This is a genomic window from Streptomyces sp. NPDC040718 (assembly GCF_055593565.1).
The window spans coordinates 225,320-329,443 of the sequence record NZ_JBVIXO010000008.1; the positions used below are offsets into that span (position 1 = coordinate 225,320).

A 104,124-nucleotide genomic window follows, 5' to 3' on the forward strand; every position below is an offset into this window, starting at 1 on the left:
TGCGCGGTGATCAGCCGCTTGAACCGCGGATACGCGGTCCGTTCAATCGATGTCACAACCCACCCCAGGCCCCAGACGACGCTCAACATCACCACCAACGACACTGAGCCGAATGGGTGACGGGCGCTCAAGGCTTCAAGATCATCCCGTTGCCCCTTTGACGCGTATCTCGGTCACACCCCAGAACGGCTGTGCAGACCCCCACAGCCATGCAACCGAGCAGCGCTGCCACCGAATACCTTGGCGTCACGCGAGCGCACCGGCGGCTGTACTGGACGGTTGCACCGAATGTCCTCCACCCTGCGGTGGGCGCCCATGCCATGCTCGGTGAGGCGCTCCTGCCTGCCACAGCGGGCGTCACTCGGCAGATCCTCGCGGCGGCGCTGGCCGAGTCGTTCCTCTTGGCCGGCCGAATCGAGTTCTTCGACCTGCGGGATCCCCAGCAGGCCAGTGACACATGGCTCCGCGCTCTGCAAGCCGAAGGAGAGGCGGATGATTCACTGCTCGGCGCCGCAGTTCTGGCCCACACGGCTTTTGTTCCGGGATGGAACGGCGACCGCGATGGGGCCGTCGAACGGATGGTGATGGCCCGGACCTACGCCCGCCGAGGACCAGCCTCCGCCGAATTCATGGCATGGCTGGACGCCGTCGAGGCCGAGTGCGAGACACGCTGCGGACGGACCAGGACGGCGCTGAACCTGATCACCCATGGCGAAGGTGTCCTGGCCGACGGGTCAGAGCACGTCTCACCGGAATGGATGGACTGGTTCAGCGCGGTCCGGCTCGCCGCGCTCAAGGGGAACACCCAGCTCATCGCCGGTCATCTCCCGCAAGCCAGAGAGACTCTCCTCAACGTCCTGGAGGCCCTCCCCTCCGATGCGGACAAGCAACGCACGGTGGTCCTCCCTGACCTGGCAGCTGTGGAGGCTGCGGCCGGTGCCCCCGAGGCTGCCTGCGCCTTCGCCGTCCGAGCGCTGGAACAACTGGAAACGCACTGGTACGCCACCGGCATGGAGAGGGTCCGCGCGGCGCGACAGGCACTCGCGGAATGGCAACACGAGGAGTGCGTACGCGACCTCGACGACCGGCTGTACGGCTGGGCTGCGACTCTCAGCGCGCTCAGCCGTTGAACTCAGCGATGCGGCCCGGTAGTTCGATGAGACTGTCAACCCTGAAGGTCGGCAGCTCCACCGCCTCGGGCGTCTCCCACTGAATGGTGGCCCACGGCCCCCGCCGAATGAGGGCGCTCTGCATACCTGCCGCAGCGGCAGGCCTGAGGTCGTTGTCGACCCGGTCGCCCACATAGAGGATCTCCTCCGGGGCGAAGGGCACGACCTTCGCGACACGGACGAAGAACTCCGGGTCGGGCTTGCTCGCGCCCCAGTCGTCCGAGGTACCGATCAGGTCCACGTCCGAGGCGAAAAGGTCCCTCAGGATCCCACCAGCCCGAACGCTCTGATTGCCGGCGATGCCCAACCACAGCCCGTCGGCCCGCAACTGCGCCAGGGCGGGCCGAACATCCGCCTACAGATCGCCCTCGCCGAACTGCTCGGGCTGCCCCGCAGCCGCGCGGGCCTCGCGTTGCTCATAGAGGTCGAACCCCGGCCGGAAGGCCTGGAACGTCTCCCGATAATCACGCCCCTGGGCAATAACGGCACCGAACATCGCGGCGAACGTATGACGCGGCACCCCGAGCCAGTCGGCCCAGGTCCCGTACTCCCGCGTCTCGTCCACCAAGCACTCGCCCACGTCGAAAACCACAGCGCGAATAGTCTTACGGGCACCCTAGCCCTCAGCCGAGACCATGATCCCTGGAATCCGCCGACGCCCCGAGAGCAGCCCCGCAGGCGAGGAAATTGCCGAGCGCGCAACCAGCCCCGGGCGGACCGCAGACGCCAAGACGCGAAGAGCGCGTAGCGATCTCTCGCGCCTGGTGGAGCCATTCGCTGTCCTGGGCGCTGTCTCATGACAGCAGCGGCCCCAGACGGCCGACGGACGCTGAGAAATGAGGAGCGCGTAGCGATCTGGCGCGCCTGGGTACTCCGCAGGGGGCTCTGATCGTCCTTTGGTGCAGGTAGCCGGGCCCCCGACCCTGAGCCAGGGCTGAACGAGCCCGGATGCCTGACACGCCAGCGCCCGGCCCCCCGCCTCATCGCTGACAGGCCCGTCCCTCCAACCATGGACCGTGCCGCTCTTTCGGGGGCTTCCCGGCAGTCCTTGTCTTTCCGGGGCGGGACGGTCGGTCAAGGGGCGCCGAAGGCGATCGCGTAGCGACGCGACGAAGGAGCGCCCTTGAGGGACCGGCCCGCCCCGGAAGGACGATGGGACTGACGGGAAACCCCCGAACCAGCCCTGATCCCGTCCAGGGAGACCCCGCCCCCACCCACCGGCCCGCAGACAAGGGGGCGGGCGGGCAACCACCGCCCACCCGCGGGGTCGAGGGGGAGATAGCGGGCCCGCACCGTGGCCCCGTACGGCAAAGCCCCCGCCCCCCCCGTTGAGCGGGGCGGGGGCTCAGGCCGGTGCCGGGGTTACTTCTCCGTCACGCCCGCCGCGTCGAACGTGGCCACCTCGTGCATCGCGCGGGCCGCGCTCTGGACCAGGGGGAGGGCCAGGAGGGCGCCGGTGCCTTCGCCGAGGCGGAGGTCCAGGTCGACCAGGGGGCGCAGGCCGAGCTTGTTCAGGGCGGCCACGTGGCCCGGTTCCGCGCTGCGGTGGCCCGCGATGCAGGCCGACAGGGCTTCGGGGGCGATGGCGCGGGCCACCAGGGCGGCCGCTCCGGCGCTCACGCCGTCCAGGATGACCGGCGTGCGCAGGGAGGCGCTGCCGAGGAGCAGGCCGACGATCGCGGCGTGTTCCAGGCCGCCGATGGCCGCGAGGACGCCGATGGGGTCGTTCGGGTCGGGCTGGTGGAGTTCCAGGGCACGCCGGACGACGTCGACCTTGCGGGCGTGCGTCTCGTCGTTGATGCCGGTGCCGCGCCCGGTGACCTCGGCCGGGTCCACGCCGGTGAAGACGGAGATGAGAGCGGCGGACACCGTGGTGTTCGCGATGCCCATCTCGCCCGTCAGCAGCGCCTTGTTGCCCGCCGCGACGAGGTCGCGCGCGGTCTCGATGCCGACCTCGATGGCCGCGATGGCCTCCTCGCGGGACATCGCGGGGCCGACGGACAGGTCGTCCGTGCCGGGGCGGACCTTGCGCGGGAGCAGGCCCGGGGTGGCGGGGAGGTCCCCGGCCACGCCGACGTCGATGACGCAGACCTCGGCGCCGACCTGGTTGGCGAAGGCGTTGCAGACGGCCCCGCCGCCCAGGAAGTTGGCCACCATCTGCGTGGTGACCTCCTGGGGCCACGGGGTGACGCCCTGGGCGTGGACACCGTGGTCACCGGCGAAGATCGCGACGGCGGCGGGCTCCGGGATCGGCGGCGGGCAGACCCGCGACAGGCCGGACAGCTGCGCGGAGATGATCTCCAGCATGCCGAGCGCGCCCGCCGGCTTCGTCATGCGCTTCTGCCGCTCCCAGGCCTCGCCGAGCGCCTTCGCGTCGAGCGGGCGGATGCTGGCGACGGTCTCGGAGAGCAGGTCGTGCGGGGCCTCGCCGGGCAGCGCGCGACGGCCGTACGTCTCCTCGTGGACGACCCAGGCCAGCGGGCGGCGCTGGGACCAGCCCGCCTGCATCAGCTCCGGCTCCTCGGGGAACTCGTCGACGTAGCCGACGCACAGGTACGCGACGACCTCCAGGTGCTCGGGGAGCCCCAGCGCGCGGACCATCTCGCGCTCGTCGAAGAAGCTGACCCAGCCCACGCCCAGGCCTTCGGCGCGCGCGGCGAGCCAGAGGTTCTCGACGGCGAGGGCGGAGGAGTACGGGGCCATCTGCGGCTGGGTGTGCCGGCCGAGGGTGTGCCGGCCGCCGCGGGTGGGGTCGGCGGTGACGACGATGTTCACCGGGGTGTCGAGGATGGCCTCGATCTTCAGTTCCTTGAACTGCTTGGCCCGGCCCTTGGGCAGCGACTTGGCGTAGGCCTCGCGCTGCTTCTGGGCGAGCTCGTGCATCGTCCGGCGGGTCTCGGCGGAGCGGATGACGACGAAGTCCCAGGGCTGCGAGTGGCCGACGCTGGGCGCGGTGTGGGCCGCCTCAAGGACGCGCAGCAGTACCTCGTGCGGGATGGGGTCGGTGCGGAAGCCCTTGCGGATGTCGCGGCGTTCGCGCATCACGCGCAGGACGGCCTCGCGTTCGGCGTCGGCGTACCCGGGGGCCGGCTCGCCGACGGGCTCCGCCGGTACGGCCTCGGCCTCGGCGGCGGCCTCGGCTTCGCCGGGGGCGGGCTCGGCGGCTTCGGCTTCCGCCGGCTCCGGGGCCTCGGCGGGCTGCTGTCCGGCCTCGGCCGGCTCCGCCGGAACGGCCTCGACCGGCTCGGCGGCTTCGGCGGCGGGCTGCGGGGCGGCTTCGGCGGCGGCCTCGACCGGGGCCGCGGCCTGCACCACCGATTCTGCGGGGGCCGGCTCGGTGCCCTCGGCCGGGCCCTGCGGCTCGGCGGGGACGGCCGGTCCGGCGACGGGCGGCTCGCCCGGCCCGGCGGCCTGCACCGGCCCGGCCGGCTCCGCGACCACGGGCGCGGCTTCGGCGGCGGGCGCGGCCTCCGGGGCGGGGGCCACGGCCTCGGCCGGGGTGTCGGCGGCGGGAACGGCGGCCTCGGCGGCCTCGGGAGCCGCAGGGGCCTCGTCGACGGCCGGAGCGGCCCCGGCAAGGTCCGGCGCGGCGGGCTCCGCCGCAGGGGCCTCCGGCGCCGGCTCGGCGGCGGGAGCCTCGGCGACCGGGGCGGCGGCCTGAACGGCGGGGGCCAGGACCACTACGGGCTCGGCGGCGGCAGCGGGCTCGGCCGGCACGACCGTCCACGGGGTGCCGGGCTGCGGCGGGACCTCGCCGGGCTGCGGCGGGGCGGCCGGCAGGTCCAGGTACTCGGGACCGGGGACGGCGGCGGCAGCCGGGTCCGCGGGCGCGCCCTCGGGCGCCGGAACGGCCTCGGGACCCTGCGCGGCGGCCTCGGCGGCGGACGCGACAGCGGCGGCAGCGGCTGCGGCCGCCACCTCGGGGGCCAGCACCACGACGGGCTCGGCGGCGACGGGCTCCGGCGCGACGGCCACGGCTTCGACGGCCACGACCGGCTCCGCCACGACGGGCTCCGCCTGCACGGCGGCCTGCTCGACGGCAACGGCCTGCTCCGCCACAACGGCCTCGGCGGCAACGGCCTGCTCGGCAGCGGCGGCCTGCTCACCGGCCGCGGCCTGCGCCACGCCGGCGGCGACCTGCACACCACCAGCGACCTGCGCACCAGGGGCCACCTGCACACCCGGCGCCACACCGGCGGCGGGCGGAACCTGCGCGGCGGGCGCGGCGGCCGGGCCCCGGTCCGCGAGGGAGCGTACGACTCCCCCGGTGGCGTCGGGCACGGGCGGGCCCATGTGCAGCGGGCGGCGCGGCGGCATCACGGCGGCGGCGGGCGGAACCTGCGCGGCGGCGGGGGCCCCGGGCGGGGCGACGAGGCCGCCGAGGTCCAGGGAGCCGGAGTCGCGGCCGCCGGTCTCGTGCGCGCCTGCGCTGTACGCGGCGGGGTCGGGGAAGGCGTCGGGGCCGGCGCCGGGGCTGGGGAAGCCCGCCTCGGGGAAGCCGGGCGCGGGCTGTCCGGGGAAGGGCTGTCCGGGCGCGGGGAAGGCCTCGGGGTGGCCGGGGTCCGGGAAGCCGAGGTGTCCGGGCTCGGGGTAACCGGCGGCGGGGGCCTGCGGGTACTCGGTGTAGACGGGCTCCGCCGGGAAGTCGCCGGGGTAGGCCGGGACCGGCGGGACGACCTGGGGGTCGCTCCAGGAGCCCTGCCCGTGGCCGCTCGGCATGAGGAGCAGTTCCTCGTCCTCGGCTTCGGACGGGTCGTCCACGAGGTCCTGGAAGGCGTAGCCGGCCGGGGCCTGCGGCGGCATCGGGGGCAGCGGCGGCATCGGCGGGACCGGAGCGGGAATGCCCTGCTGATCCACCATGCCCGTGTTGTCCGGGTGACCCTCGCCCGGGACCTGGCCGGTGTCAGTCATGCGTACCCCTCGCCCATCGGTGTTGCCTCTTCGATCGCCCGGCCGCCCAACGGGCCCGCCGTGCGGACTTTGCCGTGCGGGGTCGTCGCGCGGTGCGCCCTCTCGCGTGCGCACGCACAACAACTCCTGAGCATTGTCGCGCTCGTCGGCCTCCGTGTCGGCCAGAAACCGGCACGGTCCGCTGTGGACTGCGCCACGTCGCGCGTCCACCAGGGCGGTACGACGATCGGCCAGCCTACCCCGGGCTCCGCGTCAGCGGTTCACGGGGCGTTCGGCTGCCAGCAGGAACACCACGGAACGCTCCTGTTCCGCCCAGGTCCGGGGGTCGAGGCCGACGGACTGGAGCAGGGCGCACTCGACGGCGTACCCGTGTTCGGTGAGGGTGCGGCCGATGGCCTCTGCTTCGTCGCGCGTGGAGGCGTGGCTGACGATCCGTTCGGGGCGCCGTTCGGCGACGGCTGCGATGACGGCGGGTCCGCCGCCGCCGACGCGGACCACGTCGGGTTCGGGGAGGTTCTCCAGTACGTGTGGAGCGCGGCCCGAGACCACCTGGATCTGGACTCCGCGCTTGCGGGCGGCGGCGGTTACGCGTTCGCAGGCGCGCGGGTCGGCGTCGACGGCGATGACGGCGGCGCCGTGGCCGGCGGCGTCCACGGCGAGGGCTCCGGAGCCGGCGCCGATGTCCCAGAGGAGGTCGCCGGTGCGGGGGCCGAGGCGGGCGAGCTGGGCGGCGCGCAGTTGGACGGACTCGCCTTCGCCGGGCGGGGGTCCGTCGGCGGCGGGCTGCGGGCGGGCCCAGCCGCGTACGGGGGCGGTTCCGGGGCCGCGGCCGAGCAGCCAGCCGGCGTCCGCGGCGGCGGGGGCGGGGCCGGCGCCGCCGATGACGATGACGACGTTGGGGTCGCGCCAGCTGTGGTCGGCGGCGGCGTCGGAGGTGAGGACGGTGACGCGTTCGCGGTCGGTGCCGAGTTCCTCGCAGATGACGAAGGTGCGGTGGACGCCTTCGAGGAGCAGGGCGAGTTCGGCGGGGCCGGCGCCGGGTGAGGTGAGGACGGCGACCTTGGTGTGGGCGCGGCAGACGTTGACGGCGCGGCGCAGGGTACGGGGGTGGGCGACGACGACCTGGGCGTCGTCCCAGGGCATTCCGGCGCGGGCGAAGGCGGCTGCGACGGCGGAGACGGCGGGGACGACTTCGACTTCGAGGCCGTGTTCGGGGGCGCGCAGGGTGCGGACGACGCCGAAGAAGCCGGGGTCGCCGTCGGCGAGGACGACGGCGGTGCCGCGGTGGCCGGCGATGCGGCGGGCGGCGAGGCCGAGGCTGCCGAGGCGGATGCGTTCCGCGCCGGGCGGGATCTCGGGGAGCGCGAGGTGGTGGGCGGCTCCGGCCACGAGGGTGGCGGCGGAGAGCGCGGAGCGGGCGGCCGCGGTCAGGGGGGAGCCGTCCCAGCCGATCACCGTGACCCGGTCGGCCATCGTGTCGGTCTCCTGGGGTGGGGGGTGGGGAAGCCGCCTTGGGCGCCTTCGGCCTCGCCAGGCGGTTTCAGGGGGTTTCAGGGGTCATGGTGAGACTACCCGGTCATCGGGTCAGTGCCGGTCCGCGCCGACGGCGTAGCCGTGTGCGTCGGCGCGGCGGCGCAGGGGGTAGCCGTCGTCGTGGCCGGGGCGGCCGGCGGGGCCGGGGTTGGCGTGGCGGCTCTCGTAGACGTCGTACTCGTCGGTGTCGTCGAGGTCCTCGGGGACCAGGCTCCAGACGATGAGGTCGGTGCGGGTGTCGGTCCAGCTGCCGTCGGCCGCCTGGGTCCGCACTATCGCCACGTTGCGCAGGACGCCTTCGCTGATGCAGCCGATCTTCTGGGCGACCTGCTGGGAGGCGGTGTTGTCGGCGGCGGTGCGCAGTTCGAGTCTTTCGAAGCGCCGGTCGCGCAGGAGCCACTGGGCGACCGCGAGGACGGATTCGCTGGCGTAGCCCTCGCCGCGGGCCCAGGGGGCGGTGACGTAGCCGACTTCGGTGGTGCGGGTGCGCCAGTCGGTGTTCCGGAGGTGGACGATGCCCACGAGGCGTTGGGTGAGGAACTCGGTGACGGCGAAGACGATGCCGCGGCCCTCGGTGCGCTCGGCGTGGGAGAGGACGGTGGCCCAGGCTCGGGCGTCGGCGGGGGTGTAGGGGTGCGGGACGGAGGTCCAGGCGGTGATCTGCTCGTCGTTCATCATCTCGGCGAGCGCGGTGACGTCCTCTTCCTCGAAGGGGCGCAGCACCAGCCGGTCCGTGCTGATGGTGACGTCCGGGAAGGTGGTAGTCATGCGCAGCTCCATGCCTGGGACCTTGGGGCGGGACCGTCCGTACGGGACCGTTCGTACGGAACCGTTGGTGCGGGACCGTTTGTGCGGGTCGTAGGCCACAGCATGCAGCATCGGCCCGGGGATGTGCAGGGCCGGGCTGCCCGGAAGCGGGCAGGCCGCGGGAAGCCCGCGGCCCCGCGCGCCCGGGAGGGTGCGCGGGGCCGGGAATCCGGCGTCTACCAGGCGGTCTTGGGTCAGGCGGCCGGGGTGCCGAAGGCCGGGACGACCGAGCCCTGGTACTTCTCCTCGATGAACTTCTTGACCTCGTCGGAGTTCAGGAGCTTGGCGAGCTTCTGGATGCGCGGGTCGTTCTGGCTGCCGTCCTTGACCGCCAGGAAGTTGGCGTAGGGGTTGCCCTCTGCCTTCTCCAGGACCAGGGCGTCCTTGGCGGGCGAGAGCTTGGCCTCCAGGGCGTAGTTGCCGTTGATGACGGCGGCGTCGACGTCGTTCAGGGCGCGCGGGACCGTGGCGGCCTCCAGCTCCTTGAACTCCAGGCCCTTCTTGTCGGTGATGTCGGACAGCTTGGCGCTGGTGCCGACCCCGTCCTTGAGGGTGATCAGCTTGTTGGCGGCGAGCAGCTGGAGGGCGCGGCCCTCGTTGGTGGTGTCGTTGGGGACGGCGATGGTCTGGCCGGGCTTGATGTCCGTGAGGGCCTTGACCTTCTTGGAGTAGAGGCCGAGGGGCTCCAGGTGCACGTTCACGACGGGCACGATGTCCGTGCCGTTCTTCTTGTTGAAGTCGTCGAGGTACGGCTTGTGCTGGAAGTAGTTGCCGTCGACCTGGCCCTGCTCGGTGGCGGTGTTGGGCAGGACGTAGTCCGTGAACTCCTTCACCTCCAGCTTGAGGCCGTCCTTGGCCGCGAGCTTGTCCTTGACGAAGTTCAGGATGTCGGCGTGCGGGCTCGGGGAGGCCGCGATGACCAGCGGCTTGCTCTCGTCGACCTTGCCGCCGTCGGTCTTGGCCGCCGTGGAGGGGTCCGAGGAGCTGCCGCAGGCGGTGAGGCCGAGGGCGAGCGCGGCGGAGACGGCGGCGATGGCGGTGGCCTTGGTGTTCTTGCGCACGAAGAGTGCCTTTCTTGCTTTTCGCGGGTGTTCGCGGGGTGGTGGCCCAAGCACGACAAGTGCGGGCTTTCCTTTTGGGGAAGTCTGGGAGGTCTCTCAGGCTGTCCGGCCGCGGCGCGCGAGGACGCGTACCACGCCGTCGCCGATCAGCTGGATCACCGTGACGAGGGCGATGAGGACGGCGACGGTGGCGAACATGAATCCGGTCTCGAAGCGCTGGAAGCCGTAGGTGATGGCCTTGGAGCCGAGTCCTTCGCCGCCGACCGCGCCGGCCATGGCGGAGTAGCCGACGAGGGTGATCACGGTGGTGGTGACGCCGGCGACCAGGGAGGGCAGGGCCTGCGGGAGCAGGACCTTGCCGATGAGGGTGGGGATGCCGCCGCCCATGGACTCGACGGCCTCGATGAGGCCGTGGTCGACCTCGCGGACGGCCGTCTCGACGAGCCGGGCGAAGAAGGGGACGGCGCCGATGGCGAGCGGGACGATCATGGCGGTGGGGCCGATGAAGGTGCCGACGACGGCGGTGGTGACCGGGATCAGGAAGATCAGCAGGATGATGAACGGCAGCGAGCGGCCTATGTTCACGATCACGCCGAGGACCTTGTTGAGCGGCTGGTTCTGCAGGAGGCCGCCCTTGTCGGTGAGGACGAGGAGGATGCCGATGGGCAGTCCGCCGAGGACGGTCACCAGGGTGGACCACAGCACCATGTAGAGGGTGTCGTAGGTGCCCTGGGTGAGCAGGGGCTGCATCTCGGACCAGGTCACTTGGCACCATCCTTGACCAGTGCGGCGATCTCGGAGTCGAGGTCGGAGTCGTCGTCGACGATGTCGACCTGGAGGCCCTGCTCGCGCAGGAAGCCGACGGGCACCACGTTGTCCTCGTAGCGGCCGGGGAGTTCGATGCGCATGCGGCCGATCTGGCGGCCGGCGACGGTGTCCATGGCGGCGCCGAGGATCGAGATGTCGATGTTGTACGTGCGCGAGAGCTGGGAGATGACCGGCTGGGTGGCGGCCTCGCCGTGGAAGGTGACGTCGACGACGGTGCGGTCGGGGCCGGTGGCGGTGCCGCTGACGGGGAAGAGTTCGCCGGCGAGCTCGGAGCCGGGGGTGGCGAGCAGTTCGGCGACGGTGCCGGATTCGATGACCCGGCCCCGCTTCATGAGGGCGGCGGAGTCGCAGACGGCCTTGACCACGTCCATCTCGTGCGTGATGAGCAGGACGGTGAGGCCGAGCTGGCGGTTGAGGTCGCGCAGCAGCTGGAGGATGGAGCGGGTGGTCTCGGGGTCGAGGGCGCTGGTGGCCTCGTCGGAGAGGAGCACCTTGGGGTCGCCGGCGAGGGCGCGGGCGATGCCGACGCGCTGCTTCTGGCCGCCGGAGAGCTGGGTGGGGTAGGCCTTGGCCTTGTCGGCGAGGCCGACGAGGTCGAGGAGTTCCAGGGCCTTGCGGGAGCGTTCGCGGCCGGAGACGCCGAGGATCTCCAGGGGGAGCTCGATGTTGGCCTGCACGGTGCGGGAGGACAGCAGGTTGAAGTGCTGGAAGACCATGCCGATGCGGCTGCGGGCCTCGCGGAGTTCCTTGCCGGCGCGGCGGCCGCGGCCGGCGAGGGCGGTGAGTTCGACCCCGTCCACGGTGACGGTGCCGCTGGTGGGGCGCTCCAGCAGGTTCACGCAGCGGATGAGGGAGGACTTGCCGGCGCCGCTCTGGCCGATGACTCCGTAGACCTCGCCCTCGCGGACGTGCAGGTCGACGCCGTCCAGGGCGGTGACCTCGCGGCCACGGGACTGGTAGACCTTCGTGAGGCCCGATGTGGTGATCACAGGATTTCCGTCGCTGTCGAGTGCACGGGGTGCGGATGCCGTGCACGGGGCAAACATCTGGGGACGCGATACGGGTCTAACCGTCACAAAACGATGGTGTCGACACGTGCGCGGGGCAGGAGCGGTCCGTACCGGGGATCAGTCGGCGGTGTGGTGCGACTGGGGTGGCGGAGCGGCTCGGCCGGTCTCGCTTCGGGGCGCGAGACTGCGTGAAGGGGCCCTCAGAAGGCGCACATTCGACACATACAACGAGCACCGGGCGTCATCGTCGCCTCGGTCGCAAGGGTGCGGCTGCTCGTCGTGGTCATGTGCCCCAGTAAAGCAGACATGGCGACTCACCGATCAACACTGTCCGGATAGCGGACGGAATTCGGCCGCATTCCGGACACCATTGGACTGAACCAGTCAGCTTCGGCTCTCCGTCTCCAGCGTGATTCCACTGCCGCTGACCAGGGCGGACACGGCCGAGAGGTCCCGGACCACCACGTCCGCCTCGAGCTCGGCGGCCGGGTGCGTTGTGGTCAAGGCCACGGTCCGCATGCCGGCCGCTCGTCCGGCCGCCAGCCCGGCGGGGGCGTCCTCGAAGACCACGCAGCGGGCCGGGTCCACGCCCAGGCGCCGCGCGGCCAGCAGGAACGGCTCCGGGTCGGGCTTGCCGCGGGTGATGTCCTCGGCGGTCACCAGTTCCGGGAAGTCGATCCCCGCCTCGCGCAGCCGTGCCTCGGCCAGCGGGCGGGTTGCGGAGGTGACCACCGCCCAGCGGCCGGCGGGCAGGGCGTTCAGCAGCTCCTTGACCCCGGGCATCAGGACGACGCCGCCGGGTACGTCCGACACCTCCAGGGCCTCGATCCGGGCCAGCGCCTCCGCCCGTACGCCTTCGGGCAGCAGCTCGGCGATGATCTCGGCGGCGGGGCGGCCGTGCAGCTCCACCCGGGCGAAGTCCTCGTCCGGTACGCCGTACTCCCGGGCCCAGAGGGTCCAGCAGCGGTGCACCGATTCCATGGACGAGACGAGGGTGCCGTCGTTGTCGAACAGCAGGGCATCGGCATGCAGCTTCATGCCTTCCAGGAAAACCCGCCGCGAGGGGCGGGCGCATCGGGTCTTTGGGCCCGTAATACCCTCGCTGCATGCTCGTCGCCCTGACGGTCGCCATCGGCGCGGCCGCACTCGCCCTCGCCGCCTGGTGCGGCCACGCCGCATGGCGGGACCAGCCGACCAAGGACTGGCACTTCATCGGCATGGCCGTGGTGACCGTGCTGGTCCTGGCGCAGCTGGTGGTCGGCCTGGTCCAGCTGGGCCGGGGCGAGAAGCCCGAACAGGGCACGGTGATCTTCGTGGCCTACCTGCTGGGCGCCTTCGCGGCGGTACCGGCGGCCGGGATGCTCTCGCTGACCGAGCGCACCAAGTGGGGCTCGGTGACGGTGGCCGCGGGCGCGGTCGTCCTCGCCGTGCTGGAAGTACGGCTCTACGACATCTGGGGATCCGGTGCCTGACACGACGACCGCCCCGCCCGCCGGGCGCAAGCGACTGGTCTCCGGTCCGGGGCTGCTGCTGGTGTGGCTCTACGGGGTCATGGTGGTCGGCGCGATCTCGCGCTCCGCCTACCAGATCTCCACCGAGTTCGACCGGGCGCCGCTGGCGTACTCGCTCTCGGCGGCGGCGGCCGTGGCCTACGCCTTCATCACGTACTCGCTGGTGCGCGGCGGGGAGAGGGCCCGGCGGGCGGCGCTCGTGTGCTGCGGCGTCGAACTCGCCGGCGTGCTGGCCGTCGGGGCCTGGACGCTGGTGCGGCCCGAGGCCTTCCCGGACGCGACCGTGTGGTCGGAGTTCGGGAGGGGCTACCTCTTCATCCCGGTGATCCTGCCGGTCACCGGAATGCTCTGGCTCCGCTCCAAGCGCTGAGCCGTACGGCCTCGGCCTTCGGGCCTCGGGGCCGTGGAACCGGTCCGGGGGTGTCCCGCCGTCGCTGCGGAACACCCCCGGACCGGAGACCGCTCAGGCGCTGACGGCGTAGTCGGTGTCCTTGGCGTCCTTCTCCAGGATGACCAGGCGCATGCCGTCGGAGGCGGTGCGGTTGCCGACCTGCGCGTAGCCGGCCTTGCGGTAGAGCCGCAGGTTGGACTCGCTCTTGTGGCCCGTGTGCAGGCGGAAGCGGGTCGTGCCGGCGTGCCCGGCGAGGGCTTCCTCGACGCCGCGCAGCAGCCGGGCGCCCAGGCCGTGGCCCTGCAGGCGCGGGTGCACGCACAGCTTGGCGATGCTCGCCGTGCCGTCCTCGCCGATGCTGCCGCGCACCGTGCCCACCACCTCGTCGCCGAGCCGGGCCACCAGGACGGTGTCCGAGGCCAGCTCCGCCTTGAGGGAGTCCAGGGACTGGGTGAGGGGCTGGATGAGGTAGTTGCCGTACAGCTCGGCCTCCCGCTGGAACGCCAGATACTGCAGCTTGAAAATCTGCTCGGCGTCTTCGGCGGCCGCCGCCGAAATGGTCACGCTCATGCCCATGTGCGCATGCCTCCCGCTCACCTGGTAGCTCTCCGGTCTACCGCTCCTTTCCCCAAGGGCCAGGAGCCGCAACCTCGACAGCGAGCATTCTGCGCAGACATCCCAGGCAGCGGGAACGTACCGGCCCCAAACTTCCTTGTGAGATACCCAACTCTCCTGCGATTTCACGGTATGTCAGGTCTCGGGGCGACAGAAGTGCGGCCATCAGCTCCGGACAGCGTCCCGGCAATCGGGCGACCGCCGATCGGAGGGCCCGGTTCTCCTCGCCGTGCAGCAGGGCGTCTTCGGGCTCGCCCGCCACGTCCGCCGGGGTCGCGCCGTACGGGACCTCGCGCCGCGCCCGCCGGCGGGCGCGGCGGGCCTCGGCGCGCACCGCCCGCCGCAGCCAGCGGGCGCGGCCGGCGGGGAAGGGGGCGCGCGGGCCGCGTTCCAGCAACCGCACCCACACGGCTTGTTCCAGGTCGGCGGCCTCCACTCCGGCGGCCGGGGCCTCCGCGGCCGCCTCGGCGGAGAGCAGCGGGCCCAGTTCCGTGAGCAGGTCGGGTTCCTGTATCAGGTCCATGCCGGGCGGGACGCGGGTGCCGGGCCGGGCGGTTTCCCCGCCGGGCCCGGCCCACCCGTTCGGGGGCGGGGGCCTAGCGGTTGACGCCCCGGCCGGGGCGGAAGGCCTCCGCGGCGAGGAGTCCGGTGTCGGGGTTGTCGGTGAAGATGCCGTCGATGCCCAGTTCGAAGTACTTCTTGAAGGCGCCGAAGGCGTCCCCGTAGGCGGCCGGGTCGGTGCCCTTGCGGTACTCGGCCGGCAGGAAGCTGTTCTCGTTGCGCGCGGTGTAGGGGTGCAGCACCAGGCCCCGGGCGTGGGCGTCGCGTACGAGGGTGGTGGGGGTGCCGAGCCTGCCGGCCGCGTCGCGCGGCACGATCAGGTCGAGGGTGGGGCCGATGCCCTGGGCGAAGCCGGCGATCCACTTGAGGCCCTCGGGCTTGACCAGGTCGGCGACCGTACGGGGGTCCTTGGCCGCCTCGAAGTCCCAGGGGCGGGTGTTCGCCGCCGAGAGCAGCACCACGCGCGGGGCGGACACCAGGCGGGAGAGCCGCTGGATGCTGGAGGGCTCGAAGGACTGGAGGAACACGGCGGCGTCGCGGCCGTCGCGGCCGTAGCGGCGCAGCAGCCTGGCGAGGGGCTCCTCCAGGCCGAGGCCCAGTCCCCGGAAGTAGGTGGGGTGCTTGGTCTCGACGTGCAGCCAGATGCGCTTGTCGCGCAGCCGGCCCTCGCGGTTGGCCCAGCGCAGCACCTCCTCGAAGGTGGGGACCGCCCACAGCCCGTCGTAGAGGGTGTTGCGCTGGCGGACGGCGGGGATGCGTTCCTTCGCGCGCAGGGTCTTCAGCTCGGCGAGGGTGAAGTCCTCGGTGAACCAGCCGGTGACGGAGACCCCGTCGACGGTCTTGGTGGCGCGCCGGCCGGCGAACTCGGGATGGTCGGCGACGTCGGTGGTGCCGCCGATCTCGTTCTCGTGCCGGCAGACGAGGTGGCCGTCCTTGGTGGGGACGAGGTCCTGCTCGATGACGTCGGCGCCGAGGTCGAGGGCCAGCTGGTAGGAGCCGAGGGTGTGCTCGGGGCGGTAGCCGCTGGCGCCGCGGTGGCCGATGACCAAGGGGACGGGCAGGTCGCGGTAGCCGCCGCCGTCGCCGTGTCCGTTCTCGCCCTGCTCCCCCTGGCGCTCTCCCTGCCGCTCTCCCTGGTCGCCGGGGGCGGCGGAGGCGGTTCCCGCCGTCAGTCCGGTGATTCCGGTTCCGGCCGCCAGTACGGCCGCTCCGAGGACCGTGCGCCGCGCTGCCCCACCCTGTGTCATCCGTGCCACTCCTCGTTCTGGACCGGGCCCGCGGCCCCGGGATCTCCGGGGGGCGTGGAAGCCCGGATCGGCGTGGCGATGGTAGGCAAAGGAGGGTGGCGCGGGGGTGGGCTCCGCCGGAACATGGCGGAAACGTGTGTCAACACTGCGTATCCACCTCGTGAACCCGATGTGCCAACAGGGGCGACCCGCGAGTATCGTCCTCACCTGCACTACCGCCGTGTGGTGCGAAAGCCGCTTTTCGATGCCGGAGGGCTCACGTTGTTCCGTACCGCGCTCATCAAAGCCACTGTCGGACCGGTCATCCGCCTGATGTTCCGCACCAAGGTGGAGGGGCTCGACAACATCCCGGGCACGGGTCCGGTGATCCTGGCGGGCAACCACCTGACCTTCATCGACTCGATGATCATGCCGCTGGTGTGCGACCGCACGGTCCACTTCATCGGCAAGGACGAGTACGTGACGGGCAAGGGCCTCAAGGGCCGTCTGATGGCGTGGTTCTTCACTGGCTCCGGCATGATCCCAGTGGACCGGGACGGAGCGAACGGCGGCGTCGCCGCGCTGATGACGGGCCGCCGGATCCTGGAGGAGGGCAAGGTCTTCGGGATCTACCCCGAGGGAACCCGCTCCCCCGACGGCCGGCTCTACCGCGGCCGCACCGGCATCGCCCGCCTGACCCTGATGACGGGCGCCCCGGTGGTCCCGTTCGCGGTGATCGGCACGGACAAGCTCCAGCCCGGCGGCGCGGGCATGCCGCGCCCGGGCCGGGTCACGATCCGCTTCGGCGAGCCGATGGAGTTCTCCCGCTACGAGGGCATGGACCGCGACCGCTACGTGCTGCGCGCCGTGACCGACTCGGTGATGGCCGAGGTCATGCGGCTGTCGGGCCAGGAGTACGTGGACATGTACGCGACGAAGGCGAAGGCGGCCTGAGGGCTGCTGCTACCGCTGGAGTGACCGGCTGACGCCCGCCGCCGTGGTGGTGGCGAGGACCCAGCCGGTCACGATCAGCAGGTACGACAGCCACTGGTACCAGCCGGCCGGCGCGAAGGCCCCCTCCTGGCCGAAGCCGATGATCGGCAGCATCAGGTCGAGGGTGTAGAAGAGCGGGTTGAACTCCGGCGCCTCCCCCGCCTTGAGCGCCCGGGGCGGGGTGATCCCGTATGCGACGGTCCCGGTGAGCGTCAGCGCCAGCAGCCAGGCCGCCGCGCGCATCGGCCGGAAGCCGTAGCCGACGGTGGCGTCCTGGAGCAGGCCCCAGAGCCGGGTGTGCCGGGGCTGGGTGCGCCGGTGGCGGCGCAGTTTGGCCAGCTGGGCGGTGCGGGCGGCGGCCTCGTCGCCGACGGTGCGGTAGGCGGCGGCCAGCTGCTCGTAGGCGTACGGCAGGTAGCCGTCCTCCTCGCGCTCCAGCAGCGGCAGCCGCTCCTCGGCGGGCAGGTGGGGGTGGAGCAGCCGGTAGGTGAGCCCGTCGGTGCGGACCAGGGGCGGCCAGACGGACGGCTCGACCCACAGGATGTCGAACTGGCTGCGGCGCAGGTTGACGATGCCGTCGATGGCGGGGGCCTTGCGCAGCCAGAACTCCCCTATGACGGCGGAGCTGGCGCGCAGGGCCACGTTGCCGGGGTTCGAGAGGCTCGCACGGGTCAGTATGACCTGGCCGGGGATCCGGGCTCCGGTGAGGTTGACCATGCCCTCGGCGTGCAGCCGGTGGCCGCGCAGGTCGCTGCCCACGGTCAGGGTCTCGGCGTGCAGGGCGATGCCGCCGGGGTTGAGGAGCCGGGCGTCGTCGAGGCTGATCTGGCCGGCGACGCCGGCTCCGTTGATGCGGAACTGGCCGTGGACGGTGAGGCCGTCGGCCATGATGTCCGTCCCTATCTCGGCGTGGTTCAGCTGGAGCGGGGGCTCATCGGCCTCGTCGGGCAGGCTGCCCTGCCGGATGACGGCCCCCTGGAGGAAGAGGCCGCCGGCGATCTTGGCGCCGGCGAGCCGGACGGGGCCGTCGATGCGGCAGCCGGAGAGCCTGAGCACGATCTCGACGCGTACGGTGGCGGCGGTCAGGCCCGGGAGGGTGGAGTCGCCGAGGACGAGGGCGCGCAGCTGGGCGCCGTACATCATGGGTTTGCGTTCGAACCAGCAGGACCGCATCCGGATGGGGTGGTCCACGACCGCGTACTTCAGGTCGAGTTTGCCGGTGATCCTCGCGCCGTAGAGCTTGATCCCGGCGACGCGGCCCTCCTCGGCGGCGCCCCCGACGAGGAGGTTGCGCAGCACCTCGGCGCGGACGGTGCGACCGGGTCCCCAGCCGGCTCCGTCGTGGGAGGTCTCGTCGGGGCTCTCGCGGAAGTCGACCGCCTCGCCGCGCGGGAAGGCGTCGACGACGCGTCGTTCGGCCGGGGTCAGGTCGTTGATCTCCATCGCCGGGATGGTGTCCCGGGCTCCGACGGGCTGTCAATTCCGCCGAAGCCGTCCGGGAGTTCGGGACACCGTCGTCCGGCGGTGCGTCAGTGTTCGACGCCTTCCTGGAGCTCCTGGCCCTTGAGGAGGAACCAGGCGGCCGCCGCGGTGGCCAGGAGGACGGCGGCGCCGACGCCCGAGGCGAGCCGCAGGCCGTCCACGAAGGCGTCCTGGGCCGCGCCGACCATGGTGTGGGCGGTCTGCGGGTCCAGGGCGCGGGCGGCCTCCACGGCGCCGCCGAGCGATTCGTGCGCGGCGTCGGCCACCGGGGCGGGGACCGAGGCCGGGGCGGTGAAGCCCTGGTAGACGCCGGTGACGACGGAGCCGAGCAGGGCGATGCCGAGTGCGGCGCCGAGTTCGTACGCGGTCTCGGAGACGGCGGAGGCCGAACCGGCCTGCTCCTTGGGGACGCTGGAGAGGATCACGTCGGCGGTGACGGTGAAGGAGAAGCCGGCGCCGAGGCCGACGACGAGCAGGGCGGCGCCGAGCAGCGGGTAGCCGGTCTCGCGGTGGATCACGGTGAGCGCCGCGAGGGCCAGGCCTATGGCGGCGAGGCCGCCGGTGACGATGACGCGTACGGAGTACTTGCGGGCGTACTTGCCGGCGACCAGGCCGGTGGCCACCGCGCCGATGGCGGCGGGCAGTTCGGCGAGTCCGGCTTCGAGGGGGTCGCGGCCCTGTACCAGCTGGAAGAACTGGGAGAGGAAGAAGACGAGCCCGGAGAGGCCGAAGACGGTCAGCAGGTCGGCGAGGACCGCGCCGGAGAAGCCGCGGTGCTTGAAGAGCCGCATGTCGAGCAGCGGGGAGGCCAGGGTGAACTGGCGGCGCACGAAGGCGTAGAGGCAGGCGGCGCCGAGGGTGGCGGCGATCCAGACGCCGGGGGTGGCGCCGTGGGTGGCGACTTCCTTGACGGCGTAGACGACGCCGATGACGCCGACGAGGGACAGGGCGACGCTGAGGAGGTCCCAGGGGCCCGCGACGGGGTTCTTGGACTCGGGCAGCAGCCGGATGCCCACGAGGACCAGGGCGATCATCACCGGGAGGTTGATGAGGAAGACCGAGCCCCACCAGAAGTGCTGGAGCAGGGCTCCGCCGACGACGGGGCCGACGGCCGCGCCGGCGGAGGCGGTGGCGCCCCAGATGCCGATGGCGAGGCTGCGCTCGCGCGGGTCGTGGAAGATGTTGCGGATCAGCGCGAGGGTGGAGGGCATCAGGGTGGCGCCGGCCACGCCGAGCAGGGCGCGGGCCAGGATCATCATCTCGGGGCTGGTCGCGTAGGCGTTCAGGACCGAGACGGCGCCGAAGGCGGTGGCTCCGGTGAGGAGGAGCTTCTTGCGCCCGATGCGGTCGCCGAGGGAGCCCATGGAGACGAGCAGGCCGGCGATGACGAAGGAGTAGATGTCGCCGATCCACAGCAGCTGGGTGCCGGACGGCTTGAGGTCCTCGCTGAGGGAGGGGGTCGCGAGGCCGAGTACGGTGGCGTCGACCGCGACCAGCAGGACGGCCAGGACGAGCACGGAGAGGGCGAGCCAGCGCCCCCTGCCCTTCTCCTCCGCCCCCGCCCCCCGGTGCAGCTGTTCGGTTCGGGTCATCACTCCACACTCCGTCGTGCGCCACCGAGCAGCAACTCGGTGATCATGTACTGGAAGTCCTTGGCCGCGACCCGGCCGTCCATGACGGCCCAGGCGCAACTGCCGACGAGGCCGTAGAGGGCTTCGGTGAGCCATGCGGGGCTCAGGTCGATGCGGATGTCGCCCTCCTGCTGTCCGCGCTTGAAGAGCGCGTTGACGCGGGAGTCGAGGCGGGCCCAGCCCTCGTTGACCTCGTCGCCCTCGAAGAGCTGGTTCTCGGTGACGAGGAAGGCCAGCAGCTGGGCGTTGGGCTCCGTCTCGGCGATCAGCCGCCGGAGGGCGTCCACGGCGGTCCCCTCGTCGAGGCGGGCCCGGTCGAAGGCGCCTTCGAACTCCCGGATGCCGAGGTCTTCGAGGGCCCGCACGAGGGCGTCGCGTCCGGCGAAGTGCCGGTGGAGGGTGGCGCGGCCGATGCCGGCGGCGCGGGCGACCTCGTCCATCGTCGCGGTCGACTTGCGGGAAAGCAGGGCCGCCGCGTCGCGGAGCACCTGGTCACGATCCATGGCCATGAGACAAGCATACCCCGAATGAGACGCGCATGTCTCATTCATTGATCCCGATCAAGGAAAACGGATCGCCCTGGGGGCGGACCGTGAAGAAGTCTGGAGCCATGAAGCCACTGCTGCTGATCGACGTCGACGGCCCCCTGAACCCCTACGCCGCCAAGGCCCAGCGTCGCCCCGAGGGCTACACCACCCACCGGATGCGGCCCACCGGCTTCACCGACGGCAAGCCGCTGCGGGTCTGGCTGAACCACGGCCACGGCGCGGAGCTGCTCGCGCTGGCGGACTCGTACGACCTGGTCTGGGCCACCACCTGGAAGGACGAGGCGAACGACTGGATAGGCCCGCACCTGGGGCTGCCGCGGCTCCCCTTCATCGACTGGCCGGTGATGCACGGCCGGGCGCCGCGCGGCACCTTCTGGAAGACGCAGTACGTCCTGGAGTACGCGGGCGCCCGGCCCTTCGCCTGGATCGACGACGACATCACGGCCATGGACCGCGAGTACGCCGACCAGCGCCACCCGGCGCACACCCTGCTGATGCACGTGGACGAGCGCATCGGCCTGACCCGGCCGGACTTCGACGCGCTGGCCGGCTGGGCCGGGGCGCGGACCGGCTGAACCGCCGTCCGCCGCCCCCGGACACGCCGGAGGGGCGGTGCGGGCCCGTGGCCCGCACCGCCCCTCCGGGCCGTACCCGCTACTGCTTGTGGACCGCCCAGGCGTGCTGGATGACCAGGTCCGCCTTCAGCTCGGTGAGCTGGACCGCGACCGCCGAGGGGGCGGTGCCGCCCCGGCCGTTGCGGGAGGCCAGCGCGCCGGGGACGTTGAGGACGGTGCGGACCTCGGGGGTCAGGTGCTCCGAGATCTTCGCGAACTGCTCGTCCGTGAGCTCGTCCAGCTCGATGCCGAGCCCCTCGCACTCCTTGACGCACTCGCCCGCGACCTCGTGCGCGACCCGGAAGGGCACGCCCTGCTTGACCAGCCACTCGGCGATGTCGGTGGCGAGCGAGAAGCCCGCCGGAGCCAGCTCCTCCATCCGCTCCCGGTTCACCGTGAGGGTGGCCATCATCCCGGTGAAGGCCGGCAGCAGCACCTCCAGCGTGTCGCAGGAGTCGAAGACCGGCTCCTTGTCCTCCTGGAGGTCCCGGTTGTAGGCCAGGGGCAGCGCCTTGAGGGTGGCCAGCAGACCGGTCAGGTTGCCGATGAGGCGGCCCGACTTGCCGCGCGCCAGCTCCGCGATGTCCGGGTTCTTCTTCTGCGGCATGATCGACGAGCCGGTGGAGAAGGCGTCGTGGAGGGTGACGAAGGAGAACTCCTTCGTGTTCCACAGGATGATCTCCTCCGCGATCCGGGACAGGTTGATCCCGATCATCGCGGTGACGAACGCGAACTCGGCGACGAAGTCGCGCGAGGCCGTGCCGTCGATCGAGTTGCCGACCGAGCCGCGCTCGAAGCCCAGGTCGGCCGCGACCGCCTCCGGGTCCAGGCCGAGCGAGGAGCCGGCCAGGGCGCCCGAGCCGTACGGGGAGACCGCCGTCCGCGTGTCCCACTGCCGCAGCCGCTCGGCGTCCCGGGACAGGGACTGCACGTGGGCCAGTACGTGGTGGGCGAACAGGACGGGCTGCGCGTGCTGGAGGTGGGTCCGGCCCGGCATCGCCACGTCCGGGTGCGCCTCGGCGAGCCCGACCAGCGCGTCCTGGAGGTCGGCGACCAGCCCGCCGATGATCCGCGCGTGGTCGCGCAGGTACATCCGGAAGAGCGTGGCCACCTGGTCGTTGCGGGAGCGGCCGGCGCGGAGCTTGCCGCCGAGGTCGGGGCCGAGCCGCTCCAGCAGGCCGCGCTCCAGGGCGGTGTGCACGTCCTCGTCGGCGATGGTGCCGGTGAAGGAGCCGTCGGCCACGGCCGCTTCCAGCTGGTCGAGGCCCGCGATCATGCGGTCGAGCTCCTCGGCCGTGAGCAGGCCCGCCTTGGCGAGCACGCGGGCGTGGGCGCGGGAGCCGGCGATGTCGTACGGCGCGAGGCGCCAGTCGAAGTGGACCGACGCGGACAGCTTCGCGAGGGCCTCGGACGGGCCGTCGGCGAACCGGCCGCCCCAGAGCCGGACGTCACCGTTGTTGCTGCTCACAGCTACTGCTCCTCATGAGGGTCGTGGTGCGACGGTCTCCCCGCCGCGCAGGAAGCGGGGAGGCCGTCTCGGTACAGCGTCAAACGATTCACGGCGCGATGCGACGCGCGACCGGCCGAGGTGTAGGCATAACTATGCATTGCTCCGTATGTTTCGTCAATCGAGGTTCGGTGGCCCCGGCTGACCAGCCCGTATATCGGGAGCACCGCCCGCCTGCGGCCGCCTACGATCGCGCGAGCGGAACGGTCCCGGGGAGGGCGCATGTGGAGCGCGGCGGAGAACGCGTCATGGGGACGCAACGTGGCCATGAGCCTGCTGCAGGGGCACGAATCGCCGGTCACCGCCCAGCTCGTCGGAAACGGCCCGGACGCCTGGATCGGCTTCGACGAGGAGGTGCGCCGCCTCCAGCGCTCCCACGGCACGTGGGAGGGCGGCGGCCGGCTGGAGGCCCGGCTGTGCCACCCCGACGGGCGGGTGCGCATGGCCGCGCTCGCCGCGTGGCGCAGCCCGCCGCCGGCGCTCCTGGTGATCCGGTGCGCCGACTGGGTCCCCCAGGTCCGCGACCGCGCCCGCAGGGTGCTCGGCCGGGTGGTGGCCCAGCACCCCGTCCGCAATCGGGACCGGGCCCGCCGGGCGCTGAACCGGCCGGTGGCCGACGACCCCGCCCACGTGCTGACGGCACTCGTCCCGCTCGCCCTGCGGCTGGGCGGGCGCGAGCACGGAGGCTGGGCGGTGGAGCAGCTGGAGGCCGCTCTGAGCGGCCGGTACTCCCTCCTCGCCGCATGGTGGCGCCCCGGGCTGCCGTCGACGACCTGGAGCTGGAACTCGCTCACCGCCCCGCAGCGCGAGGGCATGCTCGAACGCCTGGCGGGCAGCGCCGACCGGCCGACGCGCCGCTTCGCGGCCCGGGTCGCCTCCGCCTGCGGGCAGTACGGCGCGCACGAGCTCGCCCGGCGGGCCGCCGCCGAGCGCGATCCGGTGACCGGCCGGGTGTGGACCGACGCCGCCCTGGCGGCGATGGCCGCCGGCGGACCGGACGACGGGGCCGTCGACGCCCTGCTCGGCTCCCGCTTCGTCGCGGTGCGGGCCGCCGGGGTGACGGCGCTGCGCCGGGCCGGACGGGCGGCCGAGGCCGTGGACCACCTGGCGGACCCGGCCGGCCAGGTCCGGTCCTGCGCCCGCCGGCTGCTCCGCCAGGACGGCGGCGACCCGTACGCGCACTACCGCGAGCTCGTCACGGACCGGCAGCGGGTGACCCGGTACGCGGTGACCGGCTTCCGGGAGGTGGCCGGACAGGCCGACGGGCCGCTGCTGCACGCCCTGCTGGACCACCCCGAGGGCGCGGTGCGGGCCGCCGCCGTGGCCGGGCTGCGCGCGCTGGGCCTCGACGTCGAGGACGCGGTGCTGCTCGCGCTGCTGGAGGACCCGTCCGCCTCGGCGTCCCGCGAGGCCGCGTTCAGCCTGCTCCGCGCGGCCGAGCGGCTGGACCCCGCCGCGCTGGCCGCGCGTACCGGGCCCGAGTGGCCCGCGCACGTCCGCCGGGCCGCGTTCCGGCTGCTGCGCGGCCGGGGCGGGAGCGCCGAACTGCGGGCCTCGGTGGCCATGATGACGGACCCGGACCCGGGGCTGGGCCTTCAGGCGCGGAGCGCCGTGATCAACTGGAACTGGCTCAGCACCCTCGACGAAGGGGAGGCGCACCACGCGGAGCTCGGCCTGCTGCTGGCACGGGCGGCCCGGGTGCTGGACGTCCACCGGATGCGGCTGCTGTGACGCCCGTCCACGGCCTGCCTGCGCCGCCGCCGCGCCCGTCGGCCGTACCGTCTGACGTGTGCTGCGTACCGCCCTGCTCACGGGCTCGCTGATCCTCGCCGGGCTCTTCCCGTACGGCCCCGACCCGCTGCCCGCCCGCCTCGCCGACACCGGGGGCGGCAGCCAGCTGATCACCGCCGTCGCCCCGGCGCCCGGGTCCACGACGGGGACGCTGACCTGGTGGGACCGGCGCGCGGGGCGCTGGTTCGAGGCGGGCAGGGCGCCCGCCCGGTTCGGGGCGAACGGCCTGACCGAGGGCACGGCCCGGGTCCAGGGCACGGACACCACCCCGGCGGGCCTGTACGGGCTGCCGTACGCCTTCGGCATCGCGCGCGCCCCGGCCGGAACGGAGTACGCCTACCGGCGGGTGACGGACCGTTCGTGGTGGTGCCAGGACAACGCCTCGGCCGCCTACAACCGCTGGACGGAGCCCCTGCCCGCCGACTGCGCGCCGGGCGAGTCCGAGCACCTGGTGACGTACGAGCAGCAGTACGCGCACGCCCTGGTCATCGGCTTCAACTACGAGCAGCCGGTGCGCGGCCGCGGCGCGGGCATCTTCCTGCACGTGGACGGCAAGGGCGCCACGGCCGGCTGCGTCTCCGTCCCCCGTGGCGCCATGCGCGAGCTGCTCCGCTGGGCGGACCCCCGCCGCCGCCCGCACATCGCGATCGGCACGGAGAGCGGCGCCCTGGCCGTGACCCGGTACTGAAGGGCTTCAGCCCTCCTTCTGCGCCAGGCGCAGCAGGTGGTCGGCCAGGGCCTGGCCGCCGGCCGGGTCGCGGCTGATGAGCATCAGGGTGTCGTCGCCCGCGATGGTGCCGAGGATCGCGTGGAGTTCGGCCTGGTCGATCGCCGAGGCGAGGAACTGGGCCGCGCCGGGCGGGGTGCGCAGGACCACGAGGTTCGCGGAGGCCTCCGCCGAGATCAGCAGTTCGCCGGAGAGGCGCCGCATGCGCTCCTCCTTCGCCGACTCGCCGAGCGGTGCCTGGGGCGTGCGGAAGCCGCCCTCGCTGGGGACCGCGTAGATCAGCTCGCCGCCGGTGTTGCGGATCTTGACCGCGCCCAGCTCGTCGAGGTCGCGGGAGAGCGTCGCCTGGGTGACGCTCAGCCCGTCGTCGGCGAGCAGTTTGGCCAGCTGGCTCTGGGAGCGGACCGGCTGCCGGTTGAGGATGTCCACGATCCGGCGGTGGCGGGCGGTGCGGGTCTGCGGAACGGAGGGGCCGCCGTTCTGCTCGGGTTCCTGCGCCTGGCTCATCGTCGTCTCATTCTCCGGATCGTCCCGCTTAGTCGAGGATGCCGGGAAGTGCCCGGACGAACGCGTCCACCTCGGCCTCGGTGATGACGAACGGCGGCATCAGCCGTACCACGTCGGGGGCGGGCGCGTTGACCAGGAATCCGGCCTGCTGGGCCGCGAGCTGCACCTTCGGTGCGAGCGGCTCCGTCAGCACGATACCCAGCAACAGGCCCGACCCGCGGACGTGGGAGACCAGCCCGTGACCGGAGGCTTCGATTCCGGAGCGGAGCCGCTCCCCCCGGGCCTTGACCCGGTCGAGCAGCCCCTCGGCGGCGATGGTGTCGATCACGGCGAGGCCGGCGGCGCAGGCGACCGGGTTGCCGCCGAAGGTGGTGCCGTGCTGGCCGGGCTGGAGCAGGTCCGCGGCCGGTCCGAAGGCGGCCACGGCGCCGATGGGCAGGCCGCCGCCGAGGCCCTTCGCGAGCGTGACGAGGTCGGGCTCGACGCCTTCGTGCTGCTGGTACTCGAACCAGCTGCCGCAGCGGCCGATGCCGGTCTGCACCTCGTCGAGGGCGAGCAGCGTCCCGGTGGCCCGGGTGATCTCGCGGGCGGCCGTCAGGTAGCCGGCGGGCGGGACGACCACGCCGTTCTCGCCCTGGACCGGCTCGATGAGGACGAAGGCGGTCTCCTCGGTGACGGCGGCCCGCAGGGCCTCCACGTCGCCGTAGGGGACGTGCGTCACGTCACCGGGCAGCGGCAGGAAGGGCGCCTGCTTCCCGGGCTGGCCGGTGAGGGCGAGGGCGCCCATGGTCCGGCCGTGGAAGCCGCCGCCGGTGGCGACCATGTGCGTCCGCCCGGTCAGTCGGCCGATCTTGTAGACCGCCTCGACCGCTTCCGCACCGGAGTTGCAGAAGAACACGCGCCCTTCGCGGCCGAAGAGCTGGAGCAGGCGCTCGCCGAGCGCGAGGACGGGCTCGGAGGCGTAGAGGTTGGAGACGTGGCCGAGGGTGGTGATCTGCTCGGTCACGGCGGAGACGACCGCCGGGTGGGCGTGGCCGAGGGCGTTGACCGCGATGCCGCCGACGAAATCGGTGTACTGCCTGCCGTCCGCGTCCCAGACCTGCGCGCCCTCACCGCGCACGAGGGCCAGGGCGGGGGTGCCGTAGTTGTTGGTCAGCGCCCCCTTCCAGCGGGAGGCGTAGCGCTGGTTGCCGGTCTCCTGGTTGCCGCTCACTTGCTGTCCCCTCCCTGTGCGTCGGGCACGACCATCGTGCCGATTCCCTCGTCGGTGAAGATCTCCAGCAGGATCGAGTGCTGGACCCGCCCGTCGATCACGCGGGCGGTGCTGACTCCGCCGCGCACCGCGTGCAGGCAGCCCTCCATCTTCGGCACCATGCCGCTGGACAGCTCGGGCAGGAGCTTCTCCAGCTCGCTGACGGTGAGCCGGCTGATGACCTCGTCGCTGTTGGGCCAGTCCGCGTAGAGGCCCTCGACGTCGGTGAGGACCATCAGCGTCTCGGCGCCGAGTGCGGCGGCGAGCGCGGCGGCGGCCGTGTCGGCGTTCACGTTGTACACGTGGCCGTCGTCGGCGCTGCGCGCGATGGAGGAGATGACCGGGATCCGGCCGTCCGCGAGCAGGGCCTCGATCGCGCCGGTGTCGATGGCGGTGATCTCGCCGACCCGGCCGATGTCGACGGCCTCGCCCTCGATCTGCGGGGTGTGCTTGGTCGCGGTGATGGTGTGGGCGTCCTCGCCGGTCATGCCGACGGCCAGCGGGCCGTGCTGGTTGAGCAGGCCGACCAGCTCCCGCTGGACCTGGCCCGCCAGGACCATGCGTACGACGTCCATGGCCTCCGGGGTGGTGACCCGCAGGCCGGCCTTGAACTCGCTGACCAGTCCCTGCTTGTCGAGCTGGGCGTTGATCTGCGGGCCGCCTCCGTGGACGACCACGGGCCGCAGGCCGGCCTGGCGCAGGAAGACCACGTCCTGCGCGAAGGCCGCCTTCAGGTCCTCGTCGATCATGGCGTTGCCGCCGAACTTGATGACGACGATCTTGCCGTTGTGCCGGGTGAGCCAGGGCAGGGCCTCGATGAGGATCTCGGCCTTGGGGAGCGCGGTGTGGCGCCTCGCGGTGCTCATGAGCTGTACGCGCTGTTCTCGTGGACGTACTCGGCCGTGAGGTCGTTGGCCCAGATGACCGCGGACTCGGAGCCGGCGGACAGGTCCGCGGTGATGCGCACCTCGCGGTCCTTCATGCTCACCAGGTCGCGGTCCTCGCCGACGGAGCCGTTCTTGCAGACCCAGACGCCGTTGATGGCCACGTTCAGCCGGTCCGGGTCGAAGGCCGCCCGGGTGGTGCCGATGGCGGACAGGACGCGGCCCCAGTTGGGGTCCTCGCCGTGGATGGCGCACTTGAGCAGGTTGTTGCGGGCGATGGACCGGCCGACCTCGACCGCGTCCTGCTCGTCGGCCGCGCCGATCACCTCGATGCGGATGTCCTTGCTGGCGCCCTCGGCGTCGCCGATCAGCTGGCGGGCGAGGTCGTCGCAGACCGTCCGTACGGCGTCGGCGAAGGCCTCGTACGCGGGGACGTGGCCGGAGGCGCCGGAGGCGAGCAGCAGCACGGTGTCGTTGGTGGACATGCAGCCGTCGGAGTCGACCCGGTCGAAGGTGGTGCGGGTGGCGTCCCGCAGGGCCTTGTCGAGGGTGGCGCTGTCGAGGTCGGCGTCGGTGGTGAGGACGACGAGCATGGTGGCCAGGCCCGGGGCGAGCATGCCCGCGCCCTTGGCCATGCCGCCCACGGTCCAGCCGCCCTGGGAGACGGTGGCCGTCTTGTGGACGGTGTCGGTGGTCTTGATGGCGATGGCCGCGTCCTCGCCGCCGTCGGCGGAGAGGGCGGCGGCAGCCGTCTCGATGCCGGGGAGCAGCTTGTCCATGGGGAGCAGGACGCCGATCAGGCCGGTGGAGGCGACGGCGATCTCGCCGGCGTTGTGCTCGCCGCCCAGGACGGCGGCGACCTTCTCGGCGGTGGCGTGGGTGTCCTGGAAGCCCTTGGGGCCGGTGCAGGCGTTGGCGCCGCCGGAGTTGAGGACCACGGCGCTGACGGTCGCGCCGCGCAGGACCTGCTCGGACCAGCGGACGGGGGCGGCCTTGACGCGGTTGGAGGTGAAGACGCCCGCCGCGGCCAGTCGCGGCCCGTTGTTGACCACGAGGGCCAGGTCGGGGTTGCCGTTCGCCTTGATCCCGGCGGCGATGCCCGCCGCCGTGAATCCCTGTGCAGCCGTCACGCTCACGGCGCCACTCCAATCGTGGAAAGACCCAGTGCCTCGGGGAGCCCGAGGGCGATGTTCATGCTCTGCACCGCACCGCCGGCGGTGCCCTTGGTGAGGTTGTCGATCGCGCTGATGGCGATGATCCGCTGCGCGGACCCGTCGTACGCGACCTGGACGTGGACGGCGTTGGAGCCGTACACCGCCTTGGTGGTGGGCCACTGGCCCTCGGGGAGGAGCCTGACGAAGGGCTCGTCGGCGTAGGCCTTCTCGTACGCGGCGCGCAGCGACTCCGCGGTGGTGCCGGGCAGGGCCTTGGCGGAGCAGGTGGCGAGGATGCCGCGCGGCATCGGCACGAGGTTCGGGGTGAAGGAGACGGAGACCCGCTCCCCGGCGAGCGGGGAGAGGTTCTGCACCATCTCGGGGGTGTGCCGGTGGGCGCCGCCGACGCCGTACGGGGTCACGGTGCCCATGACCTCGGAGCCGAGCAGGTTCGCCTTGAGGGCCTTGCCGGCGCCGGATGTGCCGGTGGCGGCGACGATCACGGCCTCGGGCCCGGCCAGCCGCGCCTGGTAGGCGGGGTAGAGGGCGAGGGTGACGGCGGTCGGGAAGCAGCCGGGGACGGCGATGCGCCTGGTCCCGGCCAGGGCGGCCCGGCCGCCGGGGAGCTCGGGGAGACCGTAGGGCCAGGTGCCGGCGTGCGGGGCGCCGTAGAACCTGTCCCAGTCGGCGGAGTCCTTCAGCCGGTGGTCGGCGCCCATGTCGACGACGAGGACGTCGTCGCCGAGCTGCGCGGCGACGGCGGCGGACTGCCCGTGGGGCAGGGCCAGGAAGACGACGTCATGGCCGGCGAGGACCTCGGGCGTGGTCGCCTCCAGGGTCCGTCCGGCGAGCGGGACGAGGTGCGGCTGGAGGGGGCCGAAGGGCTGTCCGGCGTTGGAGTGGCCGGTCAGCGCGCCGATCTCCACCTCGGGGTGCGAGAGCAGCAGGCGCAGGACTTCACCGCCCGCGTATCCGCTCGCTCCGGCCACCGCTACACGTACCACCATCGGACCCTCCTCCTCGATGGCATGACTATACGTACCTATGCAGTTTTATGCAAAGAACTCGTCCGGCGGCCGGACCGGCCTGCGGCGCGGGGCGGCCTCCCCACTACCGGCCGGCGTCCTGGCCCCCGCAGAAGGTCTTGGCCGCGAGCGCGGCACCGGCGTCATAGCCGTCCGTCCAGTTGGGGTCGGGCGGGCTCGCCGTGCGGGGCGGCCCGGCCCGGCAGTCGCTCTTGACCGCCTGGAAGCCCGCCCGGAAGCCCTTGTCGTACTCGGCCTTGGCGCTGTCCTCCCCCGTCGGCTGCGGCGCCTGCGGCTCCTGCGGCTTCACGGGGGCCCGGCCGCCGCACGCGACGCCGTCGACGGTGCGGGCGGCCGGGAGGAGACCCGTGCCGGTGCTCTCGATCCGGCACGTCCCGGCGGGCGCGCGGGAGGTCGCGTCCGGTGGATGGGCGGACGCGACGGGCCCGATCAGGAGCGTGGAGACCAGCAGGGGGGCGATGGCGGACAGCCGGGCGCTTGCCCTCATGTCCATCACTTCCTTCACCGCAGTCCGGGGTCTCGTCCTTCTCTCCCGGGGAGGCCGACGGTGCCTGTCTCCATCCATGCTCACGCGCCGGATCGGGGGTGTCGACCGGGCGGGGGCCCGGCTCAGCACTCCCGTTCGTACTCGACCTGTCCGAGCGGGCGGCCGTCGCCGAAGTCGGTGTCCCGCACCGCCCCGGTCCCGGCGAAGCCGCACTTGACGTAGAAGCGGCGGGACCGCGGGGTGTCCCGCAGGGTCCACAGGTGGGCCCGGGTGAAGCCGTCCGCGCGCAGCCGGGCCAGCGTCGCCTCCATCAGCACGGCGGCGGCGCCGGTGCCCCAGCCGTCGGGGTGGGCGTAGAAGCTGAGGATCTCCGCGAGGCCCGGCCGGGTCCCGGAGGGCCCGGACCAGGACATGGCCAGGGGGCGGCCGCCGGCCTCGGCCAGCAGCAGCGTCCTCGGGTCCTCGGCGAGCCGCGCGTGCCAGCGGGTGCGCCGGCCGCGGACGCCCTCGGCGGCGAAGTCCGGCGCGAAGAAGGGGGCGTACGCGGCCTCCCAGGCCGCGGCGTGGATCTCTCCGAGGGCGTCGCCGTCGCCCGGTCCGGCGGAGCGGACCTCGATCATCCGGAGACGGCCGCGTCGGCGCCGAGCGGGTGGCGGACCCAGACGTTGGGCTCCAGGTACACCGCGCGGTCGTGCTCCGGGTCGCAGTGGACTGTGCTGAGCGCCCCGGGTACGCGGACCGGGCCCGGGGTGTCGAAGGGCAGTCCGGTCCACCCGCGCCACTGGTCGAGGGTGCCGCTGATGGTCATCGACACCGGGGCCACCGAGTCGATGACCGCCCCCGCGCGGACGTGGACCCGCAGCCACGGGTCGTACGGCAGACCGTCCTCGCGGGTGCGGTACGCGTACTCCGCCATCGGGGTCTCCGGCTCGGCGGGCTTCCCGCTCGGCCGGACCGGGGCCACGACCTCCGTGAACCCGGCCGCGCGGGCGCCCTCGCGCATGGCGGTGAGCATCCGGCCGGAGAGGCCCTCGCCCTGCCGGCCGCGGGCGATCGAGATCTCCAGGGCGGTGACCGTGTCCGGCCGGACACCCCGCCGCTGGTCGGAGAAGGCCCACATCAGGACGCGGTCCCAGCCCTGCCCGGGCAGGACCCCGCCGCGCTCGGGGGTGTGCAGGGCGAAGGGGACGCTGAAGGCCCGGGCCACGACCTCGTCGCCGTCGGTGGCGATGAAGACGTACGCGGGGAACTCGGCCACCATGCGCGGGTAGAGCAGCCAGGCGATCGGGTCGTTCTGGGCGAACTCGGGCCAGGAGTCCTCCATGTCCCAGAGCCGGGGCGCCAGTTCGGGTCGGACGGCCAGGGAGGTGATCTCGATCTCGGTCATAGGCGCAGGCTAGAGCGGTTCCACCGCCCCCTCAACGGGGTTTACGCACCCCCGGACGCGCCCCCGCCCGCACCCCCGGACGCCCTGCCGAGCAGCCCCTCGGGCAGTCCGCCCCGCAGCCGCTGCACGGCCTCCACCAGCTCCCCCGGCCCCGACACCCCGGCGAAGCTCAACCGGACGTGCGCGGCGGGCGGTTCGGCGCAGAAGTACGGGCGGCCCGGCGTGACCGCGACCCCGGCGCGCAGGGCGGCCGCCGCGAACCCGGCGTCGTCGCCGTCCCCGCCGGGGCGCACCCAGAGCTGGAAGCCGCCCGAGGGCAGGTGGGTGAGCTCGGCGCCGGGCAGCTCCCGCCGCAGGGCGCCGGCGAGGACCTCGCGCCGGTGCCGCAGCTCGGCGGCGACGGCGCGCAGGTGGCGCGGCCAGGCGGGGGCTCCGACGAGTTCGAGCGCGGCCTCCTGGAGGGGCCGGGGCACGAAGAAGCTGTCGACGACCTGGATGGCCCGCAGCCGGTCCAGTACCGGGCCCCGGGCGGCGAGCGCGCCGACCCGCAGGCTGGGCGAGGTGGCCTTGGTCAGCGACCGGACGTGGACCACGACCCCGTCAGAGTCCTGGGCGGCGAGCGTCGCGGGCAGCGGGCCGGCGTCCTCGTGGGCGAGGTTGCGCGCGTAGTCGTCCTCGACCACGAAGGCCCCGGCGGCCCGCGCGATGCGCAGCACCTCGGTGCGGCGCGTGGCGGACAGCACGGCGCCGGTCGGGTTCTGGAACAGCGGCTGGCATACGAAGACCCGTGCGCCGGTGGCTTCGAAGGCGGCGGCCAGCAGCTCCGGCCGGACCCCTTCGGCGTCCACCGGGACGGGTACCGGCCGGCAGCCGGAGGCGCGGGCGATGGCCAGCAGCCCGGGGTAGGTGGGCGATTCGACCAGGATCGGGGCGCCGGGCGGGGCCAGCGCCCGCACGGCGGTGGTCAGCGCGCTCTGCCCGCCGGCGGTGATCAGCACGTCGGCGGCTCCGACCGACCCGACGGCGCCGCCGATCTCGCGGGCGAACCAGTCGCGCAGCTCGAGCAGCCCCTCCATGGGCGGCCGCCCCCACGCCCCGGGCCGGCGTCCGGCGCGGGCCAGGGCGGCCGCCATGGCCCGCTCGGGCTGGAGCGAGGGGTGCAGGTAGCCGCCGTTGAGCTCGATGACCCCGGCGGGCGGTACCGCGAGGGAGTTCGCGACCCCGCTGGCGTCCACGGAGCGCGGGGCGACCTCCCCGGCGCCTTCGGCGCTGAGGGCGACCTCCTGCCAGGAGGTGTCACCGGGCGCGGGGTCGCTCGTACGCGGGTGGGCCCGGAAGGCCCCGGCGCCGGGCCGGGTGACGACGAGCCCCTCCGCGGCGAGCTGCGCGAGGGCCCGGGAGACGGTGACGGGGCTGACCCGGTAGCGCTCGACCATGGCCCGGCTCGACGGGAGCTTTCCACCCACCGGGTAGCGGTCGAGCTCCGACCGCAGGGATTCTGCCAGCTCGGCCACACTGCTACGCTCGTACATGACAGCACAGAATAGCGCTACTCGCCCGACCTCGATAGCGGTGCAGGTGGAGGACGGCGGCCGGACCACCGCACGCAGCGGTACCGCCCTCGCCCTGCTCGGGGTGGTCACGTTCTCGCTGACCTTCCCCGCCACCGCCTGGGGCCTGGAGAGCTTCGGCCCCTGGTCCCTCGTCGCCCTGCGCAGCGTGCTGGCCGCCGCCGTCGCGGGCGCCTTCCTGCTGGCCGGGCGGGTGCCGCTGCCGGCCCGTGAGCACTGGGCCGGGCTCGCCGTCGTGGCGGGCGGGGTGGTGGTGGGATTCCCGCTGCTGACCACGCTGGCCCTGCGCACCTCCACCACCTCGCACGCCGCCGTCGTGGTGGGGCTGCTGCCGCTGACCACCGCCGCCTTCTCGGCGCTGCGTACGGGCAACCGCCCGTCGGGCCGCTTCTGGGGCGCGGCCGTCGCCGGGGCCGTGGTGATCCTCGCCTTCACCCTGGCCCAGAGCGGCGGCGCCCCCTCCGCCGGCGACGCCTACCTGTTCGGGGCGCTGTTGGTGTGCGCGGCCGGCTACACCGAGGGCGGGCGGCTGGCGCGCTCGATGCCCGGCTGGCAGGTGATCGGCTGGGCGCTGGTGCTGTGCCTGCCGCTGAGCCTGACGGGCGCGGCGTTCGCGCTGGCGTCCGAGCCGGTGCACCTGACCTGGCACGGGGTGAGCGGTCTGCTGTGGGTGGCGGCCGGCTCGAACTTCTTCGGGCTCTACGTCTGGTACCGGGGCATGGCCGAGATCGGCACCGCCCGCGCCAGCCAGCTCCAGCTCGCCCAGCCGCTGCTGACCCTGGTGTGGTCGGTGGCCCTGCTCGGCGAGCACCTGTCCCCGGCCACACCGCTGGCGGCCTGCGCGGTCCTCGTCTGCATCACCGTGACTCAACGGGTCAAATAGCCTCGGATCGGCCTAAACTACTGGCACCGGATCGGACCGGCTCCGAGGGAGGTCAGCAGATGCGCGCGACCGAGGGCGACCAGCTGGTGCAGCACGGCAGGGTCGTTGGCCAGCACGACAGGGTGGGCGAGATCGTCGAGGTCCTGGGCGAGAACGGCGCCCCCCCGTACCGGGTCCACTTCCCGGACGGGCACGACGCCGTCATGTCCCCCGGCCCCGACTGCGTCGTACGCCATCCGGACAAGCCCGAGGGCAAGTCCGCCACTTGGCGCTGAGTCAGCGCGGCGGCACGGCCGTCGGGTAGTGGTCGGCGACGACCCTGGCCAGCGCTCCATTGGGGTCCGCGACCACGTGCTTCCCCGAGAAGTAGGAGTGGCCGCGGACCTCCGCGTACCGGCGGGCGAGGGTCAGGTGCCGGGACAGCTCGGCGGGATCGCGCCAGGCGGTGGTGGAACTGCGGGCGTCGCAGCGGTACAGCGCCTCGCCCACGTACAGGTCCACCCCGGTGCCGGCGACCGTCTCCGCCCACCAGCGCACGACCTCGGCGTAGTCGGCCGCCGCGTACCCGATGTGCCAGTAGGCCTGCGGGGCGACGTAGTCGACCCAGCCCTCCAGGACCCACTTGCGGGTGTCCGCGTAGAGGTCGTCGTACGTCTGCAGCGCCCGGGTGGCCGAGCCCAGCCGGTCGGTGCCCTGGTTGCGCCACACCGCGAACGGGCTGACGCCGAACCGGACCGCCGGGTGGAGGGTGCGCAGCCGCTGCGACATCTCGTGGACGAGGGTGTCGGTGTTGTGGCGGCGCCAGGCCGCGCGGGAGGTGAAGGAGCCGCCGTGCTCCGCGAAGGCGTCGTCGTCGTCGAAGTACTCCCCCGCGACCGGGTACGGGTAGAAGTAGTCGTCCCAGTGCACCGCGTCGACCGGGTAGCGGGAGACGGCGTCGAGCATCGCCTCCTGGACGAAGGACCGCACCTCGGGCAGCCCCGGGTTGTAGTACAGCCTGCCGCCGTAGGCGACGGTCCAGCCGGGGTTGCGGCGGGCCGGGTGGGAGGCGGCGAGCCGGGAGGGGTCGGTGTGGTTGGCCACCCGGTACGGGTTGAACCAGGCGTGCAGCTCCAGCCCGCGCGCGTGCGCCTCGGCGACGGCCGTGCCCAGCGGGTCCCAGCCCGGGTCGCGGCCCTGCACCCCGGTCAGCCACTGCGACCAGGGCTCGCGCGTCGAGGGCCAGAACGCGTCGGCGGCCGGGCGGACCTGGAGGATGACCGTGTTGAGCCGGCGCGCCACCGCCGCGTCGAGCAGCTTGATCAGCCCCGCGCGCTGCTCCCGGGCGGAGAGCCCGCTCTCGGAGGGCCAGTCGACGTTCTGTACGGTCGCGATCCACATCCCCCGGAACTCCGCGGTCCCCGCCCGGCCGCCGGCCGTGGCGGCCCGCGCCGGCACCGCCCCCGGTGGCCCGGCGGGTTCCCGTACCCCCGCTGCGGCCCCCGCCGCCGCATCCGCCGCCGCGGGGGCCGCCGCCGTCGCGGCCAGCGCTCCCGCCGCCCCTGCCAGCAGTCCCCGCCGCCCGATGTGCGCCATGTGACGACTCCGTTCCTCTCCGTGACAATGCTCTGCGTGGGCACAGCATGCCCCGCCCCGGCCCGCCGCCGGGGGCAACGCGGGAGTAACGTCGGGGGGCGTGGCGGGCGCCGGGATGCAGTTACCACTGCCGAACACGGGGGACCCGCGATGGATGAGCAGCGAAAGGCACGATGTGACGGACCTCTCTACCCTCCCGACCGACATCACCAGGGTCGGCGTGGTGGGCTGTGGCCAGATGGGCGCGGGCATCGCGGAGGTGTGCGCCCGCAGCGGTCTTGAGGTGAAGGTCGCCGAGACCACCGGGGAGGCCCTGGAGATCGGGCGCACCCGGCTGCACAACTCGCTGACCAAGGCCGCCGAACGCGGCAAGATCAGCGAGGAGGAGCGGGACGCCACCCTGGCCCGGCTCTCCTTCACCACCGACCTCGGCGAGTTCGCCGACCGCGACCTCGTCATCGAGGCCGTCGTCGAGAACGAGCAGGTCAAGACGGAGATCTTCCAGGTCCTGGACCAGGTGATCACCCGCCCGGACGCGATCCTCGCCTCCAACACCTCCTCGATCCCGCTGGTCAAGCTGGCCGTCGCGACCTCGCGGCCCGACCAGGTCATCGGCATCCACTTCTTCAACCCGGCGCCCGTGCAGCGGCTCGTCGAGCTGATCCCGGCGCTGACGACGAGCGAGGAGACCGTCAAGCGGTCCGAGGCCCTGGTGCGGGACGTGCTGAACAAGCACGCCGTCCGCGCCCAGGACCGGTCCGGCTTCGTCGTCAACGCGCTGCTGGTTCCGTACCTGCTGTCCGCGATCCGGATGTTCGAGTCGGGCATCGCGAGCCGCGAGGACATCGACAACGGCATGGAGCTGGGCTGCGCCCACCCGATGGGCCCGCTCAAGCTGTCCGACCTGATCGGCCTGGACACCATCGCCTCGATCGCCGATTCGATGTACGCCGAGTACAAGGAGCCGCTGTACGCCGCTCCCCCGCTGCTCCAGCGCATGGTGGACGCGGGCCGCCTGGGCCGCAAGACGGGCTCGGGCTTCTACCCGTACGGCTGAACCACCCGGGCGGCCTAGGGTCGGCCCAGCCTCAGGTGGTGCAGCAGGAGGAGCCCGGCCGCCATGTTGGCGGCCGGGATCTCCCCCCGCGCGATCATGTCCGGGACCAGCTTGAGCGGGACCCACTCCCGGCGCGAGGACTCGAAGGCGTCCTCCGGTTCGCCGACGTACTCGGCCCCGTCCGCCCAGTAGAGGTGGTGGCGGGCGTCGGTCAGACCGTTGGAGGGCTCCACCGTCATCAGGTGGTGGAGCGGGCCGGGCCGCCAGCCCGACTCCTCCTCCATCTCCCGCGCGGCCGCCGCCTCGACCGGCTCCCCGTCCTCGACCACCCCGGCGGGCAGCTCCCAGCCCCAGCTGTCGGTGATGAACCGGTGCCGCCACAGCAGCAGCACCTCGTCGGCCTCGTTGACCGCCGTGGCGACGGCGACCGGCCGCAGCCTGATGACGAAGTGGTCCAGGTGCCGGCCGTCGGGGAGTTCCACGTCCGCGAGGTTCACATCGAACCAGCGGTTCTTGTACACGGTCTGCTCACTCAGGTTCGTCCACTGCACGGTAATGCCACCTTCCGCATCCGTTGGTGGCAACATGGCAGCAGCTGACGGCCTCAGAGGGGAACGCGCAGCGCCCCGTCGATGAGGTACGCGGTCTCCTCCGCGCCGGAGCACCCGCTGCTCAGCAGCTGCTCCCGGACGGCCCGCAGCCGGTCCCGCAGGCGCAGCGACTCCATCCCCTTGGCCCGCTCCGCCATTTCGGCCGCCGAGGCCACCGCCCGGTCCGCCTCCCCCTGCCGCAGCTGGATCTCGCACAGCATCGCCAGGCGGTGCACCCGCCCCCGGTCGTGCGCCGGGGTCCCCACCGCCTCGGCCGCCTGCTCGTGCGCGCCGGCGAGGTCCCCCAGGCTCAACAGGGCCTCCGCCACCTGTACGTTGACCAGCCCGGGCTGTACGTAGCCGGTCTCGGCGGGCTCGGTACCGGGTCTGATCCGCTCGGCGGCCGCCTCGGCGCGCCGGATGCATGCCAACGCGGCCGTGGTGTCACCGAGTTGCGCGTAGGCCTTGGCCTGCATCGCGTACAGGTCGGCCCCCAGCGCAGGGGTGGTGTCCGGGCCGGCGGCGCGCAGCGCGGCCTCGGCGAAGGCCACGGCCTGGCGGTACTCCTTCAGGTGCAGCGACTGGTTGACGAGCAGGGCGATCACGTACGCCCCGAGCCCCCGGTCCCCGCTGGCCTTGGCGAGCCGCAGCGCCTGGTGGAAGTAGCGCTGGGCGAGGCCGTGGGCGTCGGAGTCGTACGCGCAGATCCCCGCGACCGCCACCAGGGACCCGGTGGCCCGGTGCAGCGGACGGCCGACCTCGTCGGAGTAGGTCCCGCGCAGCATCGGGGCGGTCTCGCTGCCGAGGAAGCGCACGATCCGGGCCCGCGTGGCCATCCCGCCGGCCCGCCGGTACATCAGCTCGTAGTGCACCCGGGCGGCCCGCAGGATCTCGATGTGCTCGGGCCCGATCGGCCGCCGCCCCACCCGGGACACGTCGGCGTCCTCGGGCGGGTTCTCCCACTCCCACACCGGGATCACGGCCGGGGTGCCGGTGAGGGCCTGCGCCGTGAGCTGTGCGGGCCGGCCCAGCTCGTCGGAGCGCCACAGGGCGGTGGCGCGGTCGACGAAGCCGCTGAGCCGGGTGCCGTGCGGGCTCAGCCGGCCGGGGATCCCGAGCCCGATGTCGTCGAGCCCGACGGGCCGCCGCAGCCGCCCGCCCAGCACCTCGCAGATCAGGTCGGGCACCTGGCCGCGGGGGCGCTGCCCCTTCAGCCAGCGGGAGACCGCGGTGTGTTCGTAGCGCAGCGCGAGTCCGCGGGACCGGCCCGCCTGGTTGACATGCGCGGCGAGTCCGGCGTGGGACATGCCCGCCTCGGCGAGGAGGGCGTCGAGCAGTGCATTGGGCTGCATGGGCCCCTCCAAGGGCTCGTCCGATTCAGGCTAGTGGCTGAGCGGTGCGCGCGGGGCCGTTCCGCGTTTCCTTCACACGGGGTGTGAACCGAGTGCGCGCATAAATGCGTTGCGCACCCTGCCGCTCGGGGCCCCGGGGCGGTTCACTTAAGAGCCTCGCCAAGGAGGCCGCCCGGTCGTCGGCTCCCCCTCGTACAGTGCGACGACCCGGCACCGCGCCGCCCGCCCCGCTGTCTGCCCGACACTCCATGGCGGGCGCGGGCGGCGCACCACGGCTCCGCCGCGGTCCGGTTGGTCGCCGGACCCGCCGGAGCCGGGCCGGTTCCGTACCGGGTCCGTCCACCGGCCCGGTGCGGAGCGGCTCCGCCGGTGACACGGGTCCGCCCGGGCCGTTCCACTCCCCCCGGGCCGGGCGGGTCCGCACCGGTCGTACGCGGCCGGCCCGCGCGGCGTGCGCGCCCGCAGCCAGCCGCGCGGGCGTGACCGCCGGCCGCTGCGCGGGGCCGCCGATGTGTCGCGGCGTGCGCGTGCATGCCGCTGCGCGGAGCGGTCCCCTACCCGCCCTTCCACCGTTCCCCGGGCTCCGCCCAGACCCGCGCCTCGAACGCCGGCGATTGAGGCCTGGGGTCCCCCCGGACGGAGTCTGGGGGAGGTTGAAGGGCGGGTAGGGGAACGGCCCCGCAGGGCACCCGGATCCCACCCGAACGGGTGAGGGGCGCGCCCGGTGATCCGGACGCGCCCCTCAGAGCAGCTCGAGCGGCAGCGCTACGCGCCCCGCAGCACCGCCCCGGTCCGCTCGCCGGCCAGCGAAACGGCCGCGTCGCGCGCCGCCGTGGACTCCTCGGCCGTCAGCGTCCGGTCGGCCGCGCGGAAGCGCAGCGCGTACGCGAGGGACTTCTTGCCCTCGCCGACCTGCTCACCGGTGAACACGTCGAACAGCCGCAGGGACTCCAGCAGTTCGCCGGCGCCCTTGCGCAGCGCGTCCTCCACCGCCGAGGCGGGCACGGAGGCGTCCACGATCAGCGCGACGTCCTGGGTCGCCACCGGGAAGGTGGAGATCCGGGGCGCCTGCACGGCCTCGCCGCCGGCCGCCGCGAGGCGGTCCAGGTCGAGTTCCATGGCGCTGGTGCGGGCGGGCAGGCCCATGGCCTTGACCACGCGCGGGTGCAGCTCGCCCGCGTGGCCGATGACCTGCTCGACACCGTCGACGGTGACGACCAGCTCGGCGCAGCGGCCCGGGTGCCAGGGGCCGTACTGGCCCTGGCGGACGACCAGTTCGGCGCCGGCCTCGACGGCCAGCGCGCGGGCGGCCTGGACGGCGTCCGCCCAGTCGGCCGGACGGCCCTTGCCCCACCAGCCGGCCTGCTCGCGGGCACCGGCCAGCACGACCGCGGCGTACCGCGGCTGCGCGGGCAGGGCCGCGTCCAGGGTGGCGACCTCCTCGTCCGTGGGACGCCGGTCGACGGGCAGGCGTACGGCGACGCCCGCCTCGGCGGCGGCACGGAAGACCGAGCCGGTCTCGAAGAGCGCGAGGTCGTGGCTGCCCCGGCTGTCGTTGCGGCGCAGCGCGCCCAGCAGGCCCGGCAGCAGCGTGGTGCGCAGCGCCGGCTCCTCGTCGGACAGCGGGTTGACCAGCTTGACGACCTGGCGGCTCGCGTCGTGCGCGGGCAGCTGGAGCTGGTCGAAGACGCCCTCGCCGATGAACGGGTAGCTCAGCGCCTCGACGTAGCCGGCGCCGGCCAGGGCGCGGCCGACCCGGCGGTGCAGCTGCTGGCGCGCGGTCAGGCCGCGGCCGGAGGGCACCTGCGGCAGGGTGGACGGGAGGTTCCCGTAGCCCTCCAGCCGGATGACCTCCTCGGCGAGGTCGTTGGGCTCGGCGAGGTCGGGCCGCCACGAGGGGACGGTGACGACGAGCTCGTCCTGGCCGTAGACGTCGCAGCCGATCTCCTGGAGGCGGCGCACGACGGTCTCGCGGCCGTACTCCATGCCCGCGACCCGGTCCGGGTGGTCGGCGCTCATCGCGATGGTGCGCGGGGCGCCCGGGGCGGTGAGCTCGGTGACGCCGGCCTCGGCGGTGCCGCCCGCGAGCAGCACGAGGAGGTCGACGGTCCGCTGCGCGGCCGCGGCGGCGGCCTGCGGGTCGACGCCCCGCTCGAAGCGCTTGGAGGCCTCGGAGGAGAGCTTCAGGCGGCGGGCGGTGCGCGAGATCGACACGGAGTCGAAGTGCGCGGCCTCGATCACCACGTCCGTGGTGCCGGTGACGGTGCCCGTTTCCGGGTCGGTGACGGAGTCGGCGATCTCGGTGTTCGCGCCGCCCATGACACCGGCGAGCCCGATCGGGCCGCTGCTGTCGGTGATCACCAGGTCCTCGGCGTCGAGCGTGCGCTTGACCCCGTCGAGGGTGGTGAACTTCTCTCCCTGCTCGGCACGGCGGACGCCGATCGCGCCGTCGAGCCGCGCGCGGTCGTAGGCGTGCAGCGGCTGGCCGAGCTCCAGCATCACGTAGTTGGTGACGTCCACGGCCAGCGAGATCGGGCGCATGCCCGCCTTCTGGAGGCGGCGCGTGAGCCAGATCGGGGACCGCGCCTCGGGGTCGAGGCCGGTCACCGTGCGGGCGGTGAAGCGGTCGCAGCCGACCGGGTCGGAGATCTGCACGGCGTAGCCGTACGAGTTCGGCGCGGGCACGTCGAGCAGCGCCGGGTCGCGCAGCGGCAGGCCGTACGCGGTGGCGGCCTCGCGGGCCACACCGCGCATGGACATGCAGTAGCCGCGGTCCGGGGTGATGTCGATGTCGAGGACCTCGTCGACGAGCTGGAGCAGCTCGATCGCGTCGGTGCCGGGCTCGTACTCCGGCGGCAGCACGATGATGCCGTGCGTGCCGTCGTCGCCCATGCCGAGCTCCTCGCCGGAGCAGATCATGCCGTGCGAGGTCTTGCCGTACGTCTTGCGCGAGGCGATCGCGAAGTCGCCGGGCAGGACGGCGCCGGGCAGGACCACGACGACCTTGTCGCCGACGGAGAAGTTCCGGGCGCCGCAGACGATCTCCTGCGGCTCGCCGGTGCCGTTGGCGGTACCGACGTCGACGGTGCAGAAGCGGATCGGTTTGCGGAAGCCTTCGAGCTCCTCGATGGTCAGCACCTGGCCGACGACGAGGGGGCCCTTGAGGCCGGCGCCGAGCGTCTCGACGGTCTCGACCTCGAGGCCGGCGTCGACCAGCTTGGCGGCCACGTCACGGCCGGTCTCGCCCGCGGGGAGGTCGACGTACTCCCGCAGCCAGGAAAGCGGGACGCGCATCAGATCTCACTCCCGAACGGCCGGGTGAAGCGCACGTCACCCTCGACCATGTCTCGCATGTCTTCAACGTTGTGACGGAACATCAGCATCCGCTCGATGCCGAAGCCGAAGGCGAACCCGCTGTACTTCTCCGGGTCCACACCGCAGGCGGTGAGCACCTTGGGGTTGACCATGCCGCAGCCGCCGAGCTCGATCCAGCCCTCGCTGGAGCAGGTACGGCAGGGGCGGTCGGGGTTGCCCACCGACTCGCCGCGGCAGACGTAGCACTGCATGTCCATCTCGGCGGACGGCTCGGTGAAGGGGAAGAAGTGCGGGCGCAGCCGGGTGGTGGTCTGCTCCCCGAAGAGCTCCTTGACCATGTGGTCGATGGTGCCCTTGAGGTCGGCCATCGTCAGGCCCTCGTCGACGGCGAGCAGCTCGACCTGGTGGAAGACCGGGGTGTGCGTCGCGTCGAGCTCGTCGGTGCGGTACACGCGGCCCGGGCAGACGATGTAGACGGGGGGCTTGCGCTCCAGCAGCGAGCGCGCCTGCACCGGGGAGGTGTGGGTGCGCAGCACGACGCCGGACTCGTCGCCCTCGGTGCCCTTGGGGCCCCGGACGAAGAAGGTGTCCTGCATCTGGCGCGCCGGGTGGTCGGGCGTGAAGTTGAGGGCGTCGAAGTTGAACCACTCCGCCTCGACCTCGGGGCCTTCCGCGACCTCGTAGCCCATGCCGACGAAGATGTCCGCGATGCGGTCCATCAGCGTGGTCAGGGGGTGGCGGGCGCCGGCGGGCACACGGTCGTAGGGCAGCGTGACGTCCACCGCCTCCTCGACCAGCACCCGCTCGTCGCGCTCGGCCTCCAGCTGGACCGTGCGGGCCCCGAAGGCCTTGTTCACGGCGCCGCGGGCCTGTCCGACGCGCTTGCCCGCCTCGGCCTTGGCCTGGGGCGGCAGGGCGCCGATCTCGCGGTTGGCGAGCGCGAGGGGCGAGCGGTCGCCCATGTGCGCGGTCTTCGCCTCGCGGAGCTCGTCGAGGTCGCCGGCGGACGCGAAGGCGGCGAGCGCCTCGTCCCGCATGCGCTCGATCTCTTCCGGTTTCAGTGCCTCGACCTCGACAGGGTCGTACGACTTGTTCGGTGCCGACATCTCTTCCCGTACTTCCGATGGCTGGCTGGTGGGTCCCCGCGCGACGTGATCGAAACGCCTCGGGCTCGATCGGCACAAGGACACAAGGGTGCCAAAGGACGAGTCTAAGGGCCGCCGGGGGTGGAGGAGCCCGTGGGCCGCCCGGTGGGACTCTCCGCAGGGTTACTGGGTGAGGTAGGCCGGGGCGCTCACGGGCAGGATAAATCGGAACTCTGCGCCGCCTCCGGGGCCGCGGCCGACCGTGATGGTGCCGCCGTGGGCCTCCACGATGCCCTTGACGATGTACAGGCCCAGGCCGGTGCCGCCGCGCTTGCTCCCCCGCCAGAAGCGGGTGAAGACGCGGGCCATCGATTCCTCGGGGATCCCGGGGCCTTCGTCGGTCACGGTGACGGCTGTTCCCTTCTCGTGCGGTGCCACGTCGATGGTGACGGTTCCGTCACCGTGGCGCACCGCATTTTCGAGGAGGTTGCCGAGGATCTGGTCGATCTTGTCCGGGTCGGCCCAGCAGTCGGGCAGCGGGCTGCTGACCCGTACGAGGAACCGCTCGGGGGCCTGGCCGTTCGCGGTGAGCGCCTGGACGTGGCGGCCCACGGCGGCGGCCAGGTCGACCGGCTGGCGGCGGACCTCCAGGCGGCCGGAGTCGATGCGGGAGATGTCGAGGAGTTCGGCGATCAGCCGGGTGACGCGGTTGGCGTCGGCGTCGACGGTCTCCAGCATCAGCCGCTTCTGGTCGTCGGTGAACCGCTCCCACTTGGCGAGCAGGGTGGCGGTGAAGCCCTTCACCGAGGTCAGCGGGGAGCGCAGCTCGTGCGCGACGGTGGCGATGAGCTCGGCGTGGCTGCGTTCGGTGCGGCGCCGGGCCTCGGTGCCTCGCAGGGTGACCACGAGGCGGCTGAGGGGGCCGGTGGGGTGGGTGCGCACGTAGCGGGCGGAGACGAGCACCTCGCGGCCGCCCGGCAGCAGCAGGTTGCGCTCGGGCTGGCCGCGCCGGGTGGCGAGTCCCCCGTACGGGTCGGTCAGCGCCCACCAGCGGCGGCCTTCGAGGTCCTCCAGCGGCAGCGCGCGTTCGATGCGGGCGCCGATGGCCTGGCCGGCGGGGATGGCGGTGATCCGGGAGGCGGCCCGGTTGAAGCAGACGACGTGTCCGGTGTGGTCGGCGACGACGAGCCCGTCGGGCAGCTCGTCGGGGTCCATGCCGAAGCCGGCCTCCCGGCCGGGGGTGCGGCCCTCCGGCCCGTCGCCGGGGCCCCCGGTCCCGGAGCTCCCCGCCGCGCCGTCCGCGGGAAGGGCGCTGCCGCGCCCGCCGGTGCCGGGGACGGCCGGCCGGTGCGCGTCCCCGCCGGGCGTGCGCGTACCGGCCGCGGCGCCCGGCGGGGGGGTGCCCGCGTCGCGGTCCTGGGCGCGGCCGCCGGGTCCGGCCTGCTGCGGTACGAAGCCCAGGCCGTCGGGGCTGCCGGCGAGGACCGGGCCCGCGGAGCCGGGTGCACCCGGGGCGGCGGGCGCGGCCGGCGCGTCGGGGCCCGGGGGGCCCGACGCGGACGGGCCGGCCCCCGGGGCGGCGTCCCCGAACCGCTCCTCGGCCGCGTCGGCGGTCCCTGGCGAGCTGTTCGTACCGACGGTCATGTCCCCGTACCCCACATCTCCGGGTAGCTCAGTGGGCCCCCGGGCGGCCACATTACTAGCTGGGGGTCACGGAGCGGCACCCTCCGGGCGCCCGCTGTGCACGCGCGGACGCGTAGAGGCACACGGCGGCGGCCGTCGCGAGGTTCAGGCTCTCCGCCTTGCCGTGGATCGGGACCCGGACCACGGCGTCCGCGAGCGCCCGGGTCTCCTCGGGCAGGCCCCAGGCCTCGTTCCCGAAGACCCAGGCGGAGGGCCCGCCCATGGTGCCCGCGTCCAGCTCGGCGTCCAGGTCGTCCTCCCCGGCCCCGTCGGCGGCCAGGATCCGCACTCCGGCGGCCCGCAGCCCCTCCACGGCCTGCTCCACCGGTACGCCGACGGCCACCGGGAGGTGGAAGAGGGAGCCCACGGAGGCCCGTACGGACTTCGGGTTGTACAGGTCGACGGAGGCGTCGGTCAGCACCACGGCGTCGGCGCCGGCGGCGTCCGCGCAGCGCAGCACCGTGCCGGCGTTCCCGGGGTCGCGGACGTGGGCGAGGACGGCGACCAGCCGGGGCCCGGCCTTCAGGATCTCCTCGAACGGGGAGTCCAGGAAGTGGCAGACGCCCACCAGGCCCTGCGGGGTCACGGTCTGCGAGACCTCGGCGAGGACCTCGTCGGAGGCGTGGTGCACGCGGGCCCCGGCCAGCAGGGCGGCCTCCACGATGTCGGCGTAGCGCTCGGCGGCCTCGACGGTGGCGAACAGCTCGATCAGGGTCGCGCCCTGGGCCCCGCGGTGCTCGACCGCCTCGCGGACGGCCTGCGGGCCCTCGGCGATGAACCGGCGCTCCTTGGTGCGGAAGTTGCGCCGCGCCAGCCGTCGGGCGGCGGCCACCCTCGGGGATCGGGGGGAGATCAGCTCGTGGTGACCCAGGTCGGCCATGGTCTGTGCGGTCCCTCTCGGGGTGCGGGGCGCGCGGGGGCGCGAGCGGTGCGGGCACGGGCGGTGCGAGGGCGCGGACGCCGTGCGGGAAAACACTCGGACCCGCAGGCGAATCGCCTGCGGGTCCGAGGATGCCGACTGCTTACGCGGCCGGCCAGGCCTTAGGCAGCGGCCTTGGGCGCGTTGACGTCGGCCGGGAGGGCCTTCTGCGCGACCTCGACCAGCGCGGCGAACGCGTTGGCGTCGTTGACGGCCAGCTCGGCGAGGATCTTGCGGTCCACCTCGATGTTGGCGGCCTTCAGACCCTGGATGAGGCGGTTGTACGTCATGCCGTTCTGGCGGGCAGCGGCGTTGATGCGCTGGATCCACAGCTGACGGAAGTCGCCCTTGCGCTTCTTGCGGTCGTTGAAGTTGTAGACCAGCGAGTGGGTGACCTGCTCCTTGGCCTTGCGGTACAGGCGCGAACGCTGACCGCGGTAGCCGGAGGCCGCCTCGAGGATCGCCCGGCGCTTCTTGTGGGCGTTTACTGCCCGCTTGACGCGTGCCACTTTTTACTCCTTGTAGCGGGGCCGTGGATGTCGTCACACGGCCCGGAATTCGATGGGGTCCCGGTCTTGACGTCCCGCTCCCTCAGGGGAGCGGAGGACATCAGATGCCGAGAAGCTTCTTGATCTTCGCGGCGTCGCCGGGAGCCATCTCCGCGTTGCCGGTCAGGCGGCGGGTGATGCGGGACGACTTGTGCTCGAGCAGGTGGCGCTTGCCGGCGCGCTCGCGGAGCACCTTGCCGGAGCCGGTGACCTTGAAGCGCTTCTTGGTACCGCTGTGCGTCTTGTTCTTCGGCATGGCGCCGTTATCTCCTCGTCGGTGGCGCTCCCGCCGGTCCGGGGACCGGCTCGCGGGAGCGTCATGTTGTTGGGTGATCCGGGACGGGTCTGCCCCGGGATCAGGCCTCGGTGTTGGCCTCGGCGGAGCCGTCGGCCTCGACCTGGACCTCGGCCTCGACCTCGGCGACGGCCGGGTCGGCCTCCGTCTCGGCCGGAGCGGCGTCGGCGGCGGTACCACCCTGGCGCTCGGCCTTGCGGGCGGCCTGCGCCTCGCGGGCTTCGGCCATCGCCTCGGTCTTCTTCTTGTGCGGACCGAGAACCATGATCATGTTTCGGCCGTCCTGCTTCGGGTTCGACTCGATGAAGCCGAGCTCCTCGACGTCCGAAGCGAGACGCTGCAGCAGTCGGTAGCCGAGCTCCGGCCGGGACTGCTCGCGACCACGGAACATGATCGTGATCTTGACCTTGTCGCCCTGCTTGAGGAACCGAACGACGTGACCCTTCTTGGTGTCATAGTCGTGCGGGTCGATCTTCGGCCGGAGCTTCATCTCCTTGATGACCGTGTGCGCCTGGTTCTTGCGCGCCTCACGGGCCTTCATGGCCGACTCGTACTTGAACTTGCCGTAGTCCATGAGCTTGCAGACCGGCGGGCGAGCGGAAGCCGCGACCTCGACCAGGTCCAGGTCGTACTCCTGCGCGAGCTCAAGCGCCTTCGCAAGCGGAACAATGCCCACCTGTTCGCCGCTGGGACCGACGAGTCGCACCTCAGGGACGCGAATCCGATCGTTGATGCGGGGCTCGGTGCTGATGGATCCTCCTCGGTAGCACCACACGGCTGCCTGGCAGACAACCGCTGACGTCTTTTGTCGTCAGACCTCACCGGGCGGAGAACGAAAAAAGCCCCGCCGGGCACAGGCAGGGGCTCCAAAACGACCGGAGCACCGCCGCGTGCGAACCGCGGGGCGCAACTAGGCGGCTTTCCATCGTCCGTACGGAACGATGGATACCACCTGACCGGAAGACCCGCCTCCCCGGAGGGTGGTCGGGTGGGAGATCGGAGCCTCCACTTGTGGGCCGGGCACATAGGTGTCCGGCCGGTCGATGTACATAGTACCCCACGCAATGCAAGGCCGCCGCACGACCTATCGTGGAGCGCATGACTGACGCGACGCCCTCCGATTCCACCACTCCCGACTACGACGAGATGACCCGCGACATCGCGGACGTCCCGGCCGTCGAGGTCATCACCACGGTGGCCGTCCACCTGCTGAGCGCCGCGGCGGTCAACCTGGGCCTGGACAAGCCGGACTCCGAGCACAAGGACCTCGACGAGGCCCGCAAGCTGATCACCGCCCTGGCCGGCCTGGTGACCGCCAGCGCCACCGAGATCAGCTCCTTCCACGCCGCCCCGCTGCGCGACGGCCTGAAGTCGCTCCAGCTGGCCTTCCGCGAAGCCTCCATCGTCCAGGACGAGCCGGGCCAGGGCCCGGGCGAGAAGTTCACGGGCCCTGTCTACGCCTGATCCCGCCCCGGATTCCGCTTCGTACGCCGAAGGGCCGCCCGCGAATCTCCGCGGGCGGCCCTTCGGCGTACGTACGGGGTCCTCAGCGCGTGAAGAGCGCGTCCCCCGGCGGCACCGGGGCACCGGCCGGGAGCAGGGCCAGGTCCAGGCCTCGCACGAGCCGGCCGCGCAGGGTCTCGTCCGCCGCCAGGGCCTCGGCCACCCGGCGGGCCGCCGGGGCCGGCTCGGCGTCGGCGGAGAGCACGACGGCCAGGGTGCCGTCGGCGCCGACGCCGCCCCGGCCCAGGTGGGCGCGGAGCACGGCGGGCTCGGCGGCCACGGCGGCCCGTACGGCCTCGCGCACGGCGGGGTCCGCCAGCGGGTCGGCGTCGGTGCGGCCCTCGGCCAGCGCGAGCAGCGCGGGGCCGGTCAGCTGGTACGGGACGGGGCCCGCCAGGTCGATGACGACGGTGTCGGCCTTCTCGTGCGCGGCGGCGGCGAGCGCCTGGTGCAGCGGGACCGCGACCGGGCGGGCCGCCGGGTCCCACAGGGCCAGCGAGGCGATCGAGGTGAAGGCGGGCAGTGCCCGCCGGTTCCCCGCCGTCAGCGTCGGCACGGCCATGTCGCTGGTCTTCTCGCGCTTGAGGCCGGTCTCCGGGTCGGTCTCGACCTCGCCGAGCATGGCCACGACGGGCACCAGCAGCCGGGCGTCCTTCAGCGCCGCCAGCAGCTGCGGTTCGGCCGCCCGGTCGGCCGCCCAGGCGGCCAGGGCGGCGCTCAGCCGGGGGTCGGCGGTGCCGTCGTCGTCGGAGAAACCGGGGTCTGGAATGTTCTTGGTCGCCACAATCAACCGACCCTATCCCGAGGTGTCCCGCCGTGCGGCGCGCGGGCGCCGGGCCAGTACGGCGGCCAGCACCAGCAGGGCCGCTCCGCCGGCCGCGGCCGCCGGGACCCCGGGCACCTTCCGGTGCCCGGCGGGGCGGGCCCGCTCGGGGCCGGGGCCGAAGTACCGCCGCCCGGCCGCGACGGCGGCGGGGACGGGGGCCTCGGGGCGCAGCGCGGAGCCCGCCTGGAGCGCGGCGACGGGGTCGACCGTGCCGTGCCCCCGGGCGTCGTCGCGGCCGCCGGCCGGGCGCTCGGCGGCGGTGTCCTCCAGCAGCTTCTTGACCTGCGCCGGGGACAGCCCCGGGTGGGCGGCCTTGACGAGGGCCACGGCGCCGGAGACGAAGGCCGCGGCGGCGCTGGTGCCCCAGCCCTCGTAGTAGGAGCGGTCGGGGTCGGCGATGACCACGTCGACGCCGGGGGCGGCGACGGTGGCGTACCAGTGGCGGGTGGAGAAGGCGGCCTTGCGGCCCTGGCGGTCGACGGCCGCGACGGCTATCACCCCGGGGTAGGCGGCGGGGTAGGAGGTGTGGTCGCCGCGTTCGCCGCCGTTGCCCGCGGAGGCGACGACGACCACGCCCTTGCCGATCGCGTACTGGACGGCCTCGTCCTCGGCGGCCTCGTGGTGGGCGGAGTCGCTGTCGTCGCCGAGCGAGAGGTTGATCACGTCGGCGCCGTGGTCGGCGGCCCAGCGGATGCCCTCGGCGAGGGCGCCGGACTTGCTGTCGCGGGCCTTGTTCCGGCCCGGGTCGCCCTCTTCGAGGATCACCCGGACCGGCAGGACCTTCGCGTGGGGCGCGATCCCGAGGACCCCCTGCGAGCGGTCGGGTCCGTGGCCCCGGCCCGCGATGATGCTGGCCATCGCCGTGCCGTGGCGGGCCCAGGCGCGGTCGCCGCGGCCGGCGCCCATGCCGACCAGGTCGGTGCCTTCGAGGACCTGGCCGGTGAGGTCGGGGTGGGTGGCGTCGACGCCGGTGTCGAGGACGGCGACGGTGACCCCGTCGCCCTGGGTGGTGCCCCAGGCCTCCTCGGCGCGCAGGGCGAGCAGGCCCCACTGCCGGTCGCGGATGGTGTCGGCGGCGGCGGGATGGGCGGCGGTCACGGCGAGGAGGGCGGCGGCGAGGCCGGCGGCGGCCGCCGTGCGCAGGGGGGTCGGGTTCATCGGGCAGCCCCCTTCGAGGGTGCCGCGCCGGGTGCCGCGCCCGGCGCCGTGTCCGGGGCGGCGAGGGCGGTGAGGGCCTGTTCGACCCGGTCGGCGGCGGCCTTGGCGTCGTGGCCGAGCCCGGCTTCGGCGACGGTGCCGGTGGCGTCCTGGCGGACCGCTTCCTCGGCGGGGACGGGCGCGTCGACGGTACGGCCGTCGGCGAAGGCGGAGACGGTGTAGACGACGGCCGGGGCCTGGGCGGAGACCGTGGCCGTCCAGGCGGCGCGGCGGGCGTCGGCGTACTCGTAGGCGGGCGGGACGGTGAGGCGGCCCCGGAGGGCGGCCATGGCGGTGGCGTCGGCGGGGGTGAAGACGAGGCCGACGGTGACGAGGGAGCTGCGGGTGGCGTCGGTGTAGGTGGCGCGGAGCACGCGGGTGCAGCCGGTGGCGGCGAGCGCGGTCCGCCAGTCGGCGGGCAGGGCCGCGCAGTCGGCGTCGGGCGCGAGGGCGATCCGGGTCCAGCTGCGGTCGGCTCCGCCCGGGCCGGCGTCGGGGGCGTCCAGGACCGGGGGCAGGAGCCCGTCCACGGGTGCCGATCGCCACAGCGAGGCGGCCTGGCGGTAGGCGGCGTCGGGGGGCAGGGGGCGGTGCGCGGCGCGGTGGTCGCTCCAGGCGGTGGCGGCTGCGCCGGCGAGGAGGGCGGTGCCGAGGAGGGCGCACGCGGTGGCCGTGACGACCCTGACGGGGTGGCGGCGGGACCGGTGCGGTGGCGGGCCGGGGGCGTCCAGGACCTCGGTCCGTGGTGTCGTCGTGGTCATGCGGCGGCTCCGCCCCCCGTTCCGTACGGCTGCCTGCCCGTACTCTACGGGGCCCTTGCCCTGGCCGGGCCCCTGCCCTTGTGGCGGGGGCCGCACAGGGCGGGCCGCTGCGCGGGGCGGGGTCCCCTACCCGCCCTTCGCCCGTTCCCCGGGCTTCGCCCGGCCCCCTCCTGGGGGCTCCGCCCCCAGACCCCCGCGCCTCAAACGCCGGGGCTGGGATGTGCCGGCGGGCCTGGATTTCGCGCAGCGAAATTCCAGCCCGCGCGGCGTTTGAGCGCAACGGGGTCCGGGCGGAGCCCCGGGCAACGGCGACCGCCCCGCACAGCGGTGGGGCCCGAACAGCGCCCGGCCAGGGCAAGGGCCTACCCACCGGTAAAAGCGTCTGGCAAGCTGCCGCCCATGACTTCGGACCGGGCCCGGTACGACCGGGCGACCGCGCATCTGGACGCGCCCCTCGCCATCGTGGACCTGGACGCCTTCGACGCCAACGCCGACGACCTCGTCCGGCGGGCCGGCGGGAAGCCGGTGCGGGTGGCCAGCAAGTCCGTGCGGTGCCGGGCGCTGCTCGAACGGGTCCTGGCGCGGCCCGGGTTCGCGGGGATCATGTCCTACACCCTCGCCGAGTCGCTGTGGCTCGCCCGGTCCGGCTTCGAGGACGTGCTGCTCGCCTATCCGTCCGCCGACCGGGCCGGGTTCGCGGAGCTGGCCGGGGACGCGAAGCTCGCGCGGGCGGTCACCGTGATGGTGGACGACCCGGCGCAGCTGGAGCTGATCGACCGGGCGCGGGACGGCGGGGCCGAGGAGGTCCGGGTCTGCCTGGAACTGGACACCGCCCTGCGGATGTTCGGGGGCCGGGTGCGGGTCGGTGCGCGGCGGTCGCCGTTGCGGGAGCCGGGGCAGCTGGCGGAGCTGGCGCGGGTGGTGGCGTCGCGGCCGGGGTTCCGGGTCGTCGGCCTGATGGGCTACGAGGGGCACGTCGCCGGGGTCGGGGACGCGCTGGCCGGGCGGCCGGTGCGGTCGCGGATGATCCGGCTGATGCAGAGCACGGCCCGCAAGGAGCTGGCGGTGCGGCGGGCGGAGGCGGTGCGTGCGGTACGGGCGGTGGTGCCGGACCTGGAGTTCGTCAACGGCGGCGGTACGGGGAGCGTGGCGGAGACGTCCGCCGAGGACGCGGTGACGGAGATCGCCGCCGGGTCGGGGCTGTACGTGCCCCGGCTGTTCGACAACTACACGACGTTCCGGGGGCGTCCGGCCGCGCTGTTCGCACAGCCGGTGGTGCGGCGGCCCGGGGTGGGGGTGGTGACCGTGCTGGGCGGGGGCTATCCGGCGTCGGGGGCGGCGGGCGCCGACCGGCTGCCGGTGCCGTACCTGCCGGCGGGGCTGCGCTACGACCCGCAGGAGGGTGCGGGCGAGGTGCAGACGCCGCTGCTGGGGAGCCCGGCCGACGACCTGCTGATCGGCGACCGGGTGTGGTTCCGGCACGCGAAGGCCGGGGAGCTGTGCGAGCGGTTCGACACCCTGCACCTGGTGGAGGGGGACCGGGTCGTGGATTCGGTTCCGACCTACCGGGGTGAGGGGCGGACCTTCCTGTAGGGGTGTCAGAAGACGGTGTCCGTCTGGTCGGGGATGACGCTCGTGTCGCCCCGGCGGACGGGGCCGGCGGTGCCGTCGTGGTCGACGTAGCCGGTGGTGGAGCAGGGGTAGGGGCCGGGCTTCTGCTGCTTCGGCTCCATGAACATCGGGTTCACGATCCACTTGCCGTCGCTGTTGTCGTAGGCGCGGCACATCAGTTCGTTCTTGTTGCGGTTGAGGACCAGCCGCAGGGCGGTGGCGTCGCGCAGGAACGAGATGTCGGTGTCGGAGTCGCCTGCGGCGAAGACCTGGCGGCGGGCGGCCGGCTGGACCTTCTCGGCGGCGCGGCCCCGGACTCCGAAGACCTCCTGGTTGATCCAGCAGCGCTTGCCGTCGATGTAGGTGGTCATCGTGTCGGCGCCGTCGGGGACGGATCCGCAGCCCTTGAGGTGGGCGGTGAGCCTGCCGTCGCGGGCGGTGGTGTTGCGGATGCCGATGACGTGGGCGGCGTCGATGCCGACGCCGCGGGCCCAGACCTCGACGACGGGCTGCGGGGAGGCGGAGCTGATCCAGACGTCGAAGCCGGCGCGCCGGAGCTTGTCGACGAGGTCGCGCTGCTGGTCGTAGTAGCGGACCCAGCCGGTGGCGGTGCCGGTGCCGACCTGCTGTTTGGTGCCGATGGGCGCGGCGAGGTTCTCGGTGCGGGCGGCGGCCGCGAAGCCGCGTACCTCGTTCGCGGTCCAGCCCTGCGTCAGCTGGGCCAGCCAGGCGTAGCCGGGTTCGGTCGTACGGCGGTCCCAGCCGGCGAAGGCGGCGGTTCCGGTGCGGGTGGCGGCGGTGCCGTAGACGGCGTTGATCTCGTCGGCGCAGGCGGCGCCGGCGGGGGTGCCGGTGGGCAGGGGGGTGCCGGGGCGGGCGAGGGGGCCGCAGGCGGTGGAGAGGGCCTGGGCGGCGGCCGGGGTGAGGTGGCGGCTGGTGGTGGTCCAGTCGCCGCCGGCGGGCTGGCGGACCTTCCCGTTGCGCAGGAGCCAGAACATGGTGGCGTCGCCGACGTCGTTCTTGACGACGGTGTTGTCCCAGTCGAAGACGGCGACGGGCTTGGTGCGGGACGGCCGGTACGGGTTGCAGCGGCCGTACTGGTCGATGAGCCGCTGGAGGCGGGTCTGGTTGTCGCCGTACCAGCCGGCGGCGAGCTCGGGGGTGGTGCAGGCGGGGTGGTCGGCGGCACGGGCGGGTCCGGCGGCGGCGAGGGAGCCGGCCGCTATGAGGGCGGCGGCGCCGGCGGCCTGGAACCGGCGTCTGGTGCTGGGTCGGGGCACTGGCACTCCTTGCGGGGGCGTCGGGGACGGTGGAGCACGACAGCCGGGCGTCGTGCGACGCCCGGCTGTCGGGTGGGGGGTGCTGGGGGTGCCGGGGGTGTCTACAGGGGGGTGACGTACGCGCCGGAGATGCCTCCGTCGACCAGGAAGTCGGTGGCGTTGATGAAGGAGGAGTCGTCGCTGGCGAGGAAGGCGACGGCGGCGGCGATCTCGGTGGGTTCGGCGAACCGGCCGAGCGGGATGTGCACGAGGCGGCGGGCGGCGCGCTCGGGGTCCTTGGCGAACAGCTCCTGGAGCAGCGGGGTGTTCACGGGTCCGGGGCAGAGGGCGTTGACGCGGATGCCCTCGCGGGCGAACTGGACGCCGAGCTCGCGGGACATGGCGAGGACGCCGCCCTTGGAGGCGGTGTAGGAGATTTGGGAGGTGGCGGCGCCCATGATGGCCACGAAGGAGGCGGTGTTGATGATGGAGCCGCGGCCCTGGCGCTGCATGTAGGGGAGGGCGGCCTTGCAGCAGAGGTAGACGGAGGTGAGGTTGACGTCCTGGACGCGGCGCCAGGCGTCGAGCTCGGTGGTGAGGATGGAGTCGTCGTCCGGGGGCGAGATGCCGGCGTTGTTGAAGGCGATGTCGACGGAGCCGTAGGTGTCGAAGGCCGTCTTGAAGAGGGCGTCGACCTGCTCCTTGTCGGTGACGTCGACCTGGACGAAGGTGCCGCCGACCTCTTCGGCGGCGGCCTTGCCGGCGGCGGGGTCGATGTCGGCGCAGACGATGTTGGCGCCTTCGGAGGCGAGGCGTCGGGCGGTGGCGAGGCCGATGCCGCTGCCGGCTCCGGTGATGACGGCGGTACGGCCGACCAGGCGGCGGCAGACGATCTCTTCGGTGCGGTCGGTCATGGGGTTCAGGCCTCCGTGCTGATGAAGACGTTCTTGGTCTCGGTGAAAGCGGTGAGGGCGTCGGGTCCGAGCTCGCGGCCGAGCCCGGACTGCTTGTATCCGCCGAAGGGGGTCCAGTAGCGGACGCTGCTGTGGGAGTTGACGGACAGGTTCCCGGCGCGGACGGCTCGGGAGACGCGCAGGGCGCGGCCGACGTCGCGGGTCCAGAGGGAGCCGGAGAGGCCGTACTCGGTCGCGTTGGCCAGGCGTACGGCGTCCTCCTCGTCGTCGAACGGGAGGACGACGGCGACCGGCCCGAAGACCTCTTCGGCGGCGACGGGCGCGGTGGGGGCGGCGTCCGTGACGAGGGTGGGCGGGTACCAGAAGCCGGGTCCCTCGGGGGCCTTGCCGCGGATGGCGGTGAGGTCGTCGGTGACGTAGGAGCGGACGCGGTCGAGCTGGGCGCGGGAGATGAGCGGGCCCATCTGGGTCTTCTCGTCGAGCGGGTCGCCGACGGCCACGGACTCGATGCCGGGGGCGACGAGTTCGAGGAAGCGGTCGTAGGCGGAGCGCTGTACGAGGATCCGGGTGCGGGCGCAGCAGTCCTGGCCGGTGTTGTCGAGGAAGGCCATGGGCGCGGCTGCGGCGGCGGCTTCGAGGTCGGCGTCGGCGAAGACGATGTTGGGGCTCTTGCCGCCGAGTTCGAGGGTGACGCGCTTCACCCGGTCGGCGCACTTGGCCATGATCTGCTTGCCGACGCGGGTGGAGCCGGTGAAGACGATCTTCGCGACGCCGGGGTGTTCGACGAGCGCGTCGCCGGCGACCGCTCCGTGGCCGGGGAGCACCTGGAAGAGGTGCTCGGGGATCCCGGCTTCGAGGGCGAGTTCGGCGAGGCGCAGGGCGGTGAGGGGGGTGGTCTCGGCGGGCTTGAGGATGACGGCGTTGCCGGCGGCGAGGGCGGGTGCCAGGCCCCAGGCGGCGATCGGCATGGGGAAGTTCCAGGGGGCGATCACGCCGATGACGCCGAGGGGTTCGAGGAAGGTGACGTCGATGCCGCCGGCGACGGGGATCTGCCGGCCGGAGAGGCGTTCCACTCCCCCGGCGGCGAAGTCGAGGAGGTCGCGGACGTTGCCGGCTTCCCAGCGGGCGTTGCCGATGGTGTGGCCGGCCTCCCTGACTTCCAGCTGCGCCAGTTCCTCGATGTGTCCGTCGACGACCGCGGCGAACCGGCGCAGGAGCCGGGCCCGGTCTCCGGGGGGTGCCGCCGCCCAGGCGCGCTGGGCTCTGGCGGCCCGGGCGACGGCTGCGTCGACGTCGTCCCGTGTGGCGGCCGGGACGACGGCGACGGTTTCCTCGGTGGCCGGATTCAACACTTCCAGCACATCGGACACGTGGGTGCCTTCCTGGTGTTCGGGTTCGGGGGTTACAGGCGTTCGAAGGAGCGGCGCAGCTCCCAGTCGGTGACCGCGGAGTCGTAGGCGTCGAGTTCGACGCGGGCCATGTTGCGGTAGTGGGCGACGACCTCGGGGCCGAAGGCGGCCTTGGCGATCTCGCTGTTCTCCCAGAGTTCCGCGGCCTCGCGCAGGGTGGCGGGGACGTGGGCGTAGTCGGCGGTGTAGGCGTTGCCGGTGCAGGGCTCGGGGAGTTCGAGGCGGTTCTCGATGCCGTGGATGCCCGCCGCGACCAGGCCGGCGACGGCGAGGTAGGGGTTGACGTCGCCGCCGGGGAGGCGGTTCTCGAAGCGGGTGGAGCGGCCGTGGCCGACGACGCGCAGGGCGCAGGTGCGGTTGTCGTAGCCCCAGGCGACCGCGGTGGGCGCGAAGGATCCCGGGCGGAAACGCTTGTACGAGTTGATGTTCGGGGCGTAGAGAAGGGAGAAGTCGCGCAGTGCGGCCAGCTGGCCGGCCAGGAAGTGGCGCATCACGGTGGACATGCCGTGTTCCTGGTCGCCGTCGGAGCCGGCCATGGCGTTGCGTCCGTCGGAGTCGGTGAGCGAGAGGTGGATGTGGCAGGAGTTGCCTTCGCGCTCGTCGTACTTGGCCATGAAGGTGAGCGAGACGCCCTCCTGGGCGGCGATCTCCTTGGCGCCGGTCTTGTAGACGGCGTGCTGGTCGCAGGTGGTGAGCGCCTCGTCGTAGCGGAAGGCGATCTCGTGCTGGCCGAGGTTGCACTCGCCCTTGGCGGACTCGACGACCAGGCCGGCGGCCTGCATCTCGTTGCGGATGCGGCGCAGGAGGGGCTCGACGCGGCCGGTGCCGAGGACGGAGTAGTCGATGTTGTACTGGTTGGCGGGGGTCAGGCCGCGGTAGTTGGCGTTCCAGGCCTGTTCGTAGGTGTCCTGGAAGACCATGAACTCCAGCTCGGTGCCGACCATGGCGGTGTAGCCGAGTTCGCCGAGGCGCTCCAGCTGGCGGCGCAGGATCTGCCGGGGAGCGGCGACGACCGGGGAGCGGTCGTTCCAGGCCAGGTCGGCCATGATGAAGGCGCTGCCGGGGTTCCACGGGATGCGGCGCAGGGTGGCGGTGTCGGGGTGCATGGCGAAGTCGCCGTAGCCCCGGTCCCAGGAGGACATCTCGTAGCCGTCGACGGTGTTCATGTCGGTGTCGACGGCGAGGAGGTAGTTGCAGCCCTCGGTGCCGTGGGCGAGGACCTCGTCGAGGAAGAACTGTGCGGCGAACCGCTTGCCCTGAAGACGTCCCTGCATGTCGGGGAAGGCCAGGACGACTGTGTCGATCTCACCGCTCGCCACGAGGGCACGGAGCTCCTCGGGCGCGAGCGGCGGCATGCGGTCTACCACTGGAATCTCTCCTTCGGTGAGCCGAGGAGGCCTAAGGTATTGAATAGAACCATTGCTTGGGAAGGGGAGGAACCGAGATGACCGACACGGAGAGCGGCGGTGGCTCGATCGCGCGGCTGAATCCCGTGCTGCGGCAGGTGCGGGCGGGCAACGGTTTCGAGGAGGCCCTGGAGCAGATCCTCCAGGTGGTCCGGCTGGGCCTGGTGCCCGGCGGGGAACGGCTGCCTCCCGAGCGCGAGTTGGCCGAGCGGATGGGGATCAGCCGGGTCACCCTGCGCGAGGTGCTCAAGGTGCTCCAGGACCAGGGCCTGGTGGAGGCCCGGCGCGGCCGGTACGGCGGAACGTTCGTGCTGGCCCGCCCCGACACTCCGGCGGGCGGTGCCGAGGAGGAGCTGCGGCGGCGCGTGGCGGGGGTGGACATCGAGGACGTGCTGCGCTTCCGCGAGGTGTTGGAGGTGGGCGCGGCCGGGCTGTGCGCCGCGCAGGGGCTGTCCGAGGAGGAGGCCGAGCGGCTGCTGGCGGCGCTGGCGGCCACCCACGACGCCCCGCTCTCCGAGTACCGCCGCCAGGACACCCTCTTCCACCTCGCGCTGTGCGAGCTGGCCGGCTCCGCCACTCTGACGGCCCAGTACGCGGCCGTCCGGGCGACCGTGAACGACCTGCTGGACTGCATCCCGCTGCTGGTGCGCAACCTGGAGCACTCCCAGCAGCAGCACACGGTCCTGGTGGAGGCGGTACTGGAGCGGGACGCCGAGGCGGCGCGGGCGGTGATGCGCGAGCACTGCTGCGGGACGGCGGCCCTGCTGCGCGGCTTCCTGGCCTGACGCGGGCGACGGCGGTGGGGGCGCCTGGGGTTCGAGAGGCACGAGGGGTTCGAGCGACACGAGGGGTTCGAGAGGTTTTCGTAACCCCTGTTTAACGCAGGGGTCTTGCGCGTGCCACGCCGTTGACGCAAAGGTACGCCTCACAACCATTGCATCGCAGTGCCCTAGGCAGGAGCGCACATGGCCGACGACATCGCACCGCTGCCCGTATCCGCACCACCCGCCGCGAAGGGCGACGCCGACGCCGAGTACCTGGAGCGCCGCACCCTGCGCCGAGGCAGCGCCGGCTGGCTGCTGCTGACCGGGCTCGGCGTCGCGTACGTCGTCTCCGGCGACTTCTCCGGCTGGAACGTGGGCCTGGACAAGGGCGGTTTCGGCGGCCTTGCCATCGCCACCGTCCTGATGGGCGCCATGTACGCCTGCCTCGTCTTCTCCCTCGCCGAGCTGTCCACGATCCTGCCGACGGCGGGCGGCGGCTACGGCTTCGCCCGCCGCGCGCTCGGCCCGTGGGGCGGCTTCCTCACCGGCACCGCCATCCTCATCGAGTACATCCTGGCCCCGGCGGCGATCGTCATCTTCATCGGCGACTACGTCGAATCGCTCGGCCTGTTCGGACTGACCTCCAGCTGGCCGGTCTACCTCGGCTGCTTCGTCATCTTCATCGGAGTCCACCTGTGGGGCGTGGGCGAGGCGCTGCGCTTCAGCCTCGTCGTCACCGCCATCGCCGTGGCCGCGCTGCTGGTCTTCGCGCTCGGAGCACTCACCGAGTTCGACGCGGGCTCCCTGGACGACATCCCCGTGGACGCCGGCGCCTTCGGCTCCAGCTCCTGGCTGCCGTTCGGCGTGCTCGGCATCTGGGCCGCCTTCCCCTTCGGCATGTGGTTCTTCCTCGGCGTCGAGGGCGTCCCGCTCGCCGCCGAGGAGGCCAAGGACCCGGTCCGCTCCATGCCGAAGGCCCTCGCCATCTCCATGGGCGTCCTCGCCCTGCTCGCCCTGATCACCTTCTTCGCCGCCACCGGCGCCCAGGGCGCCGACGCCGTCAAGACCGCGGGCAACCCGCTCGTCGTCGCCCTGGAGGGGGACGACGGACCGACCGCGCTCAGCCGCTTCGTCAACTACGCCGGACTGGCCGGGCTGGTCGCCTCGTTCTTCTCGCTCATCTACGCCGGCTCCCGCCAGCTCTTCGCCCTGTCCCGGGCCGGCTACCTGCCGCGCTTCCTGTCACTCACCTCGAAGCGCAAGGCCCCGTACCTCGGACTGGTGATTCCGGGCGCCATCGGATTCGCCCTCGCGGCGGCCACCGGCAACGGCGCGCGGATGCTGAACATCGCCGTGTTCGGCGCGACCATCTCGTACGCCCTGATGGCCCTCTCGCACATCGTGCTGCGCCGCCGCGAGCCCGCCCTGGACCGGCCGTACCGCACCCCCGGAGGGGTCCTGACCTCCTCCGTCGCCTTCGTACTCGCCCTTTCGGCCCTCGTCGCCACCTTCCTGGTGGACAAGGACGCGGCACTCATCGCACTCGCCGTGTACGCCGTCGCCCTCGCCTACTTCGCGATCTACAGTCGGCACCACCTCGTGGCCTCCGCACCTGAGGAAGAAGCCGCCGCGCTTGCGGAAGCCGAGGCGGAGTTGACCCGCGACTGAGAGCCTTGTCCCGCCCCTTGATACGGCACCATCCTGGAGGTAATCCGTGCCCAGGCCGCTCATCGGCATCACCACCTACGTGGAGGAATCCACCCGTTACAACGTGTGGGACCTCCCCACGTCGCTCGTGCCCTCCGGGTACTACGAGCTCGTCCAGGCGGCGGGCGGCGCGGCCGTGCTGCTCCCGCCGGACGAATCGGAACGGGCGGCGGAGGTGCTGGGCCGGCTGGACGGGCTGATCGTCTCGGGCGGCCCGGACGTGGACCCGGTGCGCTACGGGGCCGCGCGCGACCCCCGTACGGGTCCCCCCGCGCGGGTCCGCGACGAATGGGAACTCGCCCTGATCGGCGCCGCCCTGGAGCTGGAGCTCCCCGTACTCGGCATCTGCCGGGGCATGCAGGCGCTGAACGTCGCCCTGGGCGGCACCCTGCTCCAGCACATCGACGGGCACGTCCACACCCCGGGGGTCACCTCCTGGCACCCCGTCACCCCCGTGGCGGGCACCCGCTACGCGGAGCTGGTCCCGGAGAAGGCGGAGGTCCCGACCTACCACCACCAGGCCGTGGACCTGGTGGGCCGGGGCCTGGTGGTCTCGGCGTACGCGGACGACGGCACGGTGGAGGCCATCGAGGACCCCGACCGCGACCGCTACGTGCTGGGCGTCCAGTGGCACCCGGAACGGGACAAGGACACCCGGGTGATGGCCTCCTTCGTCGAGGCGGCCGCCGCCCGCCGGGCCGTCCCGGTCGGGGTCTCGGTCTCCTGACGCACCGCCGGCCGCGGCGCCCCCGGCCCTTCCCCGGCTCCGTGATCAGAAGATCACGTTCCCCTGGCCGGGGGCCCGGTCCGCCGCCGGTGCCCCGGACCGACGTACGTGCGGCCTACGTACGCCGCCGGGTCAGCGACAGCAGGTCCCGCGCCGGCCCCGCCGGGCGGGAGCCCGCCGGCCAGACGGCGCGCAGGGCGCGGGCCAGGGCGGCGCCCGGGACGGGGACCTCCACCAGCCGGCGGGCCGCCAGCTCGTCCACCAGGGCCAGCTCCGACAGGACGCACGGCCCGGCCCCGCTCAGCGCCGCCGCCTTGACGGCGGTGGTCGAGGCCAGCTCCAGCAGCGGCACGGCCAGCCCTCCGGAGGAGGCCAGCGCGGCGTCGAGGACCTGGCGGGTGCCCGAGCCGCGCTCGCGCAGGATCAGCGGCGTCGCCGCCAGTTCCCCGGCGTCCACCCCCTTCGAGCGCCGCGCCCAGGGGTGCTGCGGTGCCACCGCCACCACCAGGCGGTCCTGCGCGATGACGGCGGAGTCCAGCCCGTCGGGGACGCCCATCCCCTCCACGAAGCCGAGGTCGGCCTCGTGCGCCAGGACCCGCTGGGCGACGTCGGCGGAGTTCCCGGCGTGCAGGGACACCGCCGTGTCGGGGCGCTCCCCGCGCAGGGCGATCAGCCAGCCGGGCAGCAGGTACTCGGCGATGGTCATGCTGGCCGCCACCCGGAGCCGCGAGTCCCGCTTCCCGCGCAGCGCCTGCGCGCCCGCGTCGAAGGCCTCGGCGGCCTCCACCACCCGCCGCGCCCAGTCCGTGACGAGCGCCCCCTCCGCCGTGAGCGTCGAGCCGCGCGGGGAGCGGTCCACCAGGGCCACGCCGAGCCGGGTCTCCATCGCCCGGATGCGGCTGCTCGCCGCCGGCTGCGTGATGCCCAGGTGCCGTGCGGCCCCGCTCAGGCTGCCGACCCGGGCCACCGTGAGCAGCAGCTCCAGCGCGCCCAGGTCCGGCACGCGGTGTGCGAGCGGAACCGTCTCCTCATCAGCCATAACATCAGTTTATGGCCTCATAGAAGTACGGCCTCTGCCGTACGGCCCTGGTCGACGGGGACGCTGGACCCATGGCCACCACCACCGTGCGACCCCGCACCGTCATCACCCTCGCGCCCCGGACCCACAAGGCCCCCGCGCTGCGCCACCTCGGCCCCAACTGGTACGCCTCCGTCATGGGTACGGCGATCATCGCGAACGCCGGGGCCACCCTCCCCTACCAGCTCCCGGGCCAGCGCGTGGCCTGCCAGCTCGTCTGGGCGCTGTCCGCCGTGGCCCTCGCCGTCCTGCTGACCGCCCGAGCCGGGCACTGGCTGCACCACCGCGACCAGGCCCGCGCCCACCTCCTGGACCCGGCCGTCGCCCCCTTCTACGGGTGCCTGGCGATGGCCCTGCTGGCCGTCGGCGGCGGCACGCTCATCGTCGGCAAGGACCTGATCGGGACCGGCGCCGCCGTGGCCGTCGACACCGTGCTCTTCACCGCCGGCACCCTGACAGGCCTGGTCGTGGCCGTCGCCGTGCCCTACCTGATGGTGGTCCGGCACAAGGTCGAGGCCTCGCAGGCCTCCCCCGTCTGGCTGCTGCCCGTGGTCTCGCCCATGGTCTCCGCCGCCGTCGGCCCCCTGCTGGTCCCCCACCTGCCCGCCGGGCAGCCCCGCGAGGCCCTGCTGCTGGCCTGCTACGCCATGTTCGGCGTGAGCCTCATGGCCACCCTGCTGCTGCTCCCGCTGGTCTTCGGCCGGCTGATCGTGAGCGGCCCCCTGCCCCTGGCGCTGACCCCCGCGCTCTTCCTGGTCCTCGGCCCCCTCGGCCAGTCCACCACCGCCGTGAACCAGCTCGCCGACGTGGCGCCCGGCGCCGTCGACGCCTCCTACGCCCACGCCCTCGGCGCCTTCGCGGTGGTCTACGGGGTGCCCGTGATGGGCTTCGCCCTGCTGTGGCTGGCCCTGGCCGCCTCGATGCTGGTCCGGGCCGCCCGGAACGGCATGGGCTTCGCGATGACCTGGTGGGCGCTGACCTTCCCCGTCGGCACCTGCGTCACCGGCGCCGCCGGGCTGGCCCGCCACACCGGGCTGGACGCCTTCGCCTGGCTGGCCACCGCCCTGTTCCTCGGCCTGGTCACCGCCTGGCTGCTCGCCGCCGTACACACCCTGCGCGGGCTGGTCAGCGGCCGGCTGCTGCCGAGGAACGCCTGATCGCCGCCCCCAGAACCGCCGGGGCCTCCGCCAGCGAGGGCCCGTACCAGGTCAGGTGGCGCCCGCTGACGAGGGCGGCCCGGAGGTCCGGAAAGGCCTCGGGGCCGTCCCCGGCGGTGAAGGCGTAGGGCTCGTCCGGGAGCACCACCAGATCGCAGCCGCTCGCCGTCAGCTCGGCGAGCGGCACCTTCGGGTACCGCTCCGGATGCCCGGAGTGGACGTTGCGCACTCCGAGGCGGGCCAGGAGGTCGCCCGCGAAGGTGTCGCGGCCCAGCACCATCCAGGGCCGCCGCCAGATCGGCACGAAGGCGGTGAGCGGGCCGACGGGCTCCACCGCCGCCCAGGCCTCCTCGGCCCGGTCCAGCCACTCGGGCCGCTCCAGCCCCAGCGCGCCGATCAGGACCCGGTCCAGCTCGGCGAAGGCCTGTGGCAGGTCCCGGACCTCGGTGACCAGCACCTCCAGCCCGGCGGCGCGCAGCGCGTCCAGGTCCGGGGCCCGGTTCTCCTCCTCGTTGGCGATCACCAAGTCCGGGCGCAGCTCCACGACCGCCCGTACGTCAGGGTTCTTCGTCCCCCCGATCCGTACGGCGCCGCCCAGGTCCGCCGGGTGCGTGCACCAGTCGGTGACCCCGACGAGCCGTCCGGGGGCGGACACCGCCACCGCCTCGGTCAGGGACGGTACGAGCGAGACGACGCGCACCGGCTCAGTGCTCCGGCGAGGGCGGCTCGGAGGTGGCGTGGATGTGGTCGCCGACGGCCACGACGAGGAGCCTGGTGTCGTCGCCGGCGGCCCGCCAGCGGTGGCGCACCCCGCCGGACAGGAACAGCGCGTCGCCGCACTCCAGCCGGTACGCCCGGCCCTCGGCCTCCACCTGGCAGGCGCCGGAGACCACGTACATCAGCTCGTCGTTGCGGTGCTGGTACTCGCGGCCGGCGTCCTGGTCGCCGGTGAACTCCAGCGCGTGCAGCTGGTGGTGACCGCGCACGAGGGGGCGTACGCCCATCACCGGGGTGAGCCCGGACTCGTCCCCCGCCCGTACGAGGTCCACCGTGCGCGCGGTGTCGGAGGCGGCCAGCAGGTCCACGGCCGTGGTCTCCAGCGCGTCCGCGACCCGCTCCAGCGAACGCATGCTGGGGCGGGCGCGCTCGTTCTCTATCTGGCTCAGGAAGGGGACGGACAGGCCGCTGCGCGCCGAGACGGCGGCGAGGGTCAGGTGCAGCGCGCGGCGCCGTTTGCGCACGGCGACGCCGACCCGCAGCGGCTCCTTGGAGTCCTTCTCCTTGTCGTTGGCGTCGGGCGCGCCCGCTCTCGCGGGCGCGTACTCCCTGCCGTCCGTGGCGTCCGCGATGTTTCCGTCTTCCTTGCCGTTCATGTCGGGGCTGCCCTCCCCTGTCCTCATCGCACATCGGTGTGCTGTAAGCACCTTACGCAGCAACCGCCCCCGGATTCGCGCGCAAGAGCCCTCCGGGCCTCGACCCGGCGGATTCCCGTGGGTCCCCCGTCACCCTACGTGGCCCCCGCCCTCGCGCCACAGCGCACGGTCACCGGCGAGGATCACCATGTCACCGGCCGGACGGACCAGCAGCCGGGCTCCCGGGTGGCCGGCGGTGCCGCTGCTCCACAGGTTCGACCCGTCGGCGGCGCGCACGGTCAGGTCGCCGTCGGCGGAGAACACGGCCTCCTTCCCCTTCCCCCCGGTGCCCGCGTTCCACAGCCGGTTGCCGCCGGAGTCGAGCAGGACGAGGTCCCCGTCGGCCTGGAGGGACAGCCGCACGGCCCCCGCGTCCAGGACGTCGCCGGCGCGCAGGACGGTGCCGCCGTGGACCTCGACGGAGCGGTCGAGCCTGCCTTCGGCCAGGGCGCGCAGGGTGGGCAGCGAGGGCGTGAAGGCGTAGAGGGCGCCCTCGGTGCGGACGAACCGGCCGAAGCCCAGGGTGGTGGCGCGGCTGCCGGTCGCGGACTCGGCCTCGAAGGTGACGGGCGATTCCGGGCCCAGGACCGGATCCGCTCCGACGCGGGGGTTGCGGGCGGGCGGGAAGTCGAGGTCGTTGATCCACCGCTTGGTGAGGAACTCGAACTGCTGCACCAGGTCTGCCTGGTAGCCGACGAAGACCAGGCCGCGCGGGGCCTCCTGCTCGTGGGCGGGCCGGTCGAAGTCGTAGGCGGGGCCGTACGGGATGCCGCGCCGGATGATCCGCCGTCCGTCGAGTTCGGCGGCGGCCAGCGGCGGCCGGCCGGGGGTGAGGACGAGGCCGTCGCGCGGGTTGCCCTTGCGGATGTGGGCGAACAGCGGGGTGTGCCAGCCGTCGGGGTCGCCCGCGTACTTGAGGGCGGCGTCCGGGTCGGTGCCGAGAGGGGCGGGCTGCTCGGCGAGCGGGCAGCCCGCGATGGGGGTGCCTCCGGGCCAGCGGCCGACGAGGCGGGCGGCGACCCAGGTCTCGGTGGCCTCCGGCGGCGCGGCCCCGGCCTTCTTCAGGTCGGCCAGCCGCTCCCGGGCCTGGGCCCACCAGCCGGGTACGTCCTGGGCGAGCCGGCGGACCACCTGGAAGGAGCCGCCGGTGGCCCATGCGGGCAGTCCGGCGGGCCGGCGCCCGACCTTCTCCTGCCCCACGAGGAACTCCCCGGGCGGCACGAGCCGGGTGCCGGGCTTGCCCTTCACGGTGGTCGCGTCGGCCGGGTCTGGGGCGTGGAAGCCGCGCACGCCGGGCTGGCTGATGCCGTCGGAGAAGCCGAAGTGCTCGTGCCCCTTCAGCGCCCCGGGGAGCTTGCCCGCGTTCTGCCGGAAGACGACCTCGCCGCCAGCCGGGCCGAGGGCCTTCTTGTGGCGGGCGACCGCGGCGGCGAGCCGGGCCGGGTCGTCCGCGGAGAGGCTGAGTACGGCGTGCACGGCGCGCTCGGGCTCCTCGGCGCCGAACAGCCAGGTGTGCGGGGCGCTGTCGCCGGTGTCGCCGAGCGCCTCCGCGCGCTCGGCGGGGCCCTGCGCGAACGCCTCGGCGGTGCTGCCGGCGGGCAGGGCCGGGAAGGGATCGCGCCCGGCGAGCAGGCTCAGCCCGGCGTGGGTCAGGGACAGGCCGGTCCACTGGGCGGAGAGCCCGGCCGGGTCGGCGCCGCCCGCCTTGAGCCGGGCCGCGCTGAAGGCGGCGTTGAAGCGGGCCATCTCCTCGGTGGTCGAGATGTCCGGCAGCAGCCGGCCCAGCCAGGTCCGGGCCCGCTCGGCGTCGTGGAAGTGCAGGAGCAGCAGACAGGCGTGGTCCTTGCGGGAGCCCGCGAGGACGTCGCCCTGGATGGTGCGGTCGGCGCGCAGGGGCAGGGCGGCGGACTCGGCGGCGGCAGGGGCGGGCCCGGCAGCCGTCCCCGCCGTACCCGGCGTCGCCGCTGTCGCCGCGCTCGCCGCTCCGGCGGCGTACGGGCACACGGCCAGCGCGGCGGCGGCCGCCGCCCCGGCCCGGATGACGGTTCTGCGGGCGGGGGTGAGGGGCTGCGCGTCGTCCATCGGGTCTCCTGGGTGTGGGGCGGAGGAGGCGGGGGTGCGGGGGCGGCCGGCTCAGGTCAGCCGGACCCAGCGCGCGACGCTGGGCACGCCCTTCGCGTCGAGGAGGAAGAGCATGTGGTGGCCGGGGGCCGCGGACGCGGGCGGGGCCTGGAGGGTGAGGAGTCCGCCCTCCCGCCGCTCGATGCGCAGTTCGACCTGCCTGCGGCCGGCTCCGGTGCCGGCGGTGTGCGGGGCGCCCGACGGGGCCAGCAGCACGGCCCGCCGTACCCGGTCCGGGGTGCCGGTGCGCACCAGGAAGCGGTCGCCGGGAGCGAGGGGTGCGGCCGGCACCTCGTCGAGCCGGGGCCGGGGCCCCTGGTGCAGGTAGGCGGGCTCGTAGATCTCGATGGTGCCGTGCATGTCGTCGCGGAGGTCCGCGTCGTGGGCGGTCTGCTGGAGTTCGTCACCGGTGATCACGACGCGGCCGTCGGGCAGGAGCAGGGCGCCGGCGTGGTGGCCGCGCGGCAGCCGCTGCACCGGGCCGAGCCGCCAGCCGCCCTTGGTGTCGCGCAGCTCCAGCTGGCGGAACCTCAGATCGGGGGCGGGGGTGAGCAGGCCGCTCGCGTAGTCGTGGATGTCGTAGGCGCCGCTCGCGGTGAGCAGGGTCCCGTCGGGCATCAGGACGGTGTTGTCGCCGGGGCGGCCCGCGGCGGGCGCGTACGAGGGGCCGGCGGCCGCGAGGGGGTGCCCGAGCACGGGGAAGCGTTCCATCGCCGGGGCCCTGGTCCCCCACAGCGGCCCGGCCCCGCCCGGGAAGGGCGTCCGGCGGGCGGTGGCCGTCTCCTGCTCGCGGCTCCAGGTCTCGGTCCAGGGGTCGAAGACCAGCGAGAGCCCGCCGTCGGCGGTGCCGCCGAAGACGCCCAGGCGGCCGCTGGGCAGCAGGGAGTGGCCGGTGCGGAAGAACAGGGCGGTCGGGGGCGGGGTGACCTTCGTGAACGAACCGGCCCCGGTGCCCTTCGCGGGGTCCCACAGGAAGGCCCGGCCGGCGCCGGTGTGCTCGAAGGAGAACAGCAGCACCTTGCCGGTGGGGAGCAGGGCGGTGTGCGCGCCGAAGTCCGGGGAGTCGAAGTACTCCGTGAACGCGCCGTACACCGCGGGGCGGAAGCCCGCGTTCGCCCTGGCCTGGGACTCGGTCAGCGACTTGAGGCGGGCGGCCCTTGCGGCGTCCGGGCGGTCGGCCTCGTCGCGCATCGCGAGGCGGGTACGGGCGTGCGCCTCGGCGAGCTCGGGGCCCAGGCCGCGCGACTCCGCCGGCGACACCTCCCGGCGGACCCGCTCGCGCAGCTCGCCGGGACTCAGCCGGGCCGCGGCGGGGCCGGCGGCCGGATCCGGGGCCCCCTCGCGGGCCGCGGCGGAGCCGGCGTGGAGCAGGGACAGCACGGTGCTCGCGACGAGGACGCGGGCGACTCCGCGACGGGGCATGCGGCACCCTCACAGGACGGGGACGGGCACGGCCGGACGGGCGGAGCGCCCTGCCGGTGATCCACACCCTCCGCGAGGGTGCGCGAACGCGCGCGCCGGGCGAACTGTTTGAGTGACGATCAGGTCACCCGGGGTGACCCGGGCGTGCCGTCGGCGGTGCGGCATCATCGTCTGCGTGACGACACGACGCCTGATGCTCCTGGACACCGCCTCCCTCTACTACCGCGCCTACTTCGGCGTGCCGGACTCCGTGAAGGCCCCCGACGGCACTCCTGTCAACGCCGTGCGCGGGCTCCTCGACTTCATCGGGCGGCTGGTGCAGGACCACCGCCCGGACGACCTGGTGGCCTGCATGGACGCCGACTGGCGGCCGCACTGGCGGGTGGAGCTGATCCCGTCCTACAAGGCGCACCGGGTCGCGGAGGAGACGGAGACCGGCCCGGACGTGGAGGAGACCCCGGACACCCTGGCCCCGCAGGTGCCGATCATCGAGGCGGCGCTGGACGCGTTCGGCATCGCCCGGGTGGGGGTCGCCGGGTACGAGGCGGACGACGTGATCGGAACCCTCACCGCCAGGGCCACCGGCCCGGTGGACATCGTCACCGGCGACCGGGACCTCTACCAGCTGGTGGACGACGCCCGGCAGCGCCGCGTGCTGTACCCGCTCAAGGGCGTGGGGACGCTCCAGGTGACCGACGAGGCGTGGCTGCGCGAGAAGTACGGGGTGGACGGCCCCGGGTACGCGGACCTCGCGCTGCTGCGCGGCGACCCGAGCGACGGCCTGCCGGGCGTGCCGGGCATCGGCGAGAAGACGGCGGCCAAGCTGCTGGACGCGTACGGGGACCTGGCCGGGATCGTCGCGGCGGTCGGCGACCCGAAGTCGAAGCTGACCCCCACCCAGCGCAAGCGCCTGGACGAGTCCCGTCCGTACCTCGCCGTCGCCCCCAAGGTCGTCCAGGTGGCCTCGGACGTCCCGCTGCCCGCCTTCGACCCGGCCCTGCCCCAGTTCCCCGCCCGTCCCGAAATGGTCGACGCGCTCGCCCGTCGGTGGGGTCTGGGAGGAGCGGTGTCACGTCTGAGCAGCGCGCTGCGCCCATGAGATGCTAGGTTAGGTAATCCTAAGCTTCGTAAGTCGTAAGGGGAGACACCGTGGCAGAAGGACGCGCCCGCACCGTCGGCACCGCAGTCGTCGTGAGCACCGAACGGCTGACGCCGCACATGGTCCGCCTCGTGCTGGGCGGCGACGGGCTGGCCGGCTTCGGCGCGGGCGCGCATTCGGACCACTACGTGAAACTCCTCTTCGCACCCGAGGGCGTGCGGTACGCCGAGCCGTGGGACATGGACGTCATCCGCGCGACGCACCACCGCGAGGCCTGGCCCCGCCAGCGCGCGTACACCGTCCGGGCCTGGGACCCGGCCCGCCTGGAACTGACCCTCGACTTCGTGGTCCACGGGGACGAGGGCCTGGCCGGCCCCTGGGCGGCCCGCGTCCGGCCCGGCGAACTCGTCCACTTCCTCGGCCCCGGCGGCGGCTACGCCCCGGACCCCCTGGCGGGCTGGCACCTCCTCGCCGGCGACGAGAGCGCGCTGCCGGCGATCGCGGCGTCGATGGAGCGGATGCCGCGGGGCGCGCGGGTGCACGCCTTCATCGAGATCGACGGCCCGGCGGACGAACAGGACGTCCGCACCCCGGACGGCATCACCCCGGTGTGGCTGCACCGCGGCGACCGCCCGGTGGGCGCGGCCCTGGTCGAAGCGGTCACCTCCCTGCACTTCCCGTCCTCGGACGTGCACGCCTTCGTCCACGGCGAGGCGGGCTTCGTGAAGGAACTCCGCCGGCACCTCCGCCTGGACCGGGGCGTGGCGCGCGAGCGGCTGTCGATCTCCGGGTACTGGCGCCTCGGCGAGACGGACGAGGGCTGGCGCGCGATCAAGCGCGACTGGAACGCCGCCGTCGAAGCCGAACAGGACGTCCCCACCCCGGCCGCCGCCTGAGGCTCGGCCGCTGCGCGGGGTCGGCCCGGCCGGCGAAATCCAGCCTCGCCGGCGTTCGGGGCGGGGAGGGTCTGGGGGCGGAGCCCCCCAGGGGGTCCGGGGGCACAGCCCCGGGGGAACGGGCGAAGGGCGGGGCGGGGAGCAGCCCGCGCAGCGGCACACCCACCCGCTCCCGAGCGGCGCGCCGCGGGCGCAGGGCGGACAATGGCCCCATGCGTACGCTCCGCGCGGCCGGACTCGCCGGGGCCGCGGTGCTGCTGGTCTCCGCGGCCACCGCGGCAGGGGCCGCGCCGCCGGGGCCCACTCCACCGCCACCCCCCGCGCCCCGCCTCACCGACGCCGCCGTCGCCGCCGCGATCGCCCGGCTCGACGCCACCATCGCCGACGGCATGCGCCGCACCGGCGTCCCCGGCGTCTCCGTGGCCGTCGTCCACGACGACGAGGTGGTCTACCTCAAGGGCTTCGGTCTCCGCCGCACCGGCGACACCGCCAAGGTCGGCCCCGACACCGTGTTCCAGCTGGCCTCCGTCTCCAAGCCGGTCACGTCCACCGTCATCGCCGGGACCCTGACCTCCCCCGAGGCCTGGGACGAGCCCATCGCCGGCACCCTCCCCGGCTTCGCCCTCAAGGACCCCTGGGTCACCTCGCACGTCACCCCCGCCGACCTGCTCTCGCACCGCAGCGGGCTCCCCGACCACGCCGGTGACCTCCTGGAGGACCTCGGCTACGACCAGGCGTACATCCTCGGCCACCTCCGCGAGGAGCCGCTGACCCCCTTCCGCGCGAGCTACGCGTACACCAACTTCGGGTTCACCGCCGCCGCCGAGGCCGTCGCCCGCGACCACGGCGTCAGCTGGCAGAAGCTCAGCGAGGACACCCTCTTCAGGCCCGCCGGGATGACCCGCACCAGTACCGAGTTCTCCGCCTACGCCAAGGCCCCGGACCGGGCCTCCGGCCACGTGAAGAACCCCGACGGCACCTGGAGCCCCCGCTACGTCCGCGACGCCGACGCCCAGACCCCGGCCGGCGGGGCCAGCTCCACCGCCCGCGACATGGCCCGTTGGCTGCGGCTCCAGCTGAACACCGGCACCCTCGACGGGAAGCGCGTCATCCCCGCCGACACCCTCGCCCGCACCCGGGTCCCCGAGATCGTCTCCCAGGCCCAGACCCCGCGCGGCACCCCGCAGTTCTACGGGCTCGGCTGGAACGTCAACTACGACGACGCCGGCCGGCTGCGCCTGAGCCACTCCGGGGGCTTCGAGCTCGGCGCCAACACCAACGTCACGATGGTCCCGCTGGAGCGCCTCGGCATCGTCGTCCTGACCAACGGCTCGCCCGTCGGCCTGGCGGACTCCGTCGCCCTGGACTTCTTCGACATCGCCGAGCACGGCAAGCCGACCGCCGACTGGATGGCGATCATCGCCGGCGCGTACCGGCAGCTGGACGACGCGGTCCGGTCCGACACCGACTACGCCCACCCCCCGGCCGGCGCGAAGCCCGCCCGCGACGACAGCGTCTACACCGGCACGTACGAGAACCCGTACTACGGCCCCCTCACCGTCACCGCCGACCCCTCCGGCAAGGGCCTGGTCCTCTCCCTCGGGCCGAAGCCGATGCGCTTCCCCCTGACCCACTACGACGGCGACACCTTCAGCTTCGAGACCGCCGGCGAGAACGCCGTCGGCCGTACCGGGGTGTTCTTCTCCGACGGCACGGTCCGCGTCGAGTACCTCGACCAGAACCACCTCGGCACCTTCACCCAGAAGTAGCCGCCTACCCTGGTCCCGATGACCCGCAGATCCCACATCCCGCCCGCACCCCTCCCCCAGCAGGCCGGCATCGACCCGGTGCGGATGCGCCTGCCCCCCGACCACGAGGGCCGGTGGCCGACGCTCGGCGCCTACCTGACCGAGCGTTACGCAGGCACGCGCGGCTCCGAGTCCATGGCCCGCCTCCTCGCCGACGGCCGGGTGCTGGGCGAGGGCGGACGGGTGCTGCGGCACGAGGACCCGTACGAGCCGGGCGGCTGGCTCTGGTTCCACCGGGACATGCCGCCCGAGCCGCCCGTACCCTTCCCGATCGGCGTGGTCCACCGCGACCGGCACCTCCTGGTGGTGGACAAGCCGCACTTCCTGGCGACCACCCCGCGCGGCAGCCACGTCACCGAGACCGCCCTGGCCCGGCTGCGCCGGGAGCTGGACCTGCCGGCGCTGAGCCCCGCGCACCGCCTGGACCGGATGACGGCCGGGCTGGTCATGTTCAGCATCCGGCCCGAGGACCGCGGCGCCTACCAGCTGCTGTTCCAGGAGCGCCGGGTGCGCAAGGAGTACGAGGCCCTCGCGCCCCACGACCCGTCGCTGGAGCTGCCCCGGCTGGTCCGCAGCCACATCGAGAAGACCCGCGGGGTGATGGCGGCGGTCGAGGTGCCCGGCGCCGAGCCGAACGCCGAGAGCCTGGTCGAACTCGCGGAGGTCCGGGGCGGGCTGGGCCGCTACCGGCTGACCCCGCACACCGGGCGCACCCACCAGCTGCGGGTGCACATGAACTCCCTGGGCCTGCCCATCCTGGGCGATCCCGTCTACCCGGTGGTCGCTGAGGCGGCGGATCCGGCGGACTACCGGCGCCCGCTCCAGCTGCTGGCCCGGACCCTGGCCTTCACCGACCCGGTCACCGGCACCCGGCACCGGCTGGAGACCGGGCTCACCCTCCAGGCGTGGGAGGACCGGGCGGGCTGGGAGGCCGGCCCGGCGGCGTGAGCCCCGCGATCCGCAGGGCCGCGTCGGCCGCGGCCTCCGCGAAGGCCGCGACCGGCCGCTCCGGATCGCGGCGGCGGACCAGCATGACGCCCTCGATCAGGCCGAAGACCAGGTTGTTTGCGCAGGGCCGGCCCGCCCGGTCCCGGGCCGGTTCGGCCCCGGCGGGAGCGGGCTTCGGACGAAGCCCCGAACGCGCCTATCCGACCGAGCTGTAGGCCACCACACCCCGCAGCAGGGCGTCGACGGCCTTGCGGGCGTTGCGCGCCACCGTGCTCCCGCCCGCCGAGGAGGGCGGGGCCGTCGAGGCGGGGGCCGCCTGCGCGATCTGCCCGAGGACGTCGATGACCTGCTTGCACCAGCGCACGAAGTCGCCGGCCGGCATCTCCGCCTCGCGCAGCACCTCGTCCAGGCTCTTGTCGGAGGCCCACTGGTAGGCCGCCCACGCGAAGCCGAGGTCCGGCTCGCGCTGGCCCACGCCCTCCGCCTGGTTGATGCGGTGCTCCTCCTCCAGCGCGTCGAGCCGGCCCCAGATGCGGACCATCTCGCCCAGCGCCGCCTTCGCCGCGCCGTTCGGCACCTTGGGCGGGGCCGCGTCGTCGGACTGCCGCGCCTCGAAGACCAACGCCGAGACGCAGGCGGCCAGTTCGGCGGGGTTCAGCCCCTCCCAGACGCCCTCGCGCAGGCACTCCGAGGCCAGCAGGTCCAGCTCGCCGTAGAGCCGGGCCAGCCGCTTGCCGTGCACGGTGACCTCGTCCTCGCGCAGGTAGTCCAGCTCGGTGAGCAGCGCGTGGATCCGGTCGAAGGTGCGGGCGATGGTGTTCGTCCGGCCCTCGATGCGCCGCTCCAGCTGCTGCGTGTCCCGCTTGAGCCGGTGGTAGCGCTCCGCCCAGCGGGCGTGGTCCTCGCGCTCGTCGCAGCCGTGGCAGGGGTGGGCGCGGAGTTCGGCGCGCAGCCGGGCGATCTCGCGGTCGTCGGCCGCGGCGGCCCGGCCCGGCCGGTGCCGCTTCGGGTCGATGTGGCCGGCCTTGTTGCGCAGCGCCGTCGCCAGGTCCCTGCGGGACTGCGGGGAACGGGCGTTGAAGGTCTTGGGGATCCTCATCCGGTCGATGGGCTCGACCGGGACCGGGAAGTCGATCGCGGCGAGCCGCTTGACCTGCCGCTCGGCGGTGAGCACCAGCGGGCGCGGGCCCTCGTGGTACTCGTACCCGCGGTGCCCGTTGCTCCGTCCGCCCGGCACGCCCGGGTCCAGGACCAGCGCGAGCCCGGCGAACTTGCCCGTCGGCACGTGGATGACGTCGCCCGGCTTGAGCTTCTCCAGCGAACCGGCCGCCTGTGCCCGGCGCTGGGCCGCGCCCTGCTTGGCGAGGTCGGTCTCGCGGTCCTTGAGGTCGCGGCGCAGCCGCGCGTACTCCTCGAAGTCCCCGAGGTGGCAGGTCATGCCCTCGCGGTAGCCGTCCAGGCCCTCCTCGTTGCGCTGGACCTGCCGGGAGATCCCGACGACCGAGCGGTCGGCCTGGAACTGCGCGAAGGAGGTCTCCAGCAGTTCGCGGGAGCGGTGCCGGCCGAACTGGGAGACCAGGTTGACGGCCATGTTGTACGAGGGCTTGAAGCTGGAGCGCAGCGGATAGGTGCGGGTGCCGGCGAGCCCGGCGAGCTGCACCGGGTCCATGCCGCGCTGCCACAGCACCACCGCGTGGCCCTCGACGTCGATGCCGCGCCGCCCGGCCCGGCCGGTGAGCTGCGTGTACTCGCCGGGGGTGATGTCGGCGTGCTGCTCGCCGTTCCACTTGACGAGCTTCTCCAGGATGACCGTGCGCGCGGGCATGTTGATGCCGAGGGCGAGGGTCTCGGTGGCGAAGACGGCCTTGACGAGGCCGCGTACGAACAGCTCCTCGACGACTTCCTTGAAGGTGGGCAGCATGCCCGCGTGGTGCGCGGCGATGCCCCGCTCCAGGCCTTCGAGCCACTCGTAGTAGCCCAGGACGTGCAGGTCCTCGGCGGGGATGGAGGCGGTCCGCTCCTCGACGATCTCACGGACCTTCAGGCGCGCGGTGTCGTCGTTGAGCCGCAGGCCCGCGTACAGGCACTGCTGGACGGCGGCCTCGCATCCGGCCCGGCTGAAGATGAAGTTGATGGCGGGCAGCAGGTTGTCGCTGTCCAGGCGGGCGATGACCTCGGGGCGGCCCGGCGTCCAGATCCGGCTGCGGGAGCGGCGCTCGCGCTCGCGGTCGGCCTCGCGGACCATCTTGCCGCGCCGCCGGTCCTTGGGGCTGTAGCCGCGGCTGTTCTCCTCGCGGGCCATGCGCAGCAGGTCGGGGTTGACCTCGCGGCGGGCGGAGCCGCGGCCGCCGTGGTCGGACTCCTCCTCGAAGAGGTCGTAGACCCGCCGGCCGGCCATCACGTGCTGCCACAGCGGTACGGGCCGCTCCTCGGAGACGATGACCTCGGTGTCGCCGCGGACGGTGTCGAGCCAGTCGCCGAACTCCTCGGCGTTGGAGACGGTCGCGGACAGCGAGACGAGGGTCACCGACTCGGGGAGGTGGATGATCACTTCCTCCCAGACGGCGCCGCGGAACCGGTCGGAGAGGTAGTGCACCTCGTCCATCACGACGTAGCCGAGGCCGCTGAGCGCCTGGGAGCCCGCGTAGAGCATGTTGCGGAGCACCTCGGTGGTCATCACGACCACGGGGGCGTCGCCGTTGACGCTGTTGTCACCGGTCAGCAGGCCCACCTTGGCGGCGCCGTAGCGCTTGACGAGGTCGGCGTACTTCTGGTTGGACAGGGCCTTGATGGGCGTCGTGTAGAAGCACTTGCGGCCCTGCTGGAGGGCGAGGTGCACGGCGAACTCGCCCACGATGGTCTTGCCCGAGCCGGTCGGGGCGGCCACCAGGACGCCCTTGCCGGCCTCCAGTGCCTTACAGGCCTCGATCTGGTACGGGTCCAGGTCGAATTCGTACATCTCGCGGAAGGGGGCCAGGGCGGAGGCCTCTTCGGCGGCGCGGATCCGGGCAGCGGCGTACCGCTCGGCGGGTGAGAGTTCTTCGGTCATCTTGTCTTCGAGCCTACCCGCCGCCTCTGACAACAGTCGCGATCATTTATGTGAGGAGCCGGACCGCCCCGGGGACGCACTCGGCGGTCACCGGGAGCGGGCCCAGCGGCTCCCCGTCGGCGTAGGCGGTGAGGTCCGGGGCTTCGAGGGTGACCTTGGCGGCGCGGTGGACGGTGACCTTGGGGTGGGACAGGTGCGTCCCCTTGTAGACCTGCGGGAACACCTTGAGCAGGGTGGCGCGCCCGCAGTCGCCGACCACGGTGACGTCGAAGAGCCCGTCGTCGGGCACGGCGTCGGCGCATATGCGCATCCCGCCGCCGTACGAGGAGCCGTTGCCGACGGCGACGAGGGTGGCCTCGGTCTCGATGACCGGGCCGTCGTCGAGGGTGATCCGGTACGGGAAGGGCCGGAAGGCGGCCAGCTCCAGGGCGATGGCCAGGTCGTACTTGAAGCGGCCCAGCGGCAGCCGGGTCCGGTTGCCGCGGTCGTTGACCCGCGAGTCGAAGCCGGAGCACAGCACGGTGCCGTACCAGCTGCCGGCCGCCCGGCCGAGGTCGATCTCCCGGATCCGGCTCTCCTTGAGGGCCTCGGCGGCCAGCCGGCCGGCCCCGGCGGGGTCGCGCACGGGCAGTCCGAGCGAGCGGGCGAAGTCATTGCCGGTGCCGACCGCGACCACCCCCAGCGGGACCAGCGTCCCGGCCAGGGCCTGGAGGGCGAGGGAGACCATCCCGTCGCCGCCCACCGCGATCACCGCTCCGGTGCCCTCGCGGACGGCGGCGCGCAGCCGGGCCAGGGCGTCGGCGGCGTCGGTGCCGACGACGGTCCGTACGGAGAAGCCGGCGGCCCGGAGCGCGGAAGCGGCCGGCTGCGCGGCGTGCGCGCCCCGGCCGCGTCCCGCGGTGGGATTGACGAAGAGGGTGATCTCAGCGCTCACCCACCGGAACCTACCTGTCAGGTGGCGTCGTCGTAACCGTTGATCTGGCGGCGTCCGCCGTCGTCCTGACCGGGCAGCGCAGAAGCGGACGGGGCCGCTCCGGTCGCGCCGATCGGGGCGGGGGTCAGGTCCAGCTCGGAGGCCTCGTCGTCGTCGAGGCCGGCGTCGGGGTCGTTGCGCTTGCGCCTGCGGTCGTTCAGCAGACAGATGCCCAGGGCGACGAAGTACAGGGCCACGATCGGGGAGGCCAGCGTCAGCATGGTCACCGGGTCACCGGTGGGCGTCGCGAACGCGGCGAAGACCGTGATGCCGAGCACCATGGCGCGCCACCAGCTGCCCAGCCGCTTCGCGGTGAGGACTCCGGTGAAGTTCAGCAGCACCAGCATCAGCGGCAGCTCGAAGGCGAGGCCGAAGACCACGACCATGCGCGTGACCAGGTCGAGGTAGTCGTCGACCGGGAGCAGGTTCTTGACGTGGTCGGGGGTGAAGCCGAGGAGGATCTCCGCCGTCTGCGGCAGGATCTTGTACGCGAGTACCGCGCCGGCGATGAAGAGCGGCGCGCCGACGGCGACGAAGCTCAGCGCGTACTTCTTCTCGTTGCGGTGCAGGCCGGGGGCGGCGAACGCCCACAGCTGGTAGAGCCAGACCGGGGCGGACAGCACGATGCCGGCGGACAGGCCGACCTTCAGCGCGATGGAGAAGGGCGCGGTCAGGCCGTTGGTGGTCATCTCGGCGCAGGGGGCGCCGTTGCGCTGGTGCGTGGCGCCGTTGGTGCAGCCCACGGACGACAGCATCGGCTCCAGCAGGAAGTCGATGATCGGCCGGTAGAAGTAGGCCGCGACGACCGTGACCACGATGATCGCCAGAACCGACTTCAGCAGCCGGTTCCTCAGCTCACGCAGGTGCTCGACCAGCGGCATCCGCCCTTCGGCGTCCTTCGCCTGCCGGTCTCGTTTCTCCTGCTTGCGGGCAGACTTGAGCAACCCACGTCCCTTGTCTCGTTGCAGATGACTGTCGTGACGGGCGACCGCCGCGCGTCAGCCCTGGGTGGTGCGGTTCGTCTCGTTCACGGGCCGGGCGCTGGTGACGTCACCGGGCGCGGCCTGGATGGTGCGCGGGGCGACGGGCTGCTGCGCGGCCTGGTCGGCGGGAGCGGCGGCGTCGGCCTCGGCCTCGCCGTCCTTCTTCATCGCCTTGGCCTCGCTCTTGAGGATGCGGGCCGACTTGCCGAGCGAGCGGGCCATCTCGGGGAGCTTCTTGGCGCCGAACAGCAGAACGATGACAGCGATGATCAGAAGGATCTCAAGGGGCTTCAGATTGCCGATCATGTGTGTCTTCCTTACTCACCGAAACGGCTGGTTTGTGGTGGCCTGGCGATACCGGACAAAGATCCGGTACCGCTCCGACATGGATCGTAACCCCCGCGGGTTAACGCCCGGCAATCCCCGGGGGTCTCCACGATTGCCTGCCGCACCGACGGTACGGGTCCGGCTCCACGGTTTCCATATCCAGAGGACCACATGCTCGTGGCGCCACCGCTACGGGGCCGCCGCCCGCCCGGCCCGGGCGAGGTCGGCGGCGGCCCGTTCCAGGTCGCCCGAGGCCTCGGTGATCCGGCGGCTGGCCAGCGCGACCTGCCCGGACAGCCGCCGCACCTCCAGGAAGACCCGCAGGGCGAGGACGGACAGGACGGCGAGCCCGAGGAATCCCAGGGCGATCGCGAGCATCGGCCACAGCATGCCAAGAGCCTAGCGCCCCGCCCTCACACGCTGCGCAGGGTGCTCACTCCCCCGCCCGTCAGCAGCTCCACGATGCGCTCACCGGCCGGTTTGCGGACCGCCGCCGCGCACTCGGGGCAGGTGAAGGAGTAGAACGTGGCGCGCCGGCTGCCGCCGATGGCCAGGCGCAGCGCGTCCGCCGCGAGCTCGAAGCGCGCCCGGCACTCGGGACAGGCGGCCTTGAACGTGACCGGTACGAGACCTGCTGAACGCGACATCGCTCCCCGCTCCCTCTAGACCTGTTCCCCGTACCCCGCGAGTGCTTCTCCAGCGGCCTTCCGGGCGCTCTCCGCCAGCTCCGGCGGCGACACGATCCGCCCGTCGCGGCCCAGGCGCAGCGCGAGCCTGCGCAGCGAGGCCGGGTCGGGGCTGCGCAGCGTGATCCGCAGCCCGCCGTCGGCCAGCTCCTCGGCGCTGTCGTGCGGGTAGTACTCGGCGACCCAGCGCCCGCCGGGGCCCACCTCGACCACCACCTCAGGGTCCTCGGCGGCCGGCTGCACCAGGCCCACGGACAGGTCCCGGGGCTCGATGGCGGGCGGCTCGGCCCGCTCGTCGAGGAGCCGGATCTCGGCGACCCGGTCGAGCCGGAAGGTGCGCCGGGCCTCGGAGAGGTGGCACCACCCCTCCAGGTACGTGTGCCCGACCGCGAAGAGCCGGATCGGGTCGACGGTGCGCTCGGTGAGCTCGTCGCGGGCGGGCGAGTAGTAGCGAAGCCAGAGCCGGCGCCGCTCGGAGATGGCCCGGTCGACGTCCGCGAAGACCCCGCCCTCGGACTCGAAGGTCACCGACAGCCGGGAGCTGGCCCCGGCGGCCTCGCCGGCGGCTGCCTCCAGCTTGGCGGTGGCCCGCAGCAGCGCGTCCCGGTCGCTCTCGCGCAGCCCCGGCAGGGTCGCGACCGCCCGGGCGGCGACCAGCAGGGAGGTCGCCTCGTCGGCGGCGAGCCGCAGCGGCTCGGCGGTGGACTCCCCCGAGGCGTCGGCGTTGTGCCACCAGATGCGGTCGCCGTCGGTGTCGATGTCGAGCAGGTCCCCGCCGCGGAAGCTGGTGCCGCACATGGGCAGCACGTCGAGGTCCGAGATCAGCTCGTCCTCGGAGATCCCGAAGGCGCGGGCGACGTCCGCGACGTGCGCGCCCGGGCGCTCCCGCAGGTAGGTCACCAGGGACAGCATCCGGCGGGTCTGGTCGATGGCGTTGGCGGCCATGCTGCTACGTCTCCCCCTCAGGGCGTTGCTGCTGTTGTTGTTCGGGTCGGGCCGTGTCGCTCGGATCAGGCCGGGCCCTGGGCGACGGCGCGCAGCCGGTCCACCACGTCGGCGCGCAGGTCGGCCGGCCCCACCACGACCACGTCCGGGCCGAACTCCACGAGCCAGGCGTCCAGCCCGTGCCCGTACGGGATCTCCAGCTCGTCCCAGCCGTCGCCGCCCTCGCGCACGGCGGTGGCCTTGGCCCGCAGCGGGTAGCCCGCCCCCGAGCGCAGCCGGATCAGCGCAGAACGCTCGGCGCCCTCACCGGCCCAGGCGGCAACGGTCTCGCGCACGGTCACCACGTCCGGCACGTCGGCGGTGTACTTCCCGGCCCGGGAGCGGACCTTTCCGGTGATCCGGGAGAGCCGGAAGACCCGCTCCGCCCCGCGGTCGCGGTCGTAGCCGGCCAGGTACCAGTGGCCACGCCAGCACTCCAGGGCCCACGGCTCCACCTGGCGGGGCTCGGGCCGCGCCGCGTTGGACTTGCGGTACTCGAAGACCACCGGCCGCCGGTCGCGGCAGGCCAGCATCAGGGGCTCGAAGGCCGCCTCGTGGACGGGGATCCGCGGCTCGATGGCGCTGTGCTGGCCCTCGTACGGATCGCCGGCCTCCGGCATCCCGCCCGCGCGGAGCTTCTGCAGCGCGCCGCTGGCCGCCCCGGCCAGCCGGGCCTGCTGCCACACCTTGGCCGCCAGCCCCAGGGCGGCGGCCTCCTCCGCGTCGAGGGAGACGGGCGGCAGCCGGTTGCTGTCCCGGCGTGCCAGGTAGCCGGTCTCGCCCTCCAGGTTCTCCACGGTCTCGATCACCAGACCGAGCTCGCGCAGATCGTCCTTGTCGCGCTCGAACATCCGGTTGAAGGACTCGTCGTTCCCTGCTTCGAGGTAGGCCTCGATGGAACCGCGCAGCTCACGCTTGCTGAGGGGACGGCGCGTCCCCAGCAGACACAGCGCCAGGTTCATCAGCCGCTCGGCCTTGGCGATCGCCATCGACGCCCTTCCCCCACTCTTAGGCACACACTCGTGACCGTTGACCGTACCGCCCCCGCGGTCCCCGGCAAAAGCGAGGGCCCCCGCCTCACGGCGGGGGCCCTCGGTGATCACAGCGGGTGAGATCAGACGCCCATCAGGTCGCAGACGAAGATCAGCGTCTCGCCCGGCTTGATGGCGCCGCCGGCGCCGCGGTCGCCGTAGGCGAGGTGGGCCGGGATCGTCAGCTTGCGACGGCCGCCGACCTTCATGCCCTGGACGCCCTGGTCCCAGCCCGGGATGACCTGGCCGATGCCCAGGATGAACTGCAGCGGGGCGCCGCGGTTCCAGGAGGCGTCGAACTCCTCACCGGAGGAGAAGGCCACGCCCACGTAGTGGACGGAGACCTTCTTGCCGGCCTCGGCCACCGGGCCGTCGCCCTCCCAGATGTCCTCGATGACCAGGTCGGTCGGGACCGGACCGTCGGGGAAGTCGATCTCGGGCTTCTCGAGCTCGCGCACGGAACTGCTCCTCATACGTACGAAACGATGTACAACCGGAACAGTCTTACACTGCTCCGACGATGTCCACGACGAAGACGAGCGTGGAGTTGGCCGGCAGGTCCTCACCCTTGGCCTGGTCCTTGTACGCCTGCTCCGGCGGAATCACCAGCAGCACGCGGCTGCCGACCTTCTTGCCCACGAGGCCCTTGTCCCAGCCCTCGATGACCTGACCCTGGCCGATCTTCGTCGAGAACGGCTGGCCGGTCTTCCAGGAGGTGTCGAAGAGCTTGGCCGCGTCCTTGCCCTGGTTCGGGGCCCACGCCGCACCGCTGTACTGCATGTAGACGGTCTGGCCGTTCTTGACCTCCGGGCCCTTGCCCTCGATCAGGACCTTGTCGACCAGCTCCTTCGGCGGGTCGTTCTTCGGGATCGTGATCGTCGCGGCCTTGTCCTCGTCGGCCTTCACCTGCGGGAGGTCGGACGGGATCGGCGCCTGGGTGCCCTCGGCCTTCTTCGGCAGCACGGAGTCCACGTCGAGGACGAAGACCAGGTTGTCCTTCGGGCCGACACCCAGCTGCGGCTGGCCCTGGTCACCGAACGCCGCCGCCGGCGGGGCGACGACCAGCACCCGGCTGCCGACCTTCTTGCCCAGCACCGCGTCACTGAACAGCGGCAGGATCTGCGGCGAACCCGCCGGGACGACCAGCGGCTGGCCCTCCGGGTCGTACGAGCCGGACAGCTCCTTGCCGCTCTTCCAGACCTTGCCCGTGTACTTGGTGACCACGAGATCGTCCTTCTTGATCTCCGGCCCGGTGCCCTCCTTGAGGGTGTTCACCACGAACTTGCCGCTCGGCTCGCCCTTGGGGACGGTGATCTCCGCCTTCTTGCCGGCCTCACCGGCGACCGTCGGCATCGGGTCGGCCGACGCCACCGGCTTCGGCACCTCGGTCTTGCCGGCACTGGCCGACGGGGACGCCGAGGACTCCTTCTTCGAGTCGTCGCCCCCTCCGCAGGCCGCGGTGAGCATCAGAGCCGGCACGATGAGCGCGGCAGCAAGTCGGCGTCGCACAATGGTCCTCAGGGTCGCTGGAATGGTCCGTCGTAGCGGCCCACTCTACGGGCTGACCCCTGCGCGACAAGGCGGTGGCGTGCGGGAACCCCGTACGCCACCGCGCACGGGGTCCCCTGACGCGCCGTTTCGTCACATACCGGCGATGAGCTTCTCCACCCGGTCGTCAACCGACCGGAACGGGTCCTTGCACAGCACCGTGCGCTGCGCCTGGTCATTGAGCTTCAGGTGCACCCAGTCGACCGTGAAGTCCCGCCGCTGCTCCTGCGCCCGGCGGATGAAGTCGCCGCGCAGCCTGGCCCGGGTGGTCTGCGGGGGCACCGACTTGCCCTCGAAGATCTTCAGGTCGTTGCACACCCGCGCCGCCTGGCCCTTGCGCTCCAGCAGGTAGTACAGGCCCCGGCGGCGGTGGATGTCGTGGTACGCGAGGTCTATCTGGGCGACCCGCGGATTGGACATCGTCATGTTGTGCTTGGCCCGGTACCGCTCGATCAGCTGGTACTTCATCACCCAGTCGATCTCGGTGCCGATCCGGTCCAGGTCCTGCGCCTCGACGGCCTCCAGGGTGCGGCCCCACAGCTCCAGGACCTGCGCCACGACGCCGGTGTTGATGCCCCGCCGGTCGGCGAAGTCGAGGGCCTTGTCGAAGTACTCCCGCTGGATCTCCAGCGCCGAGGCCTCCCGGCCGCTGGCCAGGCGCACCTTGCGCTGGCCCGTGATGTCGTGGCTGACCTCCCGGATCGCCCGGATCGGGTTCTCCAGGGTCAGGTCCCGCATCACCGTGCCCGCCTCGATCATGCGCAGCACGAGGTCGGTGGCGCCCACCTTGAGCAGCATCGTCGTCTCGGACATGTTCGAGTCGCCGACGATGACGTGCAGCCTGCGGTAGCGCTCCGCGTCGGCGTGCGGCTCGTCGCGGGTGTTGATGATCGGCCGGGAGCGGGTCGTGGCGGAGCTGACGCCCTCCCAGATGTGCTCCGCCCGCTGGCTGACGCAGTAGACCGCGCCCCTGGGTGTCTGCAGCACCTTGCCCGCGCCGCAGATCAGCTGGCGCGTGACGAGGAACGGGATCAGGATGTCCGCCAGGCGGGAGAATTCTCCGTGCCGCGCCACGAGATAGTTCTCGTGGCAGCCGTACGAATTGCCCGCCGAGTCGGTGTTGTTCTTGAAGAGGTAGACGTCGCCCGCGATTCCCTCCTCGTGCAGGCGGCGTTCGGCGTCGACGAGCAGGCCTTCGAGAATGCGCTCGCCCGCCTTGTCGTGAGTGACCAGTTCGGTCAGGTTGTCACATTCGGGTGTTGCATATTCCGGATGTGAACCCACGTCGAGGTAGAGGCGGGCGCCGTTCCGCAGGAAGACATTGCTGCTGCGGCCCCATGACACAACACGGCGGAAGAGGTAGCGCGCCACTTCGTCAGGAGACAGTCGGCGCTGTCCCCTGAACGTGCACGTGACGCCGTACTCGTTCTCCAGCCCGAAAATGCGGCGGTCCATGACTGAACATTACGCCTTCTGCACTCTTCTGAAACCGAGTTCGAGAACGGCGTTCCGGTCAGTTTTTGATCAACGGCTCGGCGACGGCCTCCGCCGCGCCCTCCGCCGACCCCGCCACCGCACGGCTGCGGCCCGTCCCGGCAAGCGCCCGCTGAGTCAGCATCAGCACCAGCAGGGCCGCGGCTCCACCACCGCAGGCCACCGCGAAACCGGCCGCCGTGCCCCCCGCTTCCAGCGCCGGACCCGCCGCCGCCGTGCCGATGGCCGCGCCGACGCCGAAGAACGTCACCAGCCAGGAGAAGGCCTCCGTCACCGTGCCGGCCGGCGCGTGCCGGTCCACCACGATGAACGCGCACGCCAGCGAGGGCGCCAGGAACACGCCCGCCAGCGCCGACAGCGCCGTCATCGCCACCGGCCCCACGTCCAGCACCAGCGGCAGGTAGCACACGGCCAGCAGCGCCACCAGCACCCGCAGCCGCCGCTCCGGCGCCCCCGCCCACTGCCGGGCCCCGTAGAGCACACCGCCGACCAGCGCGCCCAGACCCAGCGCCGCCATCAGCCAGCCGTACACCGCCTGGCCGCCGTGCTCGTCGGCGTACGCCACCGCGGCCACCGCGATCGAGCCCAGCGCCATGCCGACGAAGAAGAACGCGCCCAGCAGCGCCAGCAGCCCGCGCGAGCGCAGCGCGCCCAGCCAGTGCGCCTCGCGCGGCGCGGAACGCCAGGTCCGCGAGGGCTCGGAGAGCACCACCGACAGCACGCCCAGCACGCCGACAGCGTTGAGCACCAGCAGCGCCACCGCCGGGGACCACAGCGACACGCACAGCGTCACCAGCAGCGGCCCGACCGTGTACATGACCTCCTGGGCCACCGCGTCCATCGCGTACGCCGCGTGCACCCGCTCCTCGCGGCCGCCGAGCACCCCCGGCCACAGCGCCCGCAGACCGCCCTCCAGCGGCGGCGTGAACAGACCGGAGAGCACCATCGCCGCGTACGCGGACGCCACCGAGTCCGTACCGGCCAGCGCCAGCCAGACCATGCCCGCCGCCGACACCAGGGCCGCGGGCAGCTGCACGCGCGGCTGCCCGTACAGGTCCACCGCCCGGCCCAGCAGGGGCTGTCCGACGGCGTTGGCGAGCCCGTACACGGCCGCCAGCGCGCCGGCCAGGCTGTAGCTGCCGCCCTGGTCCCGGACGAAGAGGACGATCGCGATCGCCGCCGTGCCGTTCGGCAGCCGGCCTATCAGCGTGCCCGCCAGCAGCCTCGCGGCGTACCTGGTCCTGAGCAGCTCCGCGTAACCCGCGGCCATGACCGCCCCCTTCTGCCCGGACCCAGCCGGGGTAATACGTATAACGAGACACGTCATACGTACCATGGCGGCAGACCCGGGGTCCACCCGGCGAACCACCCGCACCCGCCCCACCTCGCATTTCGGGAGCCACCTGTGACGAGACCCACCAGCCGCGACGTCGCCACCGCCGCCGGGGTCTCCCAGGCCACCGTCTCCCTCGTCCTCGGCGACAAATGGCGCGGCCGCGTCTCCGAACGCACCGCCGCCCTCGTCCGCGAAGCCGCCACCACCCTCGGCTACCGCCCCAACCTCGCCGCCCGCAACCTCCGCCTCGGCAGCACCCGCACCGCCCTCCTCGTCGTCCCCGCCCTCACCAACGAGTTCTTCGCCCGCGTCTACACCGGCGCCGCCCGCGTCGCCGCCGAGCACGGCTTCGGCGTGGTCCTCTACCCCTCCCCCGAAGGCACCGGCCCCGCCCGGGACCCCTTCGCCTCCGCCCGCGCCGCCCTCGACGGCGTCATCGCCTCCTCCATGGCCACCGACGCCCTCGACGCCCTCGGCGGCGACGGCCTCCCCCTCGTCATGCTCGACAGCGACCCCACCTCCGGCCGCGCCGCCGCCCACGTCAACCTCGCCATCACCGACGGCATGCGCCAGGTCACCGAGCACCTCCTCGCCCTCGGCCACCGCCGCTTCCTCCACCTCGCCGCCGACGTCGACTCCTGGACCTTCGACATCCGCGCCGAGGCCCTCGCCGCCCTCCTGCGCCCCCACGCCGCCCTGCGCACCGCCCGCGCCGCGCTCACCGTCGACGCCGCCCGCGAGGTCGCCGGCACCGCCCTGGCCGACCCCCGGGACCGGCCCACCGCCGTCGTCTGCGACGACGACATCCTCGCCGCCGGGGTCTGCAAGGCCGCCCGCCGCCTGGGCCTGCGCGTCCCCGAGGACCTCTCCGTCACCGGCGTCGACGACCTCGCCCTCGCCACCGCCGTCGAACCCGAGCTCACGACCGTCGCCCTGCCCGCCGAGCGCGTCGGCGAACAGGGCATGACCGCCCTCCTCGCCGTCCTCGACGGCACCCCCTGGACCGCCCCCGAGATCCCGGTCGAACTCACCGTCCGCGACTCCACCGGCCCCGCCCCCGCGCTCTAGGCATGCGAAAGCCCCGGCCCGCCCCCGAGGGGGCGGACCGGGGCCCACGCACCGCGGACTACTCGGAGTCGTCCTCCGACACCTCGTCGTTCGACACGGCGTCCGCCTGGGCCGCCGCCGGAACGTCCGCCTCCAGCAGCCGCGCCAGCTGCCGGCCCCGGATCCGCTTGAACTTGCGCTGCTGCGACCGCGTCCGGTCCAGCACCGCGACCTCCAGCCGCTCCGCCGGAATGGCCTTGTCCGCACCGTTCGCCTGGCTCGACAGTGCCTGCACCGCCAGCTTCAGCGCGTCGGGCAGGGTCATCCCGTCCTGGTGCCGCTGGTCGAGGTAGGCGCTGATCTGCTCGGCGTTGCCGCCGACCGCGACCGAGCCGTGCTCGTCCACGATCGAGCCGTCGTGCGGCAGCCTGTAGATCTGGTCCCCGGCCGCCGTCGCGCCGACCTCGGCCACCACCAGCTCCACCTCGTACGGCTTCTCGCCGGCCGAGGAGAAGATGGTGCCGAGCGTCTGCGCGTACACGTTCGCCAGACCGCGCGCCGTCACGTCGTCACGGTCGTAGGTGTAGCCGCGCAGATCGGCGTAGCGCACGCCGCCGATCCGCAGGTTCTCGTACTCGTTGTACTTGCCGGCGGCCGCGAAGCCGATCCGGTCGTAGATCTCGCTGAACTTGTGCAGCGCGCGGGACGGGTTCTCGCCGACGAACACGATGCCGTCGGCGTACTGCAGCACGACGAGGCTGCGGCCGCGGGCGATACCCTTCCGGGCGTATTCCGCCCGGTCTGCCATGGCCTGCTGGGGTGACACATAGAACGGAGTCGACACCGGTTATCCGTCCCTTTCTTCTGGGCGACGAGACGAGGACTGGTCAGAGCAGGGCGGCACGCGGACCGTCGGGCTCCTGGAGCCGGCGGTCCGTCACCTTGCGGGCGAGCTCCTGCGACTCGTCGTCGTCCAGCCGGCGGAAGCCCTCGTCGGTGATGACGGTGACGATGGGGTAGATGTGGCGGTACAGGTCCGGCCCGCCGGTCGCCGAGTCGTCGTCGGCGGCGTCGTACAGCGCCTGCACGACCAGCGTGGTGGCCTGCTCCTCCGACAGGTCGGGGCGGTAGAGCTTCTTCATGGAGCCCCGGGCGAAGATCGAACCGGAGCCGGTGGCGGCGTAACCGTGCTCCTCGGAGCGGCCGCCGGTCACGTCGTAGGAGAAGATCCGGCCCTTCTCCTTGGCCTCGTCGTAGCCCGCGAAGAGCGGCACCACGGCCAGACCTTGCATGGCCATGCCCAGATTGCTCCGGATCATGGTCGAGAGCCGGTTGGCCTTGCCCTCCAGCGAAAGGGTCGCCCCCTCCACCTTCTCGAAGTGCTCCAGCTCCAGCTGGAACAGCTTCACCATCTCCACGGCCAGGCCGGCCGTACCGGCGATGCCGACCGCGGAGTACTCGTCGGCCGGGAACACCTTCTCGATGTCCCGCTGCGCGATCATGTTCCCCATGGTCGCCCGCCGGTCACCGGCGAGGACGACCCCGCCGGGGAAGGTGGCGGCGACGATGGTCGTCCCGTGCGGCGCCTCGACGATCCCCTCGGGGAGCTTCCGGTTCCCCGGCAGCATCTCGGGCGCGTGGGCGCCCAGGAAGTCCATGAAGGACGACGACCCCGGCGTCAGGAAGGCTGCCGGTAGACGCCCTGTGCTACGAGTGTTGGGTTCCACAGGTTTCCTTCCACGTAAGCGGCTGCACGCCGTATGACGTCCGGCCGATCCTTGAACTGCCCCAGGGCTGCGTTGCAGCTGAAGCACAGTACGCCTCGGACCTTACCCGTCTGATGATCGTGATCCACGTGCTCGGCGGGAGCAGATCGGCAGATCACGCAGACCCCGCCCTGGGCAGCGGTCATCTCGTCGCGCTGATCTTCGGTGATGCCGTAGGAACGCTTGAGATGACCTGCTCGTCCACGAGCCGCCTTGCACGGCTTGCAGCAGGTGGCGAGGCCGTCCGAGGCAGTCGCATTCTTGTGCCACTCGCTGTGCGGCTTGACTTCACCGCAGGATCGGCACTGCTTCCAGCCAGGTGGCACCTCTGCCCCGTCCCAAACGCGCCTGCCCTTCTTTGCCTGGAGCCGCCGATAACGCTCAGCTCCATAGGTCGCCACGCATTCACGACATCTGGCTTGCAGCCCGTCCTTGGTGGCCCGATTCGCTGCGAACGAGCTGAGCGGCTGGTGATGGCCACACCCACGACATAGCTTCGATTCCGCAGACATGGCCCCACCCCACCAGACTCGCCTTCAATTCGAAGGCGAGATGGGCTTACTGGCCACCCTTCTGAACGAAGCTTCGAACAAAATCCTCAGCGTTCTCTTCGAGCACATCATCGATTTCGTCGAGGACCGAGTCGACGTCGTCGGAGAGCTTCTCCTGCCGCTCCTTGAGGTCGGACTGCGCTTCCGCGGCCTGCTCCTCGACCTCTTCGGTCGAGCGAGTGGCCTTCTGCTGTCCGCCGCCGGTGTCCTTGGTCGCCATGTCTACCTCACCCCGCTCGGTTCGCACGCTCACACGGAGAGACCCCGGGATTCGGGACCTCTCAAGATCAGACCCTACGCCGGACCCTACAAGGAGGGTCCGGCATTCGTCCCCGTACTTTCACAACATCCGGGTGCCTTCATGATTCCCGGGCCGGAGGCCTTTCAGGCCACCTCACTGCCCCGAAAGCACCCGGACCAGGTCCTCCGCCGTACGGCAGCGGTCCAGGAGCTCCTTGACGTGGTTGCGGGTCCCCCGCAGGGGTTCCAGGGTGGGGACCCGCTGGAGGGAGTCGCGGCCCGGGAGGTCGAAGATCACCGAGTCCCAGGAGGCCGCCGCGACGTCGTCCGCGTACTGCTCCAGGCAGCGGCCGCGGAAGTACGCCCGGGTGTCCTCCGGGGGCTTGCTCTCGGCCCGCTCCACGGCCGGCTCCTCCAGCAGCCGCTTCATCTTGCCGCGGGCGACCAGGCGGTTGTACAGGCCCTTCTCGGGCCGTACGTCCGAGTACTGGAGGTCCACCAGGTGGAGGCGCGCCGCGTCCCAGCCGAGTCCGTCGCGCCTGCGGTAGCCCTCCAGGATCTCCCGCTTGGCGATCCAGTCCAGCTCCCCCGCCAGGCTCATCGGGTCGGTCTCCAGCCGGCCGAGCACGTCCTCCCAGCGCCCCAGGACGTCCTTGGTCTGCTCGTCCGCGTCCGTCCCGAAGCGCTCGTCCACGTACTTCCTGGCCAGCTCGAAGTACTCCATCTGGAGCTGCACGGCGGTCAGCGTGCGCCCGCTGCGCAGCGTGACGAGGTGCTGGAGGTCCGGGTCGTGGGAGACCTGGTGGAGGGTGCGCACGGGCTGGTCCACGGCGAGGTCGACGTTGATGAAGCCGTCCTCGATCATGGACAGGACGAGCGCGGTCGTGCCGAGCTTGAGGTACGTGGAGATCTCGGAGAGGTTCGCGTCGCCGATGATCACGTGGAGGCGGCGGTACTTCTCGGCGTCCGAGTGGGGCTCGTCGCGGGTGTTGATGATGGGGCGCTTGAGGGTGGTCTCCAGCCCGACCTCGACCTCGAAGTAGTCCGCCCGCTGGCTGATCTGGAAGCCGTGCTCGCGGCCGTCCTGGCCGATGCCGACGCGGCCGGCACCGGTGACGACCTGGCGGGAGACGAAGAAGGGGGTCAGGTGGCGCACGATGTCCGAGAAGGGGGTCTCCCGCTTCATCAGGTAGTTCTCGTGCGTGCCGTAGGAGGCGCCCTTGTTGTCGGTGTTGTTCTTGTAGAGGTGGATCGGCTGGGCGCCGGGCAGCTGGGCGGCGCGCTCGGCGGCCTCGGCCATGATCCGCTCGCCGGCCTTGTCCCAGAGCACGGCGTCGAGGGGGTTGGTGACCTCGGGCGAGCTGTACTCGGGGTGGGCGTGGTCGACGTAGAGGCGCGCGCCGTTCGTGAGGATGACGTTGGCGAGGCCGATGTCCTCGTCGGTGAGCTGGCTGCTGTCGGCGGCCTCGCGGGCGAGGTCGAAGCCGCGGGCGTCCCGCAGCGGATTCTCCTCCTCGAAATCCCAGCGGGCGCGTCGCGCCCGGTGCATCGCCGCCGCGTAGGCGTTGACGATCTGGGACGAGGTGAGCATGGCATTGGCGTTCGGGTGCCCCGGAACGGAGATCCCGTACTCCGTTTCGATCCCCATTACTCGCCGTACGGTCATGCGGCCCTCCTTGCCCGGCGGCGCTCCCGTTCGGGAGCGGCGCTCAAGTACCGCTGGTGCTCCTGTGCGTCGTGTGCGGTGCCCGTCCCCGCACTGCGCGACCGGCGGTACGGAAGAGCCTAGAACCACTCCGCGCTGGTGGGGAGATCATTTCAGTCATTGAATTCGCCTCGTCACCGGCTGAAAAAGGCGGCCGGTAAGGCGGGGGTGGCTGGCGGTAATGCGGGGTGGTAAAGCAGTCGGCCGCGGGTGCCGTGAGAGGCACCCGCGGCCGCCTCGCTCCGTCAGAGGTACTGACCTGTGTTCGCCACCGTGTCGATGGAGCGTCCGGTGTCCGCGCCCTGCTTTCCGGTGACGAGCGTGCGGATGAATACGATCCGCTCGCCCTTCTTTCCGGAGATGCGGGCCCAGTCGTCCGGGTTGGTGGTGTTCGGCAGGTCCTCGTTCTCCTTGAACTCGTCCACGCAGGCCTGGAGGAGGTGGGAAACCCTCAGGCCCTTCTGGTTGTGTTCCAGGAAGGCCTTGATGGCCATCTTCTTCGCCCGGTCCACGATGTTCTGGATCATGGCGCCGGAGTTGAAGTCCTTGAAGTAGAGGACTTCCTTGTCGCCGTTGGCGTACGTGACCTCGAGGAAGCGGTTCTCCTCGGTTTCGGCGTACATCTGCTCGACGACGGTCTGGATCATGCTGTGGACGGCCACCTGGGGCGAGCCCGAGTGTTCGCTGAGGTCGTCCGTGTGGAGCGGGAGGGAGGCCTTGAGGTACTTGGCGAAGATGTCCTTCGCCGCCTCGGCGTCCGGGCGCTCGATCTTGATCTTCACGTCGAGTCGTCCGGGCCGCAGGATGGCCGGGTCGATCATGTCCTCGCGGTTGGAGGCGCCGATGACGATGACGTTCTCCAGGCCTTCCACGCCGTCGATCTCGGCGAGCAGCTGGGGGACGATGGTGTTCTCCACGTCCGAGCTGACTCCGGATCCGCGGGTGCGGAAGAGGGATTCCATCTCGTCGAAGAAGACGATGACGGGGGTGCCCTCGCTCGCCTTCTCCCTCGCACGCTGGAAGACGAGGCGGATGTGCCGCTCGGTCTCGCCGACGTACTTGTTGAGGAGCTCGGGGCCCTTGATGTTCAGGAAGTACGACTTGCCGGCCGCCTGCCCGGTCACTTCCGCGACCTTCTTGGCAAGGGAGTTGGCGACGGCCTTGGCGATGAGCGTCTTGCCGCAGCCGGGCGGGCCGTAGAGCAGGATGCCCTTCGGGGGCCGCAGTTCGTGCTCCTTGAAAAGGTCGGGGTAGAGGTAGGGGAGCTCGACGGCGTCGCGGATCAGCTCGATCTGGTCGCCCAGGCCGCCGATCTTCTCGTAGTCGATGTCCGGGACCTCTTCGAGGACCAGGTCCTCGACCTCGCTCTTGGGGACCACCTCGTAGACGTAGCCGGAGCGGGGTTCGAGCAGGAGGGCGTCGCCGGGGCGGATGGTGATGTCCAGGAGCGGCTCGGCGAGCCTCACCACCCTCTCCTCGTCGGTGTGCCCGACCACCAGGGCGCGCTCGCCGTCCTCGAGGATCTCCTTGAGGGTGACGATGTCCCCGGCCCGCTCGAACTCCATGGCCTCGACCACGTTGAGCGCTTCGTTGAGCATGACCTCCTGGCCGCGCCGGAGGTCTTCCGGGTCGACGCTGGGGCTCACGTTCACGCGGAGCTTGCGCCCGCCGGTGAAGATGTCGACGGTGCCGTCCTCGTTCGCCTGAAGGAAGACACCGAAGCCGGCCGGCGGCTGTGCGAGCCGGTCGACCTCTTCCTTGAGGGCCACGATCTGGTCGCGGGCCTCACGGAGGGTATTCGCCAGTCGTTCGTTCTGCGCGGAGACGCCTGCCAGATTCGTCTGGAGCTCGACGATCCGCTCTTCGAGAATCCTCGTGTGTCGCGGAGAGTCGGCGAGCTTGCGTCGCAGGACGGCGATTTCCTGCTCGAGATAGGCAACCTGGCCAGCGGGGTCCTCAGACCCTCGCCCGGGCCGGATGCCGCGGTTGATGTCGTCGTCGTGGGCTGCCACGGTCCTCACCTCCTCCAAGGGGAGCTGGACGCTTCCTGACCCTACCTGGGCTGGTGGTGATTGAAACCCCTAGATCACAAAGACGGTAGAGGTGTGTCCGATCTTCACCCTTGCGTACTCCCTCACGCCAGGGAAATACCCACCCTTCAACATCGGAAAGCAGCCGGTTGTAAGGTCGAAGCGTTCAACACCCGTCAGGGCTCGCGCGACTTGCCGCGAGTCGTGGTCGGGACGGATCACTCAGAGCAGGGAACGGCAGGAGATATGACCGTGCAGCAGGAGGCCCCGACGGGTGGTTCCGACGGGGCCGGGGAGCCGCTGGAGGTCTGGATCGACCAGGACCTGTGCACCGGGGACGGCATCTGCGTGCAGTACGCCCCGGAGGTGTTCGAGCTGGACATCGATGGTCTGGCGTACGTGAAGAGCGCCGAGGACGAGCTGCTCCAGGAGGCGGGGGCGACCACTCCGGTTCCCTTGGTGCTGCTGCAGGACGTGGTCGATTCGGCCAAGGAATGTCCGGGCGACTGCATCCACGTGCGCCGCGTTTCGGACAGGGTCGAGGTGTACGGCCCGGACGCGGAGTGACGGTTCAAACACGTCCGGCGGCCGAGTCCGTCAGCTCCTGGCGGAATTTCCCGCCGGTCCAGCGCCACTTGGCGAGCTGCTTCACATCGGGCTCGTAGCGCGGCACGGAGGGTGACGAGTAGCCCAGCAGCCGTGCGGTGACGTACCCGTCGCGCACGGTGAGGCCGGTCGCGGTCCGGCGTTGTCCGGCGTCGAGGAGGGTCGCGACGATCCGGGGGGCGGAGCCCTCGGCAGGGTCCTGGGCCAGTACGTAGAGCGCGTGGGGCGGAGTGCCGGAGCCGGCGTCACAGCGGACGGCCGCCACGGTCTCGGGGCGGCCGTCGCCGTCGAGGTCGCCCTGGGCGGTTTCGGTGACGGCGTGCGGGGATCCCTTGCAGTCCAGCGGGTACGCGGCCGCGTGCGCGTCGGGGGCCGTGGGGCCCCGGGCGGCGTCCGGGCCGGGCGCGGCGGCGGCTCCGGTGGCCCGGCCGGGCTGGAGCAGTCCGGCGCCGGCTATGACGGCGGCGAGGGCGGTGGCCGTGGCGAGCCAGTGGACGGGCCTGGTGCGACGGTGCGCCAGGTCGGTGGGGCTGTGCAGCACGCCGGGTGTCTCCTGTGCGAAGGGTGACGGGGAGCCAGCATCGTGCCACACGTCACACAGGCGTGGAACGGCTGGGGCCGGACCCGCGCGGCACCGCGTCCCGACAACACCGCGTCCCGACAACGAAGAGGCGCTGTGGCGCAGTTCCCGGTCGGTCCGGGGAACTGCGCCACAGCGCTTCCGTGTTGGCGGGGCCTGCTCCGTGGAGCGGTTATGCGGAGCGGTCGCTGCCGGGGCCCTCGTAGTCCTCGCCGTAGGCGCCCTTGGAGGGGCGTCGGCGGCGCATGGGCGGCTCGACGCCGTCGGCGAGGCGGCGGGCGGTGACCAGGAAGCCGGTGTGGCCGATCATCCGGTGGTCGGGGCGGACGGCGAGGCCTTCCACGTGCCAGTTGCGGATCATCGATTCCCACGGCTGCGGTTCGGCGTAGCAGCCGAACTCGCGGATGGACTCGACGGTGCGCGAGAGCTGGGTGGTGGTCGCCACGTAGCAGCAGAGGATGCCGCCGGGGACGAGCGCCTTGGAGACGGCCTCCAGGCACTCCCAGGGGGCGAGCATGTCGAGGATGACGCGGTCGACGTCGGTGTCGGACAGGTTGTCCTGGAGGTCGCCGACGGTCAGCTGCCACGCGGGGTGGGGGCCGCCGAAGTAGCGCTCGACGTTGGCCGTGGCGATCTCGGCGAAGTCCGCGCGGCGCTCGTAGCTGTGGAGCATGCCCTGGTCGCCGATGGCGCGCAGCAGGAAGCTGCTCAGGGAGCCGGAGCCCACTCCTGCTTCCACGACGCGGGCGCCGGGGAAGATGTCGGCGAAGGCCAGGATCTGGCCCGCGTCCTTGGGGTAGACCACGGCGGCACCGCGGGGCATGGACAGGACATAGTCGGGGAGCAGGGGGCGCAGCGCGAGGTACGCGACGTTCCCCGTGGTACGGACAACACTGCCCTCGGGAGCACCGATCAGCTCGTCGTGCGGGAAGGAACCCTTGTGGGTGTGGAAATTCTTCCCGGCTTCGAGCGTGAACGTGTAGTGGCGGCCCTTGGGGTCGGTGAGCTGAACCTGGTCCCCGACCTCGAAGGGCCCGCGTCGGCGGGCGGCACCGGTCGGTTCGGACATGTGACCAGTGTATTGGGTTCAGGACTGGGGCCGTGCCATGGCCTTCACGAAGGCCTTCTCGACGTCGAGGGTGGACAGGACGCCGTAGATCTCGCCGGTGGGTTCGAGGACGAGGTACTCGGTGGCGGGGGTGGCACGGAGGTGGTCGAGGAGTTCTTCGCCGGTGAGGTCGGCGGAAACCTTCATCCCGTCGGTGAGGTCCTGGGCGAGGGTGCTGACGGCGACCCAGGGGCGGCGGTGTTCGGGGACGGAGGCGATGGCGGTCTCGCGGACGATGGCGGTGGGGTCGCCCTGGCCGTCGACGACGACGAGGGCGCGGGCTCCGGCTTCGTTGGCGCGGCGGAGGGCTTCGGAGAGGGGGGTCGCGGTCTGGACGGGGATGGCGCGGCGGGTGAGGGTGCGGGCCCGCAGGTCGGGGAGGTGTTGGCGCAGGCGTGCCATGCGCAGGCTGTTGCCGGCGCCGGTCCAGATGATCGCGGCGAGGATCGCGGCGAGGAGGGCGTCCATGACGGTGTCCATGCCGCCGATTTCGCGGGTGTGGTTGCCGAGGACGCCGGTCTGGGTGAGGAGGGGCAGTCCGATGAGGACGGCGACGGCGAGGGCGCGGCCGACCCAGGCGGCGGCGACGGTGCCGGTCATGGGTTTCCCGGTGATTCCCCAGATGACGGCGCGGAGCATGCGGCCGCCGTCGAGGGGGAGGCCGGGCAGGAGGTTGAAGGCGGCGACGAGGAGGTTGGAGACCATCAGGCCGGCGAGGAGGACGCCGGGGACGGTGGCGGGGTGGACGGCCTTCATGCCGAGGTAGAAGGCGCCGGCGAGGGCGAGGGAGAGGAGGGGGCCGACGAAGGCGAGGACGAATTCTCGGCCGGGGGTCTCGGATTCCTTCTCGATCTCGGAGACTCCGCCGAAGAACTGGAGCTGGATGCGGCGCACGGGGAGCTTGTAGCGGAGCGCGGCGACGGTGTGCGCGAGTTCGTGGACGAGGACGGAGGCGTAGAAGGCCACGGCGAAGAAGAGCGAGACGAGGTAGCGGGCGGGGCCGAGGTCGGGCAGGACCCGGTCGAGCTGGTCTCCGAAGACCCAGGTGATGAGTGCGGCGACGAGGAACCAGCTGGGCGAGACGTAGACGGGCACCCCGAAGGGGCGGCCCATGAGGATGCCGCCGCCCGGGTCGGAGCGCTTGGACCTGCGCTCGCCGGTTTCGTCGGTGTCTGCCACGGTCTTCCTTCGTTCGTGCGGTGCTTCCAGTGTGGTCCACGTCGCGTCGGGGGCGCGGTGCGCTGTTGCGCGGTGTGATGCTCCGATCATGCAGTGCGAGGGGCCAGTAGTCGATGGTATGCGCGTGCTGTCCGTTCCGGGTCGTAGGGTTTTACGCATGACGACGACCCCCGGTGCCGGTTCCGCAGATGCTTCTTCGGGTGCTTCCCGGCCGACCTCGCTGTCCCCTTCGCGGGCCGGTGACTTCATGCAGTGTCCGTTGCTGTACCGGTTCCGGGTGATCGACCGGCTTCCGGAGAAGCCGAGTGCGGCGGCGACGCGGGGGACGCTGGTGCACGCGGTGCTGGAGCGGCTCTTCGATCATCCGGCGCACGAGCGGACGGTGCCGCGGGCGAAGGAGCTGCTGCCGGGGCAGTGGGAGCGGCTGCTGGAGGCGAAGCCGGAGCTGGCGGAGCTGTTCCCGGAGGGGGACGAGGGGGCGGGGCTGGCGCGCTGGCTGTCGGAGGCGGAGGCGCTGGTGGAGCGCTGGTTCACGCTGGAGGACCCGACGCGGCTGGAGCCGGTGGAGCGGGAGTTCTTCGTGGAGGCGGAGCTGGAGTCGGGGCTGCGGCTGCGCGGGATCATCGACCGGGTGGACGTGGCGCCGACGGGTGAGGTGCGGATCGTCGACTACAAGACGGGGAAGGCGCCGCGGCCGGAGTACGCGGAGGGCGCGCTGTTCCAGATGAAGTTCTACGCGCTGGTGGTGTGGCGGCTGCGGCAGGTGGTGCCGCGGCGGCTTCAGCTGGTGTACCTGGGCAGCGGGGACGTGCTGACGTACGACCCGGTGCCGGCGGATCTGGAGCGGGTGGAGCGGAAGCTGCACGCGCTGTGGGAGGCGATCCGGGAGGCGACGGAGACGGGTGACTGGCGGCCGCGGCCGACGAAGCTGTGCGGCTGGTGTGACCATCAGGCGGTGTGTCCGGAGTTCGGGGGTACTCCCCCGGTGTATCCGCTGGTGGTGCGGCCCAGGGACGGGGCGGATCGCCCGGTCGGTTCCTGATCGTCCGGCCAGGGCAGAATGGGCGGCGTCCGCCGTTGCCGCCCGACGAATACGAGGTACCCCGTGGCGATCCGCGTCCTGCTGGTCGACGACCAGCCACTGCTGCGCACCGGCTTCCGGATGATCCTGGAGGCGGAGGGGGACCTGGTGGTGGTGGGTGAGGCCGGGGACGGTCTGCAGGCGCTGGAGCAGGTGCGGGTGCTGCAGCCGGACGTGGTGCTGATGGACATCCGGATGCCGCGGATGGACGGGGTGGAGGCGACCCGGCAGATCACCGGGCCGGACCGGAACGGGCCGGCGAAGGTGCTGGTGCTGACCACGTTCGATCTGGACGAGTACGTGGTGGAGGCGTTGCGGGCGGGGGCGAGCGGGTTCCTGCTGAAGGACGCCCCGGCGAACGAGCTGGTGCAGGCGATCCGGGTGGTCGCGGCGGGTGAGGCGATGCTGGCGCCGAGCATCACGCGGCGGCTGCTGGACAAGTACGCGGGTCATCTGCCGTCGGGTGAGGAGAGCCTGCCGGCCACGCTGGGGACGCTGACCGAGCGTGAGGTGGAGGTGCTGAAGCTGGTGGCCCGGGGCCTGTCGAACGCGGAGATCGCGGCGGACCTGTTCGTGAGCGAGACGACGGTGAAGACGCACGTGGGGCACGTGCTGACGAAGCTGGGGCTGCGCGACCGGGTACAGGCGGCGGTGTACGCGTACGAGAGCGGTCTGGTGCGTCCGGGCGCGCAGTAGCGCGTACGGGTGCGGGTACGGCTCCGCCCCGGCTCCCTTCTCGGGTGCCGGGGCGGAGGTGTGTCCGGGGCGGGTCAGCCCTTGCTGATCTCCCAGAAGCGGAAGACCGTGGAGGCGTCCAGGGACCACTGGAGACCGGTCACGTTCTGGCGGGCGACGGCGTACTGCTTGCTCTGCCAAAGCGGGAGGATCGGGAGCTCGTCGGCGACGATGTCCTGGAGCCGGGTGTAGTCCGTGTTGGCCGCGGTGCGGTCGGACTTGGTGGAGGTCGCGGGGATGATGGTCCCGCTGATCTCCTTGTTGTCGTAGTTGTTGCGCAGGACGTTGTCCGGGCCGAAGAACGGCTGGGTGAAGTTGTCGGCGTCGGGGTAGTCGGGGACCCAGCCCTTGACGTAGACGCCGTACTTGCCGGCCTCGATGTCCTTCTCGTACTGCTCGAACTCGACGGACTTGACGTCGGCTTCGAAGAGGCCGCTCTCGTTGAGCTGCTTGGCGATGACCTGGAACTGGTGGTCGGTGGACGGGCCGTAGCGGGACGGCGTGGACCACAGGGTCAGCTTGATCTTGCCGGTGATGTTGGCGGCCTTGAGGACCGCCTTGGCCTTCTCCAGCTGCGGCGAGCCGCCGTAGCGGTCGAAGTACGGGGTGGTGTGTCCGGCGATGCCGGCCGGGACGATCGAGTACAGCGGGGCGGCGGTGCCCGCGTACACGTCCTTGACGAGCGCTTCGCGGTCGACGAGGTAGGCGATCGCCTTGCGGACGGGGAGCTTGCCGACGACGGGGTCGTTGACGTTGAAGACGAGGTGCTCGACTTCGGCGCCGGTGCCCTGGACGACGTCGACCTTGTTGTCGCCCGTCTTGGTGGCGGCGAGGCCGGCGATGTCCTTGGCGGCGAGGCCGCGGAAGGCGAAGTCGACGTCGCCGCTCTCCAGGACGGTCTTCAGGCCGGCCTGGTCGCCGTTGAAGAACTTCAGCGTGACGCCGGTGTTCTTGGCCTTGGCCTTGCCGCTGTAGGAGTCGTTGACCGAGAAGTTGGCGCTCTTGTCGCTGAAGGCGTCCAGCTTGTAGACGCCGGAGCCGATCGCCTTGTTGTCGGTGCGGAGCTTGTCGGCCGGGTATTCCTTGTGGTCGACGATGGCGCCCGCGCCCGACGCGATCTTGCTGGGGAAGGTGGCGTCGGACGACTTCAGCTTGAAGACGACGGTCTTCTCGTCGGGGGCCTCGATGCTGGAGATCGACGAGAGCATCACGGCGGGGCCGTTGGCGTCGTTGATCTTCAGCGTGCGCTCGAAGGAGAACTTGACGTCCTTCGAGGTGAGGCTGTTGCCGTTGCTGAACTTCAGGCCGCTGCGCAGGGTGCACTTGTACACCTTGCTGTCACCGCCCTCGAAGTTGCAGGCCTGGGCGGCGTCGGGCTCGGGGGTGGTGCCGCCCTTGGGGAACGTCAGCAGGGACTGGAAGACGTTGTTGAAGAGCAGCCAGGAACCCGGGTCGTAGCCCGACGCGGGGTCGGTGGACTTCACCTTGTCGGATATGCCCATGACCACGCCCTTGCCGTTGCCGGCGGCGGAGCCGTCCTGCGAACCGCAACCGCTGAGCAGCGCTGCGGCAGTGGCCGCGCCGAGCGGGGCTGCCAACCACTGGTTACGTCTCTTCACGCGAATTCCTTCACAGTCTTGTCTGGTCGTTGCGCCGGCCTGCGACGTCCGCCGCCGGTCCTGCCGGTCTCAGCCGCTTACACCCCGGCCGAGTTCCCACAGCTGGAGGTCGGAGATGGCGTTGACCGACCATTCCACTCCGGTGATCCCGTCGCGTGCGGCGACGTACTGCTTGCCCTGCCACAGGGGCAGGACGGGGACGTCGTCGGCGACGATGTCCTGCATCTCCGTGATCGCGGGCCCGGCGACGTTGCGGTCGGCCGCGCGGCGGGATTCGGGGATGAGCCTGGTGCGCACCGCGGTGTTGGCGTACGGCGTGCCCAGGAAGTTGTCCTGCTCCAGGAACGGGGCGAGGAAGTTGTCGGGGTCCGGGTAGTCGGGGAACCAGCCGAGCCCGTAGGCGGCGTAGTCGCCCTTCTTCTGGGCGGGTCGGAAGGTGCCCCACTCGTTGCCCTGGACGGTGATGTCGAACAGCTGGGTGGAGTTCAGCTGGGTCTTGAGGGCCTCGAACTCGGCGGCGGTGCCGTCGCCGTAGTGGTCCGTGGTGTAGTTCAGGGTCAGCTTGACGGGGGTCTTGACCCCGGCGGCCTTGAGGAGCTCGGCGGCCTTGGCGGTGTTGGCCTCGCCGTACTTGTTGTAGAACGAGTTGACGTGGCCGGGCACGGCGGTGGGGACGAGCGAGTACAGGGGCTGCGCGGACTTGCCGTAGACCTTGGAGATCACGTTGTTGCGGTCGACGGCGGCGGCGAGGGCCTGGCGCACGGCCTTGTTGTTGACGGTGGGGGCGTCGGTGTTGAAGCCGATGTAGCGGATCTCCAGGCCGGGCATCGGGGTGAGCTTGACGCCCTTGGGGGGAGTCTTGGCGAACTCGGTGATCTGGGCGGGCGACAGGGTGCGGGAGACCACGTGGATCTTCCCGTCGGTGAGCGCCTTGCCCATGGTGGCGGAGTCGTCGAAGGTGCGCAGCTCGACCTTGTCGTTCTGCAGCTTGATGTCGCCCTTGTAGTTCGGGTTCTTGGTGAAGACGGCGCGGACGAGGTGGTTGTCCTTGACCTCGGCCTTCATCGTGTACGGGCCGGAGCCGTCGACGGTGAAGCCGGGGCGGAGCTTCTTGGCCTCGTAGTCCTTCTCGCTGACGATGCCGGCGGCGGGGGTGGCGAGCTTGTACGGGAAGGTCGCGTCGGCCGTCTTGAGGTGGAAGACGACGGTGTCGGTGCCCTTGGTCTCGACGGTGTCGAGGGTGGAGAGGAGGGCGGAGGGGCCGTTCTCGTCCTTGATGGCGCGGACGCGGTCGATGGAGAACTTGACGTCCTTGGCGGTGACCGGGTCACCGCTCGCGAACTTCAGACCGGGCCGCAGGGTGCAGCGGTAGCTCTCGTTGCCGGTGTCGGTGAAGCGGCAGTCGGAGGCGGCTTCGGGGACGGGCTGGCCGCCGCCGCGCGGGGTGCGCACGAGCGTCTGGACGGTCTGGCGCAGGATGTTCCAGGCGCCGGCGTCATAGGCGTAGGCGGGGTCGAAGGGGGCGGGGGCGTAGTCGGCTGCCTCGAACCGGTCGGTGGTACCGACGACGATCGCTCCGGACGCTGCTCCTCCGCCGCTCGCGCTGCCGCATGCGGACAGCGCGGGGGTGAGCAGGCCGATCGCGGCCGTCAGCACCATGGTCTTGCGGTTCATGCTGGAAGTACTCCCTCACCCGGCACTTGTTCAAAGCGGCGTAGAGGGCACTTCGCGGCGGTCGCCCGTTCAGGGCGGAACGATCGGGCCGGTGTTTGACGATCGGTCCACGCGCGTACCGGCGCAAGGGTGCGCGGCCGGTGCGGCAAGGGTGCGTGCGGAGTGCCCGCGACGACATTAGTGGGCCGGGGCGGGATGGCTGGAACTGGCAGGAGTTGGGGTGTAATCGCACCGTGATGGGTGCGGACTTACCGCTTATGCCGGAGTCTTCGCAGATGCGGTCAGGAGATGATCAATCCGGACACAAAGGAAGCCCCCGGAGCCTGCGGTCGGGCTCTGCGGGGGCTTCCCGGGTGACCAAGGTCACCCGGCAAATCTCTTACGGAAGGGGTGGAATTTCGGCCTCCGGGGTTAGAGGCGGAAGATCCTCCCGCGAGGCCTGGGTGTGCCCTCGTTCCGTTCGGTACGGAGCGTGCGCGCTCAGTTCATGGGAGTGATCAGGGAGCGCAGGAACGGGAGGTTCACGTCCTCCAGCGATCGGACGATGGTCCGGCCGGGCGCGGGCTCGATGGCGCCTACGGAGGGGACGGCCACGACCCGGCAGCCGGCCGCCTCGGCGGCCGCGACGCCGGTGGCGGTGTCCTCGATCACGGCGCAGCGCGAGGGGTGCGCGCCCAGGGTTCCGGCGGCGATCAGGTACGGGTCGGGGTGGGGCTTGGTACGGGGGACCTCGTCGCCGGCGACCGTCAGGGTGAAGCGGTCGCGGCCGAGGGTGAGCAGCACCTGGTCGATGACGCGGCGGTGCGAGGCGGAGACGAGGGCGGTGGGCACGTTGTGCCGGGCCAGCTCGCTCAGCAGGCGCTCGGCGCCGGGCATCAGGGGTACCCGGTCGGCGATGCGGGCCTCGAAGCGCTCGTTGAGCAGGACGCTCAGCTCGGCGAGGCCGATGGCGGCGCCGGTCCTCTCGATGAGGAAGGAGGCGCTGCGGCTCATGGGGCCGCCGACGACCACGTCCCGCCAGGACTCCTCCAGGCGGTGGCCGAGCTCCAGGAAGATCTGCTCCTCGATCTCCCACCAGAAGCCCTCGGTGTCGACGAGGGTGCCGTCCATGTCCAGGAGCACCGCCTGCAGGGCGTGCCCGTCGGCCGTGCGGGCGACGGGGGCGGGAACGGTGCTGGTCATGCGTACGCCTCTCTTGGGGACGACAAGGCCGGTCACCTCGCCCCGCGGGGACATCCCCTCGGGAACAGGTGACCGGCCTGTTTGGGACCGACCAGTGTACGCCGGTTCGTGTCAGCGTGCGTTGAAATACTTCGCTTCGGGGTGGTGAATCACCAGGGCGTCGGTGGACTGCTCCGGGTGGAGCTGGAACTCCTCCGAGAGGTGGACGCCGATCCGCTCCGGCTGGAGGAGGTCGGCGATCTTCGCACGGTCCTCCAGGTCGGGGCAGGCGCCGTAGCCGAGGGAGAAGCGGGCGCCGCGGTACTTGAGGTCGAACATGTCCTCGACCTTCTCGGGGTCCTCGCCGCCGAAGCCGAGCTCGGCGCGGACCCGGGCGTGCCAGTACTCGGCGAGGGCTTCGGCCAGTTGGACGGACAGGCCGTGGAGTTCCAGGTATTCGCGGTAGGAGTCGGACTCGAACAGCTTGGCCGTGGCCTCGCCGATCTTCGAGCCGACGGTGACGACCTGGAGGCCGATGACGTCGGTCTCGCCGGACTCCTCCGGGCGGAAGAAGTCCGCGAGGCACAGGCGGCGGCCGCGGCGCTGGCGCGGGAACGTGAACCGGGTCCGCTCGTTGCCCTGCTCGTCGAGGATGATCAGGTCCTCGCCCTTGGAGACGCAGGGGAAGTAGCCGTAGACCACGGCCGCTTCCAGGAGGTTCTCGGTGTGGAGCTTCTCCAGGAGGCCGCGCAGGCGCGGACGGCCCTCGCTCTCGACGAGCTCCTCGTAGGTGGCTCCGCCGGCGCGGGCCTGCTTGAGGCCCCACTGCCCCTTGAACAGGGCGCCCTCGTCCAGCCAGGAGGCGTAGTCCTTGAGCGGGATGCCCTTGATGACGCGGGTCCCCCAGAAGGGCGGGGTGGGCACCGGGTTGTCGACCGCCACGTCCGAGCGGCCGCCGCTCTCCTCGGCCTCCTCGACCTGGAGGGCGGGAGCGTCCCGCTTGGCGACCCGGCGCTGCTTGAGCTCGGGCAGGGCAGCCCCGGGGACTCCGCGCTTGACGGCGATCAGCGCGTCCATCAGCCGCAGGCCCTCGAACGCGTCACGGGCGTAGCGGACCTCGCCTTCGTAGATCTCGTGGAGGTCCTGCTCGACATAGGCGCGGGTCAGGGCCGCGCCACCGAGGATCACCGGGTAGTCCGCCGCCAGCTTGCGCTGGTTCAGCTCCTCCAGGTTCTCCTTCATGATCACCGTCGACTTCACCAGCAGGCCCGACATGCCGATCACGTCGGCCTTGTGCTCCTGCGCGGCCTCCAGGATCGCGGAGACGGGCTGCTTGATGCCGATGTTGACGACGTTGTAGCCGTTGTTGGTGAGGATGATGTCGACGAGGTTCTTGCCGATGTCGTGGACATCGCCGCGGACGGTGGCGAGCACGATGGTGCCCTTGCCCTCGTCGTCGGTCTTCTCCATGTGCGGTTCGAGGTAGGCGACCGCGGTCTTCATGACCTCGGCGGACTGGAGGACGAACGGCAGCTGCATCTGGCCGGAGCCGAACAGCTCGCCGACGACCTTCATGCCCTCCAGCAGGGTGTCGTTGACGATGTCGAGGGCGGGGCGGGTCTGGAGGGCCTCGTCGAGGTCGGTCTCCAGGCCGTTCTTCTCGCCGTCGATGATCCGGCGCTGGAGCCGCTCGTCCAGCGGCAGGGCCAGCAGTTCCTCGGCACGGCCGGCCTTGAGGGACTTGGTGTTGACGCCCTCGAACAGCGCCATCAGCTTCTGGAGCGGGTCGTAGTCGCCCTCGCGCCGGTCGTAGATCAGGTCGAGCGCGGTGTTGACCTGCTCCTCGTCGAACCGCGCGATCGGCAGGATCTTCGAGGCGTGGACGATCGCCGAGTCCAGGCCGGCCTTGACGCACTCGTCCAGGAAGACCGAGTTGAGCAGGACACGGGCGGCCGGGTTGAGGCCGAAGGAGATGTTCGACAGACCCAGCGTCGTCTGCACATCCGGGTGGCGGCGCTTGAGCTCGCGGATCGACTCGATCGTCGCGATCCCGTCCTTCCGCGACTCCTCCTGGCCGGTGCAGATCGTGAAGGTGAGGGT

General features: G+C 72.5%; 94 protein-coding genes and 2 pseudogenes (1 of these 96 running past the window's edge). 24 read left to right on the forward strand and 72 right to left on the reverse strand.

Translation table 11 applies throughout. The features are described from left to right. Window positions 1–56: the 5' end (the start) of a DUF4158 domain-containing protein gene (locus ACZ597_RS21750; RefSeq protein ID WP_471332514.1), read on the reverse strand. It extends 1,918 nt beyond the left edge of the window; the window shows 56 of its 1,974 coding nt (coding positions 1–56); it begins with the start codon at window positions 54–56; its stop codon lies beyond the left edge, outside the window. Window positions 57–206: 150 nt separating this feature from the next. On the opposite strand from ACZ597_RS21750, the pseudogene ACZ597_RS21755 reads away from it, so the two are divergent. Next, window positions 207–1,130, forward strand: a pseudogene (locus ACZ597_RS21755) (transcriptional regulator); the annotation flags it as partial. On the opposite strand, the pseudogene ACZ597_RS21760 reads toward ACZ597_RS21755, so the two are convergent. The 8 genes and pseudogenes from ACZ597_RS21760 to ACZ597_RS21795 form a co-directional block, all read right to left on the reverse strand. After that, window positions 1,120–1,761 (reverse strand): annotated as a pseudogene (locus ACZ597_RS21760) (HAD family hydrolase). The pseudogenes ACZ597_RS21755 and ACZ597_RS21760 sit on opposite strands and share 11 nt — an antisense overlap. A gap of 770 nt (window positions 1,762–2,531) precedes the next feature. Further along, entirely contained in the window at window positions 2,532–6,080 is a 3,549-nt protein-coding gene (gene cobT, locus ACZ597_RS21765) for a nicotinate-nucleotide--dimethylbenzimidazole phosphoribosyltransferase (protein WP_471332517.1), read from the reverse strand. Window positions 6,081–6,332: 252 nt separating this feature from the next. Further along, window positions 6,333–7,553, reverse strand: coding sequence for a precorrin-6y C5,15-methyltransferase (decarboxylating) subunit CbiE (gene cbiE / locus ACZ597_RS21770; RefSeq protein ID WP_471332520.1), 1,221 nt, complete (start codon window positions 7,551–7,553; stop codon window positions 6,333–6,335). A 111-nt stretch (window positions 7,554–7,664) separates the two neighbouring features. Beyond that, entirely contained in the window at window positions 7,665–8,381 is a 717-nt protein-coding gene (locus ACZ597_RS21775; protein WP_471332523.1) for a GNAT family N-acetyltransferase, read from the reverse strand. A 233-nt stretch (window positions 8,382–8,614) separates the two neighbouring features. Further along, on the reverse strand, window positions 8,615–9,481 hold the full coding sequence (locus ACZ597_RS21780) for a MetQ/NlpA family ABC transporter substrate-binding protein (protein ID WP_471332526.1): 867 nt from the start codon (window positions 9,479–9,481) through the stop codon (window positions 8,615–8,617). A 96-nt stretch (window positions 9,482–9,577) separates the two neighbouring features. Continuing rightward, a complete protein-coding gene (locus ACZ597_RS21785) occupies window positions 9,578–10,246 on the reverse strand; it encodes a methionine ABC transporter permease (protein WP_401248945.1) in 669 nt (222 codons plus the stop codon). After that, window positions 10,243–11,298, reverse strand: a complete 1,056-nt coding sequence (locus ACZ597_RS21790; protein WP_471332529.1) for a methionine ABC transporter ATP-binding protein — start codon at window positions 11,296–11,298, stop codon at window positions 10,243–10,245. The genes ACZ597_RS21785 and ACZ597_RS21790 overlap by 4 nt, the downstream gene beginning before the upstream one ends. 405 nt (window positions 11,299–11,703) lie before the next feature. Continuing rightward, on the reverse strand, window positions 11,704–12,357 hold the full coding sequence (locus ACZ597_RS21795; RefSeq protein WP_471332532.1) for an HAD-IA family hydrolase: 654 nt from the start codon (window positions 12,355–12,357) through the stop codon (window positions 11,704–11,706). Between the two features lie 68 nt (window positions 12,358–12,425). On the opposite strand from ACZ597_RS21795, the gene ACZ597_RS21800 reads away from it, so the two are divergent. Both ACZ597_RS21800 and ACZ597_RS21805 read left to right on the forward strand, forming a co-directional pair. Further along, the gene (locus tag ACZ597_RS21800) at window positions 12,426–12,791 is read left to right on the forward strand and encodes a hypothetical protein (RefSeq protein WP_471332535.1); all 366 of its coding nucleotides are present in this window, start codon (window positions 12,426–12,428) and stop codon (window positions 12,789–12,791) included. After that, window positions 12,784–13,200 (forward strand): hypothetical protein, encoded by a 417-nt coding sequence (locus tag ACZ597_RS21805; RefSeq protein WP_471332538.1) that lies wholly within the window; start codon window positions 12,784–12,786, stop codon window positions 13,198–13,200. Before ACZ597_RS21800 ends, ACZ597_RS21805 begins: the two co-directional genes overlap by 8 nt. A gap of 93 nt (window positions 13,201–13,293) precedes the next feature. On the opposite strand, the gene ACZ597_RS21810 is transcribed toward ACZ597_RS21805, so the two are convergent. From ACZ597_RS21810 to ACZ597_RS21820, 3 genes are all read right to left on the reverse strand, one after another. After that, complete coding sequence (locus ACZ597_RS21810) at window positions 13,294–13,797, reverse strand: GNAT family N-acetyltransferase (RefSeq protein ID WP_471332540.1); 504 nt, start codon at window positions 13,795–13,797, stop codon at window positions 13,294–13,296. 37 nt (window positions 13,798–13,834) lie between these two features. Then, the gene (locus ACZ597_RS21815) at window positions 13,835–14,359 is read right to left on the reverse strand and encodes a sigma-70 family RNA polymerase sigma factor (protein WP_471332543.1); all 525 of its coding nucleotides are present in this window, start codon (window positions 14,357–14,359) and stop codon (window positions 13,835–13,837) included. A 73-nt stretch (window positions 14,360–14,432) separates the two neighbouring features. Then, complete coding sequence (locus ACZ597_RS21820) at window positions 14,433–15,644, reverse strand: glycerophosphodiester phosphodiesterase (protein ID WP_471332546.1); 1,212 nt, start codon at window positions 15,642–15,644, stop codon at window positions 14,433–14,435. A 312-nt stretch (window positions 15,645–15,956) separates the two neighbouring features. Here ACZ597_RS21820 and ACZ597_RS21825 point away from each other — a divergent pair, with 312 nt between their 5' ends. Then, a complete protein-coding gene (locus tag ACZ597_RS21825; RefSeq protein ID WP_405983156.1) occupies window positions 15,957–16,577 on the forward strand; it encodes a lysophospholipid acyltransferase family protein in 621 nt (206 codons plus the stop codon). A 9-nt stretch (window positions 16,578–16,586) separates the two neighbouring features. Here the strand turns inward: ACZ597_RS21825 and ACZ597_RS21830 are convergent, their stop codons facing one another. The 3 genes from ACZ597_RS21830 to ACZ597_RS21840 form a co-directional block, all read right to left on the reverse strand. Then, window positions 16,587–18,059, reverse strand: a complete 1,473-nt coding sequence (locus ACZ597_RS21830; protein WP_471332549.1) for a membrane-associated oxidoreductase — start codon at window positions 18,057–18,059, stop codon at window positions 16,587–16,589. Window positions 18,060–18,145: 86 nt separating this feature from the next. Beyond that, the gene (locus ACZ597_RS21835) at window positions 18,146–19,690 is read right to left on the reverse strand and encodes an MFS transporter (protein WP_471332552.1); all 1,545 of its coding nucleotides are present in this window, start codon (window positions 19,688–19,690) and stop codon (window positions 18,146–18,148) included. Then, window positions 19,690–20,238 (reverse strand): TetR/AcrR family transcriptional regulator, encoded by a 549-nt coding sequence (locus tag ACZ597_RS21840; protein WP_471332554.1) that lies wholly within the window; start codon window positions 20,236–20,238, stop codon window positions 19,690–19,692. The genes ACZ597_RS21835 and ACZ597_RS21840 overlap by 1 nt, the downstream gene beginning before the upstream one ends. A gap of 101 nt (window positions 20,239–20,339) precedes the next feature. Between ACZ597_RS21840 and ACZ597_RS21845 the strand changes: the two genes are divergently transcribed. Beyond that, complete coding sequence (locus ACZ597_RS21845; RefSeq protein WP_471332557.1) at window positions 20,340–20,852, forward strand: HAD domain-containing protein; 513 nt, start codon at window positions 20,340–20,342, stop codon at window positions 20,850–20,852. Between the two features lie 79 nt (window positions 20,853–20,931). Here the strand turns inward: ACZ597_RS21845 and argH are convergent, their stop codons facing one another. Continuing rightward, window positions 20,932–22,359, reverse strand: coding sequence for an argininosuccinate lyase (gene argH, locus ACZ597_RS21850; RefSeq protein ID WP_469115073.1), 1,428 nt, complete (start codon window positions 22,357–22,359; stop codon window positions 20,932–20,934). Window positions 22,360–22,665: 306 nt separating this feature from the next. On the opposite strand from argH, the gene ACZ597_RS21855 reads away from it, so the two are divergent. Both ACZ597_RS21855 and ACZ597_RS21860 read left to right on the forward strand, forming a co-directional pair. After that, window positions 22,666–24,129 (forward strand): hypothetical protein, encoded by a 1,464-nt coding sequence (locus tag ACZ597_RS21855; protein ID WP_471332560.1) that lies wholly within the window; start codon window positions 22,666–22,668, stop codon window positions 24,127–24,129. Window positions 24,130–24,190: 61 nt separating this feature from the next. Further along, entirely contained in the window at window positions 24,191–24,877 is a 687-nt protein-coding gene (locus tag ACZ597_RS21860; protein WP_471332743.1) for a L,D-transpeptidase family protein, read from the forward strand. 6 nt (window positions 24,878–24,883) lie between these two features. Here the strand turns inward: ACZ597_RS21860 and ACZ597_RS21865 are convergent, their stop codons facing one another. The 9 genes from ACZ597_RS21865 to ACZ597_RS21905 all read right to left on the reverse strand — a co-directional run bounded on the left by ACZ597_RS21865 (window position 24,884) and on the right by ACZ597_RS21905 (window position 33,165). Beyond that, window positions 24,884–25,423, reverse strand: a complete 540-nt coding sequence (locus tag ACZ597_RS21865; RefSeq protein WP_007263124.1) for an arginine repressor — start codon at window positions 25,421–25,423, stop codon at window positions 24,884–24,886. A 28-nt stretch (window positions 25,424–25,451) separates the two neighbouring features. Continuing rightward, the gene (locus ACZ597_RS21870; RefSeq protein ID WP_471332563.1) at window positions 25,452–26,636 is read right to left on the reverse strand and encodes an acetylornithine transaminase; all 1,185 of its coding nucleotides are present in this window, start codon (window positions 26,634–26,636) and stop codon (window positions 25,452–25,454) included. Then, complete coding sequence (gene argB / locus ACZ597_RS21875; protein WP_470968958.1) at window positions 26,633–27,541, reverse strand: acetylglutamate kinase; 909 nt, start codon at window positions 27,539–27,541, stop codon at window positions 26,633–26,635. The genes ACZ597_RS21870 and argB overlap by 4 nt, the downstream gene beginning before the upstream one ends. After that, window positions 27,538–28,695 (reverse strand): bifunctional glutamate N-acetyltransferase/amino-acid acetyltransferase ArgJ, encoded by a 1,158-nt coding sequence (gene argJ / locus ACZ597_RS21880; RefSeq protein WP_471332567.1) that lies wholly within the window; start codon window positions 28,693–28,695, stop codon window positions 27,538–27,540. The genes argB and argJ overlap by 4 nt, the downstream gene beginning before the upstream one ends. Continuing rightward, window positions 28,692–29,720: an N-acetyl-gamma-glutamyl-phosphate reductase gene (gene argC / locus ACZ597_RS21885; RefSeq protein WP_471332570.1), complete on the reverse strand. Its 1,029-nt coding sequence runs from the start codon at window positions 29,718–29,720 to the stop codon at window positions 28,692–28,694. Before argC ends, argJ begins: the two co-directional genes overlap by 4 nt. Window positions 29,721–29,823: 103 nt before the next feature. After that, window positions 29,824–30,246, reverse strand: a complete 423-nt coding sequence (locus ACZ597_RS21890; protein WP_471332573.1) for a hypothetical protein — start codon at window positions 30,244–30,246, stop codon at window positions 29,824–29,826. 122 nt (window positions 30,247–30,368) lie between these two features. Continuing rightward, entirely contained in the window at window positions 30,369–30,866 is a 498-nt protein-coding gene (locus ACZ597_RS21895; RefSeq protein ID WP_471332575.1) for a GNAT family N-acetyltransferase, read from the reverse strand. After that, window positions 30,863–31,633 carry an N-acetyltransferase gene (locus ACZ597_RS21900; protein WP_471332578.1) on the reverse strand — a complete coding sequence of 257 codons (771 nt, stop codon included), beginning with the start codon at window positions 31,631–31,633 and terminating at the stop codon, window positions 30,863–30,865. Before ACZ597_RS21900 ends, ACZ597_RS21895 begins: the two co-directional genes overlap by 4 nt. A gap of 41 nt (window positions 31,634–31,674) precedes the next feature. Then, window positions 31,675–33,165 carry an aminotransferase-like domain-containing protein gene (locus ACZ597_RS21905; protein ID WP_471332581.1) on the reverse strand — a complete coding sequence of 497 codons (1,491 nt, stop codon included), beginning with the start codon at window positions 33,163–33,165 and terminating at the stop codon, window positions 31,675–31,677. Between ACZ597_RS21905 and ACZ597_RS21910 the strand changes: the two genes are divergently transcribed. Then, entirely contained in the window at window positions 33,164–34,087 is a 924-nt protein-coding gene (locus ACZ597_RS21910) for a DMT family transporter (protein WP_471332584.1), read from the forward strand. The two genes, ACZ597_RS21905 and ACZ597_RS21910, sit on opposite strands and share 2 nt — an antisense overlap. A 59-nt stretch (window positions 34,088–34,146) precedes the next feature. Next, window positions 34,147–34,362: a DUF1918 domain-containing protein gene (locus ACZ597_RS21915; protein ID WP_362468972.1), complete on the forward strand. Its 216-nt coding sequence runs from the start codon at window positions 34,147–34,149 to the stop codon at window positions 34,360–34,362. A 1-nt stretch (window position 34,363) separates the two neighbouring features. Here the strand turns inward: ACZ597_RS21915 and ACZ597_RS21920 are convergent, their stop codons facing one another. After that, the gene (locus tag ACZ597_RS21920) at window positions 34,364–35,662 is read right to left on the reverse strand and encodes a glycoside hydrolase family 10-like protein (RefSeq protein WP_471332587.1); all 1,299 of its coding nucleotides are present in this window, start codon (window positions 35,660–35,662) and stop codon (window positions 34,364–34,366) included. 154 nt (window positions 35,663–35,816) lie between these two features. On the opposite strand from ACZ597_RS21920, the gene ACZ597_RS21925 reads away from it, so the two are divergent. After that, on the forward strand, window positions 35,817–36,719 hold the full coding sequence (locus ACZ597_RS21925) for a 3-hydroxybutyryl-CoA dehydrogenase (RefSeq protein ID WP_471332590.1): 903 nt from the start codon (window positions 35,817–35,819) through the stop codon (window positions 36,717–36,719). 14 nt (window positions 36,720–36,733) lie between these two features. Here ACZ597_RS21925 and ACZ597_RS21930 read toward each other — a convergent pair whose 3' ends face one another. The 9 genes from ACZ597_RS21930 to infC all read right to left on the reverse strand — a co-directional run bounded on the left by ACZ597_RS21930 (window position 36,734) and on the right by infC (window position 47,281). After that, window positions 36,734–37,270 carry an NUDIX hydrolase gene (locus ACZ597_RS21930; protein ID WP_471332592.1) on the reverse strand — a complete coding sequence of 179 codons (537 nt, stop codon included), beginning with the start codon at window positions 37,268–37,270 and terminating at the stop codon, window positions 36,734–36,736. Window positions 37,271–37,323: 53 nt separating this feature from the next. Beyond that, window positions 37,324–38,661 carry a tetratricopeptide repeat protein gene (locus ACZ597_RS21935; RefSeq protein ID WP_471332595.1) on the reverse strand — a complete coding sequence of 446 codons (1,338 nt, stop codon included), beginning with the start codon at window positions 38,659–38,661 and terminating at the stop codon, window positions 37,324–37,326. A 765-nt stretch (window positions 38,662–39,426) separates the two neighbouring features. Further along, window positions 39,427–41,955: a phenylalanine--tRNA ligase subunit beta gene (pheT, locus tag ACZ597_RS21940; protein ID WP_471332597.1), complete on the reverse strand. Its 2,529-nt coding sequence runs from the start codon at window positions 41,953–41,955 to the stop codon at window positions 39,427–39,429. Beyond that, window positions 41,955–43,082 carry a phenylalanine--tRNA ligase subunit alpha gene (gene pheS, locus ACZ597_RS21945; protein WP_471332600.1) on the reverse strand — a complete coding sequence of 376 codons (1,128 nt, stop codon included), beginning with the start codon at window positions 43,080–43,082 and terminating at the stop codon, window positions 41,955–41,957. Before pheS ends, pheT begins: the two co-directional genes overlap by 1 nt. A 162-nt stretch (window positions 43,083–43,244) precedes the next feature. After that, window positions 43,245–44,276 (reverse strand): sensor histidine kinase, encoded by a 1,032-nt coding sequence (locus ACZ597_RS21950; RefSeq protein WP_471332746.1) that lies wholly within the window; start codon window positions 44,274–44,276, stop codon window positions 43,245–43,247. Between the two features lie 484 nt (window positions 44,277–44,760). Continuing rightward, complete coding sequence (locus tag ACZ597_RS21955; protein ID WP_471332748.1) at window positions 44,761–45,615, reverse strand: TrmH family RNA methyltransferase; 855 nt, start codon at window positions 45,613–45,615, stop codon at window positions 44,761–44,763. A gap of 170 nt (window positions 45,616–45,785) precedes the next feature. After that, window positions 45,786–46,172, reverse strand: coding sequence for a 50S ribosomal protein L20 (gene rplT, locus ACZ597_RS21960; RefSeq protein ID WP_007263143.1), 387 nt, complete (start codon window positions 46,170–46,172; stop codon window positions 45,786–45,788). Between the two features lie 100 nt (window positions 46,173–46,272). Beyond that, window positions 46,273–46,467 carry a 50S ribosomal protein L35 gene (rpmI, locus tag ACZ597_RS21965; protein ID WP_007263144.1) on the reverse strand — a complete coding sequence of 65 codons (195 nt, stop codon included), beginning with the start codon at window positions 46,465–46,467 and terminating at the stop codon, window positions 46,273–46,275. Window positions 46,468–46,567: 100 nt separating this feature from the next. Next, entirely contained in the window at window positions 46,568–47,281 is a 714-nt protein-coding gene (infC, locus tag ACZ597_RS21970; RefSeq protein WP_471332603.1) for a translation initiation factor IF-3, read from the reverse strand. A gap of 323 nt (window positions 47,282–47,604) precedes the next feature. Between infC and ACZ597_RS21975 the strand changes: the two genes are divergently transcribed. Then, complete coding sequence (locus ACZ597_RS21975; protein WP_042800665.1) at window positions 47,605–47,970, forward strand: DUF1844 domain-containing protein; 366 nt, start codon at window positions 47,605–47,607, stop codon at window positions 47,968–47,970. A gap of 82 nt (window positions 47,971–48,052) precedes the next feature. On the opposite strand, the gene ACZ597_RS21980 is transcribed toward ACZ597_RS21975, so the two are convergent. The 3 genes from ACZ597_RS21980 to ACZ597_RS21990 are packed head-to-tail and all read right to left on the reverse strand — an operon-like array spanning window position 48,053 to window position 50,793. Continuing rightward, the gene (locus ACZ597_RS21980; RefSeq protein ID WP_471332606.1) at window positions 48,053–48,793 is read right to left on the reverse strand and encodes an SseB family protein; all 741 of its coding nucleotides are present in this window, start codon (window positions 48,791–48,793) and stop codon (window positions 48,053–48,055) included. Window positions 48,794–48,805: 12 nt separating this feature from the next. After that, a complete protein-coding gene (mycP, locus tag ACZ597_RS21985; protein ID WP_471332609.1) occupies window positions 48,806–49,993 on the reverse strand; it encodes a type VII secretion-associated serine protease mycosin in 1,188 nt (395 codons plus the stop codon). Next, window positions 49,990–50,793, reverse strand: coding sequence for a hypothetical protein (locus ACZ597_RS21990; protein ID WP_471332611.1), 804 nt, complete (start codon window positions 50,791–50,793; stop codon window positions 49,990–49,992). Before ACZ597_RS21990 ends, mycP begins: the two co-directional genes overlap by 4 nt. Window positions 50,794–51,192: 399 nt before the next feature. Here ACZ597_RS21990 and ACZ597_RS21995 point away from each other — a divergent pair, with 399 nt between their 5' ends. Beyond that, window positions 51,193–52,386 (forward strand): amino acid deaminase/aldolase, encoded by a 1,194-nt coding sequence (locus ACZ597_RS21995; RefSeq protein WP_471332614.1) that lies wholly within the window; start codon window positions 51,193–51,195, stop codon window positions 52,384–52,386. Between the two features lie 5 nt (window positions 52,387–52,391). Here ACZ597_RS21995 and ACZ597_RS22000 read toward each other — a convergent pair whose 3' ends face one another. From ACZ597_RS22000 to ACZ597_RS22015, 4 genes are all read right to left on the reverse strand, one after another. Further along, on the reverse strand, window positions 52,392–53,684 hold the full coding sequence (locus tag ACZ597_RS22000) for a haloacid dehalogenase-like hydrolase (RefSeq protein ID WP_471332618.1): 1,293 nt from the start codon (window positions 53,682–53,684) through the stop codon (window positions 52,392–52,394). Between the two features lie 101 nt (window positions 53,685–53,785). Further along, window positions 53,786–54,577, reverse strand: coding sequence for a 3-oxoacyl-ACP reductase (locus tag ACZ597_RS22005; RefSeq protein WP_405981506.1), 792 nt, complete (start codon window positions 54,575–54,577; stop codon window positions 53,786–53,788). A gap of 5 nt (window positions 54,578–54,582) precedes the next feature. After that, complete coding sequence (locus ACZ597_RS22010) at window positions 54,583–55,947, reverse strand: aldehyde dehydrogenase family protein (RefSeq protein ID WP_471332621.1); 1,365 nt, start codon at window positions 55,945–55,947, stop codon at window positions 54,583–54,585. 32 nt (window positions 55,948–55,979) lie between these two features. Further along, the gene (locus ACZ597_RS22015) at window positions 55,980–57,353 is read right to left on the reverse strand and encodes a glutamine synthetase family protein (RefSeq protein ID WP_471332624.1); all 1,374 of its coding nucleotides are present in this window, start codon (window positions 57,351–57,353) and stop codon (window positions 55,980–55,982) included. A 77-nt stretch (window positions 57,354–57,430) separates the two neighbouring features. Here ACZ597_RS22015 and ACZ597_RS22020 point away from each other — a divergent pair, with 77 nt between their 5' ends. From ACZ597_RS22020 to ACZ597_RS22030, 3 genes are all read left to right on the forward strand, one after another. After that, on the forward strand, window positions 57,431–58,177 hold the full coding sequence (locus tag ACZ597_RS22020; RefSeq protein WP_471332626.1) for a FadR/GntR family transcriptional regulator: 747 nt from the start codon (window positions 57,431–57,433) through the stop codon (window positions 58,175–58,177). A gap of 180 nt (window positions 58,178–58,357) precedes the next feature. Continuing rightward, on the forward strand, window positions 58,358–59,824 hold the full coding sequence (gene eat, locus ACZ597_RS22025; RefSeq protein ID WP_471332629.1) for an ethanolamine permease: 1,467 nt from the start codon (window positions 58,358–58,360) through the stop codon (window positions 59,822–59,824). 46 nt (window positions 59,825–59,870) lie between these two features. Further along, window positions 59,871–60,590, forward strand: coding sequence for a gamma-glutamyl-gamma-aminobutyrate hydrolase family protein (locus tag ACZ597_RS22030; RefSeq protein WP_471332632.1), 720 nt, complete (start codon window positions 59,871–59,873; stop codon window positions 60,588–60,590). 115 nt (window positions 60,591–60,705) lie between these two features. Here the strand turns inward: ACZ597_RS22030 and ACZ597_RS22035 are convergent, their stop codons facing one another. Further along, the gene (locus tag ACZ597_RS22035; protein ID WP_471332635.1) at window positions 60,706–61,629 is read right to left on the reverse strand and encodes a LysR family transcriptional regulator; all 924 of its coding nucleotides are present in this window, start codon (window positions 61,627–61,629) and stop codon (window positions 60,706–60,708) included. A 71-nt stretch (window positions 61,630–61,700) separates the two neighbouring features. Here ACZ597_RS22035 and ACZ597_RS22040 point away from each other — a divergent pair, with 71 nt between their 5' ends. Beyond that, entirely contained in the window at window positions 61,701–62,825 is a 1,125-nt protein-coding gene (locus ACZ597_RS22040; protein ID WP_471332638.1) for a TDT family transporter, read from the forward strand. Here the strand turns inward: ACZ597_RS22040 and ACZ597_RS22045 are convergent. The 4 genes from ACZ597_RS22045 to ACZ597_RS22060 form a co-directional block, all read right to left on the reverse strand. Then, window positions 62,794–63,525 carry a helical backbone metal receptor gene (locus ACZ597_RS22045; RefSeq protein WP_471332641.1) on the reverse strand — a complete coding sequence of 244 codons (732 nt, stop codon included), beginning with the start codon at window positions 63,523–63,525 and terminating at the stop codon, window positions 62,794–62,796. The two genes, ACZ597_RS22040 and ACZ597_RS22045, sit on opposite strands and share 32 nt — an antisense overlap. A 4-nt stretch (window positions 63,526–63,529) precedes the next feature. Next, window positions 63,530–64,198: a helix-turn-helix domain-containing protein gene (locus ACZ597_RS22050; RefSeq protein WP_471332644.1), complete on the reverse strand. Its 669-nt coding sequence runs from the start codon at window positions 64,196–64,198 to the stop codon at window positions 63,530–63,532. Between the two features lie 129 nt (window positions 64,199–64,327). Then, window positions 64,328–66,319 carry a Dyp-type peroxidase gene (locus ACZ597_RS22055; protein WP_471332647.1) on the reverse strand — a complete coding sequence of 664 codons (1,992 nt, stop codon included), beginning with the start codon at window positions 66,317–66,319 and terminating at the stop codon, window positions 64,328–64,330. Window positions 66,320–66,370: 51 nt separating this feature from the next. Beyond that, a complete protein-coding gene (locus ACZ597_RS22060; protein WP_471332648.1) occupies window positions 66,371–67,780 on the reverse strand; it encodes a galactose oxidase-like domain-containing protein in 1,410 nt (469 codons plus the stop codon). A 193-nt stretch (window positions 67,781–67,973) separates the two neighbouring features. Between ACZ597_RS22060 and ACZ597_RS22065 the strand changes: the two genes are divergently transcribed. From ACZ597_RS22065 to ACZ597_RS22080, 4 genes are all read left to right on the forward strand, one after another. Beyond that, window positions 67,974–68,879: a 5'-3' exonuclease gene (locus tag ACZ597_RS22065; RefSeq protein WP_471332751.1), complete on the forward strand. Its 906-nt coding sequence runs from the start codon at window positions 67,974–67,976 to the stop codon at window positions 68,877–68,879. Window positions 68,880–68,929: 50 nt separating this feature from the next. Next, the gene (locus ACZ597_RS22070; RefSeq protein ID WP_471332650.1) at window positions 68,930–69,775 is read left to right on the forward strand and encodes a siderophore-interacting protein; all 846 of its coding nucleotides are present in this window, start codon (window positions 68,930–68,932) and stop codon (window positions 69,773–69,775) included. Between the two features lie 212 nt (window positions 69,776–69,987). Then, on the forward strand, window positions 69,988–71,544 hold the full coding sequence (locus ACZ597_RS22075) for a serine hydrolase (protein WP_471332652.1): 1,557 nt from the start codon (window positions 69,988–69,990) through the stop codon (window positions 71,542–71,544). A gap of 18 nt (window positions 71,545–71,562) precedes the next feature. Further along, window positions 71,563–72,531, forward strand: coding sequence for a pseudouridine synthase (locus ACZ597_RS22080; RefSeq protein WP_471332654.1), 969 nt, complete (start codon window positions 71,563–71,565; stop codon window positions 72,529–72,531). 196 nt (window positions 72,532–72,727) lie between these two features. Here the strand turns inward: ACZ597_RS22080 and ACZ597_RS22085 are convergent, their stop codons facing one another. From ACZ597_RS22085 to ACZ597_RS22140, 12 genes are all read right to left on the reverse strand, one after another. Continuing rightward, window positions 72,728–75,580, reverse strand: coding sequence for a DEAD/DEAH box helicase (locus ACZ597_RS22085; RefSeq protein ID WP_471332656.1), 2,853 nt, complete (start codon window positions 75,578–75,580; stop codon window positions 72,728–72,730). Window positions 75,581–75,626: 46 nt separating this feature from the next. Next, window positions 75,627–76,514, reverse strand: a complete 888-nt coding sequence (locus ACZ597_RS22090) for a diacylglycerol kinase (protein ID WP_471332658.1) — start codon at window positions 76,512–76,514, stop codon at window positions 75,627–75,629. A gap of 17 nt (window positions 76,515–76,531) precedes the next feature. Next, entirely contained in the window at window positions 76,532–77,497 is a 966-nt protein-coding gene (gene tatC, locus ACZ597_RS22095) for a twin-arginine translocase subunit TatC (RefSeq protein WP_471332660.1), read from the reverse strand. A gap of 54 nt (window positions 77,498–77,551) precedes the next feature. Next, window positions 77,552–77,842, reverse strand: coding sequence for a Sec-independent protein translocase subunit TatA (tatA, locus tag ACZ597_RS22100; RefSeq protein ID WP_471332663.1), 291 nt, complete (start codon window positions 77,840–77,842; stop codon window positions 77,552–77,554). Between the two features lie 210 nt (window positions 77,843–78,052). Continuing rightward, complete coding sequence (locus ACZ597_RS22105; protein WP_362472120.1) at window positions 78,053–78,253, reverse strand: hypothetical protein; 201 nt, start codon at window positions 78,251–78,253, stop codon at window positions 78,053–78,055. A 23-nt stretch (window positions 78,254–78,276) separates the two neighbouring features. Continuing rightward, window positions 78,277–78,510, reverse strand: coding sequence for a CpXC domain-containing protein (locus tag ACZ597_RS22110; protein ID WP_007263172.1), 234 nt, complete (start codon window positions 78,508–78,510; stop codon window positions 78,277–78,279). Window positions 78,511–78,525: 15 nt separating this feature from the next. Then, window positions 78,526–79,494: a helix-turn-helix transcriptional regulator gene (locus ACZ597_RS22115; protein WP_471332666.1), complete on the reverse strand. Its 969-nt coding sequence runs from the start codon at window positions 79,492–79,494 to the stop codon at window positions 78,526–78,528. Between the two features lie 65 nt (window positions 79,495–79,559). Continuing rightward, a complete protein-coding gene (locus tag ACZ597_RS22120) occupies window positions 79,560–80,522 on the reverse strand; it encodes a helix-turn-helix transcriptional regulator (RefSeq protein WP_471332669.1) in 963 nt (320 codons plus the stop codon). A 125-nt stretch (window positions 80,523–80,647) separates the two neighbouring features. Further along, complete coding sequence (locus tag ACZ597_RS22125; protein WP_471332672.1) at window positions 80,648–81,022, reverse strand: FKBP-type peptidyl-prolyl cis-trans isomerase; 375 nt, start codon at window positions 81,020–81,022, stop codon at window positions 80,648–80,650. Between the two features lie 46 nt (window positions 81,023–81,068). Beyond that, window positions 81,069–82,073, reverse strand: coding sequence for an FKBP-type peptidyl-prolyl cis-trans isomerase (locus tag ACZ597_RS22130; RefSeq protein ID WP_471332675.1), 1,005 nt, complete (start codon window positions 82,071–82,073; stop codon window positions 81,069–81,071). 132 nt (window positions 82,074–82,205) lie between these two features. Continuing rightward, window positions 82,206–83,567, reverse strand: coding sequence for a Pup--protein ligase (gene pafA, locus ACZ597_RS22135; RefSeq protein ID WP_007263177.1), 1,362 nt, complete (start codon window positions 83,565–83,567; stop codon window positions 82,206–82,208). Between the two features lie 58 nt (window positions 83,568–83,625). Continuing rightward, window positions 83,626–84,876, reverse strand: coding sequence for an MFS transporter (locus ACZ597_RS22140; protein WP_471332677.1), 1,251 nt, complete (start codon window positions 84,874–84,876; stop codon window positions 83,626–83,628). Between the two features lie 135 nt (window positions 84,877–85,011). On the opposite strand from ACZ597_RS22140, the gene ACZ597_RS22145 reads away from it, so the two are divergent. Beyond that, window positions 85,012–86,010 (forward strand): LacI family DNA-binding transcriptional regulator, encoded by a 999-nt coding sequence (locus ACZ597_RS22145; RefSeq protein ID WP_471332680.1) that lies wholly within the window; start codon window positions 85,012–85,014, stop codon window positions 86,008–86,010. 58 nt (window positions 86,011–86,068) lie between these two features. Here the strand turns inward: ACZ597_RS22145 and prcA are convergent, their stop codons facing one another. The 6 genes from prcA to arc all read right to left on the reverse strand — a co-directional run bounded on the left by prcA (window position 86,069) and on the right by arc (window position 92,263). Continuing rightward, window positions 86,069–86,833, reverse strand: coding sequence for a proteasome subunit alpha (prcA, locus tag ACZ597_RS22150; protein WP_471332683.1), 765 nt, complete (start codon window positions 86,831–86,833; stop codon window positions 86,069–86,071). Window positions 86,834–86,876: 43 nt separating this feature from the next. Continuing rightward, window positions 86,877–87,716, reverse strand: a complete 840-nt coding sequence (prcB, locus tag ACZ597_RS22155) for a proteasome subunit beta (RefSeq protein WP_471332686.1) — start codon at window positions 87,714–87,716, stop codon at window positions 86,877–86,879. Beyond that, window positions 87,668–88,267 carry an endonuclease VII domain-containing protein gene (locus ACZ597_RS22160; RefSeq protein ID WP_471332689.1) on the reverse strand — a complete coding sequence of 200 codons (600 nt, stop codon included), beginning with the start codon at window positions 88,265–88,267 and terminating at the stop codon, window positions 87,668–87,670. Before ACZ597_RS22160 ends, prcB begins: the two co-directional genes overlap by 49 nt. Window positions 88,268–88,313: 46 nt before the next feature. Beyond that, entirely contained in the window at window positions 88,314–88,526 is a 213-nt protein-coding gene (locus ACZ597_RS22165) for a ubiquitin-like protein Pup (RefSeq protein ID WP_042803062.1), read from the reverse strand. Window positions 88,527–88,700: 174 nt separating this feature from the next. Continuing rightward, complete coding sequence (dop, locus tag ACZ597_RS22170; RefSeq protein WP_471332693.1) at window positions 88,701–90,212, reverse strand: depupylase/deamidase Dop; 1,512 nt, start codon at window positions 90,210–90,212, stop codon at window positions 88,701–88,703. Window positions 90,213–90,496: 284 nt separating this feature from the next. Continuing rightward, the gene (gene arc / locus ACZ597_RS22175; protein ID WP_365148193.1) at window positions 90,497–92,263 is read right to left on the reverse strand and encodes a proteasome ATPase; all 1,767 of its coding nucleotides are present in this window, start codon (window positions 92,261–92,263) and stop codon (window positions 90,497–90,499) included. Window positions 92,264–92,527: 264 nt separating this feature from the next. Between arc and ACZ597_RS22180 the strand changes: the two genes are divergently transcribed. Continuing rightward, window positions 92,528–92,848 carry a ferredoxin gene (locus ACZ597_RS22180; RefSeq protein ID WP_471332697.1) on the forward strand — a complete coding sequence of 107 codons (321 nt, stop codon included), beginning with the start codon at window positions 92,528–92,530 and terminating at the stop codon, window positions 92,846–92,848. 4 nt (window positions 92,849–92,852) lie between these two features. Here the strand turns inward: ACZ597_RS22180 and ACZ597_RS22185 are convergent, their stop codons facing one another. The 3 genes from ACZ597_RS22185 to ACZ597_RS22195 all read right to left on the reverse strand — a co-directional run bounded on the left by ACZ597_RS22185 (window position 92,853) and on the right by ACZ597_RS22195 (window position 95,844). Next, window positions 92,853–93,428 carry a hypothetical protein gene (locus tag ACZ597_RS22185; protein WP_471332700.1) on the reverse strand — a complete coding sequence of 192 codons (576 nt, stop codon included), beginning with the start codon at window positions 93,426–93,428 and terminating at the stop codon, window positions 92,853–92,855. 211 nt (window positions 93,429–93,639) lie between these two features. Beyond that, window positions 93,640–94,536, reverse strand: a complete 897-nt coding sequence (locus ACZ597_RS22190) for a tRNA (adenine-N1)-methyltransferase (protein WP_007263187.1) — start codon at window positions 94,534–94,536, stop codon at window positions 93,640–93,642. A gap of 18 nt (window positions 94,537–94,554) precedes the next feature. Further along, on the reverse strand, window positions 94,555–95,844 hold the full coding sequence (locus tag ACZ597_RS22195) for a site-2 protease family protein (RefSeq protein WP_471332702.1): 1,290 nt from the start codon (window positions 95,842–95,844) through the stop codon (window positions 94,555–94,557). A gap of 67 nt (window positions 95,845–95,911) precedes the next feature. Between ACZ597_RS22195 and ACZ597_RS22200 the strand changes: the two genes are divergently transcribed. Then, on the forward strand, window positions 95,912–96,796 hold the full coding sequence (locus ACZ597_RS22200) for a RecB family exonuclease (RefSeq protein ID WP_471332705.1): 885 nt from the start codon (window positions 95,912–95,914) through the stop codon (window positions 96,794–96,796). A gap of 63 nt (window positions 96,797–96,859) precedes the next feature. Continuing rightward, the gene (locus ACZ597_RS22205; protein WP_471332708.1) at window positions 96,860–97,531 is read left to right on the forward strand and encodes a response regulator; all 672 of its coding nucleotides are present in this window, start codon (window positions 96,860–96,862) and stop codon (window positions 97,529–97,531) included. Between the two features lie 74 nt (window positions 97,532–97,605). Here the strand turns inward: ACZ597_RS22205 and ACZ597_RS22210 are convergent, their stop codons facing one another. From ACZ597_RS22210 to ACZ597_RS22225, 4 genes are all read right to left on the reverse strand, one after another. Continuing rightward, window positions 97,606–99,189, reverse strand: coding sequence for an ABC transporter substrate-binding protein (locus ACZ597_RS22210; protein WP_471332711.1), 1,584 nt, complete (start codon window positions 99,187–99,189; stop codon window positions 97,606–97,608). A 69-nt stretch (window positions 99,190–99,258) separates the two neighbouring features. Beyond that, window positions 99,259–100,863, reverse strand: coding sequence for an ABC transporter substrate-binding protein (locus ACZ597_RS22215; protein ID WP_471332713.1), 1,605 nt, complete (start codon window positions 100,861–100,863; stop codon window positions 99,259–99,261). 480 nt (window positions 100,864–101,343) lie between these two features. Next, entirely contained in the window at window positions 101,344–102,045 is a 702-nt protein-coding gene (locus tag ACZ597_RS22220; RefSeq protein WP_471332715.1) for an HAD family hydrolase, read from the reverse strand. A 111-nt stretch (window positions 102,046–102,156) separates the two neighbouring features. Next, a partial coding sequence (locus ACZ597_RS22225) for a vitamin B12 dependent-methionine synthase activation domain-containing protein (RefSeq protein WP_471332718.1) occupies window positions 102,157–104,124 on the reverse strand: 1,968 nt, incomplete at its 5' end.

Bases quoted from the DNA above. Each gene is read 5' to 3' on its own strand.
- cobT (WP_471332517.1), bottom strand. From the start codon at position 6,080: ATGACTGACACCGGCCAGGTCCCGGGCGAGGGTCACCCGGACAACACG.
- cbiE (WP_471332520.1), bottom strand. From the start codon at position 7,553: ATGGCCGACCGGGTCACGGTGATCGGCTGGGACGGCTCCCCCCTGACC.
- ACZ597_RS21775 (WP_471332523.1), bottom strand. From the start codon at position 8,381: ATGACTACCACCTTCCCGGACGTCACCATCAGCACGGACCGGCTGGTG.
- ACZ597_RS21795 (WP_471332532.1), bottom strand. From the start codon at position 12,357: ATGAAGCTGCATGCCGATGCCCTGCTGTTCGACAACGACGGCACCCTC.
- ACZ597_RS21800 (WP_471332535.1), top strand. From the start codon at position 12,426: ATGCTCGTCGCCCTGACGGTCGCCATCGGCGCGGCCGCACTCGCCCTC.
- ACZ597_RS21810 (WP_471332540.1), bottom strand. From the start codon at position 13,797: ATGGGCATGAGCGTGACCATTTCGGCGGCGGCCGCCGAAGACGCCGAG.
- ACZ597_RS21815 (WP_471332543.1), bottom strand. From the start codon at position 14,359: ATGGACCTGATACAGGAACCCGACCTGCTCACGGAACTGGGCCCGCTG.
- ACZ597_RS21820 (WP_471332546.1), bottom strand. From the start codon at position 15,644: ATGACACAGGGTGGGGCAGCGCGGCGCACGGTCCTCGGAGCGGCCGTA.
- ACZ597_RS21825 (WP_405983156.1), top strand. From the start codon at position 15,957: ATGTTCCGCACCAAGGTGGAGGGGCTCGACAACATCCCGGGCACGGGT.
- ACZ597_RS21830 (WP_471332549.1), bottom strand. From the start codon at position 18,059: ATGGAGATCAACGACCTGACCCCGGCCGAACGACGCGTCGTCGACGCC.
- ACZ597_RS21835 (WP_471332552.1), bottom strand. From the start codon at position 19,690: ATGACCCGAACCGAACAGCTGCACCGGGGGGCGGGGGCGGAGGAGAAG.
- ACZ597_RS21840 (WP_471332554.1), bottom strand. From the start codon at position 20,238: ATGGCCATGGATCGTGACCAGGTGCTCCGCGACGCGGCGGCCCTGCTT.
- ACZ597_RS21845 (WP_471332557.1), top strand. From the start codon at position 20,340: ATGAAGCCACTGCTGCTGATCGACGTCGACGGCCCCCTGAACCCCTAC.
- ACZ597_RS21855 (WP_471332560.1), top strand. From the start codon at position 22,666: ATGAGCCTGCTGCAGGGGCACGAATCGCCGGTCACCGCCCAGCTCGTC.
- ACZ597_RS21865 (WP_007263124.1), bottom strand. From the start codon at position 25,423: ATGAGCCAGGCGCAGGAACCCGAGCAGAACGGCGGCCCCTCCGTTCCG.
- argB (WP_470968958.1), bottom strand. From the start codon at position 27,541: ATGAGCACCGCGAGGCGCCACACCGCGCTCCCCAAGGCCGAGATCCTC.
- argC (WP_471332570.1), bottom strand. From the start codon at position 29,720: ATGGTGGTACGTGTAGCGGTGGCCGGAGCGAGCGGATACGCGGGCGGT.
- ACZ597_RS21890 (WP_471332573.1), bottom strand. From the start codon at position 30,246: ATGAGGGCAAGCGCCCGGCTGTCCGCCATCGCCCCCCTGCTGGTCTCC.
- ACZ597_RS21895 (WP_471332575.1), bottom strand. From the start codon at position 30,866: ATGATCGAGGTCCGCTCCGCCGGACCGGGCGACGGCGACGCCCTCGGA.
- ACZ597_RS21900 (WP_471332578.1), bottom strand. From the start codon at position 31,633: ATGACCGAGATCGAGATCACCTCCCTGGCCGTCCGACCCGAACTGGCG.
- ACZ597_RS21910 (WP_471332584.1), top strand. From the start codon at position 33,164: ATGACAGCACAGAATAGCGCTACTCGCCCGACCTCGATAGCGGTGCAG.
- ACZ597_RS21905 (WP_471332581.1), bottom strand. From the start codon at position 33,165: ATGTACGAGCGTAGCAGTGTGGCCGAGCTGGCAGAATCCCTGCGGTCG.
- ACZ597_RS21915 (WP_362468972.1), top strand. From the start codon at position 34,147: ATGCGCGCGACCGAGGGCGACCAGCTGGTGCAGCACGGCAGGGTCGTT.
- ACZ597_RS21920 (WP_471332587.1), bottom strand. From the start codon at position 35,662: ATGGCGCACATCGGGCGGCGGGGACTGCTGGCAGGGGCGGCGGGAGCG.
- ACZ597_RS21925 (WP_471332590.1), top strand. From the start codon at position 35,817: ATGAGCAGCGAAAGGCACGATGTGACGGACCTCTCTACCCTCCCGACC.
- ACZ597_RS21935 (WP_471332595.1), bottom strand. From the start codon at position 38,661: ATGCAGCCCAATGCACTGCTCGACGCCCTCCTCGCCGAGGCGGGCATG.
- pheT (WP_471332597.1), bottom strand. From the start codon at position 41,955: ATGCGCGTCCCGCTTTCCTGGCTGCGGGAGTACGTCGACCTCCCCGCG.
- pheS (WP_471332600.1), bottom strand. From the start codon at position 43,082: ATGTCGGCACCGAACAAGTCGTACGACCCTGTCGAGGTCGAGGCACTG.
- ACZ597_RS21950 (WP_471332746.1), bottom strand. From the start codon at position 44,276: ATGGACCCCGACGAGCTGCCCGACGGGCTCGTCGTCGCCGACCACACC.
- rpmI (WP_007263144.1), bottom strand. From the start codon at position 46,467: ATGCCGAAGAACAAGACGCACAGCGGTACCAAGAAGCGCTTCAAGGTC.
- ACZ597_RS21975 (WP_042800665.1), top strand. From the start codon at position 47,605: ATGACTGACGCGACGCCCTCCGATTCCACCACTCCCGACTACGACGAG.
- mycP (WP_471332609.1), bottom strand. From the start codon at position 49,993: ATGAACCCGACCCCCCTGCGCACGGCGGCCGCCGCCGGCCTCGCCGCC.
- ACZ597_RS21990 (WP_471332611.1), bottom strand. From the start codon at position 50,793: ATGACCACGACGACACCACGGACCGAGGTCCTGGACGCCCCCGGCCCG.
- ACZ597_RS21995 (WP_471332614.1), top strand. From the start codon at position 51,193: ATGACTTCGGACCGGGCCCGGTACGACCGGGCGACCGCGCATCTGGAC.
- ACZ597_RS22005 (WP_405981506.1), bottom strand. From the start codon at position 54,577: ATGACCGACCGCACCGAAGAGATCGTCTGCCGCCGCCTGGTCGGCCGT.
- ACZ597_RS22020 (WP_471332626.1), top strand. From the start codon at position 57,431: ATGACCGACACGGAGAGCGGCGGTGGCTCGATCGCGCGGCTGAATCCC.
- eat (WP_471332629.1), top strand. From the start codon at position 58,358: ATGGCCGACGACATCGCACCGCTGCCCGTATCCGCACCACCCGCCGCG.
- ACZ597_RS22035 (WP_471332635.1), bottom strand. From the start codon at position 61,629: ATGGCTGATGAGGAGACGGTTCCGCTCGCACACCGCGTGCCGGACCTG.
- ACZ597_RS22040 (WP_471332638.1), top strand. From the start codon at position 61,701: ATGGCCACCACCACCGTGCGACCCCGCACCGTCATCACCCTCGCGCCC.
- ACZ597_RS22050 (WP_471332644.1), bottom strand. From the start codon at position 64,198: ATGAACGGCAAGGAAGACGGAAACATCGCGGACGCCACGGACGGCAGG.
- ACZ597_RS22055 (WP_471332647.1), bottom strand. From the start codon at position 66,319: ATGGACGACGCGCAGCCCCTCACCCCCGCCCGCAGAACCGTCATCCGG.
- ACZ597_RS22060 (WP_471332648.1), bottom strand. From the start codon at position 67,780: ATGCCCCGTCGCGGAGTCGCCCGCGTCCTCGTCGCGAGCACCGTGCTG.
- ACZ597_RS22065 (WP_471332751.1), top strand. From the start codon at position 67,974: ATGCTCCTGGACACCGCCTCCCTCTACTACCGCGCCTACTTCGGCGTG.
- ACZ597_RS22075 (WP_471332652.1), top strand. From the start codon at position 69,988: ATGCGTACGCTCCGCGCGGCCGGACTCGCCGGGGCCGCGGTGCTGCTG.
- ACZ597_RS22080 (WP_471332654.1), top strand. From the start codon at position 71,563: ATGACCCGCAGATCCCACATCCCGCCCGCACCCCTCCCCCAGCAGGCC.
- ACZ597_RS22085 (WP_471332656.1), bottom strand. From the start codon at position 75,580: ATGACCGAAGAACTCTCACCCGCCGAGCGGTACGCCGCTGCCCGGATC.
- tatA (WP_471332663.1), bottom strand. From the start codon at position 77,842: ATGATCGGCAATCTGAAGCCCCTTGAGATCCTTCTGATCATCGCTGTC.
- ACZ597_RS22105 (WP_362472120.1), bottom strand. From the start codon at position 78,253: ATGCTGTGGCCGATGCTCGCGATCGCCCTGGGATTCCTCGGGCTCGCC.
- ACZ597_RS22110 (WP_007263172.1), bottom strand. From the start codon at position 78,510: ATGTCGCGTTCAGCAGGTCTCGTACCGGTCACGTTCAAGGCCGCCTGT.
- ACZ597_RS22115 (WP_471332666.1), bottom strand. From the start codon at position 79,494: ATGGCCGCCAACGCCATCGACCAGACCCGCCGGATGCTGTCCCTGGTG.
- ACZ597_RS22120 (WP_471332669.1), bottom strand. From the start codon at position 80,522: ATGGCGATCGCCAAGGCCGAGCGGCTGATGAACCTGGCGCTGTGTCTG.
- pafA (WP_007263177.1), bottom strand. From the start codon at position 83,567: ATGGACCGCCGCATTTTCGGGCTGGAGAACGAGTACGGCGTCACGTGC.
- ACZ597_RS22140 (WP_471332677.1), bottom strand. From the start codon at position 84,876: ATGGCCGCGGGTTACGCGGAGCTGCTCAGGACCAGGTACGCCGCGAGG.
- ACZ597_RS22160 (WP_471332689.1), bottom strand. From the start codon at position 88,267: ATGTCTGCGGAATCGAAGCTATGTCGTGGGTGTGGCCATCACCAGCCG.
- ACZ597_RS22165 (WP_042803062.1), bottom strand. From the start codon at position 88,526: ATGGCGACCAAGGACACCGGCGGCGGACAGCAGAAGGCCACTCGCTCG.
- dop (WP_471332693.1), bottom strand. From the start codon at position 90,212: ATGACCGTACGGCGAGTAATGGGGATCGAAACGGAGTACGGGATCTCC.
- ACZ597_RS22180 (WP_471332697.1), top strand. From the start codon at position 92,528: ATGACCGTGCAGCAGGAGGCCCCGACGGGTGGTTCCGACGGGGCCGGG.
- ACZ597_RS22190 (WP_007263187.1), bottom strand. From the start codon at position 94,536: ATGTCCGAACCGACCGGTGCCGCCCGCCGACGCGGGCCCTTCGAGGTC.
- ACZ597_RS22195 (WP_471332702.1), bottom strand. From the start codon at position 95,844: ATGATCGGAGCATCACACCGCGCAACAGCGCACCGCGCCCCCGACGCG.
- ACZ597_RS22200 (WP_471332705.1), top strand. From the start codon at position 95,912: ATGACGACGACCCCCGGTGCCGGTTCCGCAGATGCTTCTTCGGGTGCT.
- ACZ597_RS22215 (WP_471332713.1), bottom strand. From the start codon at position 100,863: ATGAACCGCAAGACCATGGTGCTGACGGCCGCGATCGGCCTGCTCACC.
- ACZ597_RS22220 (WP_471332715.1), bottom strand. From the start codon at position 102,045: ATGACCAGCACCGTTCCCGCCCCCGTCGCCCGCACGGCCGACGGGCAC.